This window comes from Shouchella shacheensis (assembly GCF_001484965.1).
GTDB lineage: Bacteria > Bacillota > Bacilli > Bacillales > Bacillaceae_D > Shouchella > Shouchella shacheensis.
The window spans coordinates 115,343-197,224 of sequence record NZ_LLYY01000007.1 but is presented as its reverse complement, the minus strand read 5'-3'; the positions used below and the strand labels follow the sequence as shown (position 1 = coordinate 197,224).

Below are 81,882 nucleotides of genomic sequence, written 5' to 3'. Positions count from 1 at the left end.
CTTGGAGATGCGACCATCATCGACCTTCTCGCCGAGACCGGAGATCTTTTTGCTTACGAGCATCCACGTCAATTAGTAAAACTAGCGGGACTCACCTTGCAAGAAAGTTCGTCGGGGCTACACAAAGGACAAAAGCGCATTTCAAAGCGAGGAAGACGCCGGCTCCGAGCCCTGCTATTCCGAGTGATGTTGCCCATGGTTCGCCATAATCAGGCGTTTAAAGCCTTGCATAGGTATTACACGACTCGCACCAAAAACCCGTTGCGTAAAAAACAGTCGATTGTCGTCCTGTGTGGCAAGCTCTTAAAGATTTTACACACGCTGGCAACGAAGCACCGGACCTTTAGTGAAGCTCAACTACTGAAAGACCTACCAATGTTTCAAGAAGCGCCTACAGCCTAAGCTAGCGGTGCAATCAAGAGGATGACACGGAGAAGCTGGCACCATTTTTTCCATCCGACCTCGAGTCCCTAAAGGAGCTTAGCCGGCCTCTGCCTTATGACTAGACCGAACGAAGGAATGTAGGCACGCGATGCCAAGAGACATGGGAGGGTCCGTCAGCATAAGCATTCGCAGAGATCCAAGGTGCATCACATAGACAGTCAAGATCACCTAATTTTATCCAGTGATCACCGCGAAGCGTAAGCTTGATCACCAGATCCTTGAAAAGATGAAAATACTTGTTTTAACACGAGAACAAAAATTTTTTTTGGCACTCAATCAGCGGCTGAAACCGTTGATCTATCAATGTTTATAGAGGGAGGCTTAGCTAAAAAAGGGAAAGCCTCACCCCTAAGGATGATGCCTCCCTTTTTGACCTCGATCCGTAAACACACCAACCTCTACCTCTCTCGAATCATCACCGACGAAACAGCACTTGCTGCGATTTTATCGTTCTGCTTCAAATTGGCAACAACGTAGGCAATGGTTCTCCCAATTTTTTCTACTCTCGCCTCGACCAAAACGGTCCCAGGCGCAATCGCTCGATGAAAGGTCACATTTAAATTAATCGAACCGAACGATTGGTTCTCGTTTAATAAAGAAGAGACCGCATAGGCCATCGTGATGTCTGCCGCTGAAGAGACAAAGCCGCCCATCACCACCCCCACTCCGTTGAGAAAACGTTCATCAGGCTCCCATTTCGCATGGGCTGTCCCAGTGTTCGCCTGCATGATCACAATATTAAGGGTTTTGTCACAGCTCGGAGGCTCTTTCCCTTCTAACACAACGTCCATCAAATCGTGCGGCACGTTCATCCTCTCCTTACGTCGGTTGCTTTGTGCGTTTTTCTTTTTTGGGTGGCTGATGAATGGCTTTTCCGTCCCATTCCTCTGCACTTTCCATAAACACTTCCAAATAGGAAGGGTGTGGATACATCGGAAACATCACATCCTCGTCTCTCCCTGCCATTTCAAGCACTAACGTACCGGTAGCGATCATCTCAACCGCCCCTTCTCCGATCATATGCACGCCAAGGATTTCGTCTGATTGCTCATCTTTTATGAGGGTGCAAAGGCCGTCGCCTTTCCCCGTGATCATCGCATAGCCATTGCTGCGAAAAGGGACCGTGCTTGTGTTAATTTCGCGTCCGGCTTGCTCGGCTTCTTTGGAGGTCCAGCCAACACTCGCGATAGGGGGCAGGGTGCGGAACACTCTCGGGGTAAATGTATCGTCCCACTCAGCTTTTTGCCCCGCCAGTCTTTCGGCGAGAACCTTCCCTTGTTTGATCGCTTTTGTCGCAAGCGGCTCTCCGACCAAGACATCTCCAATCGCCCAAATGTTTTTCCGCGCTGTCTGAAAGGAATCTGAGACATGGATATGGCCGCTTTCACTTCGTTCGATGCCAAGACGCTCTAACCCGAGCCCTTCTGTATTACCCAGCCAGGAGGCAGATTGATAGAGATGAGTGCCTGCGATGACTTTGGTTTCTCCTCCTTTGACATACGATACGTCAATTCCCTCTGCATGTTGTGTTACGTCAAGAATCTCTACATCTTTCAGCACAGAAATTCCAGCTTTTTTGGCTGCTCGCCATAGTTCTTTTTCGATGGAAGGTTCGATGTTCGTTTCACCTGCAACGATGGTGACGTCGCTCCCCAAATGTTGATAGCTAAAGGCCGCTTCTAAGGATATGTAGTCACATCCAACCACCACGAACTTCTGTGGAAGCGATTCTTGCTGAAACAGCGTGTGTGCATTTACAGCGGCTTTACTACTAGGGCGCTGGCCAGTAGCGATCACCGCATGTTGAAACTGATAGACGTCAAAGTTATGGCCATTTTCAACTCCTATCCGGTCTTCTGACAGGAAGGTAGCTTCTCCCTCTACGACTTCGATTTTTTGCGCCTTACATAGTTGATGCACCCCTTGCCGAAGTTGGTGAACCACCTTTGCTTGATGCGTGTGTAACGCTTGCCAGTCGAAGTTGCCAGTAGGGGCGGGAATGCCGATGTGCTCGTTTTGTTTTGCTTGTTTCCATTGTTCGGCCGCGTATGTGTGGACTTTGGAGGGGATGCACCCTTGATTCAGGCAAACCCCTCCAAGTTGGTTTCTTTCCACGAGCAACACATCTAAACCGAGCTGTGCGGCTCGAATCGCGGTATGGTAGCCGCCAGGCCCTCCGCCAATGACAATCAGCTGACGTTCTTGCGCAATTTCCCCTACAACCACTTACATCAGCTCCATTATGAGACGTTTTGGTTCTTCTAGTAACTCGACCCATCGATTCGTAAAGGCAACCGCCGTCCCTCCATCTGCGACTCGATGGTCGAACGCCATGGATAGTGTCATCACATGGCCAATTTCAATTGTATCGTTTGTCGTAACAATCGGTCGCTTTTTCGTTTTATGGATCGCGAGCAACCCGGTTTGTGGAGCATTAATGATCGGGGTCGCCCCTGTGCTTCCGAGCGGACCGACATTGCTTATGGTAAACGTGCCTCCGCTTAATTCTTCGGGCTTTAGCTGGTTTTCCTGTGCTTTTTTCGTTAATGCCTTCATTTCTTGGTCGATCGTCCGCAATGACTTTTCTTCTGCATGCTTCAGCACTGGAACAATTAAGCCTTCTTGAGCATCTGTAGCTAGACCGATGTGACAATGTGGATAGAGCTGGATTTCCCCTTCGTCTTCGTCAAGCCTCGCATTAAAGATCGGAAACTCTTGTAATGCAGTCACCACCGCTTTAATGAAATAGGCACCTAGCGAAAATTCAATCCCTGCTTGCCTGCATTCCGCTCTCCATTTCATTAATTTCGTGAGATTGGCTTCTTCAAAATGCGTGACGTGTGGAATCGTGAACAACGATTGCGTCATCTTGTTCGCAATTTGTTTTCTTCTCCCCGCAAAAGGAATGGTTGTTGGACGTTTGCTTTCTTTCTCCTGTGGCTGTGACTCTGGCTCTTTTGGTGCGGTTTTTTCCTCACTCGCATAACGAATAAACGCATACACATCTTCATCCGTGACTCTGCCACTTGGTCCAGTGCCCTGCACTTGTTCAATGTCGATATCATTTTCTCTGGCAATTTTTCGTGTGTAAGGCGCGGCCATCACTCGACGAAAGGGTTTCTCATTCGTTTTCAAAATCGAGGTCACGAATGTTTGACTTCGGCTTTCGCTTAGTTCGTTCTTCTCTTCCGCTACGGCTACCGGTTCCTCGTCTTCCCCTTCAAGTACGACCAACGTCGTCCCCACCTGAACTGTCTCACCTCGATTGACTAAGATCTCCTTGACTCGACCTGGGTGAGGGGCCGATAATTCAGCGGCGACTTTGTCTGTTTGCACTTCGACTAGCGGCTGATCCACCTTCACCTCATCCCCGACATTGATAAAGTAGTGAAGAATCTCGCCTTCTGTCATTCCTTCTCCGATGTCATGCAATTTGACTTCAATCATTCCTTTCACCTCCCCATTAAAATGTGATCACGCGTTCAATTGCGGCTTGCACGCGCTTGTCATTTGGCATGTACTCCTCTTCCAGGGCAAAGAGCGGGGTTGGGACATCAAACCCGGTCACGCGCTCGACTGGCGCTTTCATATATAAAAAGGAGGTATCATTAATTAATGAGATAAGGTCATTCCCGAGCCCTCCTGTCGCATGAGCTTCATGAACCACTACTGCTCTCCCCGTCTTTTGCACCGACGCTGAAATCATATCCTTATCCAGAGGGTACAAGGAACGCAAATCAATTACTTCGCAGGAAATCCCTTTTTCCTCCATCGCCGCCGCTGCTTTTTGGATGACCGGGACCATCGCCCCCCACGCCATTAACGTCACATCCGTACCTTCCGATAGTTTTTTTGCTTTTCCAATTTCAACCTGGTAAAAGCCTTGTGGTACCTCTTCTCGCGCTCCTCGATAAATGCGCATCGATTCCAGAAACAGCACAGGGTCCGGGTCCTCGATCGCTGAGAGCAAGAGCCCCTTCGCATCCATCGGGCTGGATGGGCACACGACCTTAATCCCGGGCATATGAGTGAACAGTGATTCCGTAGAGTCGGAATGGATTTCAGGCGCACGAATGCCCGCGCCGTATGGCGCTCGTATCACCATCGGGACATGATAATGGCCCATCGTTCGCATTCGTATTCTTGTGACATGGGTCATAATTTGTTCAAAAGCAGGATAGATGAATCCTAAAAACTGCATCTCCGCTACTGGTTTGGTGCCGTTCACCGCCATGCCAACCGCAGTGCCAATAATGCCCGCCTCGCTTAACGGCGTATCGATGACGCGATCTTCACCAAACATGGCTTGCAGTCCATCCGTGGCTCGGAACACACCGCCGCTTTTTCCGATATCTTCCCCTAACAACAAGACATCTTCGTCCGTTTCCAGCTTGTATTTCAATCCATCGGTGATCGCTTGCACCATATTTAAAGAGGTCGTTTTCGCTTGCTCCGTCGGCTGACGTTTCTCTACTTCAATCATTGGGTAACCTCCCTCAAATGCTGGATGTATTGTTCTTTTTGCTGCCGGATGGTCCAAACCGGTGTCGCAAAGACATGGTCAAACAAATCACTGACTTGCGCTTTCGGGTATTGTTCCATCGCATCCACCGCTTCGTTGATTTCTTCTTCGACTTCTTTTTCCAACGCCTCTTTCCATTCATCGGTATATCCGCCCGTTTGCTTCATGTACCATTCCAGACGCTGCAAGGGGTCGTTTGCTTTTCTTCGTTCCTCGCTCTTCGCTTGGTCGCGATACTTCGTCGGATCATCCGCTGTTGTATGCGCCCCAAACCTCCACGTCACGGCTTCAATTAAGGTAGGTCCCTTGCCTTCTCTGGCTCTTTTTAGTGCCTCCTCCACTGTTTTATATACAGCCACCACATCATTCCCGTCGACGCGTTTCCCAGGCATGCCGTAGGCGACGGATTTTTGCGCAATCGTTTCTGAATTCATCTGTTTATGAATGGGAACGGAAATTGCGTACTCGTTGTTTTGACAAAAAAAGACAACAGGCGCATGGAAAACGCTTGCAAAATTAAGCCCCTCGTGAAAATCGCCTTCCGATGTGGCCCCGTCTCCAAAATACGCAATCGCTGCATGCGACGTCCCTTTTCTCTTTTCCGCCATGGCTGCTCCCACCGCATGAGGGATCTGTGTGGCAATCGGCACCGCTGGAGGAAAGATGTGCTGCCCATCCGGAGGTACACAGCCTTCGACCCTTCCGTTCCAGTAGAGGAAGGTTCTCATCATGTCTGCCCCAAACGTGAGCGTAGCTCCATGATCTCTATACGTAGGAAAGAGCCAATCTTCGTTTTGCAGCGCTAATGCACTTCCAACTTGAGCCGCTTCCTGTCCTTCAAACATCGCGTACGTTCCAAGTCGGCCCTGCCTTTGCAACCGCACCGCTTTTCGATCAAACATTCGAATGCGTAGCATATGTCGATAAAAGAGCTGGAGTAGCTGTTCATCGACGGGCGCTTCCTCCGTTGTCCATTGCCCGTTTGTATCAATACATTGATAGAGAGAGAATGCTTCCATACCCCGGTCATCTCCTTTTAGTTGCGAATATTCCACTTCGGTCTTAGACGATTCGTGAAAAAACTATTACGCTTCTTACGTTCTTCAATTCGACGTTCACACATGCGATTGGCTGCATCTACCGTCGAGATGTTGTGGAGTTCCGACTGCTTAAACACTTCAGTCAGGGCGTCATAGATCGCGTTCGTCTTCGCAAGAACCCGTTCTTCATTCCCTCCGTAGAGCTCATCGGCTACTTGGATCAAGCCTCCACCATTGACAATATAATCAGGAGCGTACAAGATTCCTTTTCTATGAAGGGTTTGCCCATGTCTTTCTTCTTTTAATTGATTGTTTGCCGAGCCAGCAATGGCTTTCACTTTCAGGCTCGAAATCGACTCATCATGAAGAAGAGCCCCCCTCGCACAAGGAACAAACACATCTGCAGGTACTGCGTAGATGTCATCGCCGTTCACGACTTGAACGCTTCTCCCAAGTTCCATTCCTCTCTTCCGAACCTGATCAATGGGCGTTTGCTGAAGGTCTGAGATAAAGAGGTCCCCGCCTTCTTCAAGCAATTGCAGAGCGACCTTTACCCCTACTTTTCCGAGCCCCTGAATGGCATAGGTTTTCCCTGCAAGCGTGCTTCTTTCAAAGGCTACATGGTTCACGGCTCTCAGACTGTTCATCACACCTTCTGCTGTCGGGACGGACGAATCCCCACTGCCACCGTACGATTTCGGCACACCAACAATGCAGTGCGTTTCTTTTAAGGAATGGATAAAGTCATCCATCGTCGTACCCATGTCTGTTCCCGTATAGAAGCGCCCGTTTAATGATTCAACAAACTGACCAAAGGCCCGAAACAAATCGGCAGACTTATCTTTCTCCGGGTCTCCGATAATCACGGCCTTTCCTCCGCCAAAATCAACGTCAGCGGCCGCACACTTTTGCGTCATCCCGCGCGATAACCGCAACACATCGTCTAACGCTTCCTTCGTTGATTCGTATGGGTACATCCGGCATCCGCCGAGGGCTGGCCCCAGCGTCGTGTCATGGATGGCAATAATCGCTTTCAGCCCCGATACGTTGTCATTGCAAAAGACCACTTGTTCATGTTCAGACACCTCTTGGAAGATGTCTAGTTCGGTAGAGTGAGCCAAAGGAGTAAGATTCATAGGTATCATCCTTTACATCATAGTAAGTTTTTACGGAGCAATAAGCCCGGCAACAAAGGAAAACGCGCCAATGACATCAAGGAAAACAATAATGATCGCCAGCGGAGCTACATACTTAATGAGAATAAACCACCCTGCGAAAACTCGTTTCCCTAAACTCCCGCCTTCCTTGAATTCTGCAAACAGCGTTGCTCGAGAAATTTTCAACGGGACAAAAATAGCGATTAACAGCGCTCCAAGCGGCATTAAAATATTGCTCACTAGAAAATCAATCGCGTCGAAAATGATGTTTCCAAAAATCTGGACCTCGCCCCAGACGCCATACGAAAGCGCTGAAGGAACACCAGCTATAAAAATGAGCGTTCCAAACAGCCAAGCGGCTTTCTTTCGTTTATGGTCATCGCCCTTGGTACGTGCTGCGACAATGATCTCAAGCATAGAAAAAGCGGAGGTTAACGCAGCGAATAGAAATAACACTAAAAAAATGAACAGAAAAAACGTTCCAAAGGGCATCTGGTCAAAAACCGTAGGCAAAACATTGAACAATAGCACAGGGCCTTCATCCGGGCTCATGTTAAAAGAAAAGACGGCAGGAAAAATTGCTAAGCCCGCTAATAAGGCAACAAAGAAATTCATCGCCACTACGGAAGTTGCCGATTGTACAATGTTCTCCTCTTTGGATAAGTACGAACTATACGTGACCATTACGGAGACGCCAATGCTTAGGGCGAAAAACGACTGACCCATCGCAAACAACACTGTTTCCGACGTGATGGTTGAGAAGTCCGGACTCAAAAAGAATTCCAGCCCTTCCATCGCCCCTTCTAACGTCACCGAGCGTATGACCAAAGCCAAAAATAAAATGAACAACGCTGGCATCATAAATGTACTGGCCCGTTCAATGCCTCCTTTTACCCCTTTGGCCACAACAACCATGACCATCACCATAAAGGCTAGTTGGGCAAATACCGACAAAGCAGGGTTGCTAATCGTTTCGCCAAAGATTGTTTCATATTCGGCTGCTCCCAGTCCCGTAAGAGCACCTGTGATGGTTTTCCAAATATAAATGACTACCCAGCCGCCTACGACGCTGTAAAAAGATAATAAGAGAAAACAAGTGACAATGCCTAGCTTTCCAATGAGATCCCAGGAAGAATTCGGAGCTATCGCCCGATAAGAATCAACGGCATTCTTTTGTGTACTGCGCCCAATGACAAACTCCGCAATCAACAGGGGCAGCCCCACTAAAACAGTAAACAGAATAAAAATAACAAAAAACGCACCTCCGCCACTCGTTCCAGCTACGTATGGGAACTTCCAAATAGCCCCAAGTCCCACCGCTGAACCCGCCGCAGCAAAAACAAAAGCAAGTTTGGACGACCATTGTTGTTGGTTCACTTTTTCCTCTCCTTCCCCAATATCAGAAAACGCTTACAAAAGACGCAAGAACTATCCTCCCTCATATTTTTATAATAACGTTATTACAACGTTATATTATCAAAAGTAATGTTATTTAGCAACAATGATTAGTGGACCTTGCTTACAAAACGTTTCCTTATACTAACCTGCATAGTGAAGTATTTGCGTCGGATTACCCGTTTTTACGAGACTACCATATATCATTAATGAAACGAAAATATTATATTCGTTATAACATTAACAGGACGATGCTCCCTTCTTCTTGCGCATGCTCCAAAGAGAGCACCGTCCGTCATCTATACTGCTTTTTCTTCTTCGCTAACGTCTTCTCGCTTCTGCTTCCGTCTCATCCCTATAAGGAGGAAATACAGGGCGAGGCCTATGCCAATTCCCCACGCGGGTCCTAAATAAGCCGTTACCATCCCGATCGCAAGAATCATGCCCCCAGTCGTTTGATCTTCAACCATCGACATCGCCACATAGGCACACGCAAATCCCGTCAACAGCAAAGCGACGGATAAAGCGACCGGGAAGAGCGGCGTGATGACGCCAATGACCGGCAAGAGCAAACCGAGAGGAATGGCCAAGATGTAGAAGTTCATCGGCCCGGAGAAAATCGTATCCATGATTTCTCTGCCTTTTTTATATCGTTCAATGATGAACACTTGCACGCCTACCCAAATCGGTCCATGAAGCCAGAGAAGCGGTCCAACTGTTAACACTTGTAAGAGATTTCGAGCGGCCAACACATAATGACTGCGTGTGGCGTTGATGTCAATTTTCTCATCTCTGCGCGCTTGATCTGCGCCTTTCAAAAGCGTGTCTGCGATCAAGAGATCACTGAAAGCCAGCACATAAATCAGAACCGCCAGCGGGAGAGCCGCTAGAAAAATTTCCACAGGAGGCAATCCGACGGACCAAACGGACATCGCCGCAAACGTTTCTGTAACCGGCGGTATAAAAACCCCCCACGAGATATTAAACACAACCTCGCCTGAAATAACGCCGACAATGCCGGCCCCGATAAACGCAATTAATAGCGCGTTTCCTCCAACCATTAGCTTGGTTTTCGTATCTGCCATCTGTTTAAACGGAATGGAATAAAACAATAGAAGTACGATCACCCAAGCCGTAATTAAAGAGAAAGGCATTTCCGGCAAACGGTTCAGTTCGGACTGAAAGGCGGCAATCGCCCCTCCCATAATCACCCCTGCTTTTAATACAGTCGGTATGATGCTATTGAATTTAGCCCCAAACCCAGTCACTCCAAAAAACAAGAAAAGAACGGTGGCAATAAGAAACAAGGCTGTAAGCGCATGGATGGTTTCAACACCCGGTGTAAACGCATTCAAAAAGACGAATGTTAACGGCAGAGCCGGCGTAATTCCTCCTCCTGCATAGATGTCACCGAAAAACATGGTTTGGGCAAGAACGAAAAACAAAAATACCAAGCTCAGCGTCCAAGCCACCTCAAAGGAAACATCAAAGTACTGCATGGCTAATGGCGTGACCGAACCACAGGTTGCAAGCAGAATCAGCCCGCCTTGAATATGCTGACTCGGCTTCATTTCCACATGAATTCCCGGCAGTCTCATGGTAAACGGGCCCCACTTAATCCCCGGATGGACCTGACCAAAATCGCGTTTTCTTCTCATAGGCATCCTCTTTTCCCCGAATATAGTATGACCATACGTACCCTTTGCCTTGTTTCATCTAGGATGCTTTTAAAGAAATATGGCAAAACCGTCGATCTGTGATAACACCCAGTAAACCCTGTGGGGACGCATCATGCCAACAATAGGTTTTGACGAAGAACCTTACCGGCTCTCTGATGAGGAGGAACGAAGCAAGCGTGCTGCTTGCTTTTCAATTTGAGCTTTCGCCTCGCTCATCATCGTCTTTAGCAGTTCACTCACGGACGGTATGTCTTGAATCAGACCCGCAATTTGTCCGCTGTTCATAAAACCGTTCTCCTCATCGCCTTCGATCGCCCCTTTAACATGTTGAAACTCTGAAGTCATTTCCATATAGTCGGCAAGCGCAAGCGACTCTTTTTCTAAGCCGAGAATTTTTTCGCTGTAGGCTCCTTTTAAAACACGCCTCACCTGACCGAGCGACCTCCCAAGCACAACGGTCTCTTGATCCGTCGCTTGAAGCACTCGCTGTTTATACGCTTCATGATAAGGAGCTTCTTTTGTCGCGATGAAGCGCGTGCCCATTTGTACCCCAGAAGCCCCCAACATAAGGGCAGCAGCGAGCCCTCGACCGTCGGCAATGCCACCTGCTGCGACTACGGGAATACTCACATGCGCACAAATCTGGGGAATAAGCGTGAACGTCGTCAGCTCGGCAGGAGAATTAATTCCAGCTGCTTCCACACCTTCAGCTACGAGCACATCCGCTCCCCCCGCCTCCGCTCCCATAGCATGGCCGACACCGGCAACGAGACAGATCACGATGATTCCTTCTGCTTGAAGCAGAGGAATATAAGGCTTGGGATTTCCTGCCGACAAGGAGACCACAGGCACATCTTGTTCCATCACCAACTGAATGAGTTCCTTTGTATACGGGCTCACATTCATTGGAATATTCACAGCAAACGGTCTGTCGGTCTTTGCCTTTGTTTCTTGGATGAGGCCGTAGACTTTCTCCGGTGACATCGTACCGCAGCCGATTGTGCCAAGTCCCCCAGCCTCTGAAACGCTCGCCACAAGGCCCGCATCACTAATGTTGCCCATGCCCCCCTGAATAATGGGATGCTCGATCTGCAATGTCTCGCAAATGGTTCTCACATCTCCACCCCTCTCCCGTTACTCACTTGAATCTTTGATAATGAGCGGATGATCATTCGCATCGTACGTCTTTTCTTTTCGTCTGAGATCATTGTCCTGCTCAAACACCGCTTCAAAAAAACGACTCGCCGGCTCTGCTAGCAGTTTATAATACTGACTGAACAGGAGCATGGCGTGGCTTCCGCTCCATTTCGATGGAAGAAGCTCCCTTGGAAGCCCTGGATCGACAAACAGAAACTTCCGATATTCATGGACAAGCTTCGTTCGCTCCACAAAGCACTCCGCGTCTGTCATCTCTCCTCTAGCAATCACGCTCTGGTGAACAATAAACTGGCGGCTATAGGTAGAGATAAAGCTTTCGTACTTCTCTTCAATCTCCTCTAGCGGCCAACTCTTCTCTACAAGCGTGTGATTCTCTTTTGGACTTTTGTAAATTGCTTCAAAGAAGTCAACGTAGTCATGAATGCCGTACTTTTTTATGAGTGTTTCCAATTCCTTTTCCAAATTGTTTGGTGAGATCCAGCATGAGTTCGAGAAGCTGCCAAACCCACTCCATAGCAGCTCCTTCCTGAGCCCATCACGAATTTGCCGTTGGTCTTCAGGAATTTTGTACATGAGGATGCGCCACTTCCCGTCCCATTCATGCTGTTCAAACTTGAAGATTCTTTTCGCCGCTTCATCTATACGTTCCACGCCTTGGGGCGTCAAGAAGTAATAGCTTTTCGTTCCTTGTCGTTCCGATTGCAGCCAGCCTTGCTTCACCATTCGGGAGACCGCCACGCGAACCCCCTGTTCATTATGACCAAATTCTTTGAGCAAGCGGATCAAACTTCCAATCCAAATCTTATTGCCATAGTGGCGAATATAATCTCCATAAATCGTAAAAATCATCGACTGCGTGTTGGCACCCATCTGTATCACCTTTCTATGTACCTAACGTTTTTTAAACGGTACAGACTATCACTATTATAAAGAGATATAGATAGAGCGCAACCTTATTTGCCTGAAAAATTCGGTTCTCTCCTTTCAGCAAACGCCTGAAGGGCTTCCATACGGTCTTGTGTCATTAACGTTCGTTCATAAGCCTTTGCTTCTACGCCCATTCCTGTTTGGATATCCGTATTCATCCCTTGAACGATGGCATGTTTTGCTTGCCTTAAAGCCACAGGGCCGTTTTTCATCATCGCATGCGCCAGTTCAACGGACGCGTGCAGGATTTGATCACGGGGCCTCACCGCTAACACAATGCCGAGATCAAGCGCTTCTTCTGCAGAAATCGTTTTCGCTGTCAGAATGAGTTCCTTGGCTTTCATTTCTCCAATGAGGCGCGGAAGCCGTTGCGTTCCGCCTGCCCCTGGAATGATCGCCCAACTCGTTTCCGTCAACCCCATGGAGGCGCCTTGCGCAGCAATCGCAAAATCGCAAGCAAGCAGCCATTCAAATCCCCCGCCTAACGCATAGCCATTCACTGCCGCAATTGTCGGTTGAGGGAGGGAAGCAATCGACTGAAAGACGCGCTGAATCGCTGCCACATTTCGTCTTGTTTCCGCCTCTGTCAGGTGCTGGCGCTCTTTCAGATCGGCGCCTGCACTGAACGCCTTTTCGCCAGCGCCTGTAAAAATAACGACGCGGATCGAGGAGGAATACGAGATCTGCTCCACAATGGCTTGTAATGTAGAAAGCGTCTCGTAATCAAAGCAGTTGAGCACGTCCGGTCGGTTAATGGTGACATAGCCAATGTGGTCTCTCTCCTCAAAGAGAACTTTTTCCATATTCTGTTCCTCTTTCCTTTAGCGAACATTCTCGACGATAGTGGAAATGCCTTGGCCCACCCCAACGCACATTGTCGCCAGTCCATGTTTCGCCTGTTGTCTCTTCATTTCATACAGCAGCGTTGTCAAAATTCGAGCCCCACTTGCTCCGAGCGGATGACCGAAAGCAATGGCGCCACCGTTTACATTGACCTTTGTTTGATCAAGCTCGAGCTCGCGAATACAGGCGAGAGACTGAGCGGCGAAGGCTTCATTTAATTCAATCAAATCGAGGTCCTGGATCGTCAAGTTCGCACGACCCAACGCCTTACGGGTAGCCTCAATCGGTCCAAGCCCCATCACCGCAGGCTCTATACCCGCCACAGCCCCTGTCACATACTTCGCTAAAGGCTCGAACCCTAACGCTTCCGCCTTTTCGGCCGTCATCAGCAGCAACGCGCTCGCACCGTCGTTGACGCCCGAAGCGTTTCCAGCAGTGACGGTCCCCCCTGGAAAAATTGGTTTCAGCTTCCCTAGTTTGTCGATCGTTGTATCTGGACGCGGATGTTCATCTTGTTCAATTATGATAGTGTTCCCTTTTCGGTCTTTGAAGGTCACCGGAACAATTTCTTCTGAAAAGCGTCCAGTTTCCATCGCTTTCCTCGCCCGGTCCTGGCTTTGCAAGGCAAATGCATCTTGGTCTTCCCTTGAGACATTGTAACGCTCTGCCACATTCTCCGCCGTTTTTGGCATCGAGTCGGATCCATACATCTCTTCTAATTTCTGATTCGTAAAGCGCCAGCCGATCGTCGTGTCTTGCAGTTCCATCGACCCACGAGGATAATCGACTTCTGGCTTGCCCATTACATAGGGTGCTCGCGTCATGCTTTCGGTTCCGCCAGCGATAAAAATATCGCCCTCCCCTATGGTAATCGCTCGTGCCGCATAGGTGACGGCATCCAGCCCTGAGCCGCATAAGCGGTTCAGCGTTGTGCCGCCGACGCTCACTGGCAGTCCAGCAAGCAACGCCGACATCCGAGCGACATCCCGATTATCCTCTCCCGCTTGATTGGCATTCCCGAAGACGACATCTTCAATTTCCTCGGGTAACAGCTTATCATTCCGTTCGATCAGGGCCTTGATCACGACTGCTCCTAAATCATCAGGGCGGACACTTTTCAGCGCTCCTTTGTATCGGCCAATCGGCGTTCGTACCGCATCGACAACGACAACTTCTCTCATTTCTTCACACCCTCGCCTGTCTCTGTGTAGTCGTATATGCCTTTTCCGGATTTACGTCCAAGTCGACCCGCTTTCACATACTGTTCTAAAAGCGGAGCGGGGCGGTACTTCTCCCCTAGTTTCTCATGCAAATAGTTTAAATTGTTTAGTCTGGCGTCAAGTCCAACCAGATCGACGAGTTCAAACGGACCCATGGGATAATTCAGTCCTAGTTTGATCGCCTTATCGATTTCCTCTGCCGTTCCGAGTCCTTCTTGTAGCATGTAGAAAGCTTCATTGCCAACAAGCGCACTCATTCTGCTTGTCACAAATCCCGGAAATTCATGAATAACCACCGTTTCTTTCCCCATTGCTTCCGCTACGCTTCGTATCGTTTCCGCCGTTTCCTCACTCGTTTCGAGCCCACGAACGATTTCCACAAGCGGCATTTTATGTACAGGGTTGAAGAAGTGCATCCCAATGGTCTTCTCCGGCCTGTTTGCGTAGGAGGCAATCTCTGTCGGGCTCATCGTCGACGTATTTGTCGCAAACAAAGCGTGAGCAGGTGCATCGCGTTCCATCTGCTCAAACACCGATTGTTTCAGCTCCGCTTTTTCGGGAACGGCTTCAATGATCAGATATGCGGTGGAAGCAGCCGCCTTGAGATCACGGCTATAGGAAAGATTCGCCTGCCCCTTTTCCGCTTGTTCTCTCGTGAGCTTCTTTCGCTCAATCCCTTTTTCAAAAACCGAACCAATCTCGTTTTTCGCATTCTCGAGGGCCGCTTCATTTACATCGACGAGCGTCACGATATAGCCCCCTGCCGCTGCGACATAAGCAATGCCGCGTCCCATTACCCCTGAACCGACGACCACGATCTCTTTCATCTCTTCGCCTCCTCTCCTTTTCTTAAGAAAACGTGCGAATATGCCTGTTGACACATTCGCACATGGCTCGTTACATGCCGAATGGATTCAGCGGACGGCTTCCATAGTACGAGAGGATGCTCTTCGTTTCTGTATACAGATCCAGCGTCTCAATGCACAATTCACGACCAAAGCCAGACTGCTTATAGCCTCCAAACGGTGTGCCAGGGAAAGCAGAGAATGGGCAGTTGACCATAACAATTCCTGCGCGAATTGCGTTTGCCACTCGCTTGATGCGTCCATCATTGGTCGACCAGATGGACGAACCAAGTCCGTACTCTGTGTCATTGGCCAGCTTGATCACTTCTTTTTCATCTTTGAACGTCGAAACCACGACAACCGGTCCGAAGATTTCTTCTTTGACCACTTTCATATCCTGCGTCACTTGGCCGATGATTGTCGGCTCATACCAGTAACCGCCTTCGAATCCTTCAACAGAAGCAGGCTTTCCTCCGGTTATCACCTCGGCTCCCTCTTCGATCGCCGATTGAACATAGGCATCAATGACATTGAGTTGATTTTGGTCAATAATGGATCCGATATGGGTGCCTTTATCTAATGGGTTCCCAAGCTTAAGCTGCTTGGTCTTCTCCACGAACTTCGCCATAAACTCATCATAAATGTCTTCATGAATATAGAGACGGGAACGCGCTTCACATGATTGTCCTGTATTGTAGAAAATCCCAAACAGCGAACCGTCTACAGCCGCTTCCAAGTCCGCATCGGCAAACACAATGTTTGGCGATTTCCCGCCAAGTTCAAGCGTGACGCGCTTCAACGTTTCAGACGCACTTCCCATAATTTCTTTACCAATTGGCGTCGACCCGGTGAAAGCGACTTTGTCGACATCTTCATGCTCCACCAAGTAATTCCCTATTTCAGAACCAGATCCTGGCACAATGTTGACCACACCTGCTGGCACTCCTGCTTCTGTACAGATCTCTCCTAGTAAAATCGCGGTAAGCGGTGTAAGGCTTGCTGGCTTCACGACAATCGAGCAGCCAACAGCGATTGCAGGCGCGACTTTCCAAGAAGCCATCATGAGCGGGTAATTCCAAGGAATAATTTGCGCACAAACGCCGAGTGGCTCTTTTTCTGTATAGTTATGGAACTGACCAGGGACATTGTTGACCGTGCCTCTATGCCCGACAATCGCACCCGCATAGAATTCAAAGTTCTCAATCGCTTGACTCACTTGGCCTTGAGCAGCCGACAGCGATTTGCCCGTATCAAGAATTTCTAGTTCCACGATCTCATTAAAACGAGAGCGCATAATGTCGGCGATTTTATGAAGCACTTTGGCCCGACGACCGACGGGATACTTCTTCCATTTCCCGTTTTCAAAGGCATCTCGTGCAGCGGCTACGGCTCGATCCGCATCTGCGGTCGACGCCTTCGCCACTTCAGCAAGCACTTCCCCTGTTGCCGGATTGACGGTACGCATCGTGCGGCCACTTTCGCTCTCCACCGTTTCTCCGTTAATGAACAACCCATAAAAATCACGTTTGACTGCTTGGCTTTCAACTGTTGCTTGAGACATAACTGATCTCTCCTTTTTATTGACCTGTAAATACAGGCTTCCGTTTTTCGATAAATGCGTTTACGCCTTCGCGGTGATCCATCGTTTGCCCGGCGATCCGTTGTGCCTGGGCTTCTTGATTTAAATAGACATCGAGCTCAGCACCTACTTGCTTCATCTGGCGTTTGATCAACCCGATCGCTTTCGTTGGCATCGCCGCAAGTTTGGAAGCAAAGGCAGCACTCTCCCGCTCCCATGCCTCCCCTGAAACCACTTGTGTTGCGAGTCCGTATTCATAAGCCTGCTGGGCTGTCACTTTCTGACCGAGAATCGCCAGCTCTAAGGCCTTGGCCTCTCCGATCATTTTTGCTAAAAAGGCGAGGTTGCCCGAGTCGGGAACTAAGCCGACATGAATGAACGCATTCACGAAGCTGGCCGATTCGTGGACGATGCGGAAATCGCAGGCAAGCGCCAAGCTAAACCCAGCCCCTGCCGCTACCCCGTTCACCCCGGCCACGACCGGTTTCTCACAGCGGCGAATCTGCTTGATCATTGGTGCATACTGCTCACGAATCATCTCTCCATGATCGACGCCCTCATCGACCTCCGCCAAATCCTGCCCTGAACAAAAGGCGCGACCCGCCCCCGTTAACAGAATGCAGCGAACATCCGAGGACGCTTCCGCTTGTTTAAACGCCTTTTTCACCTCTGCCGTCATCTTGGCAACAAAGGCATTCAGTTTATCAGGCCGGTCCAAGACGATGCGGCCAACACCATCCTCGACCGTATACTGTACATAGTCCATCGTTATCTCCCTTTAAAATGTGGCGTTCTCTTCTCCACAAACGCTTGCATGCCTTCCGTTTGATCCTCTGAGGCGAAGAGGAGGTAGAAGTTCTTTCGTTCGTACTGCATCCCTTCATATAAGGAAGCATCGACGGCTTTATTAACCGAGTCTTTGATCATTCGCAGGGAGAGGGGCGGCTTCTTAGCAAGCTCTTTGGCCAACCGCATCGCTTCTTCTTGCAACGCTTCTGGATGGACGATTCGGTTGATCACGGCATGGGCCAGCGCCGCTTCCGCCTGGATCCGCTCTCCCGTGAACAACCACTCAAGCGCTTTCGTTCGTCCGACGAGCTTCGTCAATCGCTGCGTTCCTCCCGCCCCCGGCATCACCCCAAGTTGAACTTCAGGAAAGGAGAACTCGGTATGGGCCGCCGCGATCACAAGATCACAGCAAAGCGCGAGCTCAAACCCTCCCCCAAACACAAAGCCGTGAACAGCGCCAATGATTGGCTTTTTAATCAAGGCGAGTCGATCCCAATCAGCAAATGGATTCAGACGTTCGAGACTCACTGGATCATCCGCCATCATTTCATCAATGTCCGCGCCCGAGGAGAACGCACGCCCTCTGCCGGTTACGAGAATGACAACCACGCGTTCATCTTGGTCAAATGCCTCCGCCGCCTCAATCACCTCACGAACCATCGCGCGGTTGAGCGCGTTGAAATGATCCGGGCGGTTGAGTTCAATGCGCGCTACCCCGTCTTCCACCGTTGTCTCAAGGTAGGTGTATCCAGACACTACTCCTCCTCACCAATCATGAGCGTGACAAGCTTTCCGGCGAAGCCCATAAGGTCCTTTCCAGACGCTTTTCCTTCTTCTGAACGGAGGCCGTTTTTCAAATCATCGATGCTGTCGTACGTCATTTCACACATCAAGTAGTACGGAGACTCTTCTCCCATTGGTGTCCCTGAGAATTTGGTGACCTTCATTTCCTTAAGCCCAGGGATCTTTGCCGTAATAGGACTATGAACATTGAAGTAATGCTCATCAAATGCCGCCTTGTCTTCCGGATGCTTATAAAGTGCGATTAGTTTTGCCATACATAATCTCTCCTCTTTTTTACATAATGGTCGATACAGGTTTCATGGCTTCAAACGGATTCTTACAGCCTTTGCAGTAGAGAATGCTTCGACAAGCGGTCGGTCCAAAAATGTTATCCATAGTTACGTAGGTCGATGTGCAGTACGGACAATCGACGTGCCAGCTGCCATCTTCCTCCAAGTACCTCGGGGGCGGGGCAATGCCGAATTCTTTTAAGGATTCTCGGCCTTTCTCCGTGATCCGCTCTGAGGTCCAAGGGGGATGCTGCACAAACGTGACTTCTACACTTCCCACCTTTGGGATTTCACGAATCGCTTTTTCAATGTTCTGTTGAATGATTGGCAGTGCCGGGCAGCCAAGGAATGTCGGCAAGACCACCACCGCGACATCATCTCCGGCGATCTCGATCTTTTCCACCATTCCAAGGTCAACGATGCTGACAGTGTCAATCTCTGGATCCTTGACATGCTCAAGACGCTTGATCACTTCTTCTTTGAGTGAAGATGTAGCGGTGGTTCCTTGCATGAGACTTCTCCTTTCATTTCCGGTTACCAGGAGGCCGTTAGATCCGAACGGTAGACTTCGGAAAGAGTGGCAATGGCACTCTCCAGCTCGGTGGTGTGCTCTTTGTTTCGCCCGTTTTGTGTGCAGGCGACGGAAAGCTGTTCGCTTGATACACCCACGGATTGCAGCACTGGCTCCATTTTTTCGACCCATCTTTGATAAAGGACGCCCTCTTCCTCAATTAACCCCGCTTCTTGAATGCGGCTAGCGTCCTCTCCGTAGGAAAACACATCCCCAAAGTCGGCCATCACGGCTTGAATGGCGTCGTTCATTTTTTCTTTGGCTTCATCCGTGGAGGAGAGGAGCTGTGTGAACCACGTTTTCCAATGAAGCAGATGGTAGTACAGTTCCATATTGACCTTCGTCGCCACTTCGGCAAGGGGCGCATACGCACTCGTCTTTAGCGAATCGATTTTGACTTTCTTCGCTTGCGAGTAGAAGTAGTTTCGAACCACCGCATAGGCCCAGTCGTAAGTGGGTGTGCCCATATAAGACCCTTCGCCGTTGACCCGCTCCACAAGGATGCTGTTTCTCCGCTCGCCCGCCGCTCGCCCATGAGCCAGCTCATCAGCAGCGTCCAAACCGAGACCCTCAGCGAGTTTGTAAAACATCGCGGCATGGCCCATCATATCTTGACTAATAGAGGCCGATGCGACATCTTCTTCAATGTGAGGAGCAAGGCCTAGCCACTCTGAGCCGCGAAACGAAAAGATAAAATCGTCATCAGCGAGTTGAAGCAACAGGCTAATAATCGCCTCTTGATGCTCTGTTTGAGTCGTGCTTTTTTCCTCGTTCATTTGCTCTCACCTCCAGACCACGATAGAATTTCTTTCTCATCCAGCATCTGCTGTTCGTACTTGCGCCATTTCTTCTTCAAGTAGCCGTACCCCTTGGTGTTGCGGTAATCCTTGTTGTCCAGACGGTGAAGCGATGCTTTCTCGTCTTGGTTAAGGCCACGAATATTTCCTCGTTCCACCACCCAGATGTCGGCCACTGGTTCACGCCGCATGAAATTTTCCTGCGCCATGACGAGAGCTAGCTCCTCATTCGGCGCGACGAGACTGAACTGATGCGAAAAAGCGGACGCCGGTGTGCGCTTTGAGAACACTTCAAACTCTTTGTAAAACGTCTTTTCCTGATCCATCCCCATTCCCCCTCCTTCACACGGTTGCACTAAGCGCTCTTCGCACCCATGCGTTGTTTTCATAAGAAACGCGACGAAGATTCAGTCGTTCTTCAGAGCGCGGCCCTTGATTTTTCGTGATTTTCTTAAATTCATTCCAGTCTGGCTGCTGATATTCCCACCATTCTTTTTCCTCATCATAATGAAGCGTTGGATCCGGAATCGTTAAGCCTAGCGAAAGAACGCGAGGAATGTATTTGGATAGGAAGCTTTGGCGTAGCTCCTCGTTCGTGCTAGAACGAATCTTGTATTTGATCGTCACATCCTGCTTTGACGAACCGGTCGTTGCTTTGCCAGCTGGACCAAAAAACATCAGTAGCGACTCCCACCAGCGATCGAGCGCTTCCTGGATCATTGCTTTTTGTTTGTCATTTCCTTCCGCAAGCGCTAAGATGATCGACTCGCCGTGCTGGGCGTGGAAGACCTCCTCTGCACAAATGCGCTTTAATGCACGCGCGTAAGGCCCGTAGGATGCGCCTAACATATTTGTCTGTGTAATAATCGCTGCCCCGTCGACCAACCAGCCAATGATTCCCGCATCCGCCCATGTTTTGGTAGGCATGTGAAAGACGTTATGAAACTTCAAATCTCCGGAAAACAAGTCTTGCATTAAGTCCCCACGATCTCTTCCGTACGGCTTCATTAAATCCTCCACCACCCGTAAGAGCAGCTGCCCATGCCCCATTTCGTCTTGTACTTTTGCCATGATGCCAAGCTTTCGATTTAAAGATGGCGCTCTTGGCACCCATTCTTTTTCCGGCAAGGCCCCCATAATTTCACTAATGCCGTGCATGGAAATCAGCTTAATGAGCGTCACTCGGTATTCTTCCGGCATCCACTCATCCGCTTCAATCTTATCCCCTGACTCAATTCGCGCCATAAAATGCTCCATGCGTTCTTCATCCGTTGTCGCTTCCATGAGCGTACCCATGATCATCACCCTTTCTATAACTTTCAATGAACGTTTTCTTTTTTTCCGTTATATTGAAACCTCCACAAAACCTTACGACTCCTGAAGACTATAGATTGGCTCATTTGAAACCTTAATTGACTCGGTTGGACATTCATCGGCTGCATCCTCTAGATCATCATGAAGTTCTTCAGGGACTTCTGCACGCCCCTCGTTATCGTCCAGATGAACAAAGGCAAAGCCTTCATCGTTATAGTCAAAGATCTCTGGAGCACTTGCCCCGCAAGAACCACACGCGATGCACGTCTCCTGATTCACACATACGTATTTGGCCATCTCCGAAAACCTCCTATTATCATGCTTTCTATTTAGATACCGCGGCCTTCTTTTCCTCACCCATGATGCTCGTGCTATGAAGGGGTTGAACTTTGGATGCTGGATCAATATAGACTTTCGCGTTGCTAATCGCTGTTGGCGCCTCTCCAAAGCCGCTCGCAATGAGTTTGACTTTGCCATCATACGTACAAATATCTCCTGCTGCGTAGATGCCTTCAATGTTCGTTTCCATTCTCGAATTCACAACGATCGAGTTCTTTTCTATTTCTAGGCTCCAGTCTTTAATCGGGCCCAGTGTTGAGATAAACCCGTAGTTCACGAGAACCGCATCCACATCGACCACTCTTTTTTCCTCCGCTTTGACTTTCTCAAGCACGACTTGCTCTACTTGATGTTCTCCGAGCAATTCGGTCGGTGCGTAAGGAGTCAACACTTCTACGGAGGAGTTTTTTAGTTTCTCAACGCTATGTTCATGGGCGCGGAAAGCATCCCTTCGGTGAACAATCTTTACACTTTTGGCAATCGGTTCAAGCATCAACGCCCAGTCCACAGCTGAATCCCCGCCGCCAAAGACGGCGATGTCCTTTCCAACAAACTGATGCAGGTCATTCACAAAGTAATGGATGTTGGTCTCTGCGAACTGTTTCTCCGACTCCAGCTTCATTTTCCGTGGCTGAAACGCCCCATTTCCGGCGGTGATAATGATCGTTTTCGTCCAATGAGTGGCGGCGTTTGTCGTAAGCTTGAACATCCCACCCAATTGTTTTTCTACTTCCATAACTTCTTCCTCTAAGCAAACCGTCGCCTCAAACTGTCTCATTTGCGCCGTCAGCTGATCGACTAATTCCTGGGCGGGCACCTTCGGAAAACCCGCCACATCGTAAATGAATTTCTCCGGATAGAGAGCGGATAACTGTCCACCTAACTGGGGAAGGCTTTCAATAATCTTCACCGACATTTGCCGCATCCCACCGTAAAAGGCGGTAAACAATCCGACCGGTCCTCCACCAATAATCGTGACATCAAACACATGCGGTTGATCGCTCATCCAACCACTCCTTCTCTTTTTCTCTTACACACCGACGGAATCAACTTTTCTTGCGTCGACAATGCGAATCGCTTTCCCTTCTGAACGCGGGATGGAATTCGGCTCCTGAATCACCGTCTCAATGGAGACAAGGCACGCGGATTTGATCTGTTGCTGGATCTCCTTCTTGAGCTGCTTGACGAGGTCGTGTTTGAGATCCGATCCAACTTCTTTATATAAACGCTTGCCAATCTCAACATGCAGCCTGACACCTTCCATGGTCCCGTTCATCACACGATGAATTTGGTAGTGAGGAACCAATCCCTTTATTTCTAATAGGACCCGTTCCATTTCAGAAGGAAAGACATTCACCCCTCGCAAAATCATCATGTCGTCGGTTCTGCCTTTAACGCGAGACATCCGTGTCGTCGTCCTGCCGCACTGGCAGCGCTCTCGAGTAATCGAGGCAATATCCCCAGTACGGTAGCGAATGATTGGCAACGCTTCCTTTGTTAAACTGGTAAACACAAGCTCTCCATCTTCGCCCTCAGCTACAGGCTCAAGCGTCTTTGGATCAATCACCTCCACAAGAAAATGGTCGTCGGCAATATGTAGTCCATCCTGCGCCTCATGACACTCAATCGACACCCCAGGTCCCATGATTTCACTCAGCCCGTAAATATCGACCGCTTTCAAATTCAGCTTTTCTTCAAGCGTTTTGCGCATCCCCTCAGACCAAGGTTCAGCCCCAAAAATCCCATACTTTAAGCCGAGCTCTCTCGTGTCAATCCCCATATCCTCCATCTTCTCTGCCACATTGAGGATATAGGAAGGTGTGCCGCAAATGCCTTTTGGTTTAAAATCTTGGATTAATGTAATCTGTCTTTCCGTATTTCCACCTGAGACCGGTACGGTAGCCGCCCCCAATTCCTCCGCTCCACAATGGATGCCTAGCCCGCCGGTGAATAGCCCGTAGCCATAGGCATTATGTAGAATGTCTGATTTCGTGCCCCCAGCAGCTACGATCGCCCGTGCAACAATCGTTGCCCAAGCTTTCAAATCATTTTTCGTATAGCCAACAACCGTCGGCTTTCCGCTCGTTCCAGAGGACCCGTGAATCCGAACAACATCCTCAGTGGGAACAGCAAACAATCCAAATGGATACTGATCACGTAAGTCCTGCTTTTTTGTGAAAGGGAGCTTCGTGATGTCAGAGATGTCGACGATGTCTTCAGGAAAGGTTCCCTCTTCCGCAAATTTATTTCGGTAGAACGGAACCTTTTCATAAACCGTTCTCACTGTCGTTTGAAGACGTGTACGTTGACGTTCCTCGATTTCCGTGCGGCTCGCTGCTTCCACTTCAGGATTGAACATCGGTACCATCTCCTTCTGCTTTTTCATCTATTCGCTTGTTGAATAATAACAATTTAAATACTAACGTTTTTTACACGTGATATAATTATAAAATAACACCATATGAAACCGCTGTCAACGGGTATCGTAGAAAATTTGTCTATCGCTCGATCGGCACGAAATAATGATCTTTTCGGTAGGCTACTGCCTCCATTGAAGCGATTAATTCGTCATCACTTTCAACGTTTATTTTGTACCAGGCCGTCTTGTAATTCTTCTTTTCTTCAGTCGCCGTTGCCACAAGGCGAGCCCCTTTCTTTCCCGCCGCCATAAAGTTAATCGTTGTTGAGAGACCGACGGACGTCTTTCCATACGAATTGCATGCCACAGCAAACACATAATCAGCAATCGCGAATGTCACAGCCCCGTGAACCGTTCCGTGCGAATTTAACATATGATTCGCTACATCTAATTCTGCAACGGCTCTCCCTTCCCCGATCTCCACTAGCTGAATCCCTAAAAATTGAGCATACGGCTCCTGCTTCATGACATGGAAGATCTGTTCTTTGTGCTGATGGTGAAGCTCGTTTTCATTGATTGTCGGTTTCATAACCAGCCCTCCTAACAAATAACACTTTATCGTCAAACGTTATATTTAAGTGATGTAAAAAAGAGTAATACACGGTGTAAGCGTTGTCAAATGATTTCCAGAAAAATATAGGGTGAGCATTGACCCTCGGCAGGGCATCTTTGTCACATCGATCCATAGGAAAAAACCGCAGTCCACCTTCCACTGCGGTTTTTTCTCACCCATTTATTCAGGGCAAGACCTGCCACCCGCAACGCTCCTCAACGCTGCGGGTATCTATATTTAAACTACGCTTAGCTGATTCCTAGCTCCGTTCTCTAAATTCCTGGTTCATAAACCTTTCCACCACGAAGATGATCGAAGGTTTCTTTTGCCTGTTCAAGAATATTGTCTTTATTTAAAAGCAGGTCATAGGCAGAAAGCGCCATCGTGCTCGCCGCAAGATGCATGCCCTTATACCCGAGCTGAGTTCCAAATGAAGCGGTCGCCTGCCAAGAGTGCAAGGCGGTTCCTACTGGTGCACATGCTGTCGAAACCATACCTGTCGGAACCACCCAGCTCACATCCCCAACATCCGTCGAACCCGGAATGGATGCATCGGCTTGATAAGGGGCGAAGGTAACAGCTGTTGGCAGTAGTTCCTCCATTGTTTTTCCGGAGGTAGGCAGAGACTGTGCGAGCTGTTGGGCGAATGCCTCTTCCTCGTCTGTATAGGTAAGCGGGTTGCTTTCCTGCATATTTTTATACATTAGTTCATTCAGTGGATCATTGGGCAAGGTATCATAGGCGAATGCCAAGATCTCGGACTCTACGTCCGTTTCATTCATCAATGCCGCGCCTTTAGCAATATTTTTTAACCTAAGCAGAATTTCTTCCACTTCTTCTTTTGAACGTGCTCGGAGAAAGTACCAGACGGAGGCTGTTTCCGGAACAATGTTTGGCGCACGTCCCCCATCTGTAATCGTGTAATGGATACGTGTGCCGTCGGGAACATGTTCCCGCAGATAGTTTGCGCCAATATTCATGAGTTCCACACTGTCGAGCGCACTTCTTCCGGCTTCCGGGGATGCGGCTGCATGAGCCGGCTTTCCTGTGAAATAGAATTTAATCGAAACCATTGACTGCATGCGTTTGTACATGACAGCATTGGATGTCATCGGATGCCAAGTTAGCGCACTATCGAGATCGTCAAAGACACCAGCCTTGGCCATATACGTCTTTCCGGACAACACTTCCTCTGCTGGGCAGCCATAATAGCGAATGGTCCCCTCAACCTCTCCTCTGTCCATCATTTCCTTCACGGCCATCACCGCTTCGACACCTGCCGTCCCCAGAAGATTGTGTCCACAGCCATGTCCGGGACCATTTTTGACAATTTCTTCTTTCACCGGACTGTTTTTTTGAGAGAGACCGGGGAGGGCATCAAATTCGCCAAGGATGCCGATCACCGGCTTCCCCTGTCCATATTCTGCAATAAAAGCCGTGTCGATGTCTCCTACCGGGTGGGTGATGCGGAACCCGCCTTCTTTCAAGGCTGTTCTCTGCCGTTCACTCGCATACTGTTCTTCATAAGCAATCTGCGGATGGTCCCAAATATCCTGAGCCATGGCGGTAAAGGTTTGTTTATGCTGTTCAATCCATTCGATGATTGCTGCTTTATTCATTTGCTTTCACTCCTTGTTATGATGCCTGCTTTCTTTCCTTTCGTTTTTCAAGCTGAAGACAGATAAAGACCGTTAGCACGATACAAAATAAACTTTTTAAGTATAGAGGCAGCGCCGTAAGGTTGATGATCAGCCCGATCGTAAGAGCAACAACGCCGAAAATCGGTCTTTTTAGCGCAAATTGTGCCAGTACAGCTCCAAAAATAGCTGGCAAAATCAATGGAAATACGCTTTGGATATTCTCAGGTATGATGGAAATAACGACAGATCCGCCGAGAATGATCGGGATAAGAATGATCTTATTTACTAGGGAGGCTGCACCGATTCCAAGTGTGGCTGTGAGCTCTCCTTTTATGGTCCCAGGTTCTGCCCCGACCGCATGCTGGGCTGAAGCTGCCGCAGGCAGACACATATTCCCAATGTTTCCGTTTAGAAAACTGATATACGTGCCGGAAACGCCAAGAATAGGAAAATACATGACCGGTTCCAAAAACCAGACAACCGCGATCACGCCGGCATATGCGGTAAATGCGCTTAATATAACACTCCATCCGGGGTGAAGTCCGAGACCGAAAGAAAGATATAGAGGAAGGATTAATGTCAGGGCGATGACGCTCCATAATGTCAACCTTCCCCAAAAGTGTGCTTTATCATGGTAAGCATCCATGGATAAGGATCCCTTAATGTTTTCTGGCTTGTCATTGATTACGGTCGTTTGTTTTGCATGATCACCGTTCATTGGATGTCCTCCTCGATTTTAGATAACGAAATAGCCGACACATAAGCTGACCAGTATGGCGAGGCCGAGAGACCACTCACGCAGCCATAGGATCTGATGCTTATCAGCCATTTTACTAGCGATAACCATTGTCGCGCTTGCAGTAAGAGCGACAACGACGAATGCAAGCCCCTTTATCATTTCCGCACTTGCCAGATTTCCGAATGCAGCAACCATTGCAGCCGTTGCAACCATGCTCATCATTTGCTTGCTTTTGGGCCCTTTGCTTGTCAGTTTCTTTTCTATTCTACCAAGGGATTTGGTAGCCAAAGCAGTAAATAACAGCCACCCCATTCCACCGAGACATAATGTCCAGACAATCGCAGTGAATACAGTTTGACTGAAATTTTCCCCGCCAAGACTGGAGCCAGCTGCTTCAGCTCCAAAGCTTGCACCGACAGATTCTATCGGTGCGGATCCGATCACACCAATCCGCATCAAGGTGAGCGGATCCCCGAGAAAGGCAATGAGTGAAATGGCGACAATGACAATCGCAAAGGACGGGCCAATGGCTGCGATCGCACCCGTTTTTAATGCACTGTTCACCTCGGTTTTGGTCATTCCGGCATCCCCGCTTGCTTTTACCGAAAGCTGAATGAATTTAATGCTTTGAAAAATAACAATGCCGATGACGAGTGAAGCAAATATCCATAAAATATTGCCGTTCGCAAGTTCCATTGCTTGTTGCATACGTTCGCCCCTTTTCTTCATTGGAATGACTTTTCAAATAATTAGATGTATTATACACTTGAAAGAAAGCGCTTAACAATGGATGTTCCTATGTATTTTTTGTCTTATATATAGATGTTTCTACATTGGGAGGGAAAGCATGGAGTTACGAGACTACCTTGCCGATTATTTGGAAAAGACGTTCGGTGAAATCACCTATCAGATTTGGAGGTGTGATTCGAATAGTGGGTCAGAGGAATTGCTAGAAGGCCAAGGAAAAAGGAAGCACCCCCCTGAATGGATGTGGGAGGTGCCAGGTTATTACACAGCCGCACGCGCAAATGATTTGGAGCTTCATTTTTACTATCCGGAAAAGAGCAGTATTGTCCTGCGTATGTTTCATTTGAAGGGTTCGGTGGATGATTCAGTTATGAAGCATCTGTATTATAGTTTGCATGCGCTCGTCCTTGAATCCAGAGTGGAAATGAAAAAGCAGGAACAGAACATTCTCATTGAAAGCATGCATTCCATCACCTCAAGTCTTGAGTTGAATGCTGTGTTAAAAACCATCATCCGCCACGCGCTCAAAGTCATTCCATCCGCAGATGCGGGTTATTTAATGCTTTACAATCCAGTGAAACAAAAACTTATCCCAAAAGCCCCGGTAGGATTCAACGATAACATCTACAACTTCGAGACAAAAGTTGGTGAATCAATTACCGGGAAGGTGTTTGAAGATGGAAAAGGGAGAATTTATAATTCCTACGATGCTATTGTTGCCGGGATGCGGGCAAATCATGTATTACCTGAAAATTTCTCCCGTATACATGAGGCCTCCGATGGAGTGGAAGGGGCGATCTGTGTGCCGGTATCTATCGATGAAAAGCGCATTGGTGTGATGATTATACATCAACGGGAGATGAAGAAAAAGTTGGACGAAGAGGATGTCAAGTTGCTTGAGGCCTTCGCTACACAGGCGGCCATTGCTATTGAAAATGCACAATATCATACGGAAACCAAACATCGGCTGAAACAAATTACGAGTCTGAGCAGGCAATTGGAGGAGAAAAATATCCAGCTTCAGAAAAGACAAGAAGTACATCATACACTCACGATGCTTTCCCTAAAAAATAGGGGGATCACCTTGCTGATTGATGGCATGAAAACCATAATGGAAAGGGAAATTCTATTCTTCAATGGCTTGGAGAATTCCTTCTATACAACGAGTGAAAACAGCGGCACCACTTTCAGCATATTTGAAGTAACTTCTTTATTTTCAAAACGTCGCGGGGATTTTTATGTGGATGTCCTTATGGAGGAAACCGAAAGCTACTTCGTTTATCCGATCTATAATGGAACGGTATTTCTCGGCTGTCTGTTCATCCCGCTGGAAGAGCCGATTTCGGAATTTGACAGAATTACGATTGAACAGGGCAGTACCGTATTGGCACTGGAAATGGTCAACCGGCAGACGGCTACTAAAATTTATCATCGCAGGATCTATGAGCAGTTTCAGGAATTACTGGCTTCTGATGATAGGAATGTCTTGTTAAAACGCGGCCGAGAGTTGCATCTGGATACGGCGGGGTTCTGGATCATCGTTGTCCTGGAAATTCCCCAGTCGATGGTGGACCTTCAATATCTGGATATCCAAGTTCACCGGCTGGCCACTCGAATCAGCAAAGCACTGGGGGACAGGGATCAGTTGGTGTATGGATTTTATAATAAAATAAACATGCTTCTGTCTCTATCCCATGTAGAAGAGGTTCAAGCAATTAAGGAAAAGCTTGTGGGCATCTCCAGCGAAGAGGAGAGCAGGGACGGCGTCTTGTTCCGTGGCGGGTTGAGCAGTGTCTATAAGGGACTGGGATCGATCGGCAAGTGTGATGAAGAGGCGAATCGGACAATTTCCTATTTGGCGAGCCGTAACAGTCTGGATGTGATCCGTTATGAAGAAATTGGTCTGAACCGGCTGTTTCTTCATCAGCCGGCAGAGGACATTGAACAGTTTATTCAAGAAACCCTCGCTCCAATCACGACAGGAAACAGCCGGCATCCGGAACTAGAAAAAACTCTATTCACCTATATGGAGACAAACAGATCACCGGGAAAAACAGCGAAGCGGCTCCATATTCATATCAATACCTTTTATCAGCGCATGCATTTAATTGAAAAACTACTGGATATAGACTTAAATGACAGTGAAGATGCCTTGAGGATCCAAATTGCCTGCCATTTAAAAAGCTCCCGAATCGCACTCGGGGAAAGATAGAATTTAGGACTGGGGGCTCTTTATCATTTTCTTTGTAAAGCGCCCTTTTCTGCCATCGCAAGAGCGAAGCCTCCATTCATTCCTTTGCCAATAATCAAGGTTAGAGAACGAAAAATGAGGGTATAGAACCCTAATGAAGAAAAAGGAGGATACCAATGTTATCCAAAAAAATTGCCGACGCACTGAACGATCAAATGAATCACGAGTTTCAAGCCGCTCATGAATACATGGCCATGGCCGCTTATTGCAATGATAAAAGCTACAACGGCTTCGCCAATTTCTACGTTCAGCAGGCCAAAGAAGAACGGTATCATGGCATGAAGATCTACAATTTTTTAAATGACCGTGGCCATAAAGCGGTTTTTGGCGCGATCACTCAGCCTTACAGTGACTATGAGAGTCTGCTGGCGACTTTTAAAGCTGGACTTGAGCAGGAAAAGCAGGTAACAAAAAACTTCTACGCGCTCTCAGACCTAGCTTGGGAAGAAAGAGAACACCAGACCCTCTCCTTTCTGAATTGGTTCCTGGATGAACAAGTGGAGGAAGAAGCGATGTTTGATACGCACATTGAGTATCTGGAACGTATTAAGGATGATGCCAATGCCTTGTACGTCTATGAACTAGAACTTGCGAAACGAGATTTTCAGGAGGAAGAAGGCGTCTGAGTTGAAACGCTTAACGGTCTCTATGTATCGAACTTAAATGGCGGGCAACGTCTTTAAACAGTTTTCGTGCTCGCACGAAAGGGGCACCTTTAGCTAGGTGTCTCTTTTCGTTCGACCTTAAAGGCGGGGGCTCGCCATCTCTTCCCTGGCTTCATTGGGGCAACGCGCCTCCTCAAAGACAGGATAAGTCAAACAACAAGGCGAATTGAGTCCATCGGCTTTCAAAAGACATTCGTTAATTTACCTTTTCCAGAGGAGAGGCAATGCGCAAACCCTTTCGTATTGAGCTTCTCTAGGCAGAGCTCATCAAGAAAAGAGCATCTCCCCATATGCGGAAGATGCTCTTAACCTCTTACCCTATGCCTAGTACCTCCGGCGACTCTTACGTTCAAAAGAGATCGCTCTTTTGTCCCGAAATTTCGGTGCTTTGCCCCAAGGGTCCGGCGCGTTGCCTCAAAGTTCCCTCTCTTGCCCCGACGTTCGATTCAGCAAATTGAGTAATAATTTCCGTCGTTTAATGCTAGGCTTTACGCCAATTTGCGTGTAGTTCCACGCCCGCAGCTTCTAAGGTGGTATATACCGGACACCGCTGATCTGTTTTCTCTTGCAGTTCTTGAATGCGCTCCTCGGTTTCACTTGTTTGAACGTTGGCTTCGATGCTTACTTTTTGAAAGTAAGGACGAACATCAGGATCGCCCATTAACCCTCTTGGATCAAGCTCACCTTTGATATCAAAGGAAATGCCTTGGAGGTCAAAATGGATGTCTTTTGCGACAAGGTTGGCGATGACATTTTCACATCCTGCCAGGGAACCAAGGAGCGTAGACAAGGGATCTGTTGCACTGTCTTTCCCACCCATGTTTTCCGGCTCATCAATGGCGATTTTGTGTTGCCCCGCTTCTATATCCGTTCTCATGCCTTCTGAGGTACTGTTGACTTGAAATGTCATTTTGTCTGCCATTATTTATTCTCCTTCATTAAAATGTAGGTTGGCTTCTCTTGTGATTCAGCCACGAGAGAAGCCCCTTTCTCACTATCCTTATACCACTTCTGTTTGGTTTTTAAACCCTTTTCTCTTCTGAATGCCTACACGGCCAAGGAGGGCTTATTTTCTGTGTACGTTTTAAAAGCAGGCTCAGGATAAAGTGGCATGCTCCACTCCCTCTCTGGCTCTTGACACCGCTACCAGTTCATCGCACAATAGGACTATCTTGTTCGTTATAGCCATCTTGCATTACAAGGCCAAGACGGGTTCTTATGGAAGTTTATCGCCGTGGCGATACCTTCTTTCTGTAGGGTGGTCGAACAGGGGTGGCGCGAGTGGGTTCACGGCCGGTGATGGACGCTCGCTGCCTATGATGTTGAAAGGCTGCCGTCTTCGAGACGGCAGTCCTTAACAACTGCGCAACTCTCCTCCCTGACAAGAACGAAAAAAACTATATCATCGTGTGCGTCTACACGTCGCCTTGGCAAGGTGCCCCACTTCCTCGTGGAAGGGCTCTTGCCCCCAGGGGTGAGCATCCGTTGCTCACCCTTTTGTCTCGGCCTCATTTCGCAAAGTACACTATGCGTTCTCGTACGTCCGAGCACATTGCATTTATCCTTTGCTCCTTAGCGCAATTAAATCCTAATGAACCCAAACCCATGGTTTAATCAAACGTTTAATTAAAGCCGCTTGATGCAAAAAGTAGCGTTCGTAAACAAGGCGAAATAGAGGGAAAAGTCTTCAACTATAAAGGGAGGCTGAACCCGACAGGTGGCCCACTGATCCCCTTTACACGTTGAGTTAACTAACTCAACTTTCGGAGTTGAAAATACAGTGGATTCCCTGTTGCTCGCTGGTTGGAGAGAGCCCTGGGGATTGTTGCGTCTCCTGGGATGAGCACTTCTCCTGTCGGAATGAGGCTCCCTCCTGTCCGATTGAACGCTTCTCCTGTCGGATTGAAGCTCCCTCCTGTCCGGATGAGCGCTTCTCCTGTCGGATTGAAGCTCCCTCCTGTCCGGATGAGCGCTTCTCCTGTCGGATTGAAGCTCCCTCCTGTCCGAATGAGCGCTCCTCTTGTCGGATTGAAGCTCCCTCCTGTCCGAATGAGCGCTCCTCTTGTCGGATTGAAGCTCGATCCTGTCCGAATGAGCGCTTCTCCTGTCGGAATGAGGCTCCCTCCTGTCCGAATGAGCGCTTCTCCTGTCGGATTGAAGCTCCCTCCTATCCGAATGAGCGCTCCTCTTGTCGGATTGAAGCTCCTTCCTGTCCGAATGAGCGCTCCTCTTGTCGGATTGAAGCTCGATCCTATTGAGAATAGCTGCACCTAATTCCCTTATACCAGTGGGTGAGGTGCACTTTTCGTGTCCGAAAGTTGAATAACTAACAAAAAAGCTCGCCGACAGTCTTCTACTTGAAGGTGTCGGCAAGCGAAGCATCATAGGCTCTCCTGCTTTGCCTTCTTCGGCTGAGGGTCCGCTTCCATTAAGAGCTCGACAAGGTGGATCCCTCGCTGCCCCGTTCCCTCCCGCTCTGCTCCTAGTTTCATTTGCAGAAGACAGCCAGGGTTTGTCGTAACAATTGCGGATGACTCCGTTTCTTTGACATCGCTCATTTTCCGATCAAGGATCTTCATCGATTCGTCGTATTGGACAATGTTGTAGATGCCAGCCGAGCCGCAGCAGAAATGAGGATCCTGCATTTCTTGTAGGCGCAGGCCGGGGATTTGTTTCATTAACGCCTTTGGTTCATCCACCACCCGCTGCACATTGCTCATATGGCAGGAAGGCTGATACGTCACCGTTTGCTGGAGGGATGTTGTGTAGTCCAGCCCGTCAAGCTCCACGAGTACCTGCGTAATGTCTCTAACCTTCTCTACAAATTGGAGAGCGCGGCGATGCCAGTCCGACCCTTCCTCAAATAGTTTGTCGTATTGAACCATCTGCGCGCCGCAGCCTCCTGCATTGTTCACGATGTAGACAACCTCTTCGTTCTCAAGCATTTCAATGTTTTGCTTCGCGCGCACGATGGCCTGCTCGTGCCTTCCCGCATGGGCGTGCAACGCGCCACAGCATGTTTGTGATTCTGGCACAACGACCGTGGCCCCCGCTCTTGTGAGCAACTCCATCGACTGCTCATTAATCGTGAAAAATAGGCTGTCCATGATGCAGCCAGTGAAAAAGGCTACCTTCATTTTCTCTTCTTGCTGCGCCTGCATAAAGCTGACTCTTGCTTTCCGCTCTTTTGGCGTCGGCATCGGCGGCAGGACGCGCTCGAATTGCCCGAGGTGAAGAGGGGCGATCGAAGTAAGTTTGAGTTTCTGCGCCATCTTTTGCAAGCCGGTCGCTTGATAAAGCCATGTGGCGTTTCCAAGCGCATTCATGCCTTTGGTGGAAGGTATAAGCGTGTCGAATAAAAGTTTCTCCGTTTTTTTCTGAACGCCAGACTTTGATTTGCTCGATTCTATGGCATGTTTCGCCCCTTCGAGTAGACTTCCGTATTGAACATTGGTTGGGCAGACGGTGGTACAAGCCATACAACCCAGGCACTTATTGATAGAGTCTTCCATGTCGTCCAGTGTAATTTTTTCCTCTGCGGCCAGCTTCATTAGCTGAATGCGTCCCCTCGGGGAATGCTTCTCGGAGGCCATCGTTTCGTACGTCGGACAGGCAGGCAGACAATACCCACATTGAACGCAGTCAAACGTCTTCTCGTAATTCATCAACTCTTTTAAACTAATCTGCTCAGTCATGGGTCAGAACCAGCCTTTGCCCTTCCTCGGCGAATACTTTTCCCGGGTTCATAATGCCGTTCGGATCCCAGGCTTGCTTGATTCGTTTCATCATATCCACTCCTGTTAGACCGATTTCATCCTCCAGAAAAGGTGATTTCATCGTGCCAATGCCGTGTTCGCCTGAAAGCGTTCCTCCAAGGTCAATTGCCGCCTGAAAAATCTCCGCAACCGCAAGCTCAACTCGCTGCATCTCCTCTTTATCACGCTTGTCACATAAAATGTTAGGATGTAGATTCCCGTCCCCCGCATGACCAAATACGACGAGCTCAATGCCGTAGTTTTCACGGATGGCCGCAAGCTTTTCCATCATCTCTGGAATCTTGCTTCGTGGAACAGTCGCATCCTCACTCACTTTGGTCGGCTTAATTTTCGCGATGGCCGGAGAGACAAGCTTCCTCGCCTTCCAAATTTCAGCGGCTTCCGCTGCACTCTGGGGCATGATCACCATTTTTGCCCCTAGCTCCATCATCACCCGTTCCACTTTCTCTGCCTCTTCTTGAATCGCAGCGGGGTGTCCGTCGAGCTCAATAATCAAGATGGCTTCCGCGTCTATCGGCAGGCCCGACGGTTGATAGTTCTCAACTGCCCGCGCACAGGCTTTGTCAATGAACTCCATTTTCGACGGAAGAATCTCGGAGACAAGCGTCTTCGATATCGCTTCTCCGGCGGCTCTCATGCTGTCAAAAGCGGCCATCATCGTTTGGAGAGCTGGAGGAGCGGGGACCAGTTTCAGCGTCGCCTCTGTAATCACGCCTAGAATTCCCTCTGAACCGACAATCAGCTTCGTTAAGTCAATGCCCGTAACGTTCTTAATCGTCTTTCCTCCCGTCCGCATCACTTCCCCTTCAGGTGTGACCACCTCAAGACCAAGCACGTAGTCCTTCGTCACGCCGTACTTCAACCCTCTGGGGCCGCCGGAATTCTCAGCAAGATTGCCTCCAATGGTGGAGACGTGGGCACTGCTTGGATCTGGCGGATACATCAATCCATGCTGGGCGGCGGCCTCATGAATGGTGGACGTCAACGTTCCTGGAGAGACGCGAGCGATTAAGTCATCAGGAAAGATCTCCACGCTGGAAGGCCATTGGCTCGTATCGAGAACGATGCCGCCATGGACAGGAAGGGGACCGCCGCTTAAGCAAGTCCCCTGCCCCCTTGGTGTGACAGGCACTTTATAGGCATTCGCTACCTTCATCACCTGGCACACATCTTCTGTGCTCGAGACATGAACCACTGCTTCGGGCACATATTCGCCAAACGATCCGTCAAAACTATAGCTGTGCACATCGGCGACGCTCGTCTGAACTTTCGCTTCCCCTAAGATCATCGTTAATTCTTGCACCCAATCCTTTTCCATCGTCATCTCCCTCTACTTTACTAAAAGTCTTCGAGGGTTGTGTACCACCATTTGTTGAACCTCTGCCTCTGTCATGCCTTCGTTCAAAAGTTTTTCAATAAATGATTGCAGGGCCTCTACTACCGGCATGTGATGCGCTTGGCCATAGTCTGTGACCAATGCACAATGCTCGGCACCCAACCCTCGTATTGAGTTTGCCATGTCTGTGATGGTCAGATCATTGAAATCATCACTACAGGCCAGATAGCATTTCTCAATCAGGCACCCGCGTGATGCGAGATGTCTCTGCTCTTCCAATGTTAAAGGAGCAATTCCTAAGTCGGCGTGTTGGATGAGAATGCGTTCGACGCCGAGCTTTTTCGCCTCTTCCACTAAAACGAGCACTTCCTTCGCTTCCAAATGACCCGTGGCGAGCACAGCGTCGTGTTTGGCAATGAGCTCAAGCACTCGTTTCACTTCATCTTTGACTCGCCCATTTTCTACAACCGTTAAGCCTTCATACGTGTCGTCCAACGCTTCTTCGCTATTGAAGATATTCGGCTTGGAATGAGCGGCAAAATAACGCTGGTGCTGCTTGGCAGAAAGCGTAGGCATCCAAATGATGGAGGCGCCCATCCTTAGCGCCATATCAACAGACACGGCCGTTACCCCGCCCGTAAATAAGTTGCACACTAAGCCGCCGTGGACCTGGAGGTGCGGGTATTGTTCTCGAAGCAGCGTCGCACGGTCGTAAGAGGCCCCTTCATGTGCTTTAATGACGATCCCACCCATTTGTGAGTGGGACACATCTTTGAGCAATTCCCCGTCCGTTTGTCTGCGCGGGAAAATACTTGGCGCCGAGTGAGCATGAAGTTCAATTGCATCTTTTAAAAGAGGGTTCCACTGTTTGCTCACCGGACGGACACCTTCCGTGGAGCATTTTGGTTTTGGCTAAACGCTTCTTCATAAAAGGCACAAAGCTGCTTCGAGAGCTCGACAAATTCTGGATGATCGCTATACATAAAGTCGTTGTGCTTTCCTTCAATCGTATAGAAGGTCTTTGGCGATGCCGCTGCTTCATAGACGGAAAGGCCCTCCTCATACGGATGAAGCAGATTGTCAACCCCATGACCAATAAAGATTGGTGTTGGCGAAATGTGGTTGACAACCTTCTCGACATTCAGATTGATGATCGACTCTGTGAACTGAACGCGCGTCTGGTGGCCAAACCCATAGACAGAAGCCAGTTCTTTTTCAACATAGCTACTCGTTGCAGGATCAAGAGGATAATGGAGAAATGTGTCTGCAAGACGAGATCCCCCCTCCACCACCCGTTGGATCCGATCGGCTTTGACGTCCTCAAGAATCTGCATCCATTCCTGATAGCTATGGATGGACTTCAACCAGCGCTCTCCATTGTAAAAGCCATTCAGCGCAGCTACAGCCGATACATTCTCGTTTCGTTCTGTCGCAAGGAGCACATTGGCAGCTCCCATTCCCCAGCCGAGCAAGCCGATTTTCTTATGGTCCACTTCTTCTTGTAGTTGAAGGAACGTCACAGCATTGTGAATGTCTTCCACCTGCTGCTCAATCAAGACTTTTCCTTTTTCACCTTCACTGTCTGCAAAACCACGATAATCAAACCCAAGGCAGACGTACCCCGCCTCTGTAAGCTTCTTGGCAAACATCTTTGGATAGAATTCATTAAATCCTTGGTAGCCTGAATTCGGAATGATGGCCGGTTTTGGCCTTTCCGCTGATGCATCGTCCGGAAGGTAAAGCGTCCCCTGCAACAAACAGCCTTCACTATAAAAAGATCGTTTCTTTTCGATCATAATCTTCCATCTCCTTTGGGTTATAGGGTGTTTCGATTCTCAAGCTTGCGTTTGGCATTCATTAAATGATTCTTCATGGCAGTAAAGGCATCATCCGGCCGCTTGTTTTCAATGAAATGCATGATGGACTCATGCTCACTGTGAACTTGTGTACGCTTTTCTTCCCAGCCGATATTCTTTGCGAGCGAGTATTCCACCGCTTTCTCATATAGCGTAGATACGCTCTGCATCGACTGTTCCAACACTGGATTATGGGCTGCTTTAACAATACTCTGATGAAAGGCAACGTCCTCCTTATGACCGACTTCTCCTTGTGTTTGCTGGGCAATGACACCCTGATACGCCTTCATAATGGCGATAAGATCTTCTTCCGAGCGCCGATCAGCTGCATAATAAGCAGCGCCAGATTCGAGAACGATTCGTGTTTCGAGCAAGTGAATCACATCCTGAGGGTCAAGAAATTCGAAATGCATTTCTTCCATTAAATTTGATGCTTGAATGGACTGGATGACACTTCCCCCACCCTGCTTCGATGCAATAAGACCGCTTGCTTCAAGCACACTTAAAGCTTCCCGGATAGGCGTTCTGCTCACCCCAAATAATTCCGTGAAATGACTTTCCGGCGGCAGCCGATCCCCTGGCTTAAGCTTTTCTTCTTTAATCATTTTCTTAATCTGGTCAAATACCTGCATGGAAACTTTTTTTCTCTCTATTTTCAACGAACCGACTCCTTTACGTAATTTAGGATGCTTGTCTGCGCGCTTTCACTTCCTTGCCTTTGACAAGCCAGCCGCTTTTTGCAGCGATGAACAACAGTAACGCGCCAGCCCCTAACAAGACCGTGATATATACAGAACCAAAACCTGTCATAATCAACATTGGACTGAACGTAATAATGACAACTTCAACGGGCACCATCCCCATATACCCGAGGGAATAATCATCCAGCGTCGTGCTTTTGGATTTGGGATCCACAATACGCAGCAGGGCAATTCCCATGGCCACAGTCCCTGTGCTCCACCCCCAGCCAAACACCCCATTTTCAAACCAGTTGTCGTGAAAGACACGAGGGGCGATAAAATGAAAAATCGCATAGGCCCAGAGAATTCCAAATACAAACAACGCAATGAGGGGTACGATGTAACTGGCGACCACCGCCATATTGATCGAGGCAATACCAAACACAACCGTTAAGTCCGTGGCCGTGCCACTAATATTGTCGATGGTTCTACGGTCGATATAGTCATTCGCCTTCATGAGCTTCAGTACTTTCTGCAAAAGCAAGCCGATAATAAAGGCCAAGCTCAAGAGCGGAACGCTAATTTGCGGAAACCATCCCTGCATGGTGCTTTGGATAAAGTAACTGACGAGAACAACAACCCCAATCACCGCCAAGTGAAAGATCAGTGGATCAATGGTGCTCGTGGAAACGGTCACTTCTCCATTAGCCTCGCGCTCTTCTTTCTGAATCAGTCCCGATCGCATGGATGGAGGAAGGTCTTCAAAGTCCGAAATAAAGCTCGTCTGGTTCTTTCTCGCTGACTTCTTAATAATGATAAGACCGCCAATGATCGCTGTGAGCAGCCCCACAGTCGCTGAAGTATAGCCTAAGTCAACATACTCAGCCCAGCCGTAATGCGCCATGGATTCCGCAAGTGCCGCGACCGTCCCGTGTCCTCCAAGGAAACCGGCGCCCATCACGAGCCCAAAACCAGGATTTAGCTCCCAAACGATCCCTAACAACCAGAAGGCAATCATCACGCCTCCGCCCCACATCAGCACGGTTAGTAACATGGAGTAAAGCCACATATTCCGTACACGGCTGAACGTCTTCTTCCAGTCCACTTGCGCTGCACCTATGGGAATCGCTCCAAAGATAACAGCAATTAAAATGGTTGGATAGGAGGAAATCGCTTCTGAAAAAGGAAGCACCGCCAGCCCATTAGGCCCAAGAAACAAGCCCGCAAATCCGGCGATCATGCTAGCAGGAATAAAAAATCGTTGAACAATTTTAAACTTCGCCCTGAGCAAGACGCCCATTAAAAGCAAAATGGAAACAAGACCTAGATCAATGGTTAAATCAATAATTGAAACCAAACTTCTCACCTTCCTTTCACAACTGTAAGCGTTGCCATAAATGTTGTATGACAAGTATACAATAATACAAGATGAAGTCAATCATTTTTTAAAGATTTATTTAAGAGGTCTAGAAAATAATAAGAATTGCCTATCTTGCGTTAAGATAGGAAGAAAAGGAGGCAATGTATGAGGGACAGCAAGATGACACGTGTTCCATTGCTTTGCTTGGTCTTTACTAGGCAAGCAAGTCCCTCTCCCTGAGCACGATCCTTTGTTTGCGGAGAACCGCCCGCTGTCACGTATTGGAAATCAGCCAAAAGCATCTATGCGATAGCTTTTGGCTATGATAGAATAAAAAGAAGTTGCTTTTTTGCGTAAAAGTGACCGATTCCCTGGTACCCAGAACGTCCCTTCTATGTAGTGGAACAGATGTTGCAGGTCTGTGCGGGGAAAGACTGCTTCTGCCCTTGCCTCTTCCATATTTTCAAAGGAATTACCATTGTAAAACCGAGCGCATTGTGGCACAGTTGTTACCATACTAAAGCAAAGGCAGTGAAACTACGTTTCTCATACAAAACAGAAGAGTCGCGTTTTTAATAGAAGTCTTTCTCGATATCAGAGTGAGACAAGCACGTTCAGAGCAAAACGAAGGTACACAAAGAGCGGATGCTTCATCGAAAATGAGGATTCCAACCACCCCCTCCGAAGTAGCTTCTCACATGATCAAAAGGAGGCGATCAGAACATGAGGACATGGTATTGGGATCAAGATAGTCCTTTGGGTTTCCAACACGTCTACGGCCGGACCCATTCGACGATTACTCACCTTACCTATGATTCTAGAAAAATCAACCAGGGTGGGTGCTTTATTTGCATTCCTGGAAGCAACAACGATGGCCATCGTTTCATTGGTAATGCGATTCACAGAGGGGCGACAACCATCGTCGGCAGTAATGATAGAGCCCTTCAGTATTGGCATAGCCTTTACCCTTTATTAACCTTTGTGCTCGTGAGGGACAGCAAAACGGCGCTGGCAGAATATGCCTCTCATCTACACGATCATACACATAAAAAGATGAACTTATTTGGCGTCACTGGCACAAATGGTAAAACGACGATCACTGCTTATTTGCGCTCTTTATTAAACCAGTTAGGCGAACAGACGGGTGTCATTGGCACAGCTGGTGTTTGGAGCGGAAAGCAGCAGTACTCCTTTAAATCAACGACGCCAACGACACCGGAATCTTCCGATCTACAAAATATTTTTGCTTCTTTTTATGAAGAAGGGACCGAGACCGTTGCGATGGAAGCAACCTCTATCGCCATCGAACAACAGCGTTTGCACGGACTCGAATTCAAAGTCGGCATTCATACAAACCTCTCTTCAGAGCATTTGGAATTCCATAAGACCATGGAAAACTACAAAAAGGCGAAATTAAAATTATTCCAGCAATCTAACATAGCTGTCGTGAACGTGGACGACCCTGGCATGGCGTCCGATATTTTAGACATGTTTCAAGGAAGGGTTTGGACATACGGCATCGATCACCAAGCCGATGTTATGGCTAGTCAGATTCAGACGGATGAAAAAGGGACGAGTTTCCTGCTTATGGTTCAGGGTGATTCTTACCTTGTCCACGCCCCAATTTTCGGCACATTTAACATTTCTAATGCTCTCGCAGCAGTCGCTACCTGTTTATCCGTAGGGTACCCTGTTTCCGATATTCTCCAGGCTATTCCAGACTTGAGAGGAGCGGACGGCCGTTTTCAGATTGTGTCGAACTACCCAGGGAAACAAATCATATTGGATTACGCCCACACGCCTGATGCGCTCGAGCTCGTATTAGAGGCCGTGCACAAGCTTCCGCACCAACGCTTAATTTTAATGATCACAGGCATTGGCCTTCGAGACCCAGCGAAACGCCCGCGGATGGCTGAAATCGCTGAAGGAAAAGCCGACTATATTGTCGTTTCTGTGGATCACCCAGGCCCGTATGACCGGCAAGGCATTGTTGACGATGTGGTGGCCGGCTTCCGTGACCCGACAAACACCACCATCTACAAAGAAACACACCGTGAAGATGGCATTCATAAAGCCCTCTCCCTTGCTAGGGAAGGAGATCTCATTCTAATTACCGGGCTTGGCTTTGGCGGTTACCAAGTGATTAACGATCAACACATTCCTTATAATGAACTGGAAGTGATTGATTCGTATTTCCAGAAACTAAAGCAGTTGCCTTTAACACATTAAGGGATTTGAGGAAAACTCGAATCTCTTTTTTTGTGTTAGGCACAACTTAGAACCAACATCCATGAAAGACATGCCAGGGAAACAGCTTCTCAAGAAAGGAGAAGCCCCGCCTCCCCATAATCTGGTCTACTTGAATCCTTGAAAATCGAAACTGTGATAGAGCGCCCAATTTAAAACGATGACAGGTAAAGCCAAGAACAGCCGAGTAACTGTCCCCTTAAAGCCAAATCAGTCCCGCTGAACCACATCGATGCCTCCCCCGTGACTTATTCAGGGTAACTAAGAATCTCCTGCGTGTACGCCTTAAAGTCACCTAGGTGTTTGGTGATAATTTGTTCCAAAATTTCAAGGTTCATCGCTTGATCATCATGCACAGCGATATTCCTAAATCCGACCATCGCTTTTAATTGCTTGGCCACCTCTTTATTAATAATAGCTGCAGATGCTAACATGTCGAACGCTTCCCGGCTCGTTTGCGGCAAGCCCAGGCGTTTCTCCGCCACGATGTGCATCGCTAGGTCAATCGAGGCTTCGCATGCTCGCTGGATATTCAAAACGATGCTGTCCTGCTTCGTGAAGTCTTCGAGGGTATCTGGGTTCTCTCCATACACCTCTTGAACGCGATCGATGCACCGTTCAATGGTACTCACCTTATTTAAAATCACATCATTTTTCATAAATAGTCCCTCTTTTGTTTATTTCCTCTAAAATGATCTCTCGTTCTTCATTCAGTTTGGCATACATACTCATCACCTTCATTTGGACCCTCATCCGAACGACATCGTCCTTGGCATACATAACATGACCGTTAGAGAAAATTTGCGACTGAAAAACCGTACTTGCTTCCCTTATATTAACCAGGTCTACCTCCCTGTTGAGTTCTGTGGCAAGCTCTTGTGCCAGCAGAAACGTCTCATACGTGGCCAGGGACTCCCCCTCACAATAAAAGGCAATGTCCACATCGCTGTTTCCATTTTGAGTCCCTTTAGCATATGAACCAAAAAGAAGAAGAAAGGAAGGAAGGATTTAGTCTTGGAATCAATAGGTTTTTGATTTTGATAAGGACATCAGAGTGCATGAGGAACCCCTCCCAGTACTAGTATGGTCATTATATCAGCAATTCGCTCCTGCATCTATTAGCGGTCGTCTTTTCTGGATTGAGGTACAATTAAATGACCACCTCCTCTCGACCAAAATCGCTTTCCTTCGTGCCATTCAACTTTAAAACTCAACTTTCGGAGTTGAAAAATATAGCGGAACCCCTGTTGCTTGTTGGTAGGAGAGAACCCTGGGGATTGGTGCGTCTCCTGTCGGAATGAAGCTCGCTCCTGTCGAGAATAGCTGCACCTAATTCCCTTATACCAGTGGGTGAGGTGCATTTTTCGTGTCCGAAAGTTGAATTTAAAAAATGAAACCCCCTAGATCTAGGAGGTTTTCATTACTAATAGTATCTCTATTGAAGAGAGGCAAGCTGGACTCTCAAATACTCTAGTACTTCCCTAGGTGTACTCTCTTCGTCAAATTGACGATCCAGCATAACCATTCCGTATATGAACTCTAGCTCCAGCAAGAAGGAGGCAATATCTATGTTCTCAAGCCCCTGTTCTCCAAACGTTGCATCAAGTCGGTAGTCACTTGCCTCTCCTCCCTGATGCCTGGCAAGCAACGCTAGAAAATGACTCTCGGTTACCTGGTCAATGTTGTACCCGTGATGCTCCACAGGCTCTGAAACCGGAGCACAAGCCGTCGTCCACCCTAAGGCTATAGAGACAGCACCGACTACAGCGATGATCTTTTTCAAACGAATCCCCCCTAACTGGCTAATGGTTAGCGCCGGATTATTCTATGAATGAAAAAAGATCTGGCTTGAGCGGTTGAACTATATTTGTTGGAAATGAGAAATGTGCCTGCTAGTAAAGAAGTCAAAGGAAAGTTCCTACTGCTTAGCGGCCGTGCTTATTAATTGCATATGAAGTTGACACGTTTGCCTTGAGACCCCCCACTAGATTCTCTGCCTGTCTGGGATACACGTTTTCGAAGACGATAAGGCTCGAATGAAAACGACACCAATTGGCAAGATTAAACGTTTACAATTGGCCATTCGGGGTATTGTACGAGATGAAGTACACTTATTTAGGAGGATGATGGCAATGGAATACCGGCACCTCGGAAGCACAGGCGTCAAAGTAAGTGAAATTAGTCTAGGAAGTTGGCTGACGTATGGTGGCTACGTGGAGAAAGATGCAGCCATGCAGTCGATTCACAAAGCGTATGAGCTTGGCATTAATTTTTTTGATACGGCCAATGTCTACATGCGTGGAGAAGCAGAAAAAGTCGTTGGCGAAGCGCTGCGAGAATACCCACGGGAATCGTATGTTCTCACAACGAAGGTATTTAATCCGATGGGTGAAGGGCCGAATGATCGCGGCCTCTCGCGTAAGCACATTATGGAGCAATGCCACGCCAGTTTACAGCGACTCGGACTGGACTACGTCGACCTCTACTATTGCCACCGATACGATCCAACCACGCCATTAGACGAGACCCTCCGTGCCCTAGATGATCTCGTTCGGCAAGGGAAGGTGCTCTACATTGGGGTCAGTGAGTGGTCTCCCGCACAAATTGCGGAAGCGCTTCATATTGCTGACAAACGTTTACTCGACCGCCTTGTCGTCAATCAGCCGGTCTACAATATGCTGAATCGTTACATTGAAAAAGAAATCATTCCTCAAGGGGAACAACATGGCATCGGACAAGTGGTCTTCTCCCCACTGGCACAAGGCGTCCTGAGCGGGAAATACAAAAAAGGCGCAGACATCCCAGCCAACAGTCGTGCGGCGGAGAATTATAAGGTCATCTCTCGTTTTCTTAACGACGATTCACTCGATCGCGTGGCAGAGCTGCAACAAGTGGCGCAAAAGGAACAACTTTCCTTGTCCCAGCTGGCAATCGCTTGGATTTTGCGGCAAGACAATGTCTCGAGCGCTTTAATCGGCGCCAGTCGGCCAGAACAGGTTGAGGAAAATGTAAAGGCGAGTGGTGTCAAGCTATCGGAGGAGACCCTTAAACAGGTTGAGACCATTTTGGAGACTTAAGTAATTCTACTCTTCGGATCATCACCTGTGCTCGTGAAGCCATCAGCATTAAGACCCTCTCATTTATCGGAGAGGGTCCATTTTGTTTGAAAACACATTTCTCTTTCAACCTCGTTATAATGACCCCGGATTATTCATAGAACGCTCTCAAAAGAGACTTCCCAGTGAAAAATCGACGAAAACGTCATTTTGTTTACTTTCCGAACTCTGTACGATAGTTTACAATGTTAAAGGTTTCTCGGGTCACTTGAGTCTCCCTCACCCCTTCACCGACCCAGCCAATAACCCTCTCACAAAATACTTGCCGAGCACCATATACACGAGCAGCGTCGGCAGGGCGGCGAGCAAGGCACCGGCCATTTGCACATTCCACTGGACGATTTGGCTGCCAGACAGGTTTTGCAGGGCGACCATAACGGGCTGGCTGCCTGAGTTCGTGATGGTGACCGCAAACAAAAATTCGTTCCAGATGTTCGTGAATTGCCAGATTGCGACAACAACGAATCCAGTCATCGAGAGTGGCAGGATGACCCTCCGAAAGATGCCAAGAAAGCTGGCACCGTCGATCTTAGCTGCTTCAATCATCGACTCCGGGATATTGGCGTAGAAGTTTCGGAACATCAGGGTTGTAATGGGCAACCCGTATACAACATGAGCGAGCACGAGACCTGGAATCGTATTGTAAAGCTCGATCGTTCGCAGAAAATTGATAAGCGGTATGAGAATGCTTTGATACGGAATAAACATCCCAAATAACATCAGTGTAAAAAGAATTTCCGACCCTTTGAATTTCCATTTTGATAGTACGTAGCCGTTCATGGCACCGAGAAGCGCGGAAAGCAGTGTGGCCGGAATGACGAGATAAAGGCTGTTCATGAAGTTTGGAGCGAGTGCCTCAAACGCTTGGGCGTAGCTTGAAAAATCGATGGAAGACGGCAGCGTCCACATCGCACTTAACGATACTTCCTCTAATGGTTTTAAGCTCGTGACGATGATGACATACACTGGCGAGAGGAAGAAAACAGCCAGAGCGATTAAAATCATGTATTTCGGCAGCTGTGCGAGTTTTGGCATGTTAATTCTCCCTCCTTCTGCTGTTCCACAAGTACGGCACGATGAAGATGGCAACAAACAGGAGCATGATCATCGCGATCGCCGCACCTTGGGCGTAGAAGTTGCCTCTGAACGTCGTTTCAAACATGTATAAGCCTGGCACATCAGTGACGAAATTGGCGCCTGGTCCGGTCATTGCATAGACGAGGTCAAAGATTTTGAGCGAGATATGCGCCATGATGATGATGACACTGAATGTAATGGGCTTAAGCATCGGGATAACGATTTTTCGATAGATTTGGCTCTCTGAGGCACCATCCACTCTCGCTGCCTCCCGAAGCTCATCTGGAATGCCCCGCAGCCCTGCTAAATACATCGCCAGCGAGAAACCCGTCATCTGCCAGACAGCGGCGATCACAACGGCAAAAATCGCGACTGGAATGCCGAATTCGATTTCGCCCCATTGGAAGCCGGCGAGAATATTCGTATCGGTGTACCATAATGGACGGATGTTAAAAAATGCGAGAAAATCATTGAAGCCTGTGGAAGGGTTCAATAGCCACTGCCAGATGACCCCTGTGACGACAAACGATAAGGCCATAGGAAACAGAAACACGTTGCGAAAAAACGCCTCTCCCCGTAACTTTTGATCGAGTAGAATAGCGATGCCAAGGCCGAGGATGATCACCCCGACGATAAAGAAAACCGTAAAAAACAAGGTGTTGCGCAAGTCCGATTGAAAACGAAAGTCGCCGAACAACCGTATATAATTGGATAAACCGGCAAAGGAAAAATCTGGCGCGAGGGTATTCCAATTGCTAAGGGACACATACCCGGTCCAGCTAATAAAGCCATAGACGAATACACCAATCATGACCAGGGAGGGCACAAGAAAGGCAATGGCTGTCCACTGATCCGTCGAGATGTTCTTTCTCTTCTTAGGCTGTGGGGTTGTGTCTGTATCTACTGCTGTTTGCTGATGGTTTCCTTTCATAGAAATGAACACCTCCTGATAGCCGTTTTTCGGTCGTGCTAAAGTAGCCTAGGTAAAAACGGCCTGACCCGCAGCAGCAAGGACCAGACCGTTTTCCGTTCTTTACATGGGCGTTATTCGCCTCTGGCCGTTTCGAGTGAACTCAGGAATCGTTCGACATCCCGCTGCGTGGCAAAAACGTTGACCGCTTGATTGGCTTGTGTCAAGTAGCCTTCTGACATCGCAGATCCGTGAGCAAGGCTCGGCGTCAAATGATCGCTTTGGAAATCTGAGATCGCGGCCTGGCCGTATTCATCGTACTTGCTTTCATCTGAGTCAATTCGTGCTGGAATGCCTCCCTTGAGTGGGTTAAAGATGTCCTGTGCTTCTGTGGAAGCAAGCACCGCTAAGAATGTTTCGACGTCCTCCACGTTGTCGACTCCTTTTGGAAGCCCGAATGTGTCACTAACTACATTAAAGCTGCCTTCCGTTCCCGGGAATGGGAAGTACCCGTAATCCTCATTCACTTCAAGGCCAAGGTCATTATGGAAGTAGCCATGCGCCCAGTCTCCCATATTAATCATTGCCGCTTCTCCTTCACCGACGAGCTGCGCAGAATCTTGCCAGTTTCGGGAGGCGTGGTCGTCATTAACATACTCCAGCACCTCCGCGAAGGCTTCCGCTGCCGGAGCAACTTGCGGATCCTCAAAGGAGATGTCGCCATTCCATAAGTCCCTGTATCCGTCCGGCCCTAGCTCAGCCAGAAGAATGTTTTCAAAGATGTGCGTTGCTGTCCAAGGTTCCTGGTCGCCAAGGGCAAGCGGTGTGACGCCAGCTGCTTCAAGCTCTTCAGCGAGGTCAAAAAATTCGTCAAGCGTTGTTGGTGGCTCAAGCCCGTTTTCTTCAAAGACACTTTTATTGTAAAACATTACATTGCTGCGATGGACGTTCATTGGCACAGAATAGATATTTCCGTCATGGGAAACCATCTCGATCAATTCTTCCGGAAACTTATCCATTAGCTCTTCTTGTTCATAGAAATCATTTAAGGGTTCCATCATGTCTGCTGCGACCCACGTCTGAATCAATTCTTCCCCGGCATGTACTTGGAACGTTGAAGGCGGGTCATCGCCTTGCATTCTTGTCGCAAGCACGGCTTTTGCATTTGTCCCTGCACCGCCAGCAACCGCCGCATTCGTAACAGAAATATCCGGGTGCTCCTCTTCAAAATAATCGATTAAAGCAAGCAAACCATCCTCTTCCCCTGCACCCGTCCACCAGCTAAAGATTTCTACTTCTCCAGACTCCCCTGACGCTTCCTCATCTCCTGAATTCGAACCGCCCGTTTCTTCATCCCCAGCATTGCACGCCGTCAGCGCAAGCGTGGCAGCAAGCACGGACACCCACATGGTTTGTTTCTTAAGCATCATTACACCCCCATTATTGATAACGCTTTCAATCAGTATACAGTCCTGTGCAGCTTGGTAGAAGAATGAGTCTCTGTACTTTTTTACGAAAGTAAGCATTATTTATAGGCGGAGTACTGACTGGGGGCGACTTGATAATGTTTTTTAAACACACGACTGAAATAGTTCGGGTCCTTGTAACCGACCATATAGCTAATCTCCTTAAGGCTGTAGTGCTGCTCTGCCAGGAGCTCAACCGCTTTTTGCATTCGAACCCCTGTGACATAGTCCACAAAGTTTTCCCCCGTGGTCTCTTTGAATACATTGGAAAAGTATGCGGAGCTTAAATTCGCATAGGCAGCTGCTTTATCAAGCGTTATCGCTTGATCGAGATTCGCTTGCACCCAGATCTTTGTGCGCTCCATCTGGTTCATTGATTGGTAGTGATTCTTGATTCGCTCGCAGCATTGCTGCACATAGCTACGCCACTCTTCTTCGGTTCGGAGTTCTGTTTTAGCAACAGGTGGCGGCTCAATCTTTTTTTGATCGAGCAATTGCCTCATTACGTAATACAATTCCTCATCAACAGACTCGCCAAGCTGATGCAGCTCATGTCTACATGCAAGTGCTCTTCCGGTATCGCCTTTTTGAAAAGCAACAATGAACTTCCCACGCCAATCCTTGGCTGCTAAAGAGCGTTCAACCGTCGTCCCCTCCACTTCTGCATAGAGAGCAGAAATGGCCTCGTAGAAACTGCAAGCAAACTGCTTCACATTGCTGCGCGGCTGCCCACAAGCAATACGGACAGCATCACCACACTCCCGTTGAACGCGTTTCTTTAGCCGCTCCGCCTCCTTCTTTTCTCGCTGCTCGTCACTGATGCAAAGAAGGATTACCCGCCTGTATTCAAACTGTTCATGAACGAGGATCTCATCGGTTGTCCACGCGTGTACACCGGCCGTCAGTTTTGCTTTCGCTTGCTCGCTCGCGCTATCAATCGCTAACACATACCCACTCGTCATCGTTGGATACAGTCTTTGTTGCAGCTCGTCCAGTTCTGTTGCACCGTGTACCACTTTGGAAACAAGGAGCTGTTTGGCAAGCGCTAGGGTTTGGCTTTGCTTTTCAAGCCTACTGCGTTCCTCTTCAATGTCTAATTCAACGCGCTTGATTGCCTCAATCGTTTCCTCTTTTCGGCTTGGTTTTAAAATATACGCCTTTGCCCCTAGCTGGAGCGCTTCTTTGGCATAGTGAAATGAATCATAGGCCGTAATCATAATCAATTGAACTCCCGGCAAAACGGTTCGAATTTCCTGTATCGCCTCAAGTCCATTCATTCCAGGCATCTGGATATCCATCAATAGGATATCTGGCCGCATCTCTTTCGCCATCTCAACCGCCATTCTTCCATTGATGGCTTCTCCCACAATGGCCATATTCGGAAAGTGGGTTTCGAGAAATTTCCTCATCGCTTTGCGCTCAAGCATTTCGTCTTCCGCAATTAAAATCTTCATCCCTTCCTCTCCCCCTTATGCGCTTTCCTCATTTTCCTGTTCATTCGGCAGATAAAGCCGAATCACCGTTCCTTCCCTCAGCGTCGATCGGACATCAAACAGATGCTCCTGCTGATAAAAAAGCTGCAGGCGGCGCCTCACATTGGCCATTCCAATTTGCGTCGAGTGGCCAACATGCGCCGCCTCTTCAACAGAACGAGCGAAGACAGCCTCCACTTGTTTCTGCGTCATCCCAATCCCGTTGTCCGCAACCTCTACAATGGTATAAGGTCCCTGTGTAAAAATACGCAGCGTGATCGTGCCGCCTTCCTCTAGAGACTCGACTCCGTGGATGCAGGCGTTCTCGACCAAAGGCTGCAAAACCAGGCGCGGCACGTTCACGTCTAATGCTTCCTCCTCCATTTCAATCTGAAAATCGATGCGTTCTTGAAAGCGCGTCTGCTGAATATGGAAGTAACTACGCACCACATCAACCTCGTCTTTTAACGGGACAGCCTTGTCCGCACTGCCGAGATTGTACCGCAGCAGCCTCGACACGGAATCCATCAGCTCTGAGGTCGTATGGGCATTTTCCAAATAGGCCATTTTCGATACCGTATTTAACGTATTAAACAGAAAGTGCGGATTCATTTGGTTTTGCAAATGCTTGAACTCCAGCTCATTCATGAGCCGGCTCATCTCCGCCTTTTCCTTCATTTCCTCAACATAAGCGTTGATGTCTGTGCGCATCCGGTTAAACGCGTCGCCAAGCAATTTCATTTCGTCATTGGATTCAATTTTTACAGGCGTCCCTGAGAAATTGCCTTTTGACACTTCTTTTGCCGCTGAAGACAAGGCTTGGACCGGCTTGTGAATCCCCCCTGAAAACCAAAACGCGGCAAGGATCGCCAGACAAGCCGTTGTGGCAAACAAGAACACCGCAAAGGTTCGAAATGCTTCGTTGCGGCTCTGCAAATCTCTGTACATGCTTTGATACTCGGTTAACCCAAAATCAATCAGGCCAAGTGTGTCCTCTTGAATGTATACAGCAGTGTTCTGGGTTTCCTGTAGAAAGGCCGTGTAGCCTTCCACATCCTCACGCAACACAAACCCAATCGTGATCTCACTATTTTGAACATGGGTCTCTATTAAACTGATGTAAGTGGAAAGGTGAAACGCCTCCTCGCCTTGCTCAGCACGGAGCCGCTCCACGTTCCACTTAATATCCGCTCGCTTTTCAAAATACGCATTCAATTGCTCCTCGCCCCGCTCGCTCACATATGCCCGTGTGTGTTCATACAGCTCGTTCGCATGTTGTGAAACGTCGTTATACAAAAGAAACCGCTCAAAACTTGTATCGTATTCATTCGTTAGTCGGTTTGAACTCATATAAATAGCGATCGATACGATGTTAAATAACAGAATAAACACGAGAAAGCAGAGGAGCAGCTTCGCTCGTATGGAAGAAAACCACTTCATCTTCCGCCTCCTCCCTGATCTTCTGAACGAAGGATGGGGGACGACACAGGCAGGACTTTAGCCGAGCTCCCATTCTGCCATTCCAACATAAGCTCCACCGCCCTCGCCCCGATTTCCTCAGGATTATGCAAGATGAGGCTATTAAGCTCCCCAGTAGAAAAGGCCGCCTCCCTTTCCCTATAGTCAAAGGCAAGGATATAGGGACGCTCACTGACGACGCTTTCATTTACACCTTGCATCACGCCTGTTCCATTGAGTGCACTTGTGCTGATCAGCGCGTTCACTTCCGGGTCCTGGCGCAGCAACGCATAGGTGATCTGTGTGGCGCCAGATTCCGTATGGTTGGCTTCTTTCACAGCCACAATTTGAATGCGCTCCGAGTACTCAATCGCATCTTCAAATCCTTCAAGCCTCAAATACTGGTCGGATGATTTTAAATTCCCTGTCACCAGCCCGACAAAGATCGGACCCTCTGTCTCCTGCACCAATTCTTCCCCTGCACGAAAACCAGCTTCGTAGTTATCTGCACCGAGATAAGCAGAGCAGTTGCTTTCCGGCATATCGCTATGTACCGTTATCACAGGAATGCCACGTTCCACTGCTTTATTCACAATGTCAACCGCGGCCGCTCCCGGGAACCCTTGCATCACAATTCCGTCGACACCCGTAGCAATCATGCGGTCAATCGCCCGCAACGCCTCCCCTGTATCACTCTGTTTCGGACCGACGGCCTCAAGATAAACGCCTTTTTCCTCTGCCTTTGCCCTTGCGCTTCGCTCAAACAGCCTCCAATAGCTATTGTCCGCCTCCTCCGAAACCAACGCGAAATGATACTCGTACTGGCGTGTGTTGACTTCTGCCCTCTCCACATAAAAAGCCTGCTTCCCGTAATAAAGCGTAAAAAGAAGACCCACTGTAAACAGCAGCCCGACAAACGCGTAAAAAAACGACGCTTTCTCCGATTCGGCCACTCCCATCAACTCTCCTCGTTGTGTTATAGCCAGTGTATTCCACAAGTATGGCGCAAATCCTGCTCGATTGGCGGAGAATTCTGAGTAAAGGGTGGCACGAATAAAGCTGCCTGCCTGAGCAGATCGAGCTTCCAGGAATATAGCTGCAATGTTCGTTAACTGTACTGTGCTTAACTCCGGCTCCCCTCCGTCTTCTAGTGGCTTGGCATGAGTTTTTTTTGATACGGCCGCGCGGGGAAGCGGAAAAAGTCGTTGGGGAAGTGCTGCGCAAATACCCGCGGGAATAGGCGCTAGTCGGCCAGAGCAGGTCGAAGAAAATGTAAAAGCGAGTGGTGTTAAACTGTCGGAGGAGTCGCTCGATCAGATTGAGTCGATTTTAGAGGGATAAGTCATTCGTATTTGCAGTTGATGGTTTGTGCTTGTGAATCAGTTAATGGGTCCCCAATTTGCTGGGGACCTTTTTTGGTAAAGGAGCAAACAAGCAGTCTGAGCTCCAACCATTCCCTCAGAAGAGTGGTGAAAGACAAAGGGTAAGCATCCGATGCTCACCCTAGAGAAGCTAGAACTGTCGATGGTGAGTGAGGTGGTGCTGTACTAGCTGAGAGCCGTGCTCCTACTGGCACGGCTCTCAGCTAAATCATTATACAAAGTGAAGCTAGAAATCCGGAACCTCATGATTACCTTGAATTTTTTAGTCACTAACTAATTTTTCATCTTTTCTTGCAAAGATAAATCCAAGTATAGTTGCAGCTACAAAAGAAATTGCAAGACCAATCATTGCATTAATAAAATTTGCTGTATTTTCACCTACAAATGCAGGAAAGGTAGTTACACTACCGAATACGAATGCGTTTGTATACACCTTAGTTAATCCTAAATAAGCACCACCAATTGCACCACCAATAATTTGTGCTAAGAATAATTTTTTGTTCTTAACTAACAGACCGAAAACTAGTGGTTCGATAATTGCTGATAGACTAATGGTAACTACACCAGTCATAGAGAAGTTCCTAATATCACGATCTTTCGCTTTAAGGAATACACCTAAAGCGACACCGATAGTAGCAAAGTTACATGCAAATGTGAATGGTACGATATAGTCAAAACCATAAGTAGCCACGTTATTAATCATGATCGGGTTAACTGCCCAGTGAATGCCTAAACTTACTAGAACAGACCAGCCACCACCTACAAGAATACCTGCCAGAACACTACTTTCTTCAATCAACCAGTTAACAAGATTAGCAATTAATTCCCCACCATAAACACCAAGAGGCCCAATTGCAATCGTTGTTAACGGTACCATAATAGCTAAAGATACAAGCGGTAAGACAACTAATTTAAGAGTTTCAGGAATCTTACGATCAAGCCATTTATACAAGTAAGAGTAAACCAAAATCGCCAGAATAATAGGTACAACCGTCGAGTTATAATTCATCAATACTGTTGGAATACCAAGGAAGGTTGTTGTTGCACCATTTCCAACATCACCCATCATAGCAATAAAATCAGGGTGTAATAGCGAGGCACCGATTAGCACTGATATAAATGGATCAGCACCAAATCTTTTAGCTGAAGTGAATGCAAGTAATACTGGTAAGAAATAGAACACAGACATTGAGGCTACTGTTAAAATTTGATAAGTACCACTTGTTTCATCTAACCACCCTAATTGAGCAAAAAGTAGAAGTAACCCTCTCAAAATACCAGAGCCAGCTAATGCCGGTAGCAACGGAGCGAAAATACTGGATACTGCTGAGAAAATATTATTAACAATCCCTTTTGAGGATCTTTCATTATTTGCTGACGCAGATGTGTCCGTTTTTTCATCACCAACTAATTTCTCCATTTCAGCATACAATTTTGGAACATCAGTACCAATTAAGATTTGATATTGACCAGCTTTATTTACTATATTTACAACACCATCAATTTGTTTAATTGTACTAGTATCGGCTTTTGAATCATCTTTTAAATTCAACCTTAAACGTGTTGCACAGTGTGTCATACCTGAGATATTTTCTTTACCACCGATATTTTCTACTATCTCCTTAGCACCATTTTTGTAGTCCATCGCCATTTTTATCCACCTCGATTTTTTTTATTTGTTAGATAGAAATTTAATCATGAGATTACTTGCTTCAATCGCATCATTACGATCAATAATATTTTGGATATAATCTAAACCAACATTATCAATCATGTGGTTTAGCAACGTAATCATCTTAATGTTTTGTTCACATTCTTTAACTGCACCTTCAATAACAGGGAATGTGTCAAAATATATTGCATGATTATAATTATGTCTTTTAACATAATAAAGAAATTCTAATGTTTTAAATGGTGTAGAAGTAGCAATCATTAATCCATCATCATTTAGTCCATATCCATCATTTAGATGAACACCGAACAACTTATTGCGGTTACCAAAAATATCAGCAGCAAAAGCTGGATTTTCATGTTTCATTAACATATGACAGTAATCAAGCGTGATACCTACATTGTCACAGTCAATATCATTTAACATCATACCTGCTATGCCCATACTATCAATAAATGCATATGCTCTTGGTTGAAATGGTTTATACTCAATCCCTATTTTTAATCCTGGTGCATAATCTGCAATTTCTTTAAACGCATCTACTATTTGATTCCACACTTTCTGGTAATTAATTTGGAAACTGTAATCAAATCCATCAAAACCTAACCAGATTGTAACGACTTCACCTCCTATTTCGCGGCAATAATCTACAGCTTCTTTTGATAATTGCAACGCTTCCTGAGATATCTTTTCATCGGCGTTTCCTAGTTCACCGTTGATAAAATCCTTTCTAAAACGTAATGCAACCCCATTAGCTTTTAAATCATTTTCAGCTAGTAGCGCTTTCATTTCTGCGCTAGAATATCCTTCTACATGCTCAGGATAGTTTAAATCTACGTGCGTTAGACCTAGACTGTTAAACTTTGAAAATACATGTGCCAAATCATTTTCGTATACGGGTAAAAATGAATTAATACGAGTAGCTAACTTCATTTAAAATCCTCCGATCTAATTGTTGGTTAAGGCGCAGCATCTTTACTGGTTATTTCCGCGTTTAATTAATGAAACTTGTAAGTTGTGATTGTCAACAAAGCAACAATCAACAACCACATGGATTATCTTCTGTGTGATAATCGTTTTCCATATCACCAATCATTCCAACACGACGTGCATGACGCCCGCCTTCAAATTCAGCATCTAGCCATTCTTTAACAATCATTTTTGCTAACTCTAACCCAACAACACGTGATCCGAATGCTAGAATATTTGTATTGTTATGTTCTTTAGATAACTTTGCAGAATATGGCTCGCTACATACTACAGCACGGATTCCTTTTACTTTATTAGCTGAAATTGAGATTCCAACACCAGTACCACAAATTAAGATACCCCCATCGAAATTGTTAGTTGCTACTTCTTCTGCGACTATACGACCATATTTCGGATAATTTGTGCGATCAGTTGAGTATGCACCGAAATCTTCAACCTCATGTCCTAACTCTTTCAAATAATCTATAATTGCTGGTTTTAATTCTAATCCTACGTGATCGCCGCCAATCGCTAATTTCATAAAGAATGACCTCCTATTGTTTTTCAATTTTCTTTTGCCTGTGAATGTTTTATTAATTTTTTAGATTTTTATAATTTCCTCAGTTCTGATAGGATTGTTGCATAATCTTTTTCTTTACCAAATAAAGATGAAGTTCCAAGTATAAACCCCTCGACTCCAATAACACTTAATTTTTCAATTTTCACTGGTGAAATGGCTCCATCAACCATAATCTGATAATTAAAATTCTCTTGTGATTCCACTAACTGATTAATCTTTTCATCAACATAATCTAAATAAATTTGACCAGAAAATCCAGGATTCACTGTCATAACCATGATATAGTCTACTAAGCCTAGTAACTCTTGAACTGAAGCTACTGATGTACCAGGATTAATCGCAATCCCCGCTTTTACACCTGCTTGTCTAATTTTGTCGAGTGTACGTGTTGGGTGAATGTCTGCTTCTGGGTGAATATAAATTATATCCGCACCCTTTTCAGCGAATAAATCTACATAATTACCAGGATTATTAATCATTAAATGTACATCAACTATTTTCTCTGTATTTTTACGAATAATATTAAAATCTTGCAACCCCATTGCAAAGTTCGGCACGAAGCTACCATCCATAATATCAATGTGGAAGACATCAATACCCGCTTTATCAAGGTCGACTGTTTCTTTCTCTAATTTAGCGAAATTGGCACACATCATTGACGGACACAATATTTTTCCCAATGTCTACACTCCTTTTTTGAGTAATCGTTTACTCAACGGGCGAAAGAACACAGAAACTGTTCCTTCAAGTTGTTTTTCTAACAATCAATTCAACTGGAATTTTTATATGCTTATGATTACTCATAACAACTTCTTCATTAAGCAGCTTGTAAAAAAGTTTTGATGTTACCTCCGCTATTTCGGGAACATCATGTCTAATTGTAGTAAGTGGTATCTCTGAATACTTCGCAATCTTATCATCATCAAAACCTACTACCTTCACTTCTTCCGGAACTCTCACACCAGAATCTGCAAGTTCTTTTATAACACCAAGTGCCAACCAATCATTTGTTGCAAAAACACCATCAAAATTTCTTCCGCTTTTTAATTCATGGCGAATAGCTTTTCGTGCTGCATCCACATTGTTTTTACGATTATCAGTAGTTTCAACAACAGAATGATGTGTAATAGGTATATCTCGCTCTGTTAAAGCCTTTTTGAACCCTTCAATACGATCATTATCAGGTGATAACCTATTTTTCTTTGATAAAACGATAGGGTGTTTACAACCTTTTTCAATTAAATGTTTGGTTGCTAAATATCCACCATGTAAATGATTTGATTCAATAATTGTTAGTTTATTAGTTATTTTAGGGCGTCTATCAATCGTTACAATCGGAATATCTCTACTTAACAAAGATGCCTCAATCTCTTCTTGACCCGAGATGCATAAAAGACCATCAACCATTTTTGAATCAAGTGATCTAATATAAGCCCTTTCTTTCTCTATACTCCTATCAGTGTTACAAATAAAGGTGGAGTATCCTCTTTCAAAGAAATAGCTTTCAATTTTATGAACAATAGTAGAGAAAAAATCATTACCAATGTCAGGAACGATAATACCAATTGTTTTTGATTTTTGAATTCTTAATGTTTTCGCTACTGTGTTTGTATTATATTGATGTTTTTCAATAACATCAAGCACCTTTTTCCGCGTTTTTTCTGAAAAACGTCCATTATTATTGATAACTCTTGAAACAGTAGCAACAGATACATCACAAAGCTTGGCGATTTCTTTAATAGACATTTGATTTGGTTTCATAATCACTCATCCCGTGAGAAAACGTTTACTCATTTATGGCTTAACTATAACATAATATAAAAGTGCAAGCAAGCAAATTAGTGAAGTGAATTCAACATGCAAACAGACAGGAACTACAATGCCATGAAAAAACACTACCTATTTACCAAATTACAGGCATGATCATGGTGCTTGAGAAGCCATGGGTAGAAAGCATTAAAACACATCAAAAAAACAAAGAAACATCCTCTCGACAGTTAGAAGCCTTCCGACGGCAACACTAACAATCGAGGATATGTTTGAACGGGAATGTAAGAAATTAGCTTGTCCTCTTTTGGCAAAAGCTAAAAAGGCAATTGAAAAAATTCATCTGGATAAGTTAACGTAGCTCTTTTTATATTTTTTACGGTCTACTGGATAGGGGTGAAAATTTTCGAGACTTACTTGCGCAGGCAGGTTTAACCCCTCTCATTTCTCCTACAGGGTTGTTGAAGTACCGGACGCTTTGACAGTGGCCACTCCCGTTTGCAAGTCAGCATTTGCTCCTCTACCTGCCCTATAGTAAGATATTTACAATTAAGGGGCATCTAGCTACACCAAAGGAGGGGAAATGTTGATGTACAAAAGAAAAGCATTACAGAGTTTGGCTAATTTAGAGAAAGCACTGGGAAGACTAGAAGAAGCTCTAAATGAAAAGGATGTGAATAGCCTATATATTGATGGTACGACAACGTTTCCTGTATTTTCGGCAAAGAAGTGACGATTCCATGACGGAAATGAGGTTATTGAGGGCCTTGGGCCACCGTGATGGCGATTAAGATAACCCCCGGCGCGACCACGGAGCCGTTTTAGAAATAGTCGTTGCCACTTGCAAGACAAGAGTCGAGCGAGGCAAGGAAAGAATGAATTGGACCACAAAATCACCCAATCGTTTCAACTTTTCACTTGAAACGATTAGGCAATCTCTAACATAAGCCCCTCTTACCCCTCCACCTCCACAATCAGCTCAATTTCCACCGGCGTGTCAAAAGGAAGCTCACTCGTCCCAATAGCGGAGCGGGCGTGCTTGCCTTTCTCTTCCCCAAGAATTTTCTCGAGCAATGTGGAAGCGGCATTAATCACATAAGGCTGATCAGAAAAGCCGGGCGCGGAGTTTACGAAGGCGAGCATCTTGACGACTTGTTTGATGTGATCAAGGCTGCCGATTTCCGCTTGAATGACGGACAAGCAGTTAATCACGGCTACTTCTGCGGCTTCCTGTCCCTCCTCCATTGTCAAGTCACTGCCGAGCTTTCCTTTATGAACCAACTCGCCGTTTTTGCGGCAATCTTGGCCTGATGTATAAACGAGGTTCCCTGTGCGCTTGCACGGAACGTAGACGAACCTCGGCTCGCTTGGGGTTGGGAGTTCAATCTTTAATTCTTCTAATCTTGTGGTCACAGACATGCTATTCTCTCCTTTGGCTTTTAATGGTGGCGCGAGCACTGAAGGGTACGCTGCGCTCGTATCATCGATCCATTGTTTGTTTTTAGGTTCTCGTTTTGGCTGACGGTTTTGATGCCATTCACAAAGACATGGTCAACGCCCGTTGGATAGTGAATCGGGTCTTGGTAGGTCGCTGTAGCCTTGATGGTTTCTGGGTTAAAAATCGTGATATCTGCGGCATATCCTGGTTTGAGTAGACCCCGGTTTCCTAGTAAAAATCGTTGCACAGGAAAGGAGGTCACCTTTCGAATCGCTTGCTCCAAGTTCAGGGTTTTCTTCTCACGCACGTACGTTTCAAAAATTCTTGGAAAGGTACCATACGTTCTCGGATGAGGCTTCCCCGTGGAACAGCCGAGACTATCGGAAATAATAAGAGAGTAATCGGATGCTAGCACTTGTTCGACGTCGCTCTCGGACATATGAAAAAACACAATTGAGACGTTCCCATCTTCCTTCAGTAATAAATCAAGAGCCGTGTCAGCAGGGTCTTGCCCAAGGCTTTGACTAATCGCCTCAATGCTTTGGCCTTCCAGGTGTTGATTGTTCTCAGACACAGCGGAAATGACGACACTGTCCCACCCTGTCGAAACGATAAGGTTATCCCATTCTTCCTGTTCTTCGCTTAATTCCGCCTTGATTTTCTCACGTACCTCCGGCTTCCGAATACGATCGAGGCATTCAGCCATTCCTCCCTCAAGGGTCCATGGCGGCAATACGGTCGAAAGCATGGTTGAGCCAGCTTCATAGGGGTAGACATCACAGGTGACATCGAGTCCCCTTGCCCGCCCGTCTTCGATCATTTCCAACGCTTTAGAGACCATGCCCCAATTCCGTTTTCCCGCCGCTTTAAGGTGGCTAATATGGAGGGAAATCCCTGCCCTCTCCGCAATCCATATCACCTCTTTGACGGATTCAATCAAGTTATTCCCTTCCCCGCGAATATGGGTGGAAAGCAAGCCGTTGTAAGCAGGCAACACCTCACATAGCTCCGCCAATTCTTCTTTAGACGAATACCGACCGGGCGAATAGAGAAGCCCGATGGAAAGACCAATCGCCCCCGCTTTCATTCCTTCATTCAATAAGTGCTTCATCTGGGAGAGTTCAGTCCTTGTCGCTGGACGATTTTCAAACCCCATCACCGCAATTCGTAAAGCCCCGTGGGCAACATAGGTGGCCACGTTTTCCGAGGTGTTTGAAACCACCAATGTTTGGATGTATTCCTCAATGCTCGACCAGGACCAAGGCTTTGCCGTTTCACCGATGACCGGCCCAATGTATTGCTGAAGAAGGTCCCCCTTTCCTTCTAGAAACGGGGCTGGCGCCAAGCCACAATTCCCAACGACCTCTGTCGTCACCCCCTGCTGAAGCTTGATATCCATGCAAGGATCGTCGATAACAAGAAGATCGGAATGGGAGTGACCGTCAATAAACCCGGGAGAGATCACTTGACGTTTGGCATCAAGCACGTCTTTGCTTTCAACGTCGACGGTTCCGACATGGGTAATTTCTCCATTCTTTACACCGACATCTCCTAAGAACCAGGGGTTCCCTGTTCCATCAATAATTCGACCGTTTTTTATGACAAGATCTAGCATTTAAACGACTCCTCCCTATTGCAATTTCCCCCTTGCTAAAACACGGGTCTTTTTCTGCTCGTCTTCATCTTGCAGGTAGACATAGTCATGGAGATTAATCGTTGGACAAATATGATTCGGAATGATTTCCAATTGGTCGCCTACCTTAAAGGAGTGAGCGGTGTTCACACTTATCATGCCATGCTCCTCGGACAGACGCTCAAAGACACCTTCAGGCAGATTGACAATATGGCCAAAACCTTTAAGCTGAAGCGGGTCCGTACCGGGTTGGACATCGGTGGCAAAGGTTTTGCTTCCACCGTCAATAATGATTAAATCATCGGAGGGGATGCTAACAATAGTGACGATGACACTAGCCGCACAATCCTCAAGGGCACAGACACCAAAAGCCGCTTGCATTCGATCGTAGAATACGTACGTCCCTGGTCTGACTTCCGTTACTCCTTTGACCTTCGCAGCCGCAGAAGCTGTGGGCGTAGAACCGACGCTCACATCCCTAATGGGCACCCCATTTTCGCGCAAAGACTCTGCTAATTGCACCATCGCCTCTCCTTCTTCTTTTCCAGCGGCTTCAAGGTCTACCGTCGGCTTTCCAGCTAGAATTGCCCCTCTGAACGTATAAATGCCCGTCAGTTGCAGGTGAGGGAGCTTGGAAATTTCCAATGCCAGCGTTAGAGCCTGGTCATACAGGACCCCCGTTCTTCGTAGCCCTGTGTCCACTTCTAACCGAACCTCCATCTCCTGGTTCACGCTCTTTAGATAATCAGAAAGAATCAAGGCGCCTTCCAAACTATCAACGCCGACTATGAGCTTGCTTTTTTCATTTAAGACTCGCAATCGATCCAACTTTTCCTTTGTAACGACTGGATAAGCAATAAAAATATCCTTGATCCCGTGCTCGGCCATCACTTCTGCTTCCGTGGTCTTAGCCACGGTAATCCCAGACGCCCCTGCTTTCATTTGCAGGGCGGCGATTTCAGGAATTTTATGAGTTTTGATATGAGGACGAAGCGATACTCCTGCTTGCTCCGCCATCCTTGCCATACCTTCAATATTCCGATTCATTTTTGACTGATCGATTTGTATAAACGGGGTCTCCATTCTATCTCCTCCATTCTTCTTAAAGTGTCATTGAATCCTTCGTGGTTCCTTCATCTACCATTGAGCGTTCATTAGACAAGCTTGCCAGAGCTTCTTCATCCGTCACCATGTTTTTCGGGGTCACCAGGCTGACGACGACCCCAGCAATGAGGGCGACAAACAAGGACGGCAACACCGGATTTCCCCAGAAAGAGGAAAAGCTTTCATTTGCCAAAATAATAAAAGACGTAATCGAACCACCCACCAAACTGGCGATCCCTCCTTGCCACGTGGCTCTGGACCAAAACTTCCCTAACACAGCGGCAATGAATAAGCCGGACATGACGGTAGAAACAAAGTTTGAGATGTAGTCAATGATGTTGTCCGTTCCTAGAGTAAATGTGAAAGCTAAGACTAACGTAACCAGTAGCGCCACCCTAGAGGAAGCAATCATATTCTCTTTTTTTGGCATTCTTCCAGTAAACACTTGGTACACATCGCGCAGAAGGATCGTGACCCCCGTAATAAAGTCAGAACTTCCAGAAGACATGGTGGCACTTAACCCAGCAATTAACACAATCGCTCCCATCCAAAGCGGGAACACTTCCGTTGCTAAATACGGAAACGCGTACTCTGAAGACATCTCCGGATTCAAAATATAAGCGGACATCCCGACAATGGAAGGGAAGAACGAAAAAAGCGCAAACAGGATTCCTGTTATTAAAAAGCCACGTTTAACCGTTTTCACACTATCACTCGTGTAAATCCGGTGACGATACGACGGGGTAGCAAGAACGCCAATCGCAATCACCACTAATAAAGAAATAGCAGGTACAATCCCCATTTGACCAATGCCAAGGAAGGAACTCATTTCTTTGGTTACCCCATTTGTCACTTCCCCAAGCCCACCGATTTTCTGAATAGCTAAAACGGTGAGCAAGATAAAACCGATAAACAGAATCACTCCCTGAATCGTATCTGTGTAGACAACCGCTAAGTAGCCTCCGATAAAGGTATACGCCGCAAACCCTAAGGCGGTAATGACCTTCGCATACAATGGATCAAGCCCCGTAATCCACGATAAGTATAAGCTTCCTCCGAGAATATGTGCGCCCAGCCAGCCGATCGAGGCAATGTACATCAGGACTGAGGTGATCCCTTTGACCAGCTTGTTCGCGCCAAAATAAAAGCTAAGCTCCTCTGAAAAGGTCATAAAATTATATTTTCTGACATCCGCAAAGAGCACAAGCAATAAAATCATCCCTAGCGAGCCTCCAACACCGTACAGCGCCCCTGCCCAGCCATTCGCAAAGGCAAAACCGACCGCTCCCATACTTGAGCCTGTACCAACAAGGGTCGCTGTCGTTGTACCGATCAGCAGTGGAAGAGTTAACCCACGACCACCCATGAGGAAGTCCTCGCCACTCTTATTTTTCCTTGAAACCAGAATACCTACCATGACCATCGCCAGTGTAAACCCTAGAAAAACAACCAAATAAATGACTTGTGGTTCGTTCATATAACCTACCTCCAAATCTCTCTGCCTAGTTTTCCTACGTATACCCTCCATTACTAAAGCGCTTATAAATCCATTGCACTGTTCCAATGAGTCGTGATGGTTCCGCTTAGTACGTCAGGTGTGCCACCGGTTAAAAACCTTGCGCATATCCCCTCCCTCAGTATGATTAAAAATATTTTTATTGACTAAAAAATTTTTATATAACTTATTAAACCAGATTTTCATTCGTTTGAAAAGTGGTTTGTTGTATTTTCTCACAAAAAATGAATCCGTTTTACTTTTGCTCGTTGTAGCAGCTCCGAATTGAGAAAAAGAGGGATTGACTGTATAATAAAATCAAACTAATTTTTTTATCGAATAAAAGTTTTATAGAAAGGGTGCAGGCATGGAAAGTGTACAAGACGAACTCCCTCTACTGTCTTCCATGATTAAAGGGATTGCTGCTCAATTCGGTGACAAGTGTGAAGTTGTTTTACACGACCTTACGCAAGGATACGAAAGTACCATTGTCCTCATCGAAAACTCGCATGTCACTGGCAGAAATGTGGGCGATTGTGGAAGCAACTTAGGACTAGAAGTGTTACGAGGGAGCGCCAATGAAGGGGATCGCTACAATTACATCACCCAGACTCGCGATGGCAAGGTACTACGCTCTTCGTCCATCTATCTAAAAAATAGCAACCAAGAAGTCATTGGAAGCCTTTGTATCAACATGGACATCTCCGAACTGATGATGGCGGAAAACGCCATTAAATCATTAACCATGCACACCAATGACCAAGAAGTTGACGAAGTTTTCGTTAGTGACGTGAGTGAACTGCTTGATTATTTGTTAAAAGAATGTCAAAAAGATATTGGCAAACCGGTTTCTCACATGTCCAAGGATGAAAAAAGAAGCGCATTAAAATATCTCGATGAAAAAGGAGCCTTTCTCATTAAGAAAGCGGGAGATCGGGTCTGCGGCTTTTTCGGAATTTCGAAGTTTACATTGTATAATTATTTGGATGAAATCCGGTCGTCTTAGTGGGGGTGGTGTCAGCTTGTATGGAACGGCTCATTCACCAAGAGAGTTTCTGTTTTCCCTAAGGGTGAGCATCGGATGCTTACCCTTTGTTTAGCAAAGAACTTGCGCCGGATTAACGAAAAGGGTTGTCGCTAGGGGGAAGGACTTTGAACATCTCTGAAGAATTTTAAACAAACGTTTAATTAAAGCCATTGCACATACTTGCTCGGAAAATAGCCTTTTGTGCTTAAGCGGAGGCGACTCCTGCTCATGTAAGGAATGATATAGCTCAAGTGAAGTCATTACCGCTCGTGTGAGAAGTGACTTCACTCTGAAAGTTGAGTGAATAAGTTAATGATTTTTTCACTTGAAACAAGCGACCTACAAGTTACGTCTCTTGTGGCCTTCTCACGGCCAGTAGCAAGAAAGCCGAAACAAGGTTCCGGCTTTCTCCATGTCTTCCTCTATTTGTTTCTCCTAATCAGTCTGCCTTCACCCGGCTCACCAAAAATTTCTCCATCCTTCATCACGGTCGCACAACGTACGATCGTCTGTATGGGCCATCCTTGAACGGAAAATCCATCATAGGCGGTTACCTTGCTTTTGCTATGAAGGTCCTCTCGTTTAATCGTTGCTTTCTTTTCCATATCCACAATCGTGACATCCCCATCTGCCCCTGACGTTAGTGATCCCTTTTTCGGGTAAATATTGAACAAGAACATACTGGAGACTTGAGCCGTCATCGCTACACCACCCGTAATATGACCAACGAGGGCTCGCGCCCAACGTAACAGACGATCGGACAAACCGCCAGCATCCATGATGTTCGCTGCAAAAATAAAGAACGGCAGCGCCATCAGGGCGAATTGATCAAGCCCTCCAAATATACGTTGAACCAAAATCACTGGTTGAATATCGGTAACAAAGATAACCGTTAGAAAGGCAGCCAGCCCAAAGGCGACAAAGATTGGTGCACTCGTTACTAACAATAGTAGAATCAAAATAATGAGTATTGTTGTCATGACTCGTCCCTCACCTCCGGCGTAGATCCTGCAACTTCTGCTTCCCCTTTCCAAATTCGTGGCGCTGCAATGATAAGGTGGATCATGGACAAAATCGTCCCTATGGGATCGCCAAGTAGGCAAAGAAGAAGGGGATCCCCAGCGAAGGTGCAATTTGCCCGCTTTGAAACGTGAAAATCACGAGACAGCAACTGTAAATGGTTAACAGCACTAAGAAAATGAGCGTCAATAGATGGACACCAATGTTCAGAATGCGCGTTGTGCTTTTGTTCGTGAAGGTAAGGATAAAATCAACGCAAATATGCGTGCCTCTTCATTTTTATTTATTTGAGAGGCTTTTTCCGAGACTTCCTCCTGGATGATAGAGGTGAAAATCTTCTGAGGTAAAATCTTTTAATAATGAAAGTGTTGTAGCAAGGGCATCTCCAATAACTAAGGAAATGGTCGAACTGGTGGTTGGAGCCAACCGCAGATGGTCTGCTTCATGCTCATACCCATAGGTAAGCGCGACGTCACAGTTTTCTGCGAGAGTGGAGTTTTCATTGGAAATAATGGCTATTTTTCTTGAACCAATCCTATGGAGTGATGGCAGCATGCTCAGTACTTCGCTCGTTTCCCCACTATTAGAAATCATGATGACGACATCCTCAGCACCAATCATCCCTAGATCCCCGTGAACCCCTTCCGTGCTGTGAACAAAGAAAGCCGGAGTTCCTGTACTTGCTAGTGACGCTGCAATTTTCTTGCCTACATGACCGGATTTCCCCACTCCCGTTACAACGACTTTTCCATTGCACCCTTGTAGTATCTTTATCGCCTCTTCATAGTCGTCCCCCAATTGTTCTGCTACCGCCTTAATCGAAGATGCTTCTAATTCCATGGTTTGCTTTACATAATCTAAGATACTCATCCCAATTCCTCCTAACGTAGCAATTTATTATTTTGTAGCAGTCTGACAAACTCTTTCTTCATTCCTATATCTGTGCTTCTTTATGCCCTCTGATAAATGGTTCCACTTCTTGATGATAAGGAATAGAGGGAATGGCTCCTTCTCTTGTAACCGTAAGGGCACCAACTGCGTTTGCATAAACGACCGCCTCTTCTAAAGACTTTCCTCTTACTAACCCCGTCGCTAACGCCCCGTTGAAGGCATCCCCGGCAGCAACAGAATCGACTGGTTGTACCGGGAAACCTGGAACACTCTTAAATCCCTGGCGATTGACGATAAGGGCACCTTTGTCTGCAAGGGTCACAATGACATGTTGAATCCCCCGATCTACCAGCATTTTCCCTGCGATTAATGCGCTCTCCAAACATCGAATTTTCACTCCGGTGAGTAGCTCGGCTTCGGTTTCATTAGGTGTAAGAAAAGTGACATTTTCAAGTATATTATCACTTAACTCTCTGGCAGGAGCGGGGTTCAAAATTGTTGAGACCCCGTGCTCTGCTGCCCAAACCAAGGCATCCTCAATCATCGTTACATCCATCTCCAGTTGGACGATCAAGACTTTCGCTTTGGCGATAATACTCTTTACCGTTCTTAAATCATTCGTGGAATATGCATAATTCGCTCCTGGAACCACAACGATGCGATTGTCTCCATTCTCATCCAATGTAACCGAACCTACCCCTGTAGCATGATTCTCATCAAGCAGCAAATGGTCGATGTTAATTTCCTCCCTCTGTAGGGTAGCCACCGCCTCCTTGCCAAAATCATCTGTCCCTACCTTTCCGAGCATGGTGACCTTGCCCCCTAGCCTTGAGACAGTCACTGCCTGATTCGCTCCCTTTCCGCCTGGAAATCTTGAAAATTGACTTCCAATGACGGTCTCCCCATTTTCCGGTGCTCTCGGTGCCCTTACGACCAAATCCATCATAAAACTTCCTATAACAACGATGTCCAACGAAACTCATCCTCTCTCTATTCAACATTACTTGATGCCCGTCAGCGCCATCCCATCAATAAAGTACTTCTGGGCCATGAAAAACAGGATGATAATAGGCAGTGTGGCGATTGTTGCTGCTGCCATTACAAGCGGCCAGCTTTGAACATATAAGCCTGCCGACAACGATGAGATTAAAAGCGGAAGTGTTTTTAAACTCTCATCGGTAATAATGACCAGGGGCAAAAAGTAATTGTTCCACGAAAACATAAATGTAAAGATTCCTAGTGCTGCAAGAGGTGCTCTAACAAGAGGAAGTACAATCGTGAAAAAGATCCTTGCCTCTCCCGCTCCATCAATTCTCGCCGCATCCATGTAAGCATCGGGAAGATTTCTCATGAATTGTCTCATCATGAAGATACCAAAAGCTGTTGCAATGTTCGGTACGATCAATCCCGTATACGAATTTAATAGCTCTAATTCCCTGAACAACATGTAAATCGGTATCATTGTAATCTGAAAGGGAATCATCATCGTCGCGAGCAACAAAATGAAAATGGTCTCTCGCCCTTTAAATTCAAATTTTGCAAACGCATACCCAGCCATACTGTTCAAAAGCAGGGCAGCTAATGTGGTCACAATGGCGACAAACGTACTGTTAAAGAAGTATTGTCCAAAACTAGCAACACCCAAAGCCTCAGGATAATTTCTCCATTCAAATACAGAGGGGATCCACGTAGGCGGAAACGTAAACACTTCCGAATCCGCCTTTAAGGATGTGGAGATCATCCATATAAATGGAACGAGCATCGTAATAGCTCCAATGACCATAATAGAAAAAGGAATCGATCGAAATACTATCCTTTTTACATTCTCACTCATCGCTTTAAACCTCCTAAGTATTCGCTTATTGCTCCTGCTTCTGATTCACTTTGTAGGCAATAAGAGTAAAGAGCAAGATTACCACAAACAGGAAAACCGCTAGCACCGAAGCATATCCGAAGTTGGTCTCGTTAAAGCCTTTTTGGTAAATATAATACACGATGGCATACGTAGACCGAGCTGGTCCTCCCTGCGTCATAATGTGGATTTGGTCAAAGACCTGGAAGCCATTGATGATCAGCATTGCAACGACGAAGAACGTCACAGGTGTTAGCATCGGCCACGTGATGTAGCGAAACGATTGAAAGGGTTTCGCCCCGTCGATCCGAGCAGCTTCGTAAAGACTTTGATCAATCCCTTGCAGCCCCGCTAAATAAATCACCATATTAAAGCCAACTGATTTCCAAACATTGATAATGATCAAAATAATAAGGGCTTGATTTGGATCGCCTAAAAACTGCTGCGGTGATATGCCAAATAAACCAAGTATAGGATTTAGGGGCCCTAATTGCGGGTTAAATAGCCACATCCAAACAAACGAAATGGCGACCATGGAAACAACAGTTGGAAGGAAATAAATCCCCCGGAACAGGTTGGTAAATGAAAACCATTTCTGATTAAGAAAAACGGCTAAAAGTAACGAAATCACGACAGTCGGTACTAATGACCCAAATGCGAATAGAAGCGTGATCCACATCGATCGGAAAAATAGATCATCCTGTAAGACAAGGGAGTAGTTTCTAAGCCCAATAAACTCAATAGGACTAATCCCGTCATATCGAAAAAAACTGATGAGCACTCCCGCGAGTGTCGGAAGGATAACAAACAAAAGAATAATGAATAGGGCGGGTGACAGAAACAGCCAAGGCACCCATTTCTGCTTAGACCTATATTTTTTCTTTTGTTTTTGGTATTTTTTATTACTCGGAATTTCTAGCCCTGTATTGCTCATCGCTTTGCCTCCTAATAAATTCTAGAACCCCAAGGACTTCTATTTATTCTAGAGAAGGCTGAGAGTGAGTGATATCTTAATCAAAGACCTCCCTATTGACGAAAGAAAAAATTCATAAGACAATACGTTAGAGATAGTTTTTATCTTCCCTTCACAAATTTTGGCAGAAATTTGTGAAGGTCTTTTTAATTACTCCCGATGGAAAGATTGATCCGGTCTGCTGCTTTCTTTAACGCTTCTTCTGGTTCGACTCCTTCCACTAAAACTGATTGGATGGCATTGTTCACCTCATCTAAATAATAATTCTGATAGGGACTAAACCATTCTTGGTTGGCCCACCCATTATCCAACGACTCTTTCAAATAACCAGCCTTATCCTCAAACTCCTCCTGCGAATCAATACCAGGAACATCTGCCTCCGGCACCCCTACTACATCTTCATACGCATCGCTTTCCATTGAAGAAATCCTTGCTGGCGCCGCGACCCATAGTGTTTGCCAGTATTCATTCAATTGCTCCTTATCCGTCAAAAACTTAATCAACTCCCACGCCTCTTCGGGGTGTTCAGAATTCTGCGAGATCGCAAAGGAGGAAGAAACCGATCTACTCACCTTTTGTTCTCCTTTTGGAAAACTAGTTGCTTTGTATTCAAGGTCGGGCGCTGCGCTCTTAATGGACGGAGCCATCCAAGACCCATCGATGTACATCGCTGCTCTTCCTGCTTTAAAATAAGCATCGGGTCCCATCTGCGCGACATCCGTGGATGATGGTGTTAACTGGAAATCGACGACCAAATCTCTCCAATATTCCAAAGCACGTATAGACGCTTCGTTGTCTACGGTCGAAGTGAGCAAATCCTCGCTCCAAATATCCCCTCCAAATGCCAGTACAAAGCTTGGGAAGTTAAAGGCATCCCAGCCCATCACCAGCCCGTATTGCTCAACGTTTCCATTCGCTCCTCTTTTCGTTAACACTTCGGCGTCTTCTTTCATTTGTTCAAGCGTATAATCGTGATCTGGTTCCTCCAAGCCTGCTTCTTCAAATGCTTCTGGATCATAGTACAAACCAGGAACATTGGCATCTTGCGGAATGCCATACGTCACGCCATCATCTTGTACACCAGGCCAAATTTCAGGTGGAAAATCCTCCATGTCAAAATTGTCTCTCTCGATGTATTCGTCAAGTGGTACATTCATGTCGCGAGCGATGTATTCTTTCACGTCTGTTGCAGACTGCCGCATAACATCAGGCAAATCCCCTGCGGAACCAAGTGTCACATACCGTTGTCTTAAATCTTCAAAATGCATGAACTCAACTTCAATGTTTGGGTGGAGCTCTTCAAATTCAGGGATGTAAATGTCTGTATACAACGCATTTTCGAAAGGCATGCCCCAGACCGATAAGCTTAAGGTTATTTTTTCATCGGTATCCGCTTGATTGGCACACCCCGTCACCCCAACGCCGAGCATGACAGATAACGTCATTGCGGCAACGGGTTTTCTACACCTTTTCATTCGAACCCTCCTCATTTCTTTGAAAGGATTAGGAACCATGCACATTATCCTTGGACAGCCCCAGGACTAAGGGCTGTCTCTTACTGATATAACTGGTAGTTGATAGCGCTTTCACATTTGTAAACGTTTACTTCACGTCGTCAGATAACTTCCAGAGCATCCTTATCCGGCAATAAGGGATATGCCTGATGTGGCTCCGTTTGATACCAATAGGCAACGGAAGCAATATCGTCCTGCAGCGGCAAATACCTTCGGCCCGATCTCCACCCTAATGCTTGGATCGTCACGTTTAGGTCTTCTTCAAAACGGACAGGATCTAACACGTGAAAACGATACATTCCAAACCTTTGCTGTGCTTGGTATAGACCATCTGATTTAATCAACTGATGCATGCCTAGGAACGGTGTCGAATACGGACTGTACTGTCCTTTTGGCTGTTCCCAGTTCCAAGCTCCTCCAAAATAATCCTCAGTCCCTGTTCCACAGATGGTTGGGTATTCATCTCTATCAAGATAAAATTTAATTTCTCCTTCCCCCCACCAATTGTTGCTATTGACTTGCCATGCTAGATAGGTTCCAACATAATGTCCGTGCCCTTTAATTCCTTCTGCAATGGTATGGACTTCCTTATATTCTAAAGGATTGCTTCGTTTCCATTGTGCATGAAAATAGGCCGCATCCTCTGGAACTTCTGTCAAAACATAATCAACCTGATAATACAGCGTGGCAGGGGTTTCTCCGATATTCTCAACCGTTACCTTCGCCCCTTTTCGAAAAGGCATTTCCCAGTAGCTGTTCATTCCTCCAGCGGGATTCACTGAGATTGGAATGGAGTTCACATTATTTTGTACGCACCATCCGTTACAGAAGAAGTCTCCGATAGGCACTTCCACAGAAGGAGCCTCTTCATTATCCCAGTACATCCTAAGAATCAACGTACGCCAAGTACTAGGATGACAAGTCAGCCAAATGTGTTGGATAGCCCCTTCATCTTGAATGTCCGCTACTGTAAAAAACGAATGCTCCTGGATTTCCACTGAGGGAGAAATTTTCCATCCCAAGCCCAAATCTCTTGCAGCTTGCGCCCCCGTTCCCTCTACAGCCATTCCCCCTTTTCCTTTTTCTCCCTTGAAATTTTCCGCGCTAATCGAACGTGTCTTTGCCTTAGAAAGTCTTGAAATGTTGCCCATGTTCATGCCCATACCATTAAACATTTGAATTCTCCTTCCCGACTTAACGTATTGTAGTTTGAAAAACCTCATAATACCTTTCGCTCGACTTAGAATGCTTGTTATTTTTGATGAGTCTCTCTAACAACATTTCTCCTACTTTGTTACCCATAGCATATGGACTCTGCTTAATTGAAATAATCTCTGAATTCTTGAGTAGCGGTGCAGCATCAATTTCCCCGTATGAGGCTAGTCGCATATCTTTTGGAACATTGTACCCCCTTTTTGAGAATTCCAACAAAAACCCAAATGTCATACTGTTGTTAAAGGAAAGAATGATCGTCGGTTTATTTGGTTGATTTAAAAAGTAGTCAACCGCCTCCCCCCCCCTTCTTGAGTGAAGCCTCCATTGTAAATCCATGCTTCCTCCTGCCTTATACCAAAATCCCGTATTGCCTGACGAAAACCTAAAAGACGATCTGCCCCTGTACTGACATCTAGCAGCCCATTTAACACCCCGACTTTCGTGTGTCCTAATTGTATAAGGTATTTAGTGAGCTCATAAGCCCCCTTCACATTGTCCTCTTCAACTAGGTCCAGCTTCAGATCAGTGTAATCAACCCTTCTGTCCATAAGGATAACTGGTGTTCCAGACAAATGAATCCTTTTAATAAATGCATCATTGCCACTGGATGTAGATAGGACAATGGCGTCTACTCGCTTTTCAAGTAGCAACTGCAAGAGCTTCTTTTCCTTTTCAGGCTTCTCATCACCGCTACAAAAAATTAGATTATAATTGTGATCATATAAACAATCTTCAATTGCTTTAGACATCGTCATGAAATAAGGGTTCGAAATGTCAGGTAAAATCACTCCAATCGTATTCGTTTGATCTCTCTTCAGACTCCTCGCTACAGCGTTCGGTTGATAATTTAGCTTCTCTACGGCTTGAAGGACGCGGACCTTAATTTGTTCGTTCACATAGCCTACCTCGTTTAATACTCTTGAGACAGTTGCTATAGAGACCTCCGATTCTTTTGCCACATCTTTAATGGTTACCTTCTCCACTGCATCGTCTCCCACTAGATTTGATAAAAAGAGTTATAAAAACCTCAAGTAAACGTTTACACAAACATTGTAGAGAATTTCCCCTTGGCCATATTCAAATGTCGGGGGATGTTTTACAAAAATGTACACTTGCCATCTTTATCGTAAGTTTCTTTATAAGATTATCAAAAGTATAATGTGCTCTTTTTCAATCGTCAAGTGGAAAATCAATAATTTTCTTTCAATAATTTTCGACAGGATTCTTCCTAACGACACTGTTTGTCTAAAATTGTTAAGGATTATCGTTCATACTCTCATAGGATCACCCACTCTCCTTTGATAACCCCATTTCATTTTTCCTACAGAAATAAGCTCAGCACAAGTTTACCACTCCGTCATTCACTCAGCTATTTTCCATAGTTCTAATATTATGTCAAGAAAATGGACACAAAGAATTGGGGGATTTTCTTTTGATCCTACCGTTCCCCCATACCCGACTGCTGAATCACACTTCCAAATGCTCCCCCCGCCCCAGTAATCAACATTATCATCCCCGCAGACTTAAATGCTTTTGTATAAGCATCCCCAAGAGCTTCTTTCATATAGGGCTTTAAAACAAACGCAGCAAACAAAACACTGATTAAAAGAGCCACATTCTTTTCTCCAAAAAATCCAAATAGCCGAGCAATACGTGAGGATCCACAATCCAAATAGTGTATTTAATAGAATCAACACAGTTAATTCAATATGGTATACCTAAAAAATTTAAATATTAATATTTAATTAAATATTTTATTTAATTTATTTTAATCACTTCACAAATAACCCCTAAAAATCAACATTTATCCGTAAATTTAAATATTCAATGAAAATTATCCTTGACTTATTGTTACTCATAACAGATAATCTACTCAAAGTGGTATACCACTTTTAAATAAAAGGAGGGATTTTTAATGGATGTATTCAAGAAAAGAACTTTCAGCCCTGTTTTAATTAGCGGAATCTTTGTATTGTCGGCTTGTGGAAATTCTTCAGAGAATACTTCTGGAGATGAGGCTGCGAATTTTCCTCAGGAAGATTTAACCATTGTTGTTCACACTAGTGCAGGGGGGCCTACAGATTTAATGGCACGTGAACTAGCCAGCGCAATGGAATCGGTAATCGAACAAAATGTGATCGTTGAAAATAAACCCGGAGGGAGTGGTGCCACTCAAATGGCTGATGTAGCCTCTTCTAATAATGATGGCTATACTTTGGGAGCTATGACCCCCTCTCAAATTGGTTTGATTAACGGAACTTTATCTGATCAGTACACGATTAATGACTTTGACTGGGTCTCAAGAACTCAAATTGATCCATACATTTTAGTTGTCCACGATGAAAGCCCTTTCGAAACACTGGGAGATCTCGTTAATTACGCTTCTGAAAATCCTGGAGTCCTAAACGTCGGTGGGTATGGAGCTACTGGCTCAGGACACAATATCGCCTTTAATATCTTATCTGAAAGCGCTGACATAGTGGCTCAATGGACCCCCTATGAGAGCACCGGGGACGCAGTCACAGCTATTCTTGGGCAACATATTGATGTAGCCAATTCCAACCCAGGACAGGTAAGTCAGTACGTTGAGAATGGAGAATTAAGAGTTCTTGGAGTTATGTCTGATGAAAGACTTGAAGATATGCCGGATGTTCCTACCTACGCAGAGGAAGGATATGAAGTCGAAACAGACTGGGCACAATTTAGAGGCATTTACGCTCCAGCAGATACACCTGAAGAAATCACGAACGCTCTAGGTGACATTTTAGATGAAGCAATGCAGACGGAAGGGTATCAACAATACATGGATAATGCTCAAATGCTTGAAGGGGCAATGACTCCAGAAGAATTTACAGAGTATATTCAAAGCCAAGATGAGCTTACAAATCATTGGTACGAGGAACTCGGAATAGAATAATCACTTGTTATAAAGGGGCGTACACGAATGTTCTCTTTGAAATACTCTATTGGTGAAATTCTTATTGGGACTATTATTCTTGTTTTTTCTTTATGGTTCCTAATGGAAGCTCTAGCCCTTCCCATTTCAAGAGGAGGCAACGATGTGGGGCCTGCTACTTTTCCACTTATCGCTTCCGGTCTGTGTACTGCTTTCTCTCTCATTTTTATTGTGCAGGCTTTGGTCGCTAGAAAGAAAGACAATGAAAAAAAAATAATAGTGAATGGTCCCAAAAAAGTCATTCTTTCTATTACAGCATTTCTCTTGTATATAGCGTTGATTCCAATCATCAGCTTCTATGTTTCCACCCTTGTTTTTTTACCTTTGCTCTTACTTATTACGAAAGAAAGGAACTGGATAAAAATAGGACTAATTACAGCAGGGTTCCTCCTCTTCTCGTTCGTAGGATTTGAATTAATTCTGGGAGTTCCGCTACCTTAGGAGGGAAAATCATGCTAGGTAATCTTTCTATGGGGTTCACACAAATTTTCACCATAGAAATCCTCTTTGTCATTTTACTAGGCGCGATAATTGGTTATTTCGTTGGTTCTTTACCAGGATTAACGCCTAGTATAGGAATTGCGCTCCTTATTCCGTTCACTTTTGGAATGGAGCCAGTGCCCGGGCTAATCCTACTCATTACTTTATATGTTGCAGCAGAATACGGAGGTGGCATCACAGCTATACTTTTAAATGCACCCGGTACCCCAGCGGCAGCGGCCACTGCATTTGATGGCTACCCCCTTGCCAAAAAAGGAGAAGCGGGCAAAGCCTTAACGATCTCTATTGTAGCATCTGCCGTTGGAGCGCTTACCAGTGCGATCTTATTAATTTTCACAGCGGTCCCTATGGCTAATGTAGCTTTACAGTTTGGTCCAGCTGAATACTTTGCTTTAGCGGTTTTTGGATTAAGTCTAATCAGTAGTCTAAGTCAGGGATCAATGATCAAAAGTCTTATCGCCATGTTACTTGGATTAATGGTTATAAGTGTTGGTATAGACCCAGTAGATGGAATTACTCGATTTGCCTTTACAAATAATTTATTAGAAGGCATACCCTTTCTTCCAGCATTGATTGGCCTTTTTGCTTTATCAGAGGTTTTGTTTATGTTAGAGGAAAATAATGGGGGAAATAAAAAGATTGGTAAAGTGAAAGGGTTCGAAGGCTCTTTAGCGGCACTTAAGAAAATTAAATTCACGCTTATAAGAGCCCCTATACTCGGCTATATTATCGGAATTATCCCTGGCGCCGGCGCTACTATTGCTTCGCTAATCAGTTATAACGAAGCGAAACGAACGTCTAAAAGCAAAGAAACGTTTGGAAAAGGAAATCCAGAAGGAATTGCCGCTTCCGAGGGAGCTAATAACGCTGCAGTACCTGGATCACTTGCCCCCCTCCTTGCATTAGGAATTCCGGGTTCCGCAAGCGCTGCTATTTTGATAGGTGCGTTGACGATTCAAGGTCTCGAGCCGGGACCAATGCTTTTTACAAATAATCCTGAAATTCCTTACTCTATTTTTGCTTCTCTTCTCTTAGCCGCTCCGCTAATGCTTATAATTGGATTGGCAGGTGTTAAACTATGGGTTAAAGTTACTTTTATCCCTAAACATGTTTTAGGAATTATTGTCGGCTCAATTTGTATATTGGGGGCTTATGCTTATAGTAATTCGATGTATCCTGTATGGATCATGCTCATCTTCGGTATAGTAGGCTATGTGTTTCGAAAGATCAATATCCCTACCACCCCAATTGTGTTGGCAATGGTTTTAGGGTTCATGATGGAGGTAAACTTCAGGAGAGCGATGGTGGTTTCAGGTGGAGATATTGGGTTCCTATTTTCTCGACCTATAGCACTGGTTCTTCTAGCTCTTGCCCTACTGAGCCTATCTATACCAATGACTCAATTTATCCTGGCAAAGCGGAAAGTGTCTAACAACTAATTACTAAAGAGGAGAAGTTAATGAGTAATGCAAAGAATGGTTCGATTTTTGAGTATTTGTGGAATGCGATTAAAACGGGGGAAATTGAGTCTGGACAGATGCTCACAGAAAGGGATCTTGCTAGGAACCTTGGCGTCAGTCGGACCCCTATCCGTGAAGCATTAAGAAGGTTAGAAAAATACGGTCTGGTACAGCATGAACCTCATAAAGGAGTTCGTGTGATCTCTGTCTCCACTGAATCTGTTAAACAACTCTACGAAATAAGAGAAATATTAGAAGGGTTCGGTGCTCGGATACTTGCGGAACATGCTACCAAAGAAGATATTAGTACTCTGGAAGATATTCTTCACCAAGCAGAAACAGCAGCAGAGGAAGATGATATCTATACGCTGTCCAAAATAAACGCTAATTTCCACACACAATTAGCTCAAAGATCTGGAAATAAGTATCTTGAGTCTATCATGCAAACGCTACAGTCGCATATCAGTCTGGTCATGTCGAAATCGTTAAAACAGTCTGGGAGACCTGATCAGAATATCGCCGAGCATTGGATGATTCTTGAAGCGATTAAGCAAAAAGACCCTCAGCTGGCAGAGTCAATTACGAAGTATCACGTAAGAAAAGCAATGTCCAACGCCATTTCAATGGTCGAATAAAAAATCAATGGAGGAATGTCATATGATTACGAACCAATTAGTGAAAAACATTTTAGATACAAAACTAGAGGACATCCCGGAGAACGTGAAGCAACATGGTCAGAAAAGCTTCTTGAATTGGCTCGGCGTTGCGATTGGGGCTGCTCACCACCCTTCTGTCGATATCGTATTAGGCTTAAAAGAGGAATTAAAATGGGCTGAAGATGTCAGCATCCTGGGACGGAAGGAAAAAAGCGATTTATTAACCGCTACACTCATTAACGGTATGTCTTCCCACATATTCGATTTTGATGACACCCATTTAGATACCATTCATCATCCAAGCGGTCCAGTAGCTCCGGTTGTTCTAGCGTTAGGAGAAAAATATGATGTGGACCCTGATAAACTTTTGCTAGCATTTATATTAGGGTGTGAAGCAGAACTCAGAATCAGTAACGCTGTTTACCCAAGCCATTATGATTTAGGCTGGCATATAACCAGCACTGCCGGGGTTTTTGGATCAGCTATTGCTGCGGGAGTCATTTTCGGCCTTGACGAAGACCAGCTTTCTCAGGCTTTGGGGATAGCAGGAACACAGGCTAGTGGTCTAAGAGAAGTGTTTGGAACGATGACTAAACCTTTTCACCCGGGAAAAGCTGCTCAAAATGGGCTCCTGGCAGCCATGCTAGCGAAAAAGGGCTTCACAAGTTCAAAAACGGTTTTAGAAGCTAAAAGAGGATTTGCCAATGTCCTAGCACCTGAACATCAACTGGAAAGTGTAAATATAAACTGGGGAAAACAATGGGAGCTCCTTAAAAACAGCTTTAAACCATACGCCTGTGGGATCGTGCTTCATCCATCCATTGATGCTTGTGTAAAACTGAGGGAAAAAAGTTCTGTAGATAAAATAGAAAGAATCGAAATCAAAGTAAATCCTTATGTTTTAGAACTAACGGGCAAAAAAGAACCGAAGACGGGTCTAGAAGGGAAATTCAGCATTTATCACTCTGCATCTGTCGGATTTTTATATGGAGAAGCTGGGGAAGACCAATACTCAGACGAAGTGGTAAATTCCGAGGAAGTCCTATCTCTAAGAAACAAAATTTATCCTCAAGTAGATGAGACCTTTACCGAAGATGAGGCTTTGGCAAAACTAGTTCTTAAAGACGGTCAAACCTTTGAATATGAGGTAAAGCATGCGACAGGTAGTATTGATAACCCAATGTCTGATGAAGCTCTTCAAACAAAATTCAAAAGAGTTACGGCTCCAATCATTAGCGAAACAAAAGCAAACACGTTAATCGATAAAATTTACAACTGGACAGAAATAAACAGTGTAAGTGAATTGCTGAGTCATACCAAATAAATTGAAGCGCAGTCTTTTAAAAGGCTGCCTTCTTTTTAAATAGCAGGTGAAAATATGAACAAGAAAGTAGCTGTCATTTCCTCCATTTTACTACTCGCCTTTTCCTTTTTCATAGGATATTTCAATGAAAGTGAAAACCTGGCTCTTATTACTTTCTCTATATTTATGTTAGGCATCGTTTTTTGGTATACCAACGTTCTTCCTGCTCCTATTACCGGTATCATTATTATAGTCTTGTTTTCATTATTTGGCGTTCTCAGCTTTGAAGAAGCTGTTTCAGGTCTCGGTCATCCGATCATTTGGTTGGTGATTGCTGTTCTGGTAATGGGAGTGGCTATAGAAAAAAATTCACTAGATAAACGCATTGCTTATTCAGTATTATCTTTAGCCGGCCGAAGCCAAAAAAAGATCATCTTTTTGTTTATCTGTATTAGTTTTCTATTCACTTTTATTATCCCAAACGCTATGGGACGCTTAGCTATGCTCCTCCCTATCGGCAACGGAATGCTCGACCAATTTAAAATAAAGAATGATAATTTTGGTAAAGCCGTCATGCTGTCCATTACGTTAGTTCCTTATCTCACTGCCGTAACCGTTATGACAGGTGCTAGTGGCTCCATTTATGCTGTAGGCTTATTTAAATCAATTCTTGGATACGAATGGAGTTATTTACATTGGCTTCTACTGATGCTTCCTATTACTTTAGTTGTTCTGTTAGCATTATGGGTCCTGCTCCTTCTGCTGTTTCCGCCTGAAAATGACAATCCCTCAAATACGAAAGGGTTTTTTCAACAACGATTAAAAGAGTTAGGAGCTGTATCTCCTAAAGAAAAAAAGTTAATGGGTCTCTATGCAATTCTCATCTTACTATGGGTTACCACCGAATTTCATTCTATCTCTATCTCTATGGCCGCTGTAATGATCATGTGCTTCCTTTTCACCCCAGGCTTTCGCTTGCTTGAATGGGAAGAAGCAAGAACAAAAGTGAACTGGGGGATCCCGCTTCTTTTCGCTTCCGGACTCGCCCTAGCACTTGCTTTTGAAAATAGTGGCTTGATTACTTTGCTTTCTGAAGGTTCTTTGTATTACCTGCAAGATTTAAATTCTTTCGTACTCGCAACAAGCTTAATGATCCTGATTACGCTTATTCGCCTTGGCTTTACAAACTTTAATGCTGTCGTTGCCTCGCTGATGCCAGTGATTTTAACTTTTGCCGTTGGAACGGATGTTAATCCTGTCTGGCTGGGGATGCTTAGTTTAATTGCGAGTAGCACATCGTTCATTCTTCCTACTCAGTCAATTGGAAGTATGACTACTTACGCGCTTGGTTACTATACGAGTAAGGATTTTATTCAAATCGGGACTCTGCTAACGATAGTTATAATTGTTACCTCCTTGCTAGCGGCCTTTGTGTATTGGCCATTTGTGGGTCTGGGGGTTTATGATTAATTGTTCCTACAAATGATGGCCGGGCCGAGGACGTCCCCCCTGTACAGTATTTTTTAGAGAGCATAGCAGCACGGCTTCATCCCCCACTGACTGTTTCTGCTCTCCCCAAAGGGTAAGCATCCGATGCTCACCCTTTTCCCCCACCAATATTGCGAAGGAAGCTGCTCTCCGCGCAAGTCCAAGCACCTTATCCCCATTCGGCGACAAATTAAACCTCCTCACCCTTCACTAGTGAGAAGAGTCGATGCACAAATTGCAAATGAGTTTGGGTCATCACTAGGTAACGAAGGAGAGAGTGTATACGTTCAATTTGATTTGTTGGTTGAGAAATAGAGCAAGGGATCCGCTATTTCTTTAAAGATTCGTAGGCTCTGCACTCGCAAATGTCACCTATAAGACAGTACTGTCCATTGTCTTCTTCCACAAGAATTTTAACAACTTGTTCATGTGACTTTGATAGCCATTCTCTTCGTCGCCAAGGGATATTTGGGTGACCGGGTAGTTTTCTTGTGGAAACCGCTTCAAAGAGTACACACAGCCCCTTTTGACCTTCAACATCGGAACAGTTTCGAAAACTTTCGAACCCATAATTCGCCGCACAAACGAGCTACTTGATAAGCATAGAAACGCTTAGCTTTTGAGCTGTACCTGTATAATCAACCCGCCGGCGCAGACGTCGTCGTCTTTGGCACAGGCACCATTGGCATTATGACCATCCTTAAAACCCGCAGCGCTGGAAAAATCACGCCATCGATATCAGCAATACGAAACTTGAGTTCGTCAAACAAATCAGTGCTGATGTCGCCGTGAATTCAACATCCGTAGAGCTCAACAATTACTATGAAAAACGCGCAGCCTGATGTTGTCATAGAAACAGCAGGTGTACTTATGACATAAGTCCAGCCGATCGACATTGTAGAAAACAAGGCAAAATCGTCTATGTTTGGCACCGCCTCTGGAGACGTGACACAGTCACCGAAGTCTTTTGAGAAAATTCTCCGCGGCGAGCTGTAGATCACCGGCTCATGGATGTCCTACTCCGCTCCATTCCCGGGGTACGAATGAAGAGCCGCGCTTACCTATCTACAAAACGGCACCATTGACGTAAAGCCTCTGATTAACGAAGTCTACCGACTGGAGGATACAAAGCCAACCGTTTGATGCGATGCGCGACCCAGAGAACCACTCCATTAAGTTTTTGTATAAGATTGGAGAGTGAGAGAAAACATGCAGGGCCGTTTCTCGTTGACGCTTCCTTTAACAATTGTTCTCCATTATTTCTTGGATTGTTCACAACTTTGTTTACTTCACACAGTCATCTTGTCACTGTCATCAGTTGGTGTGTGGTTTTTTGTTCCGACCCAGTTCATGATTAACTGCTTCGCTAACTTCATAGGCAGTCAGGGAACTAGCACGTCCCCCACCTTCGAAACAGAATAGACAGCTTAGCAGACACAAGCATTTCCACCAGAAGGTTTTTCACTTAGTTTCTCAGAAGGTGCTTCAAAAACTTCCCTCCGGCATTTTTTGGCAAGGACTCCCGA

At 46.2% G+C, this 81,882-nt stretch carries 79 protein-coding genes and 1 pseudogene (1 of these 80 running past the window's edge); 14 read left to right on the top strand and 66 right to left on the bottom strand.

Annotated features, from left to right (window positions below; translation table 11 throughout):
* Positions 1-402, top strand: a 402-nt coding sequence (locus AVZ68_RS10095) for a transposase (protein WP_157404630.1), incomplete at its 5' end; no start/stop codon positions are given.
* A gap of 440 nt (positions 403-842) precedes the next feature.
* On the opposite strand, the gene AVZ68_RS10090 is transcribed toward AVZ68_RS10095, so the two are convergent.
* The 28 genes from AVZ68_RS10090 to AVZ68_RS09955 all read right to left on the bottom strand — a co-directional run bounded on the left by AVZ68_RS10090 (position 843) and on the right by AVZ68_RS09955 (position 27,751).
* On the bottom strand, positions 843-1,235 hold the full coding sequence (locus tag AVZ68_RS10090; RefSeq protein ID WP_437182689.1) for a PaaI family thioesterase: 393 nt from the start codon (positions 1,233-1,235) through the stop codon (positions 843-845).
* Positions 1,236-1,263: 28 nt separating this feature from the next.
* Positions 1,264-2,670, bottom strand: coding sequence for a dihydrolipoyl dehydrogenase family protein (locus AVZ68_RS10085; protein WP_059104419.1), 1,407 nt, complete (start codon positions 2,668-2,670; stop codon positions 1,264-1,266).
* Complete coding sequence (locus tag AVZ68_RS10080) at positions 2,671-3,891, bottom strand: dihydrolipoamide acetyltransferase family protein (protein ID WP_059104418.1); 1,221 nt, start codon at positions 3,889-3,891, stop codon at positions 2,671-2,673.
* Positions 3,892-3,907: 16 nt separating this feature from the next.
* The gene (locus AVZ68_RS10075) at positions 3,908-4,927 is read right to left on the bottom strand and encodes an alpha-ketoacid dehydrogenase subunit beta (protein WP_059104417.1); all 1,020 of its coding nucleotides are present in this window, start codon (positions 4,925-4,927) and stop codon (positions 3,908-3,910) included.
* A complete protein-coding gene (gene pdhA, locus AVZ68_RS10070) occupies positions 4,924-5,985 on the bottom strand; it encodes a pyruvate dehydrogenase (acetyl-transferring) E1 component subunit alpha (protein WP_059104416.1) in 1,062 nt (353 codons plus the stop codon). The genes AVZ68_RS10075 and pdhA overlap by 4 nt, the downstream gene beginning before the upstream one ends.
* 17 nt (positions 5,986-6,002) lie before the next feature.
* Positions 6,003-7,142: a Leu/Phe/Val dehydrogenase gene (locus AVZ68_RS10065; protein WP_059104415.1), complete on the bottom strand. Its 1,140-nt coding sequence runs from the start codon at positions 7,140-7,142 to the stop codon at positions 6,003-6,005.
* A gap of 30 nt (positions 7,143-7,172) precedes the next feature.
* Positions 7,173-8,540 (bottom strand): sodium-dependent transporter, encoded by a 1,368-nt coding sequence (locus AVZ68_RS10060; RefSeq protein ID WP_059104414.1) that lies wholly within the window; start codon positions 8,538-8,540, stop codon positions 7,173-7,175.
* A gap of 317 nt (positions 8,541-8,857) precedes the next feature.
* Positions 8,858-10,216 (bottom strand): hypothetical protein, encoded by a 1,359-nt coding sequence (locus AVZ68_RS10055; protein WP_059104413.1) that lies wholly within the window; start codon positions 10,214-10,216, stop codon positions 8,858-8,860.
* Between the two features lie 162 nt (positions 10,217-10,378).
* Entirely contained in the window at positions 10,379-11,353 is a 975-nt protein-coding gene (locus AVZ68_RS10050; protein ID WP_082676472.1) for an NAD(P)H-dependent flavin oxidoreductase, read from the bottom strand.
* A gap of 18 nt (positions 11,354-11,371) precedes the next feature.
* Entirely contained in the window at positions 11,372-12,265 is an 894-nt protein-coding gene (gene paaX, locus AVZ68_RS10045; RefSeq protein ID WP_059104412.1) for a phenylacetic acid degradation operon negative regulatory protein PaaX, read from the bottom strand.
* An 83-nt stretch (positions 12,266-12,348) separates the two neighbouring features.
* The gene (locus AVZ68_RS10040; RefSeq protein ID WP_059104411.1) at positions 12,349-13,125 is read right to left on the bottom strand and encodes an enoyl-CoA hydratase-related protein; all 777 of its coding nucleotides are present in this window, start codon (positions 13,123-13,125) and stop codon (positions 12,349-12,351) included.
* 18 nt (positions 13,126-13,143) lie between these two features.
* Positions 13,144-14,346, bottom strand: coding sequence for an acetyl-CoA C-acyltransferase (locus tag AVZ68_RS10035; protein ID WP_059104410.1), 1,203 nt, complete (start codon positions 14,344-14,346; stop codon positions 13,144-13,146).
* Entirely contained in the window at positions 14,343-15,212 is an 870-nt protein-coding gene (locus AVZ68_RS10030) for a 3-hydroxyacyl-CoA dehydrogenase (RefSeq protein WP_059104409.1), read from the bottom strand. Before AVZ68_RS10030 ends, AVZ68_RS10035 begins: the two co-directional genes overlap by 4 nt.
* Positions 15,213-15,282: 70 nt before the next feature.
* Positions 15,283-16,791, bottom strand: coding sequence for an aldehyde dehydrogenase family protein (locus AVZ68_RS10025; RefSeq protein WP_059104408.1), 1,509 nt, complete (start codon positions 16,789-16,791; stop codon positions 15,283-15,285).
* A gap of 16 nt (positions 16,792-16,807) precedes the next feature.
* Complete coding sequence (locus tag AVZ68_RS10020) at positions 16,808-17,575, bottom strand: enoyl-CoA hydratase-related protein (protein WP_059104407.1); 768 nt, start codon at positions 17,573-17,575, stop codon at positions 16,808-16,810.
* Between the two features lie 2 nt (positions 17,576-17,577).
* Positions 17,578-18,354, bottom strand: a complete 777-nt coding sequence (locus AVZ68_RS10015; protein ID WP_059104406.1) for an enoyl-CoA hydratase/isomerase family protein — start codon at positions 18,352-18,354, stop codon at positions 17,578-17,580.
* Complete coding sequence (locus AVZ68_RS10010; RefSeq protein ID WP_059104405.1) at positions 18,354-18,656, bottom strand: EthD family reductase; 303 nt, start codon at positions 18,654-18,656, stop codon at positions 18,354-18,356. Before AVZ68_RS10010 ends, AVZ68_RS10015 begins: the two co-directional genes overlap by 1 nt.
* Before the next feature lie 19 nt (positions 18,657-18,675).
* Positions 18,676-19,182, bottom strand: a complete 507-nt coding sequence (paaD, locus tag AVZ68_RS10005) for a 1,2-phenylacetyl-CoA epoxidase subunit PaaD (protein WP_059104404.1) — start codon at positions 19,180-19,182, stop codon at positions 18,676-18,678.
* Between the two features lie 23 nt (positions 19,183-19,205).
* Positions 19,206-20,018 carry a 1,2-phenylacetyl-CoA epoxidase subunit PaaC gene (gene paaC, locus AVZ68_RS10000; RefSeq protein ID WP_059104403.1) on the bottom strand — a complete coding sequence of 271 codons (813 nt, stop codon included), beginning with the start codon at positions 20,016-20,018 and terminating at the stop codon, positions 19,206-19,208.
* Positions 20,015-20,365: a 1,2-phenylacetyl-CoA epoxidase subunit PaaB gene (gene paaB / locus AVZ68_RS09995; protein ID WP_180316692.1), complete on the bottom strand. Its 351-nt coding sequence runs from the start codon at positions 20,363-20,365 to the stop codon at positions 20,015-20,017. Before paaB ends, paaC begins: the two co-directional genes overlap by 4 nt.
* Before the next feature lie 16 nt (positions 20,366-20,381).
* On the bottom strand, positions 20,382-21,335 hold the full coding sequence (paaA, locus tag AVZ68_RS09990) for a 1,2-phenylacetyl-CoA epoxidase subunit PaaA (protein WP_157404629.1): 954 nt from the start codon (positions 21,333-21,335) through the stop codon (positions 20,382-20,384).
* Positions 21,336-21,407: 72 nt separating this feature from the next.
* A complete protein-coding gene (locus AVZ68_RS09985) occupies positions 21,408-21,650 on the bottom strand; it encodes a ferredoxin (protein ID WP_059104401.1) in 243 nt (80 codons plus the stop codon).
* A gap of 28 nt (positions 21,651-21,678) precedes the next feature.
* Complete coding sequence (locus tag AVZ68_RS09980; RefSeq protein ID WP_059104400.1) at positions 21,679-22,698, bottom strand: NAD(P)/FAD-dependent oxidoreductase; 1,020 nt, start codon at positions 22,696-22,698, stop codon at positions 21,679-21,681.
* Between the two features lie 24 nt (positions 22,699-22,722).
* The gene (locus tag AVZ68_RS09975) at positions 22,723-24,051 is read right to left on the bottom strand and encodes a phenylacetate--CoA ligase family protein (protein WP_059104399.1); all 1,329 of its coding nucleotides are present in this window, start codon (positions 24,049-24,051) and stop codon (positions 22,723-22,725) included.
* 139 nt (positions 24,052-24,190) lie between these two features.
* The gene (locus tag AVZ68_RS09970) at positions 24,191-24,640 is read right to left on the bottom strand and encodes a PaaI family thioesterase (protein WP_059104398.1); all 450 of its coding nucleotides are present in this window, start codon (positions 24,638-24,640) and stop codon (positions 24,191-24,193) included.
* Between the two features lie 296 nt (positions 24,641-24,936).
* Positions 24,937-26,283 (bottom strand): amidohydrolase, encoded by a 1,347-nt coding sequence (locus tag AVZ68_RS09965; RefSeq protein ID WP_059104397.1) that lies wholly within the window; start codon positions 26,281-26,283, stop codon positions 24,937-24,939.
* A gap of 16 nt (positions 26,284-26,299) precedes the next feature.
* Entirely contained in the window at positions 26,300-27,022 is a 723-nt protein-coding gene (locus AVZ68_RS09960; protein WP_059104396.1) for a hypothetical protein, read from the bottom strand.
* Between the two features lie 18 nt (positions 27,023-27,040).
* Positions 27,041-27,751, bottom strand: coding sequence for a DUF5058 family protein (locus AVZ68_RS09955; protein ID WP_059104395.1), 711 nt, complete (start codon positions 27,749-27,751; stop codon positions 27,041-27,043).
* A gap of 139 nt (positions 27,752-27,890) precedes the next feature.
* Here AVZ68_RS09955 and AVZ68_RS09950 point away from each other — a divergent pair, with 139 nt between their 5' ends.
* Both AVZ68_RS09950 and AVZ68_RS09945 read left to right on the top strand, forming a co-directional pair.
* Positions 27,891-30,002, top strand: a complete 2,112-nt coding sequence (locus AVZ68_RS09950; RefSeq protein ID WP_059104394.1) for a helix-turn-helix domain-containing protein — start codon at positions 27,891-27,893, stop codon at positions 30,000-30,002.
* 155 nt (positions 30,003-30,157) lie between these two features.
* The gene (locus AVZ68_RS09945; RefSeq protein ID WP_059104393.1) at positions 30,158-30,667 is read left to right on the top strand and encodes a ferritin; all 510 of its coding nucleotides are present in this window, start codon (positions 30,158-30,160) and stop codon (positions 30,665-30,667) included.
* Between the two features lie 520 nt (positions 30,668-31,187).
* Here AVZ68_RS09945 and AVZ68_RS09940 read toward each other — a convergent pair.
* The 8 genes from AVZ68_RS09940 to AVZ68_RS09905 all read right to left on the bottom strand — a co-directional run bounded on the left by AVZ68_RS09940 (position 31,188) and on the right by AVZ68_RS09905 (position 39,711).
* Positions 31,188-31,628: an OsmC family protein gene (locus tag AVZ68_RS09940; RefSeq protein WP_059104392.1), complete on the bottom strand. Its 441-nt coding sequence runs from the start codon at positions 31,626-31,628 to the stop codon at positions 31,188-31,190.
* Positions 31,629-32,457: 829 nt separating this feature from the next.
* Positions 32,458-32,976, bottom strand: coding sequence for a hypothetical protein (locus tag AVZ68_RS09935; protein ID WP_059104391.1), 519 nt, complete (start codon positions 32,974-32,976; stop codon positions 32,458-32,460).
* A gap of 111 nt (positions 32,977-33,087) precedes the next feature.
* Entirely contained in the window at positions 33,088-34,401 is a 1,314-nt protein-coding gene (locus AVZ68_RS09930) for a (Fe-S)-binding protein (protein ID WP_059104390.1), read from the bottom strand.
* A complete protein-coding gene (locus AVZ68_RS09925) occupies positions 34,394-35,800 on the bottom strand; it encodes an FAD-binding oxidoreductase (RefSeq protein ID WP_059104389.1) in 1,407 nt (468 codons plus the stop codon). Before AVZ68_RS09925 ends, AVZ68_RS09930 begins: the two co-directional genes overlap by 8 nt.
* 12 nt (positions 35,801-35,812) lie before the next feature.
* Complete coding sequence (locus AVZ68_RS09920; RefSeq protein WP_059104388.1) at positions 35,813-36,694, bottom strand: DUF6282 family protein; 882 nt, start codon at positions 36,692-36,694, stop codon at positions 35,813-35,815.
* Positions 36,691-37,614, bottom strand: a complete 924-nt coding sequence (locus AVZ68_RS09915; protein WP_059104387.1) for an alpha/beta hydrolase — start codon at positions 37,612-37,614, stop codon at positions 36,691-36,693. Before AVZ68_RS09915 ends, AVZ68_RS09920 begins: the two co-directional genes overlap by 4 nt.
* 20 nt (positions 37,615-37,634) lie before the next feature.
* On the bottom strand, positions 37,635-38,333 hold the full coding sequence (locus AVZ68_RS09910; RefSeq protein WP_082676468.1) for a FadR/GntR family transcriptional regulator: 699 nt from the start codon (positions 38,331-38,333) through the stop codon (positions 37,635-37,637).
* Between the two features lie 22 nt (positions 38,334-38,355).
* Complete coding sequence (locus AVZ68_RS09905) at positions 38,356-39,711, bottom strand: sodium/glutamate symporter (protein ID WP_245628106.1); 1,356 nt, start codon at positions 39,709-39,711, stop codon at positions 38,356-38,358.
* Positions 39,712-40,437: 726 nt separating this feature from the next.
* Between AVZ68_RS09905 and AVZ68_RS09900 the strand changes: the two genes are divergently transcribed.
* Positions 40,438-41,943 (top strand): UDP-N-acetylmuramoyl-L-alanyl-D-glutamate--2,6-diaminopimelate ligase, encoded by a 1,506-nt coding sequence (locus AVZ68_RS09900; protein ID WP_059104386.1) that lies wholly within the window; start codon positions 40,438-40,440, stop codon positions 41,941-41,943.
* Between the two features lie 266 nt (positions 41,944-42,209).
* Here the strand turns inward: AVZ68_RS09900 and hepT are convergent, their stop codons facing one another.
* From hepT to AVZ68_RS09885, 3 genes are all read right to left on the bottom strand, one after another.
* The gene (hepT, locus tag AVZ68_RS09895; RefSeq protein ID WP_059104385.1) at positions 42,210-42,620 is read right to left on the bottom strand and encodes a type VII toxin-antitoxin system HepT family RNase toxin; all 411 of its coding nucleotides are present in this window, start codon (positions 42,618-42,620) and stop codon (positions 42,210-42,212) included.
* The gene (gene mntA / locus AVZ68_RS09890; RefSeq protein ID WP_059104384.1) at positions 42,610-42,969 is read right to left on the bottom strand and encodes a type VII toxin-antitoxin system MntA family adenylyltransferase antitoxin; all 360 of its coding nucleotides are present in this window, start codon (positions 42,967-42,969) and stop codon (positions 42,610-42,612) included. Before mntA ends, hepT begins: the two co-directional genes overlap by 11 nt.
* Before the next feature lie 427 nt (positions 42,970-43,396).
* Positions 43,397-43,744 (bottom strand): hypothetical protein, encoded by a 348-nt coding sequence (locus AVZ68_RS09885; protein ID WP_059104383.1) that lies wholly within the window; start codon positions 43,742-43,744, stop codon positions 43,397-43,399.
* A gap of 349 nt (positions 43,745-44,093) precedes the next feature.
* On the opposite strand from AVZ68_RS09885, the gene AVZ68_RS09880 reads away from it, so the two are divergent.
* Entirely contained in the window at positions 44,094-45,038 is a 945-nt protein-coding gene (locus AVZ68_RS09880) for an aldo/keto reductase family protein (protein ID WP_059104382.1), read from the top strand.
* A gap of 258 nt (positions 45,039-45,296) precedes the next feature.
* On the opposite strand, the gene AVZ68_RS09875 is transcribed toward AVZ68_RS09880, so the two are convergent.
* The 6 genes from AVZ68_RS09875 to AVZ68_RS09850 form a co-directional block, all read right to left on the bottom strand.
* On the bottom strand, positions 45,297-46,112 hold the full coding sequence (locus AVZ68_RS09875; RefSeq protein WP_059104381.1) for a carbohydrate ABC transporter permease: 816 nt from the start codon (positions 46,110-46,112) through the stop codon (positions 45,297-45,299).
* A 1-nt stretch (position 46,113) separates the two neighbouring features.
* Positions 46,114-47,085, bottom strand: coding sequence for a carbohydrate ABC transporter permease (locus AVZ68_RS09870; protein WP_059104380.1), 972 nt, complete (start codon positions 47,083-47,085; stop codon positions 46,114-46,116).
* A gap of 113 nt (positions 47,086-47,198) precedes the next feature.
* Positions 47,199-48,491 (bottom strand): ABC transporter substrate-binding protein, encoded by a 1,293-nt coding sequence (locus tag AVZ68_RS09865; RefSeq protein ID WP_059104379.1) that lies wholly within the window; start codon positions 48,489-48,491, stop codon positions 47,199-47,201.
* A 98-nt stretch (positions 48,492-48,589) separates the two neighbouring features.
* Positions 48,590-49,984: a response regulator gene (locus AVZ68_RS09860; protein WP_059104378.1), complete on the bottom strand. Its 1,395-nt coding sequence runs from the start codon at positions 49,982-49,984 to the stop codon at positions 48,590-48,592.
* A 15-nt stretch (positions 49,985-49,999) separates the two neighbouring features.
* Complete coding sequence (locus tag AVZ68_RS09855) at positions 50,000-51,442, bottom strand: sensor histidine kinase (protein WP_059104377.1); 1,443 nt, start codon at positions 51,440-51,442, stop codon at positions 50,000-50,002.
* Positions 51,439-52,413, bottom strand: coding sequence for a substrate-binding domain-containing protein (locus AVZ68_RS09850; protein WP_180316691.1), 975 nt, complete (start codon positions 52,411-52,413; stop codon positions 51,439-51,441). The genes AVZ68_RS09855 and AVZ68_RS09850 overlap by 4 nt, the downstream gene beginning before the upstream one ends.
* Positions 52,414-52,696: 283 nt before the next feature.
* On the opposite strand from AVZ68_RS09850, the pseudogene AVZ68_RS20710 reads away from it, so the two are divergent.
* Positions 52,697-52,801: pseudogene (locus AVZ68_RS20710) on the top strand (aldo/keto reductase); the annotation flags it as partial.
* A 303-nt stretch (positions 52,802-53,104) separates the two neighbouring features.
* Here the strand turns inward: AVZ68_RS20710 and AVZ68_RS09845 are convergent.
* From AVZ68_RS09845 to AVZ68_RS09825, 5 genes are all read right to left on the bottom strand, one after another.
* Positions 53,105-54,493, bottom strand: a complete 1,389-nt coding sequence (locus AVZ68_RS09845) for a PTS transporter subunit EIIC (RefSeq protein WP_245628104.1) — start codon at positions 54,491-54,493, stop codon at positions 53,105-53,107.
* A gap of 21 nt (positions 54,494-54,514) precedes the next feature.
* The gene (locus AVZ68_RS09840) at positions 54,515-55,447 is read right to left on the bottom strand and encodes a sugar phosphate isomerase/epimerase family protein (protein WP_059104375.1); all 933 of its coding nucleotides are present in this window, start codon (positions 55,445-55,447) and stop codon (positions 54,515-54,517) included.
* A 106-nt stretch (positions 55,448-55,553) separates the two neighbouring features.
* Positions 55,554-56,024: a ribose 5-phosphate isomerase B gene (rpiB, locus tag AVZ68_RS09835; RefSeq protein ID WP_059104374.1), complete on the bottom strand. Its 471-nt coding sequence runs from the start codon at positions 56,022-56,024 to the stop codon at positions 55,554-55,556.
* Positions 56,025-56,092: 68 nt separating this feature from the next.
* Entirely contained in the window at positions 56,093-56,743 is a 651-nt protein-coding gene (locus AVZ68_RS09830) for a ribulose-phosphate 3-epimerase (protein WP_281176611.1), read from the bottom strand.
* A gap of 64 nt (positions 56,744-56,807) precedes the next feature.
* A complete protein-coding gene (locus AVZ68_RS09825; protein WP_059104372.1) occupies positions 56,808-57,824 on the bottom strand; it encodes a LacI family DNA-binding transcriptional regulator in 1,017 nt (338 codons plus the stop codon).
* 595 nt (positions 57,825-58,419) lie between these two features.
* Here AVZ68_RS09825 and AVZ68_RS20225 point away from each other — a divergent pair.
* Positions 58,420-58,563, top strand: a complete 144-nt coding sequence (locus tag AVZ68_RS20225) for a hypothetical protein (RefSeq protein WP_157404628.1) — start codon at positions 58,420-58,422, stop codon at positions 58,561-58,563.
* Between the two features lie 221 nt (positions 58,564-58,784).
* Here the strand turns inward: AVZ68_RS20225 and AVZ68_RS09820 are convergent, their stop codons facing one another.
* From AVZ68_RS09820 to AVZ68_RS09805, 4 genes are read right to left on the bottom strand one after another with little or no spacing between them, the layout of a single operon-like run.
* Positions 58,785-59,249 (bottom strand): RidA family protein, encoded by a 465-nt coding sequence (locus AVZ68_RS09820; RefSeq protein WP_059104371.1) that lies wholly within the window; start codon positions 59,247-59,249, stop codon positions 58,785-58,787.
* 20 nt (positions 59,250-59,269) lie between these two features.
* Positions 59,270-60,883: an N-acyl-D-amino-acid deacylase family protein gene (locus tag AVZ68_RS09815; protein WP_059104370.1), complete on the bottom strand. Its 1,614-nt coding sequence runs from the start codon at positions 60,881-60,883 to the stop codon at positions 59,270-59,272.
* 15 nt (positions 60,884-60,898) lie between these two features.
* Positions 60,899-61,984, bottom strand: coding sequence for an alanine racemase (locus AVZ68_RS09810; protein WP_059104369.1), 1,086 nt, complete (start codon positions 61,982-61,984; stop codon positions 60,899-60,901).
* Positions 61,985-62,003: 19 nt separating this feature from the next.
* Positions 62,004-63,482, bottom strand: coding sequence for a sodium:solute symporter family protein (locus AVZ68_RS09805; RefSeq protein ID WP_059104368.1), 1,479 nt, complete (start codon positions 63,480-63,482; stop codon positions 62,004-62,006).
* 385 nt (positions 63,483-63,867) lie between these two features.
* Between AVZ68_RS09805 and AVZ68_RS09800 the strand changes: the two genes are divergently transcribed.
* Positions 63,868-64,506, top strand: a complete 639-nt coding sequence (locus AVZ68_RS09800; RefSeq protein ID WP_059104367.1) for a helix-turn-helix transcriptional regulator — start codon at positions 63,868-63,870, stop codon at positions 64,504-64,506.
* A 443-nt stretch (positions 64,507-64,949) separates the two neighbouring features.
* Here the strand turns inward: AVZ68_RS09800 and AVZ68_RS20705 are convergent, their stop codons facing one another.
* The 11 genes from AVZ68_RS20705 to AVZ68_RS19805 form a co-directional block, all read right to left on the bottom strand.
* A complete protein-coding gene (locus AVZ68_RS20705; RefSeq protein ID WP_059104366.1) occupies positions 64,950-65,507 on the bottom strand; it encodes a TRAP transporter large permease subunit in 558 nt (185 codons plus the stop codon).
* A 100-nt stretch (positions 65,508-65,607) separates the two neighbouring features.
* On the bottom strand, positions 65,608-65,808 hold the full coding sequence (locus tag AVZ68_RS21050) for a TRAP transporter small permease subunit (protein ID WP_082676466.1): 201 nt from the start codon (positions 65,806-65,808) through the stop codon (positions 65,608-65,610).
* Positions 65,809-65,826: 18 nt separating this feature from the next.
* A complete protein-coding gene (locus AVZ68_RS09790; protein ID WP_059104365.1) occupies positions 65,827-66,417 on the bottom strand; it encodes a KpsF/GutQ family sugar-phosphate isomerase in 591 nt (196 codons plus the stop codon).
* A 64-nt stretch (positions 66,418-66,481) separates the two neighbouring features.
* The gene (gene rbsK, locus AVZ68_RS09785; RefSeq protein WP_082676464.1) at positions 66,482-67,411 is read right to left on the bottom strand and encodes a ribokinase; all 930 of its coding nucleotides are present in this window, start codon (positions 67,409-67,411) and stop codon (positions 66,482-66,484) included.
* 27 nt (positions 67,412-67,438) lie between these two features.
* Complete coding sequence (locus AVZ68_RS09780) at positions 67,439-68,272, bottom strand: carbohydrate ABC transporter permease (RefSeq protein ID WP_059104363.1); 834 nt, start codon at positions 68,270-68,272, stop codon at positions 67,439-67,441.
* A gap of 25 nt (positions 68,273-68,297) precedes the next feature.
* Positions 68,298-69,224, bottom strand: coding sequence for a carbohydrate ABC transporter permease (locus AVZ68_RS09775; protein WP_059104362.1), 927 nt, complete (start codon positions 69,222-69,224; stop codon positions 68,298-68,300).
* Between the two features lie 185 nt (positions 69,225-69,409).
* Positions 69,410-70,738, bottom strand: coding sequence for an ABC transporter substrate-binding protein (locus AVZ68_RS09770; protein WP_059104361.1), 1,329 nt, complete (start codon positions 70,736-70,738; stop codon positions 69,410-69,412).
* A gap of 140 nt (positions 70,739-70,878) precedes the next feature.
* Positions 70,879-71,952, bottom strand: coding sequence for a glycoside hydrolase family 172 protein (locus AVZ68_RS09765; RefSeq protein WP_059104360.1), 1,074 nt, complete (start codon positions 71,950-71,952; stop codon positions 70,879-70,881).
* 19 nt (positions 71,953-71,971) lie between these two features.
* Positions 71,972-72,223, bottom strand: coding sequence for a type 1 periplasmic-binding domain-containing protein (locus tag AVZ68_RS21045; protein ID WP_437182688.1), 252 nt, complete (start codon positions 72,221-72,223; stop codon positions 71,972-71,974).
* A 44-nt stretch (positions 72,224-72,267) separates the two neighbouring features.
* The gene (locus AVZ68_RS09760; RefSeq protein WP_180316690.1) at positions 72,268-72,975 is read right to left on the bottom strand and encodes a LacI family DNA-binding transcriptional regulator; all 708 of its coding nucleotides are present in this window, start codon (positions 72,973-72,975) and stop codon (positions 72,268-72,270) included.
* 455 nt (positions 72,976-73,430) lie between these two features.
* Positions 73,431-73,664, bottom strand: coding sequence for a GntT/GntP/DsdX family permease (locus AVZ68_RS19805; protein WP_281176610.1), 234 nt, complete (start codon positions 73,662-73,664; stop codon positions 73,431-73,433).
* A gap of 243 nt (positions 73,665-73,907) precedes the next feature.
* Between AVZ68_RS19805 and AVZ68_RS09755 the strand changes: the two genes are divergently transcribed.
* From AVZ68_RS09755 to AVZ68_RS09730, 6 genes are read left to right on the top strand one after another with little or no spacing between them, the layout of a single operon-like run.
* Positions 73,908-74,909 (top strand): tripartite tricarboxylate transporter substrate binding protein, encoded by a 1,002-nt coding sequence (locus AVZ68_RS09755; protein WP_059104359.1) that lies wholly within the window; start codon positions 73,908-73,910, stop codon positions 74,907-74,909.
* Between the two features lie 27 nt (positions 74,910-74,936).
* Positions 74,937-75,389 (top strand): tripartite tricarboxylate transporter TctB family protein, encoded by a 453-nt coding sequence (locus AVZ68_RS09750; RefSeq protein WP_059104358.1) that lies wholly within the window; start codon positions 74,937-74,939, stop codon positions 75,387-75,389.
* Positions 75,390-75,400: 11 nt separating this feature from the next.
* Positions 75,401-76,888 (top strand): tripartite tricarboxylate transporter permease, encoded by a 1,488-nt coding sequence (locus AVZ68_RS09745; protein WP_059104357.1) that lies wholly within the window; start codon positions 75,401-75,403, stop codon positions 76,886-76,888.
* A 20-nt stretch (positions 76,889-76,908) separates the two neighbouring features.
* Positions 76,909-77,544, top strand: a complete 636-nt coding sequence (locus AVZ68_RS09740; protein ID WP_059104356.1) for a GntR family transcriptional regulator — start codon at positions 76,909-76,911, stop codon at positions 77,542-77,544.
* A gap of 22 nt (positions 77,545-77,566) precedes the next feature.
* On the top strand, positions 77,567-78,889 hold the full coding sequence (locus AVZ68_RS09735; protein WP_059104355.1) for an MmgE/PrpD family protein: 1,323 nt from the start codon (positions 77,567-77,569) through the stop codon (positions 78,887-78,889).
* Between the two features lie 54 nt (positions 78,890-78,943).
* Positions 78,944-80,338, top strand: a complete 1,395-nt coding sequence (locus AVZ68_RS09730) for a DASS family sodium-coupled anion symporter (protein ID WP_059104354.1) — start codon at positions 78,944-78,946, stop codon at positions 80,336-80,338.
* A 1,483-nt stretch (positions 80,339-81,821) separates the two neighbouring features.
* Here AVZ68_RS09730 and AVZ68_RS09720 read toward each other — a convergent pair.
* Positions 81,822-81,882: the final stretch of a class I adenylate-forming enzyme family protein gene (locus tag AVZ68_RS09720; RefSeq protein WP_059104352.1), read on the bottom strand. The gene runs 1,475 nt beyond the window's last position; only the last 61 of its 1,536 coding nucleotides appear in the window; its start codon lies beyond the right edge, outside the window; its stop codon occupies positions 81,822-81,824.

What these genes read in the sequence shown, in the direction of transcription:
- hepT (WP_059104385.1), bottom strand. Translation starts at nt 42,620, where the DNA reads ATGAAAAATGATGTGATTTTAAATAAGGTGAGTACCATTGAACGGTGC.
- AVZ68_RS09955 (WP_059104395.1), bottom strand. Translation starts at nt 27,751, where the DNA reads ATGCAACAAGCAATGGAACTTGCGAACGGCAATATTTTATGGATATTT.
- AVZ68_RS09975 (WP_059104399.1), bottom strand. Translation starts at nt 24,051, where the DNA reads ATGTTCAATCCTGAAGTGGAAGCAGCGAGCCGCACGGAAATCGAGGAA.
- paaB (WP_180316692.1), bottom strand. Translation starts at nt 20,365, where the DNA reads ATGGATCAGGAAAAGACGTTTTACAAAGAGTTTGAAGTGTTCTCAAAG.
- AVZ68_RS10075 (WP_059104417.1), bottom strand. Translation starts at nt 4,927, where the DNA reads ATGATTGAAGTAGAGAAACGTCAGCCGACGGAGCAAGCGAAAACGACC.
- AVZ68_RS09970 (WP_059104398.1), bottom strand. Translation starts at nt 24,640, where the DNA reads ATGAAACCGACAATCAATGAAAACGAGCTTCACCATCAGCACAAAGAA.
- paaX (WP_059104412.1), bottom strand. Translation starts at nt 12,265, where the DNA reads ATGGGTGCCAACACGCAGTCGATGATTTTTACGATTTATGGAGATTAT.
- AVZ68_RS10065 (WP_059104415.1), bottom strand. Translation starts at nt 7,142, where the DNA reads ATGAATCTTACTCCTTTGGCTCACTCTACCGAACTAGACATCTTCCAA.
- AVZ68_RS09775 (WP_059104362.1), bottom strand. Translation starts at nt 69,224, where the DNA reads ATGAGCAATACAGGGCTAGAAATTCCGAGTAATAAAAAATACCAAAAA.
- AVZ68_RS09965 (WP_059104397.1), bottom strand. Translation starts at nt 26,283, where the DNA reads ATGAATAAAGCAGCAATCATCGAATGGATTGAACAGCATAAACAAACC.
- AVZ68_RS10010 (WP_059104405.1), bottom strand. Translation starts at nt 18,656, where the DNA reads ATGGCAAAACTAATCGCACTTTATAAGCATCCGGAAGACAAGGCGGCA.
- AVZ68_RS09790 (WP_059104365.1), bottom strand. Translation starts at nt 66,417, where the DNA reads ATGAGTATCTTAGATTATGTAAAGCAAACCATGGAATTAGAAGCATCT.
- AVZ68_RS09805 (WP_059104368.1), bottom strand. Translation starts at nt 63,482, where the DNA reads ATGAACGAACCACAAGTCATTTATTTGGTTGTTTTTCTAGGGTTTACA.
- AVZ68_RS09900 (WP_059104386.1), top strand. Translation starts at nt 40,438, where the DNA reads ATGAGGACATGGTATTGGGATCAAGATAGTCCTTTGGGTTTCCAACAC.
- AVZ68_RS09820 (WP_059104371.1), bottom strand. Translation starts at nt 59,249, where the DNA reads ATGTCTGTGACCACAAGATTAGAAGAATTAAAGATTGAACTCCCAACC.
- AVZ68_RS09860 (WP_059104378.1), bottom strand. Translation starts at nt 49,984, where the DNA reads ATGAAGATTTTAATTGCGGAAGACGAAATGCTTGAGCGCAAAGCGATG.
- AVZ68_RS09810 (WP_059104369.1), bottom strand. Translation starts at nt 61,984, where the DNA reads ATGGAGACCCCGTTTATACAAATCGATCAGTCAAAAATGAATCGGAAT.
- AVZ68_RS10040 (WP_059104411.1), bottom strand. Translation starts at nt 13,125, where the DNA reads ATGGAAAAAGTTCTCTTTGAGGAGAGAGACCACATTGGCTATGTCACC.
- AVZ68_RS09945 (WP_059104393.1), top strand. Translation starts at nt 30,158, where the DNA reads ATGTTATCCAAAAAAATTGCCGACGCACTGAACGATCAAATGAATCAC.
- AVZ68_RS09925 (WP_059104389.1), bottom strand. Translation starts at nt 35,800, where the DNA reads ATGGAAAAGGATTGGGTGCAAGAATTAACGATGATCTTAGGGGAAGCG.
- AVZ68_RS09855 (WP_059104377.1), bottom strand. Translation starts at nt 51,442, where the DNA reads ATGAAGTGGTTTTCTTCCATACGAGCGAAGCTGCTCCTCTGCTTTCTC.
- AVZ68_RS10020 (WP_059104407.1), bottom strand. Translation starts at nt 17,575, where the DNA reads ATGGACTATGTACAGTATACGGTCGAGGATGGTGTTGGCCGCATCGTC.
- paaC (WP_059104403.1), bottom strand. Translation starts at nt 20,018, where the DNA reads ATGAACGAGGAAAAAAGCACGACTCAAACAGAGCATCAAGAGGCGATT.
- AVZ68_RS09735 (WP_059104355.1), top strand. Translation starts at nt 77,567, where the DNA reads ATGATTACGAACCAATTAGTGAAAAACATTTTAGATACAAAACTAGAG.
- AVZ68_RS09865 (WP_059104379.1), bottom strand. Translation starts at nt 48,491, where the DNA reads ATGCTTAAGAAACAAACCATGTGGGTGTCCGTGCTTGCTGCCACGCTT.
- AVZ68_RS09960 (WP_059104396.1), bottom strand. Translation starts at nt 27,022, where the DNA reads ATGAACGGTGATCATGCAAAACAAACGACCGTAATCAATGACAAGCCA.
- AVZ68_RS09755 (WP_059104359.1), top strand. Translation starts at nt 73,908, where the DNA reads ATGGATGTATTCAAGAAAAGAACTTTCAGCCCTGTTTTAATTAGCGGA.
- AVZ68_RS09750 (WP_059104358.1), top strand. Translation starts at nt 74,937, where the DNA reads ATGTTCTCTTTGAAATACTCTATTGGTGAAATTCTTATTGGGACTATT.
- AVZ68_RS09985 (WP_059104401.1), bottom strand. Translation starts at nt 21,650, where the DNA reads ATGGCCAAATACGTATGTGTGAATCAGGAGACGTGCATCGCGTGTGGT.
- AVZ68_RS10055 (WP_059104413.1), bottom strand. Translation starts at nt 10,216, where the DNA reads ATGAGAAGAAAACGCGATTTTGGTCAGGTCCATCCGGGGATTAAGTGG.
- AVZ68_RS09730 (WP_059104354.1), top strand. Translation starts at nt 78,944, where the DNA reads ATGAACAAGAAAGTAGCTGTCATTTCCTCCATTTTACTACTCGCCTTT.
- AVZ68_RS09980 (WP_059104400.1), bottom strand. Translation starts at nt 22,698, where the DNA reads ATGAGCGATCAACCGCATGTGTTTGATGTCACGATTATTGGTGGAGGA.
- AVZ68_RS10030 (WP_059104409.1), bottom strand. Translation starts at nt 15,212, where the DNA reads ATGAAAGAGATCGTGGTCGTCGGTTCAGGGGTAATGGGACGCGGCATT.
- AVZ68_RS09880 (WP_059104382.1), top strand. Translation starts at nt 44,094, where the DNA reads ATGGAATACCGGCACCTCGGAAGCACAGGCGTCAAAGTAAGTGAAATT.
- AVZ68_RS09950 (WP_059104394.1), top strand. Translation starts at nt 27,891, where the DNA reads ATGGAGTTACGAGACTACCTTGCCGATTATTTGGAAAAGACGTTCGGT.
- AVZ68_RS20705 (WP_059104366.1), bottom strand. Translation starts at nt 65,507, where the DNA reads ATGACAACAATACTCATTATTTTGATTCTACTATTGTTAGTAACGAGT.
- AVZ68_RS09870 (WP_059104380.1), bottom strand. Translation starts at nt 47,085, where the DNA reads ATGAAAGGAAACCATCAGCAAACAGCAGTAGATACAGACACAACCCCA.
- AVZ68_RS10035 (WP_059104410.1), bottom strand. Translation starts at nt 14,346, where the DNA reads ATGAGAGAAGTTGTCGTTGTCGATGCGGTACGAACGCCGATTGGCCGA.
- AVZ68_RS09815 (WP_059104370.1), bottom strand. Translation starts at nt 60,883, where the DNA reads ATGCTAGATCTTGTCATAAAAAACGGTCGAATTATTGATGGAACAGGG.
- pdhA (WP_059104416.1), bottom strand. Translation starts at nt 5,985, where the DNA reads ATGGAAGCATTCTCTCTCTATCAATGTATTGATACAAACGGGCAATGG.
- AVZ68_RS09915 (WP_059104387.1), bottom strand. Translation starts at nt 37,614, where the DNA reads ATGATCGAAAAGAAACGATCTTTTTATAGTGAAGGCTGTTTGTTGCAG.
- AVZ68_RS09800 (WP_059104367.1), top strand. Translation starts at nt 63,868, where the DNA reads ATGGAAAGTGTACAAGACGAACTCCCTCTACTGTCTTCCATGATTAAA.
- AVZ68_RS09740 (WP_059104356.1), top strand. Translation starts at nt 76,909, where the DNA reads ATGAGTAATGCAAAGAATGGTTCGATTTTTGAGTATTTGTGGAATGCG.
- AVZ68_RS10025 (WP_059104408.1), bottom strand. Translation starts at nt 16,791, where the DNA reads ATGTCTCAAGCAACAGTTGAAAGCCAAGCAGTCAAACGTGATTTTTAT.
- AVZ68_RS09875 (WP_059104381.1), bottom strand. Translation starts at nt 46,112, where the DNA reads ATGCCAAAACTCGCACAGCTGCCGAAATACATGATTTTAATCGCTCTG.
- AVZ68_RS10080 (WP_059104418.1), bottom strand. Translation starts at nt 3,891, where the DNA reads ATGATTGAAGTCAAATTGCATGACATCGGAGAAGGAATGACAGAAGGC.
- paaD (WP_059104404.1), bottom strand. Translation starts at nt 19,182, where the DNA reads ATGCAAGGAACCACCGCTACATCTTCACTCAAAGAAGAAGTGATCAAG.
- AVZ68_RS09745 (WP_059104357.1), top strand. Translation starts at nt 75,401, where the DNA reads ATGCTAGGTAATCTTTCTATGGGGTTCACACAAATTTTCACCATAGAA.
- AVZ68_RS09765 (WP_059104360.1), bottom strand. Translation starts at nt 71,952, where the DNA reads ATGTTTAATGGTATGGGCATGAACATGGGCAACATTTCAAGACTTTCT.
- AVZ68_RS09770 (WP_059104361.1), bottom strand. Translation starts at nt 70,738, where the DNA reads ATGAAAAGGTGTAGAAAACCCGTTGCCGCAATGACGTTATCTGTCATG.
- AVZ68_RS20225 (WP_157404628.1), top strand. Translation starts at nt 58,420, where the DNA reads ATGTACAAAAGAAAAGCATTACAGAGTTTGGCTAATTTAGAGAAAGCA.
- AVZ68_RS10090 (WP_437182689.1), bottom strand. Translation starts at nt 1,235, where the DNA reads ATGGACGTTGTGTTAGAAGGGAAAGAGCCTCCGAGCTGTGACAAAACC.
- rpiB (WP_059104374.1), bottom strand. Translation starts at nt 56,024, where the DNA reads ATGAAATTAGCGATTGGCGGCGATCACGTAGGATTAGAATTAAAACCA.
- AVZ68_RS09780 (WP_059104363.1), bottom strand. Translation starts at nt 68,272, where the DNA reads ATGAGTGAGAATGTAAAAAGGATAGTATTTCGATCGATTCCTTTTTCT.
- AVZ68_RS09840 (WP_059104375.1), bottom strand. Translation starts at nt 55,447, where the DNA reads ATGAAGTTAGCTACTCGTATTAATTCATTTTTACCCGTATACGAAAAT.
- AVZ68_RS09940 (WP_059104392.1), bottom strand. Translation starts at nt 31,628, where the DNA reads ATGGCAGACAAAATGACATTTCAAGTCAACAGTACCTCAGAAGGCATG.
- paaA (WP_157404629.1), bottom strand. Translation starts at nt 21,335, where the DNA reads ATGGGTACGCTCATGGAAGCGACAACGGATGAAGAACGCATGGAGCAT.
- AVZ68_RS09845 (WP_245628104.1), bottom strand. Translation starts at nt 54,493, where the DNA reads ATGGCGATGGACTACAAAAATGGTGCTAAGGAGATAGTAGAAAATATC.
- AVZ68_RS09825 (WP_059104372.1), bottom strand. Translation starts at nt 57,824, where the DNA reads ATGAAACCAAATCAAATGTCTATTAAAGAAATCGCCAAGCTTTGTGAT.
- AVZ68_RS21045 (WP_437182688.1), bottom strand. Translation starts at nt 72,223, where the DNA reads ATGACATTTGGGTTTTTGTTGGAATTCTCAAAAAGGGGGTACAATGTT.
- AVZ68_RS09930 (WP_059104390.1), bottom strand. Translation starts at nt 34,401, where the DNA reads ATGACTGAGCAGATTAGTTTAAAAGAGTTGATGAATTACGAGAAGACG.